The sequence below is a fragment of the Kitasatospora sp. MAP12-44 genome (assembly GCF_029892095.1).
Taxonomy (GTDB): domain Bacteria; phylum Actinomycetota; class Actinomycetes; order Streptomycetales; family Streptomycetaceae; genus Kitasatospora.
In genome coordinates this window covers 2,066,688-2,178,097 of the sequence record NZ_JARZAE010000004.1, presented here as the reverse complement: position 1 = coordinate 2,178,097, position 111,410 = coordinate 2,066,688, and the positions used below count along the sequence as shown (strand labels likewise).

Below are 111,410 nucleotides of genomic sequence, written 5' to 3'. Positions count from 1 at the left end.
CGGCTGGTCACCGGCAGCCTGGAGTACGGCCCGGCCGAGCTGGCCACCCCGCTGCTGGTGGTCCTCGGCCACCAGCGCTGCGGGGCGGTGACCGCCGCCGTCCGGGCCTTCGAGGCCGGTGAGCCGCTGCCGGGGCACCTCGCCGACGTGGCGCAGGACCTGCGCGCGCCGTACGAGGCGGTGGCGTCCGAGGTGGCGGCGTCCGAGGCCGCGCCGGGCGGGCTGGTGGAGGCCGTGGTCCGCGAGCAGACCCGGCAGGTGGTGGAGCAGCTGCGGGCCGACCGGCTGCTCGCGCCGCTGGTGGGGGAGGGGCGGCTGCTGGTGTGCGGGGCGTACTACTCGCTGGACACCGGGACGGTGGGTTTCGCCGGCTGAGGGATCGCCGGGCCCACCAGCCCCGCCGATTCCGCGGCACTGTTGCGGGTTCGGGCAAGCGGGTCCCACGATAGGGGGCAACGGCCAGCGCGCTGCGGGGGGACTGCGGGTGGCGGGCCGGCGGAGGGCGGGGGTCCGAATCTGATGGACAGTCAAGCACGCTTCCCTGAAGGTGCGTTCAGGATCGAGGGGGGACGCCGGCTGCATGCCGCGCTGGCGTCGGCTGAGCTCGGCCAGATCGCGCCGCTGCGCTGCCGGCTGCGGGCCGCGCTCGGCCGCTGGGGGGTCCCCGAACTGGCCGACACCGCTGAGCTGTTGCTCTCCGAGCTGGTCACCAACGCGCTGCTGCACACCTCTTACGGCGCGCGAATCGACGTGCTGTTGGACGTGCCGATCGACGGTGGGCGACGCCTGCGGGTGGAGATCGGCGACCACAGCGTGCAGCTGCCGCGACCGCGCGGGGCCGGCCAGGGCGCCGGGCCCGCCGAGGACGCGACCTCGGGTCGGGGGTTGCTGCTGGTCGAGGCGCTGGCCGATGCCTGGGGCGTCCAGCTGCGCGGTCACGGGAAGATCACCTGGTTCGAGCTCACCCTGCCGTAGCGGCGGCCAGAGCTCTCACCGCGGCCGCCGGGGACCGGGCGGCATTGCCGCTTTGCCGAACATTCGACAGGATAGTGAGAATGTGTGTCCGGACCTGGCGCCTCCCACCCGAGGATCGGTCCGAGGAAGCACACCCACCGACCGTTCGGGACCGGCAGGAGAGCCATGGCGACTGAGCCCGATCCCCAGGGGCCCACCACGGCCGCACCGCCCGCTCCGCCCGCGCAGGGCGCCCGCCGGCCAGGCCGGCGCGGCCCAGGCGTGCCGATGGGCCGGATCGGCGCCGCGGCGCCCGTCCCACCGGCCCAGGGCCTGCCCACCCGCAGCGGCGAGTCCACCCCCGACTGGCTCGAACCCGCGATGGCCGCCAACGGCATCGGCTCGTTCGACTGGGACATCCGCCGCGACCTGGTCGAGGGCGACCAGCGGGCCTGCACGATCCTGGGCCTGACCGGCGGCAGCGGCTTCGACCGCACCTCGGCCGGCTTCCTGGCGCTGCTGCACCCCGAGGACGCCCCGGTGGTGCGCCGCCGGATCGAACGCGCGGTGGCCGAGCTGGGCCAGTGCGGCGCCTACTACCGCACACTGCTGCCCGGCGGTGAGCTGCACGCGGTGCGGTTCCGCGGCCGGGTGCTGGCCGACGCCTTCGGGCGGCCGTCCCGGATGGTCGGCTTCGTCTGGGACGCCACCGCCGAACTGCACAAGCGCGCCGACGCGGGCCGGCAGGCCGCGCTGCGCGAGGAGCGCTCGCGCTTCATCAAGGAGGCCGCCCGGGCGCTCTCCGAGGCCGTCACCGTGCGTGACGTGGCCCGGGTCTTCACCGAGCTGCCGCTGCCCGGCCTGCCGCCGGACGGCCTGGTGCTGGCCTCGCTGGAGACCGGCCGGCTAAAGATCCTGGGCGCCAGCGGCTACCGCCAGGAGGACATGACCGGCTTCGACCGCTCCCCGATCAATCCGCACCACCCGGCCGCCGAGGCGATCCGCAACCGGGTCCCGGTCTTCCTGGCCAGCCGCGCCGAGTACCAGGAGCGCTACCCGCTGGCCTGGCCGCGGGCGGCCGAGACCGGCCGCGGCGCCTGGGTCTTCCTGCCGCTGGTCGCCAGCGGACGGGCCTCGGGCGTCTGCATGGTCAGCTTCGACGACTCGCGCTCGCTGGACGCCGACGAGCGCACGCTGCTCTCCACCCTGGGCGGCCTGGTCGCCCAGTCGCTGGCCAGGGCCCGACTGCACGACGCCGAGCACGAGCTGGCGGCCGGCCTGCAGCGGGTGATGCTGCCGCGCACCGTCCCGGCGGTGCCCGGGGTGAGCACCGCGGTGCGGTATCTGCCGGCCGGCTCGGGGCTGCAGATCGGCGGCGACTGGTACGACGTCGTCCCGCTGCCCGGCGGGCACGTCGGGCTGGTGATCGGCGACGTCCAGGGGCACGATGTGCACGCGGCCGGGATCATGGGCCAGCTGCGGATCGCGCTGCGCGCCTACGCGGCCGAGGGCCACCCGCCGGCCGCCGTGATGGCCCGGGCCTCGCGCTTCCTGGCCGACCTGGACACCGACCACTTCGCCACCTGCACCTACGCCGAGGTGAACGTCGACTACGGCGTGGTCTACGCGGTGCGGGCCGGTCACCTGGAGCCGGTGGTGCGCCGGGCCGACGGCAGCAGCACCGTGCAGACGGTGGTCGGCGGGCTACCGCTGGGCGTCTCGCCGGACCAGGAGTACCAGGTCACCCGGTTCAGCCTCGATCCCGGCGAGACCGTGGTGCTCTGCACGGACGGCCTGGTGGAGTCCCGCACGATGGACCTGGACACCGGCATGGCGCGGCTGTGCGACGCGGTCAGCGGGGAGCTCGCGCCGCGCCGCGCGGGCAGCCCCGACCCGTTGGAGGACCTGGCCGACACGATCGCCTCGCTGGCCGCCGACGCCTCGGAGCGCGAGGACGACATAGCGCTGCTGCTGCTGCGCTGGGACGGCCCGGAGGGCGGGTTGGCCGCCCAGCAGCTGCGCCGCCGGATCGGCCAGGCCGACCTGGCCCGGGTCTCCGAGCTGCGCGGCGAGCTGCGCGATGCGCTGCGCCGCTGGGGCGTGGCGGAGCTGATCGACACCGCCGAGCTGCTCGCCTCCGAGCTGGTCACCAATGCGATCCGGCACACCGACCGGGACGCGATGTTCACCGCGCGGCTCTACCGCGAGGACGGCCGCGAGCCCCGGCTGCGGATCGAGGTGGAGGACGAGTCGGACCTCTGGCCGCAGCGCCGCACCCCGGGCGAGCAGGCGTCCTCCGGCCGCGGGCTGATGCTGGTCGAGGCGCTGGCCGACGCCTGGGGCGTGGAGCCGCGCGGGTCCGGCAAGCGGATGTGGTTCGAGCTGACGGCCGAGGTCTGAGCGGAGTGCAGGGGTGGGCCGACCCCCCTGCACTGCGGCTCAGCTGAACTGGTTCTCCAGGTCCTTGAGCTTCTGCTCCAGGGAGTCAAGCCTGGGCAGCGTCATGGTCGTGTCGTCGGTGGTCAGGTCGATCGCCCGCGGCGCGGTCCGGGCGGGCAGCCCGGGCGGCGCCGCGGACTCGGCGAGCGGACCGGGGGGTATCGCGGGCTCCGCACTGCCCGGCTCCAGCTGACGGCCGGTTGCGGCGGCCGCCCGCGACCGGCCCCAACCGCCGTGCTGGCGGCTGATCGCCCGGATCTCGGCCCGCTCGCGCCGGCTGGCCAGCCGCTGGCGTTCGCGGGTGGCCACCGCCTCGCGCTTGGTGTCGCGCACCTCCTCGACCGCCTCGTCCAGGCTGCGGACGCCTTCGAGCAGCATCAGCGACCAGGCCGCGTACGTCTCGACCGGTGCGCGCAGCCAGCGGACGATCCGGATCTGCGGCAGCGGCCTGGCGACCAGGCCCTGTTCGCGCAGGGCCGCCCGGCGGGTCTGCTTGAGCGCCCGGTCGAACAGGACGGCGGCCGAGAGCGACATCCCCGCGAAGAACTGCGGGGAGCCGGCGTGCCCGAACCCCCTTGGTGCGTGGACCCAGTTGAACCACGCGGAGGCCCCGGCGAAGACCCAGACCAGCAGCCGTGAGCCGAGCGCGGCGTCACCGTGGCTGGCCTCCCGGACGGCCAGCACCGAGCAGAACATCGCCGCGCCGTCCAGCCCGAACGGGACCAGGTACTCCCAGCCGCCGGAGAGGCCGAGGTTCTGCACCCCGAAGCCGACCAGGCCGTGGAAGGAGAGCGCGGCGGCGACGGCGGCGCAGCAGAACAGCAGCAGGTAGGAGGCCGCGCCGTAGAGCGACTCGGTACGGCGCCGGCGCTCCTCGGTCCGCTCCCAGGAGTCCGCGCCGCGGGCGGTGGCCGCCCCCCGGGTGCGCAGGAAGGTCACCAGGACGGCGAGCAGGACGAGCGCGACAACGCCCGCGATGGCCCAGCCCAGCGGTATGTCCGACAGTCTCATGTCCCGAACCAGCCTCGCTCTCCGTAGTCGTGATGACGGTGGCCACCATGGGCGTCCATCATGGCTGACTCAGGACGGGCGTATGACTGCTTTGGCGTCAAATACCGCGAGTAGGTGGGTATCTGACGTCCTGTCACGCTGATGGTGTTATCGTCCTACCGCCCTGGGTTCGGAACCGACGGGACGCCGGGGCGGGCGCTCGGCGGAGCGCCGCGTGGCGCACCGGGCGGGCCGCCGGTCGGCGCCGCCTCGCCGAGCCGGCCGACCAGCCAGACCGGCACACCGCCCAGCGCCTGCACCAGCCGCCCCGCCTCGGCCCGCAGCCGCGCCGCCTCCTCGGGTTCGGAGACCTCGGCCAGCGCGGCCAGGGCCGGCGCCACCCCCACCGTGAACCCCAGCTCCTCCCGCAGCCGCAGCGAGTGGTCGAAGCCCTCCCTGGCCCGCACCCGGTCCCCGCCGGCCAGCGCCAGTGCGGCCAGGTGCCGCCAGGTGTAGGACGAGAGCAGGGTGTCGCCGCAGGCCAACGCGCCCTCGTGGGACCGGCGGTAGGCGATCCAGGCGGCCGTCTGGTCGCGCAGCAGGTTCTCCGCGACCAGCCCGCGGCGGAAGTCCAGCAGTGGTCGCCCGGCGGCCTGCGGTGGGAGCAGGGCGGAGGTCCGGCCGAGCGCGGCCTGCGCCTCGTCCAGCCGGTCGCGCGGGCCGAGCACACTGCCCAGATAGGCCAGGAAGCCCCGGGCGCAGGAGGCCCCCGCGCGCTGCTCGGTGCTGGTCACGCCGGCCTCGGCCAGTCGCAGCGCGGTCTCCGCGGCCTCCCAGTGGTCGGCGGTGAACAGGCATTGCTCGATGAGGAGTTCGGCCCGGCAGAGGGCGGCCCGAGGGTTGTGCTCGGCGGCGGGTAAGAGCAGTTCGGCGGCCTCCTGCCAGCAGGCGCGCGAGCGCAGCCGCCAGACCGTCCCGCTGGTGATCTCGTCGAAGTGGCCGACGGTGCCCGGATGCAACCCCCCACCGTGTGGCGGCACGCCCGGTGGGCCGCCGCGCCCGCGGTCGGCGCTCCCCCGCCGGCCCGGTTTCCCCCCGCTCAGCGGGGCCGTTCCGTGCTCCGACAACGCCACCTCCTTGTGTGCGATGCCCAGCGGCCATGGCTGCCGTGGCCGCAATTCAACACGGGGGCGAGCTTGTGCACCAGATCACGAGCGTGACGTATTTCTGCTCCGCGCAGGCCGGAGTGAGCTGAGGTGGAGGAGGGAGTGACGGGGGATTCAGCAGGTTCGGGAGGGGTTGGCGGGTCGGAGCGGTCGGGAGAGTCGGGAGGGTCAGGAGGTCCAGCCGGTTTCCAGCAGGGCCTCCGCGGCGCCGTTGGCCGGCTGGGGCAGACCGGACTGATCCAGCGTGAAGAGGGCCACCAGCAACTGCTCACCGCGGACGGTGGCCTGATGGGAGTAGCCCGCCATGGTGAACATCGCCGCGGCCATCTCCTCGGCGTGCAGCGTCTGCAGCCACAGGCACTCGACGACCCGGACGTCGGCCGGCTCGGACCAGGTGTCCACCTGGGCCACCAGCCGGTCGCCCAGCAGGGTCACCGCCTCGCGCTCCTCGGCCTCGGAGAGCTCCAACTCCTCGAAGCCCAGCCACTCCAGGTAGCGGGCCGTGGTGAGCACCGCGTCCTGCGAGGTGTGCAGCGGCTGCGGGCGGAACGGCGGGCGGTTCTGCCGGCGACCGCCCTGCGGGGTGGCACGGTCGGCCCCGGGGTGCGGCGGTCGGGCGGCGGGCGGCTCGGCCGCGTACAGCGGGGCGGGCGAGCCGACATGCGGGCGCGTGCCGTACGGGCGCGCCCCCTGCGGCCCGGAGGTGCCGGTGCGCGGCGCGCGATCCACGGGCAGCCGCACCGTCGCCCCGCAGTTGCAGGTGAACTCCGGCTGCGGCCACTGGTCGGACCGGCCGCAGTGCGGGCAGCGCATGCTCAGCCAGGAGTCCTCCCAGGAGCGGAACCGGACCTGGACGGGCACCCCGCCGCGCAGCAGCGGCACCTTCAGCGAGGCGCCGCAGGGGCAGGGGAGGGCCGGCGGCTCGTACAGGTGCTCGCGGCGGCAGGCGGGGCAGCGGATCGGGCGGTTGGCACCGACCGCCCCCGGCCCCTCCGTTCCGGGCTCGGATTCGTACGGCCCACGGCCGGTGAAGTCGTCGGGCAGCGGGTGTCCGGACAAGGCGCGCACCGTCCGTTCGGTGGAGAGCGGGTCGTCTCCCATGCTCCCCGATCGGGGCACCCGATGGCGGCGATTGCACGAATGATCAGGGGTTTCTCAGGGGCAGCGCCCTTTTGGGCAGACCTCTGGCGGATCGTCAACCCGCCGACCAGCGGTCGAGATCGGCCGGGGTGTCGAGATCGTCGGGCACCGCGACATCGGCGCACTCGACCAGCCGCAGCCGGTCCTGGTGGGCGGCCAGCAGAGCCCGCGCACCCGCGTCGCCGCGCGCGCCGGCGGCCGCCTCGGCGAAGTACTCGGCGCCGATCAGCACCGGGTGCCCGCGCTTGCCGTCGTACCCGGCGGCGGCCAGCGCGGCCCCCTCGCGATGGGCGGCCAGCAGGCGCGCGACGGCGGCCGGGGTGACGCCCGGGGTGTCCACCAGCGAGACCAGCACCGCCGAGCAGCCGGCCGGCAGCGCGGCCAGCCCGGCCCGCAGCGAACCGCCCATGCCCTCCGCCCAGTCGGGGTTGGCGACCGTGGTGCAGCCGGCCAACTCGGCGGTGGCCAGCACCTGTTCGCGGGCGGCGCCGAGCACCACGAGCAGCGGCCCGCAGCCGCCCTCGCGCAGCACGTCCACGGCGTGCTCGACCAGCGGACGGCCGCGGAACGGCAGCAGCGCCTTCGGCCGACCGCCCAGTCGGCGTCCACCGCCCGCCGCCAGCACGAGTCCGGCGACGGCAGCGGCAGCGGCAGCGGCAGCGGGAGCGGGTGAGGGCAGGGGCGAGGGCGAGGGCGAGGGCGAGGGGTCGGCCATGGCAGCATTCTGCCGCTCACAAGCCGCCGACCGGCTTGGATGAATCCACAACGGTGGTGCGCCGACCTTGGAAGGAGCCCGGGCCTTCCGCCGCTGGATCTTCCCGCCGGATCGGCTTCTACTGGCAGTTATGCACAGCGCACCTGCCCCGTTGGTCGACCGCTTCGGCCGGGTCCACACCGATCTGCGGATCTCCCTGACCGACCGCTGCAACCTGCGGTGCACCTACTGCATGCCCGCCGAGGGCCTGAACTGGCTCCCCAAGGCCGAGGTGCTCACCGACGACGAGATCGTCCGGCTGGCCGGGATCGCGGTGCGCGACCTCGGCATCGCCTCGGTCCGCCTGACCGGTGGCGAGCCGCTGCTGCGCCGCGGACTGCCGGAGCTGGTGGCCCGGCTCACCGCGCTCGGCGTGGAGCTCTCACTGACCACCAACGGCATCGGCCTGGCCCGCACCGCGGCTGCTCTCAAGGCGGCCGGGCTGCACCGGGTGAACGTCAGCCTCGACACGCTGCGCCCCGAGCGCTACCGCGAGATCACCCGTCGTGACCGGATCCGGGACGTCTTCGAGGGCCTGGCCGCCGCCCGGGCCGCCGGCCTGGCGCCGGTCAAGATCAACGCCGTCCCGGTGCGCGGGGTCAACGACGACGAGATCCTCGACCTGGTCGAGTTCGCGGCCGACCACGGCTACCGGATGCGCTTCATCGAGTCGATGCCACTGGACGCCCAAGGGGCCTGGGACCGCGGCAAGATGATCTCCGCGGATGAGCTGCTGGCGATCCTCGCCACCCGCTGGGAGCTCGTCCCGGTCGATCGCGCGCCCGCCGCCGAGGACGCCCAGCGCCCGGCCCGCCGGGGCACGCCGCCCGCCGAGGAGTGGCGGATCGCCGGCACCGACACCGTGGTCGGCGTGATCGCCTCGGTCACCCGTCCGTTCTGCGGCGGCTGCGACCGGGTCCGCCTCACCGCCGACGGCCAGCTGCGCAACTGCCTGTTCGCCACCGAGGAGTCGGACCTGCGCGCCCTGCTGCGCGGCGGCGCCGACGACCACGCCGTCGAACAGGCCTGGCGCAACACCATCGCCCGCAAGGGCCCGGGCCATGACATCAACTCGGCCGCCTTCAAGCAGCCCGACCGCCCGATGTCCGCCATCGGCGGCTGACACGGTAGTCAGGCGGTCTGCGGGACCACCAGCTGCTGGCCGAGCCAGGCCAGCGCCGGGGGGATCTCGCGGTTCCAGGTGTGGAAGTTGTGGCCGCCGCTGTCCAGGGTGATGGTGGCGAGCTTGGTGGGGGCCTTGAAGGCGGCCACCATGGCCTGGGTGGCCTTGTAGTTGTCCTCGTTGTAGCTGGTGGCGAGCAGCAGCGAGACCGCCGGGGCGGGCTCGTTGTGCAGGCGCCAGAGCAGGTCGTTCTGCTGCTTGAGCTCGGCGCTGCCGCCGTACAGGTCGCCGGTGGTCGGGTCGTTGGAGACCGCGTAGTCGGCGGAGAGCGCCACCGCCGCGCCGTAGGCGTCCGGCTTGCGCAGCGCGAACTTCAGCGCGCAGTAGCCGCCGGTGGAGTCGCCCATGACCGCGTGGGCCGAGGCCTGCGGCGCGATCCGGTAGCCGGCGGTCATCGCCTTCGGGAGGTCGTCGGTGAAGAAGGTCTCCACCTGCGGGCCGTGCGGGACGTCCATGCACTCGGTGTCCCGGCTGGCGCTGGCGTCCGGCGAGGGGCGCATCATCACCAGGATGGTCGGCTGCAGCTGCTTGGAGTCGATCGCGGCCAGCGTGCTGTTCGGCCACTTCATCAGGGTGATCAGCTTCTCGGCGGTGCCCGGGTAGCCGGAGAGCACCAGCGCCATCGGGAACTGGTGCTTGGCGTAGCTCGGCTGGAAGTACTGCGGGGGCAGGTAGACGAACGCCGAGTTGCTCAGACCGGAGTGCGCGCCGGTCACCGTGACCTGCTGGATCAGCCCCGAGCGGTCCTGGGCGGAGCCCTGCGAGGAGTAGACCTTCTGCTCGCCGGTGACGGAGATGGCGTTGCTCGGGGTGTGCTGCACCACGGTGCCCGGGCCGCCGGCCGTGCCGAGCAGGTCGGTCCAGGTGCTGTAGAAGCCGAAGTAGGAGTTGGCGATCAGCCCCATCGCGACGATCACCATCAGCTGGGTGGCGAAGAACGCGCCGATCCGGCCGAGCAGCGCCTTCCACGACCGCCTGCCAAGCCGGGGCCACAGCCACATGGTGGCCACGAAGGCGGCGACGGCCAGCAGGCTGGCCACGATCTGGATCGGAAGTCCGGTCAGCGCGAGCATTGGCCGATCCTAAGCGACGCGGGTACGTCCGTTCGGATCACCCCTGGGTTTGTGCGCGCCCGGGCTCAGCCGGTGGTGCGCGGCAGGCGGTGGCGCCAGTCGCGCTCGAAGACCACCGCGCCGCCCTCCCAGGCCACCAGTCGGCTGGTGGCGGTGAAGTGGGCCGCGTCGCAGCTCAGTTCGGCGCTGCTGCGGACGGTGATGTCCCAGCCCTGGTCGGGGCGCTGCAGGCGGACCGTACGGTCGGCGCGGGCGACGGCGGTGAGCGGGTCGTCCTGCTGGATCCGGTAGGTCTCCAGCGCCTGCCCGCTGCGGACCAGGCCGTCGGGGTGGGTCAGCGGTCCCTCGGGGTCCGGGTCGACCTCCAGGCGCCACTCGCCGGCCGCGACGTCGCGCACCACCAGGCGCTCGGGCCTGGCCGGATCCCGCTCGGCGGTGTGCCAGGCCGGGCCGGCGGCCTGCTCGGGCTCCTCGAAGGTGATCGCCGGGCGGCCGGAGGCGGCGGCGAGGTGGCGCACCGGCAGGGCCAGCGTGCTGTGCCCGGGGTCCACGGCGAACCCGGTGGCCTCGGGCGGCGGCCAGATCCACGGCCAGTAGCAGGACGAGAGCGCCAGGCGCAGCCGGTGCCCGGGCGCGAAGGCGTGCGCGGTCGCGGCCAGTTCGCACTCCACCGCCTCGACCCCGCCGGGCTCCCAGGGCGTCACCCGGTCCAGGCCGCGGCGGGCGCCGAGGTTGAGCACCCCGCGGGTGACCAGGGTGGACGAGCCGTCGGGCGCGACGTCGCAGAGCCGGGCGACCAGCCGGCCGTGCGGCGCGTCGCAGCGCAGGCGCAGCCGTACGGCGGCCCGGCCGAGCACCTCGATCCGCTCGGGCAGTGGGGCGGTGTCGAAGCAGACCGAGCGGCCGTCCTCCTCGCGCTGGTCGGGCGGCAGGTCGCCGGCGCCGCCGATCGGGCAGAGCCGGCCGGCGTCGATCCCGGTGTGCTGCGGGGAGCGGACCTCGACGTAGTGCTCGCCGGCGGGGGCGGCGGGCGTGGCGGGGGCGGCAGGGGCGGCGGCCGTGCGCAGGGCGTCGGCCAGGCCGTAGTGGATCTGCCGGACGTCGTCCGAGGGCCAGCGGTCCTCGCCGATCCACCGGCCGGGGCGGTTGGCGTAGGCGGTGGCGGGCGGCACCGAGCTGTTCATCCAGCAGCGCAGCGCGGGCTCGCGCAGGACGCCGGTGTCCACGTCCTTCAACCAGTGGTCCCACCAGCGCAGGCTCTCCTGCAGGAAGCCGATCGCCGGGCCCGGCGTCCGGTCGGCGTCCGGGTACTGCCGGGGCCAGGGCCCGAGCACGCCGCGGACCGGCGCCGCCAGGTGCTCGACCAGACGCAGCACGGTGTCGCGGGCGGGGTCGGTCCAGCCCGCGACGGCCAGGACGGCGGCGCGGATCGTGCCGTAGTCCTCGCGGAGGCTGCCGTGCTGCCAGGTGGCGTCCCGGGTGGGGTGGGCCAGCCAGTCGGCCAGCGGTGGCTCGACGGCGGCCAGGCGCTCCAGCCAGCCCGCGCGCCAGGCGTCGCCGACGTACTTCGGGTCCGGCGGGTGGGCGGCGGCGGCCAGCAGGGCGGCCGAGCGGGCGGCCAGCGCGGGCGCCAGCGGTGCGCCGCCGAGGTAGGGGCCGTCGGCCTCGTAGCGGTCGTCGCCGGCGCCGGCGGTGACCAGCGCCTTGAGCGGCTCGGGGGCCAGGGCGGCGATCCGCAGGGCCAGTGAGCCGCCGGGGCCGAGGCCGAACATGCCCACCCGGCCGGTGCACCAGGGTTGTGCGGCAAGCCAGTTGAGCACCGCGACGCCGTCGGCGAGCGCTCCGTCACCGGACATGGCCTCGTTGGGCAGGCCGGGGGAGTTGCCGTGGCCGCGGGCGTCGACCCGCACGCTCGCATAGCCGTGCCCGGCGTACCAGGGGTGGCGCTGGGCGTCGCGCGGCGCCGTCCGGTCGGTGAGGCGGTCGGGCAGGTACTCGAGCAGCGCGGGGACGGGCGCGTCGGTGACGGGGTGCCAGATCCGGGCTGCCAACTCGACACCGGAGGCGAGCGGGATCCGGACGTCCTCGCGGGTGGTGCGGTACGGGTACGAGGTCGGGTGCTGCACGCGGGGCCTCCGAGGGGCGGGGGATGCACTCCTGCGGTCCGGACAATAGTGGACATTTCGGAGCTGTGCTGATCCCACTATCTGCACATCATTTGCAGTTACTCAACCGAAGGGACAGGATGATCCGGTTCCGCACGCCCGCACGCCCCGAGAAGAGGTCGCCGCCGATGAGCAGCGCGCCGTCCACAGCCACCGCACCGACCCGGTGGACCGCCCGGCTCACCCGCGAGGAGTGGGTCCGGCTGGCCGGCATGGGCGCCTTCGTCCTGGCGCTGCACGTGGTCGGCTGGTTCACCCTGCTCGCGGTGATCGCACCCAAGCACTACGCGATGGGCGGTCAGGTCTTCGGCGCGGGCATGGGCCTGACCGCCTACACGCTCGGCATGCGGCACGCCTTCGACGCCGACCACATCGCCGCCATCGACAACACCACCCGCAAGCTGATGGGCCAGGGCAAGCGCCCGCTCTCGGTGGGCTTCTGGTTCTCGCTCGGCCACTCGTCCATCGTCTTCGGGCTCTGCGCGCTGCTGGCCTTCGGCATCCGCTCGCTGGCCGGCGCGGTCGAGTCGGACGACTCCTCGCTGCACCGCACCACCAGCCTGGTCGGCACCTCGGTCTCCGGTGTCTTCCTGCTGCTGATCGGCCTGGTCAACCTGGCCGCCTTCAACGGCATCCTGCGGGTCTTCCGCAAGATGCGGCTCGGCGACTTCGACGAGGCCGAGTTGGAGCGCCAGCTCGACAAGCGCGGCTTCCTCAACCGGATCCTGGGCCGGGTCACCCGGGCGGTCACCAAGTCCTGGCACATGTACCCGGTCGGCCTGCTCTTCGGCCTCGGCTTCGACACCGCGACCGAGGTCTCGCTGCTGGTACTGGCCGGCGGCGCCGCGGCCTTCTCGCTGCCCTGGTACGCGCTGCTGGTGCTGCCCGTGCTGTTCGCGGCCGGTATGAGCCTGCTGGACACCATCGACGGCTCGTTCATGAACTTCGCCTACGAGTGGGCCTTCTCCAAGCCGGTCCGCAAGATCTACTACAACCTCACGGTGACCGGCCTGTCGGTGCTGGTCGCGCTGGTGATCGGGCTGATCGAGCTGGTCGGGCTGCTGGGCGAGCAGTTCGACATCACCTCGGGCCCGATCGGCTGGATCGGCGCGCTGGACCTCAACCTGGTCGGCTACGCGATCGTCGGCCTCTTCGTGCTGACCTGGCTGGGCGCGCTGGCGTTCTGGAAGTTCGGCAAGGTCGAGCAGAAGTGGTCGGCGGGCCTGCTGCTGCGCGAGCACCGGCCGGAGCTCGTGGAGGCCGAGGCGGAGTAGGCGGCGTCGCACCGAGGGGGCGTGGCCGGTGGTCGGCCACGCCCCCTTCGCATGCTGCGCGCTCACCCTGGTGGTGCTCAGTTGGCGTTGCTCAGCTTGGTGTTGCTCAGTGCAGGGCGGCCAGGACGGCGTTCGCCATCGCCTGCTCGCCGGTGGCGTTCGGGTGGAACGGGACGGCCGGCGAGCCCGGCAGGGCGCCCTCGATCCAGCGGTCGTCCGAGCAGACGTCGTGGCCCTTGGTGGGGGTCGCGGTGTCCACGTAGGTGGCGCCGTTGGCCGCGGCGGTGCCGGCCAGCATGTCGTTCAGCTGGCCGAGGATCCCGTGCAGGTAGGCCACGTCGCCGACCGTGACGGGCTGGCGGCCCGCGCACTCGGAGGCGTCGTCCGGCAGCACGGACGGGTAACCGACCAGCAGCACCTTGGCGTTGGGCGCCTTGGCGTGGATCTGCTGGAGGGTGGAGGCCAGCGCGGGCGCCGCAGTGTTGATCCTGTCGACCAGGGTGTCCTCGCCGTACTGCCAGCTCCAGGAGAAGCTGCTCCAGGACCAGACCCAGTGCCCGTCGGCGTAGACGTCCTTGCAGGGGGTGCCGGCCGGGTTGACCACGGCGCCCGCGATGCAGGTGGCGATGACGTCGCCGATGCCCAGCGTCGAGGTGCCCAGGTCGTTGCCGCCGATGCCGAGGGTGACCAGCCGGGTGCCGCTGGAGAGCGCGTCGATCTGCGGGTCGTTGACCTTGAGCAGGACGTCGATCTGCGAGCTGGTGATGTCCTTGATCTTGGCGGCCGAGCAGGTGACGTCCGTGTACGAGCTGCTGTTCAGCGCGGCGGCCACCAGGTGGCCGTAGTTGTGGTCCGAACGAAGGCAGAGCCCGTCGGACTGGTCGGGAACGCCGGCGCCGGCGGCATAGGAATCGCCGAGTGCGACATATGCGCCGCTGGTGCTCGAATCGGTCGGGGCGGCCTGAGCGCCGGGGGCGGCCAGGGCGACCAACGAGGCGGTGAGGGCGAGGGTGCCCAAAAGGGCAGGGGCGGATTTCCGGGCGTGGCTGAGCACGGTTCCTCCTGGGGGAGAGAAACGACAGGTGGGGGTCATGCTGAGCCGCGGCTGCTACTGGCTAGTAAGTTACCGTCAGGTTTCGTAGTCGTCCACAGAATCGGCCTCCTGAATTTCCGTGGAATTTCCGCCGGGTGAGATCGCTATTTCGCTCCGAGGTGGAGCGAATTCAATTCCACTACGGACCGGAGCGGAATTCGGCAGCGCCGGGAAGGCACCTGGAAATGGCAACGCCGGCCCGACGCGTGTCCGCGTCGGGCCGGCGTTGCCGAGGGTGCTGCGGTCAGGACGGCGGGACCAGCGACCAGGTCTGGTTGGTGCCGCCGTCGGCGGGCCACTGGAGCACCGAGCCGCCCGGGTAGAGCGACCCGTTGTCGAGGTCGACCAGCTGGCCGTCGTAGACGCTCTTCAGCTGGACCAGGTTGGGTCCGGCATCGACCAGCGTCCAGCGGGAGTTGCTGTTGCCGTCGTCGTGGTACTGGATCAGCTGGGTGCCCTGGATGGTGCTCGGGCCGGGGATGTTCAGCAGCTTGCCGCTGTTGGCGTTGGCGATGGTGTAGGCGCCGCCGCTCTGCGCGGTGAAGGTCCAGAGCTGGTCGGACGCCTCGTTGTCGAACCATTCCACGATCGCCGCGTTGTCGCCGGTGGAGTCGAAGTTGACGTCCATCCGGCCGCCGCTGCGGCCGTTGACCAGCTTGTACTGCGCCCCCGGGACGGGCACCGGCACCAGCTTCCACTGCTGGCTCGCGGAGCTGCCCGGCGCGGACTGGACGACGGCCGTCCCGGCGGCGGTGGCGCCGCCGGCGAGGTCCATGCTCTGGCCGTCCGAGCGGCCGGCGACCGTGTAGCCACCGCCGGCGTTCGGGGTGAGCTTCCACTGCGAGTTGGGCGCGTTGTCGTCGTGGTACTGGATCAGCGGCAGGCCGCTGGTGGAACTGCCGCCGGGGATGTTGACCAGCAGGCCGCTGTTGACGTTCTCCAGCTTGTAGTAGCCGTCGCCGGTCGGGACGAGCTGCCACTGCTGGTCGGTGCCGCCGTCGGCCGGCTGCTGGACGATCGGGCTGTCGTCCGCGGTGGCCGCGCCGCTGACGTCCAGGTACTGGCCGCTGGCCGCGTTGACCACGTTGTAGCGCAGCAGCGTGGAGTGCGCGCCGGCGGTCGGGGTGACCTTGAGCAGCCGGCTGCCGTGCGCCGGGATGGTGGCGCTGAACGTGCCGTTGGCGGAGCCGAGTTCGGTGTGGCTCCAGAGATCGCGGACCGAGGCCGAGCCGCTGAATCCGACATCCGACCAGCGGGCGGTGACCGGCGCGGCGGAGCCGGTGAGGTTGAACAGCGCCACGGTGTAGCTGCCGTCCCCGTTGGGCGCCGACCAGACCTGCTGCTGGGTCAACCGGTCCACCGGGCGGGCCGGGTGGCCGGCCTGGTCGACGGCGAGCACCTCGTCGTTGGTGAGCAGGCCGAGGTCGCCGCTGTCCATGCTGGTGAGGTCGGTGCCGAGCAGCAGCGGCGCGCCCTCGATGGACCAGAGCGTCAGCTGGGACTGCCGCTCGTCCGGGGTGAGGCCGTCGTTGCCGCCGTTGCCGACCTCGACCGAGTCCAGGTCGTTCCAGCCGCCGGACCCGGCGTAGCCGGCCCAGTCGGGGGCGTCGCCGAAGCGGTAGGCGACATTGGTCCAGTCGGTCAACGGGTAGGAGGAGGCGCTGCAGTAGCACTCCACGTCGCCGTCGATCCGCCAGCCGTTGGCGCTCTGCTGCCAGGTCGGGGCGTTCTTGATGTCCAGCGAGTTGGACAGCTCCAGGTGGATCGGCCGGCCGGTCTGGTTGAGCGCCTGCGACCAGTGCTGGATGTCGGGGATGTCCCAGTCGCCGACCCCGTCGATCTTGAGGTAGTCCACCCCGTACGAAGCCAGCTGGTCGGCCCAGGAGTTGAGGTAGGCCTGGGCGGCCGCGGGGTTCTTGGCGTAGTCGATGTAGTACATCGAGCCGGTGCCGAAGTTGTAGTTGGTCTCGTAGCTCAGGGTGTTGGAGACGATGTCCCGGGCATGGAACGAGGTGCCCTGGATCGGGGTGTTCTGGTTGTAGGCGGCCACCGGGATGCCCGGCGTCAGGTACATCCCGTACTTCTCGCCCAGGTTGTGCACATAACTGCCCACCGCGCCCATGCCGTTGGGGAAGTGGCTCGGGTCGGTGGCCCAACGGCCGTACGCGTCAACGGTGGTGGCGGGGTTGAGGTACCAGAAGTCGTCGATGTTGACGTACTTGTACCCGTGCGCGACCAGGCCGGTGGTGGACATGGCCTTGGCCTGCGCCTCGATGTTGGCTTCTGTTGGATTCTTCCGGAGGAAGCTCCAGCTGCTCCATCCCATCGGCGGGGTGAGTGCCACGCCGTTGGCCTGGGCCTGGGCCTGCGCCGGCGCAGCCGCCAGCAGCGCCGCCGGCGCCGCCGCGGCAACCAGCGCGAGAGCGAGAGCCGGCCGGACGAACGTCCTGACCAGCGAGGGGAATGTGCGCACCTGTCCTCCGTGAGGATGGGGTCGAGGTGGAGCGCTCGGCGTCACGGGCACCCGGGTGGGGGAGGGATGGAATGATTCGACGAACCATCAGGTTGCGACAGAATCAAACGACGCAGCCAACATAACAGCGCAGGGCTCCACAGCTGTCAATGCTTTGCGCGCACGCCGAAGCCGCGCCGGGCGGCTGGCACCCGGCGCGGGAATCGGATGGCGGTAGGGCTACTCGGGAAAGAGCAGGCGGACCCTGGTCAAGTCGGGATCGCCCGGGCCGTAGGTCTGCGTGGCGGCGGCGATGTTCCCGTCGAACAACTGTCGGGCTTCCTGCGGTTGGCCGGCCGCCGCCAGCCGTTCCGCGAGCAGGATGCGGGCCTTCACCGACAGCGGGTGGTCGGTGCCCAGGAGACGCTCGCGCCCGGCCGCCGCCGTCCGCATCAGGGCGACCGCCTCCTGATGGCTGCCGCACCGCATCAGGGCCCAACTGAGCACCAGCTTGGCCGAGTAGACCAGCGGGTGCTCAGTTCCGTGGTGGCGGATCCGAGCTGCCAGCGCCCGTGCGGCCGCGGCGTGAGCGTCCTGCGGGGTGCCCGCGTGCAGCAGGCCGTACGCATAGTTGCTGTAGGCGATGGCGGTGACGCCGTGGTCTGGGCCGAGGAACTGCTCGCAGTCGGCGACGGTGGCTGGGCCGTTGGCCAGGAAGTCCGGGAACCGCCCTGCGTCGACCAGGAATTCGAGGACGAGTGCGCGGCTTCTGAGCGTCTCCAGGTGGTTGTCGCCCAGGGCGCCGCGCTGCCCGCTGATCGCCCGCTCCAGCAGGGCGAGACTCTCCTCGCGCTGCCCGAGCAGGTAGAGCGGAGTGCTCAGCACCGCCGCGCTCTGCAAGGTGTCCGGATGGTCGTGGCCGAGGAACTCCTCGCGCCGGCCCAGGACTTCGCGCAGCAGTTGCTCGGCCTCGCGCAGTCGTCCCAGGCGGCGCAGCGAATCGCCCTGCTGGTGCTGGGCGAGCAGGGTGTCGGGGTGATCGGCGCCGTGCGCCCGCAGGGCGGTCTGCGCCGTCAGTTCGGCCAGGGCCAGCGCGGCCTGGTAGTCGCCCACCTCGTGAATCTGCTGGGCGGTCGCCACCGCCAGCCGCAGGGTCGCGGACGGTGCGGTCGCCGCCGTCCGCTGCAGCAGCGCGGTGACGTGCGGGACGAGCAGGCGCAGGTTGGCCGAGCCCACGCCGCGGTGGCCGGCTTCGGGCAGCGCGGTGGCCAGCAAGGCTGTGGCCGCCCGGACGTAGGCATCCCGGTCGAGCGGCGGCATACCGGCGTGGACGCTGTCGAGCAGCACCGCGTGCACCTGCACGCAGCGGGTGTTCGCACCGTCCGGGCCGGTGGGGAACTCCTGCAGTGCCGTCAGGGAGTTGTCCAGCAGAGCCCGCAGGGCCGCCTCCAGTCGGCTGCTCGGCAGCGGAGGCGTCAGGGCGTCCAACTGCGCGCCGTCGGCTGCGCCGCGGGCCAGCACGGCCACGGGTAGCGGATCGGGGGCCCAGCAGGAGAGCAGTCGCAGCAGCGCGGTCGCCTCGGGAATCCCCTGGGCGCTCAGCGCGTCCAGGGTGAGCTGCCAGGTCCGGGAGACGAGTTGGCGCGACTCCCGTGCACCGGAACGGAGTTCGGCGCCCTGGTCGATCAGGCTGGTCGCGTCGTCGTCCTGCAGATGGTCGAAGTATTCGCCCATGGTCCATGACTCCAGGAGTTGGTTGGCGAGATAGGACCCGGCGAGGTCCAGGGCCAGTGGCAGGCAGCCGAGCCGGCGGGCCACTGCCCTGGCCTGCTCCAGGTCACCGGTGTCCGGCGCGAGGTCGCAGAGCACCTGGGCGGCGTCCTCCAGCGGCAGGAGGTCCAGCTGGTGCACGGCGGCTCCCCGCCAGACCGGGGTGGTGGCATGCCGGGAGGTGACCAGGACGGTTCCGCCGGCGCTGCTGCGCAACCAGCCGCCCTCCTCCAGGAACGCCGGCTCGTCGGCGTTGTCGATGACGAGCAGCCAGGGTTGGGCGGACCGGTCGAGGTAGTGCCAGACCAGATCGGCGGCGGCCCGGTGGCCGTGGTGGGCGGCGAGCAGTTCTCCGGGCGCGGCACCGCGGTCGGCGGCGACCGCGAGCATGGCCGCCCGCAGCGACATCCGGTCCGAGGCGGTGACCCAGAGCCCGATCCGGCCGCTGCGCTGGGCCTCCTGGAAGGCCCAGTGGGCCAGCGAGGTCTTTCCGCTGCCGCCCATGCCATGGACGACCTGGATGCTGCCGCCCTCCAGCAGCGCGGTGCCGAGCGTCTGGCGCAGCTTGCAGCGGTTGCGCAGGATCCTGGGCGGGCGGTCCGCGCGAGCCACCCGTACCGAGTCGGGCGACGGCCAGGGGACGGGTTCGGGGCCCGCGTAGTGGTGGTGGTGCTCGGTGATCAGCTGGTCGCGACTGGCCTGGTAGACGCGTCCATGTCCGAAAGCCCGGCCTTGGTTGACGGCGGTCGATTCGGTGGGCTGCGCCCGGTCGTCGGCGGTCACCTCTCGGTGATGTGCTGGTCGCGTCCGGCTTGGTAGACCCTGCCGTGGCCGTGGGCCTCGGCGCTTTGGCGGACGATGGGCCCAGCCGCGGCCTCGGCGGCCGGGGAGACCTCCGCGATCAGGCGGCGCAGCTGGTCCGCGGCGGTGGGGTCCGCGGCCAGTAGCCGGCGTAGTCGTCCCTGCCATTCGCTCTGGAGCTCCTGCTCGGCGAGGGGGTCCCCGCCGGCGCGGGCGCTGAGCAGCTCGTCCCGGGTGGCGTCCAGCTCGGCGGCGACCGCCTCGGCCCGATCCGGGTGCACCCGGCGCCAGAGGGCGAGCACGCCCTCGCGGGTGCGCTGATAGGCGTCGGTGGCCATCAGTGCGACCACGGTGCTGCCGGCTGAGCCCGCCAGTGCGGCCATGTCCGGATCCATCCGTTGATCCCTCCCGTGATGCTGTAGCAGCGGTTGGCATGGCCGAGTCCACCATAGGGTGACGCGACTTGAAGCCGTACCCGGTTTGGAGTAGCAAGATCCTGTGCCCGGCCTCCAGTTGAGCTACCCCGCAGCTCAGGAGATTGCACCTGGCATTTTCTCTCATCTGCTTCACCGACCGACGGATCGTCATCTTGCGCACAGCCTTGCCATCCACGCCGACCTTGGCTTCACTGCTTCCTAGGCACGCCAACGAATCAGCCATCGAACAACTGACCGTCGGGGGGAACGTGTGACTGGAACAGATTTTCGCGCCGCGCGCTGGAGGAAGAGCAGCGTGAGCGGTGACACCGGCTGCATCGAAGTGGCTCTCGGCGACCCGCTCGTGGGTGTCCGGGACACCAAGGACAACGGGACCGGACCGATCCTCGCCTTCGGGACATCCGCCTGGACGGCGTTCGTGAACGGCGTCCGCAGCGGTGATTTCACGCCAGATCGGGCAGCCGGCTGAGCGCGGACCAGGAGAACCAGGCAACGCAAGCGGTGGGTGGCCTTGCCGGCCGAAGAACCGGCAGGGTCACCCATCTGCTTGCCGCCACTGGCGTCTCCGTGACGGGTGACGGCGCGCTGCAGGCGGCTGCACCGCTGCTGGCCGCGTCCCTGACCCGCAATCCGCTGGCCGTCTCGACCGTCACCGCCGCCTTCTACCTGCCCTGGCTGCTGGCCGGTCTGCCGGCCGGAGCACTGGCCGACCGCTGGTCCCGCCGCCGGGTGATGGTGACCGCGGACCTGGTGCGGGCAGCCGTCCTGTCCGTGCTCGCGGCACTGGTGCTGCTGCACCGGGCGAACCTGGCGATGCTCGCCGGGTGCATCCTGCTGGTCGGCATCGCCCAGTGCTTCTTCGACGCCTCCTCGCAGGCCGTGATCCCGACCCTGGTAGGCCGTGACCGGGAGACCCTGGCGCGGACGAATGGCCGCTACTGGGCGATCGACACCGTGGGCCGCTCACTGGCCGGGCCGCCGATCGGCTCCTGGACGTTCACGCTCGGCAGGGCCGTGCCGTTCGTCGGTGACGCGGTCACCTTCCTGCTGTCCGCCGCCTTCATCAGCCGCCTGCCCAAGCTGCCCGCGGCCGGCCTGGCCCAGCCGCTCACCGCCGCCATCCGGGACGGCCTGGCGCATCTGCGGGCGACCGCGGAGCTGCGGGTACTGGCGGCCAGCACGGCCGCCTACAACTTCGCCTACAACCTGGTGATGGCCACGTTCGTGCTGTACGCGACCGAGACCCTGCGGATCGCGGACGCCGGGTACGGGCTACTGCTCGCGGTGGCCGCTTTCGGGGGGATCGCCACCGGCTGGCGCGCTGCTCCACTGACCCGCAGGCTGACCTACCGTCAGATCATGACCATCGCCTGCCTCCTGCAGGGCCTGGCCTGGGTCGGGATGGCGCTGGTGCGGGACGTCTACGCCAGTGGCTGCTTCCTCGCACTGGTGGGCGCGGCTTCCACGCTGACCAGCGTCGCGGCCAGCTCGGCCCGTCAATCGCTCACTCCGGACCACCTGCTGGGCCGGGTCGTGTCGGCCTTCCGCCTTTTCGGGATCGGCGCTGCCGGGCTGGGCGCGCTCACGGGTGGGCTGCTGGCAGGGCAGACCAGCCTGCGGATGCCCCTCTGGGCAGCCGCAGGACTGCTGGCCGTCGCCGCGGTCATGCTGCGGCCCTGGCGAGCGGTGGCCGCGGGCCCGGGTGGTGGGGTGGAGTAAGCGAGTGGGTTGTTACCGGTCGGTTGACTAGGGGGGTGCTTGGTCGGAGGATCGGGGGACTGTCAGGGCTGGCCGCAGGGGGTTCTCGTATGGCGCTGGATGCCGATGTCATCGTGATCGGGGCGGGGCTGGCGGGGCTGGCGGCTACGGCGGAGTTGGCGGAGGCCGGGCGGCGGGTGATTCTGCTGGACCAGGAGCCGGCCGCCTCGTTCGGTGGGCAGGCGCACTGGTCCTTCGGTGGGATCTTCCTGGTGGACTCGCCCGAGCAGCGCCGGATGCGGATCCACGACTCGCCCGAACTGGCCTGGCAGGACTGGATCGGCACGGCCGGCTTCGACCGGGACGAGGACCACTGGCCGCGGCAGTGGGCGCAGGCGTACGTCGACTTCGCGTCGGGGGAGAAGCGGGCCTGGCTGCGGGCGCACGGGGTGCGGTTCTTCCCGGTGGTGGGGTGGGCCGAGCGCGGCGGGCTGCTGGCCAGTGGGCCGGGCAACTCGGTGCCGCGCTTCCACATCACCTGGGGGACCGGTCCTGGCATCGTCGAGCCGTTCGCCCGCCGGGTGCGGGCGGCGGCGGCCAAGGGGTTGGTCGAGCTGCGCTTCCGGCACCGGGTGACCGCGCTGGCGGCGACCGCCGGGGTGACCGACACGGTGCGCGGCGAGGTGCTGGTGGCCAGCGACGTCGAGCGCGGGGTGGCCAGTTCGCGCGAGGTGGCGGGCGCGTTCGAGCTGCGCGCGCAGGCGGTGATCGTCACCTCCGGCGGCATCGGCGGCAACCACGAGCTGGTCCGCAAGGCCTGGCCGGCCCGGCTCGGCACGCCGCCCGCGCGGCTGCTCTCCGGCGTCCCGGCGCATGTGGACGGCCTGATGCTGGACATCGCCGGCGCGGCCGGCGGCAACCTGATCAACGGCGACCGGATGTGGCACTACACCGAGGGCATCGAGAACTGGAATCCGATCTGGCCCAAGCACGGCATCCGGATCCTGCCCGGCCCCTCCTCGCTCTGGCTGGACGCCCGCGGCCGGCGGCTGCCGGTGCCGCTCTTCCCCGGCTTCGACACGCTGGGCACCCTGGAGCACATCATGACGACGGGTCATGACCACACCTGGTTCGTGCTCACCCAGAAGATCATCGAGAAGGAGTTCGCGCTCTCCGGCTCCGAGCAGAACCCGGACCTGACCGGCAAGAGCATCCGCGAGGTGCTGGGCCGGGCGCTGCCGGGCGCCACCGGGCCGGTGGAGGCGTTCAAGAGGCACGGCGCCGACTTCGTGGTGGCGCGCGAACTCTCCGAGCTGGTGCGGGGGATGAACGCGAAGACGCCTGAGGCGCTGATCGACGAGGCCGAGCTGCGCCGCGAGATCGAGGCGCGCGACCGCGAGATGGCCAACCCGTTCAGCAAGGACCTCCAGGTGACGGCGATCCACGGTGCCCGGCGCTACCTCGGCGACAAGCTGATCCGTACCGCGGCGCCGCACCGGCTGCTGGACCCCAAGGCGGGTCCGCTGATCGCGGTGCGGCTGAACATCCTCACCCGCAAGTCGCTCGGCGGCCTGGAGACGGACCTCTCCTCGCGTGTGCTGCGCCCCGGCGGCGGGGTGCTGGAGGGGGTGTACGCGGCGGGCGAGGCGGCCGGCTTCGGCGGCGGCGGGATGCACGGCTACCGCTCGTTGGAGGGCACCTTCCTCGGTGGCTGCCTCTTCTCGGGACGCACCGCGGGCCGGGCGGCGGCCGAGGCCACCGCCTGACCTGCCGGTCGGTCTAAGTCAGCTGCCGCTGACCTGGTAGCGGCCGACCATGCCGCCCATCATGTGGTCGGTGACGTGGCAGTGGTAGATCCAGTCGCCCGGGTTGTTCTCGGTGTACTCCACCGTCAACGTGGTGGAGGGGCCGAGGATTTCGGAGTCGACAAAGCGGTCGCCGCGCAGCCAGCGGTGGCCGTGCAGGTGGAAGACGTGGAACTCCTTGCCCAGTGCGGCGATCCGCCAGCGGATCCGCTCGCCGTTGCGGGCGGTGAAGGTCGGCGTGTTGTCCAGGAAGGCGCCGCCGTTGAACATGTCGGTGTCCTGGGCGAGTGCGGGGACGTCGGCGGCGTAGGCGTCGTGGAAGAAGAGGATGAACTCCCGGTCCACCGGCGGGGTGTGGGCGTCGGTGACGGCGATGATGCCGAACAGGCCGAGCTCGGCGCCGATCTCCATCACCCCGCCGCCCGCGCCCATGGCCATCCCCGCGTGCGGGGCCGCGGCGGCTGTGGTCGAGGCGGGCGCGGGGCAGGTCTGCGGTATCGAGTGGTCGTGGTACGGCCAGGTGCCCACCGAACTCGGCAGCGCCGTCCAGGTGTAGGTGTAGGTGCCGCCGTACGGGATAGCGGTGCCCGCGTGGGCGGGGTCGTCGGCCAGCCAGCCGCCGTCGTTGTTCCCGTCGTAGCGGACGCCGTGCGGGTGCATGCTGTGCGGCCACTGGTAGTGCGCGTCGTTGTTGCGGAAGTGCACGATCAGGGTGTCGCCGACGTGCGCGCGCAGCACCGGGCCGGGGATGCCGCTGTTGGTGCCGATGCCGGTCGGGCTGGTGTCGGCGGGCAGCGGGGCGCCGAAGTTCGGCGTGTAGGCGCGGAAGCCGATCGCCCAGAAGGTGGTCTGCTCGGCCGTGTAGCGGGTGCCCATCATGCCGTCGTAGCCGTTCGGGACGGCGTTGTGCTCGAAGGACTCGGCCTGCACCCAGTACTCCCGCACCCGGCCGCCGGACGGCAGTGCGTCGGCGGCGAACGGGTCGGGCGCAGCCGCGCCGGTCGGCGGGTCGGCCTGGGCGACGGCCGAGGCGCCGAGGGCGGCCGAGCCGGCCAGGGCGGCGATGGCGCTGCCGGCCAGCAGGGTGCGCATGGCGCCGCGTCGGGTGTCCGTAACAGCGGTGGGCTCGGTGGGCTCGGTGGGCATGAGGTAGCACCTCTCGGGTCGGAGGGGGACCCGTCGAAGTCAACGGCAGGGCGTCTGCTGGTTCAAGAGGACGTCGATCATCCCCGCACCCCGGCCGGATCGGCCCTTTCGATGGCCGGCCTGTCCGACTGGGCGGCCGACCCCGTTGACCTGTGGGGGACAATCTGGTGATCATCCAAACCTTGGATCATGGAGACGAAGGACATACCGATGAGTCGTCGAACCCGCCGCGAGGCCTCCGCCGGGACGCCTGCCTCGCCCTGCACGGTGACCGTCTGCCGCGGCTGCTGCTGCGGCACGGAGGCCAAGCACCCGGGCGTCGACCACCTGGGCCAGTTCACCCGGCTCAAGGAGGGCGTCGGCGACGCGGGCCGGGTGCGGGCGGTGGGCTGCCTGGACGTCTGCGCGCACTCCAACGTCGTGGTGGTCAACCCGTCGAGCGAGGGCCGGCGGGCCGGCGGCCGTCCGGTGTGGCTGGGATGGGTCGTCCAGGACGACATGGTCGAGGAGATAGCCCAGTGGGTGCGGGACGGCGGTCCTGGCATCGCCGAGCCGCCCGGGACCCTCGACCTGCAGGAGTTCGCGGTCTCCCGGCGGGTCAGGGACAGCCTGGAGAAGTAGCGCGACCTGCCCTGACGGGGCCTCGGAAACCGGCCCTTCTACGCGCGTTCACCGGATCTGCGGGCGATGGCCACCCACCCCTGAGATAGTCCCCCGCATGGATATCCCACGTATGGGCGTGCCCGAGAAGCTCGCCGACCGCATGAGCATGGCCGAGCAGCACGAGTACCTGCGCAGCAAGCTCTCCCGGCGCAGGATCCTGCGCTCCAGCGCCGTCACCGTGAGCGCGCTGGCCGTCGGCGGCGCGCTCGGCACGGGCAGCGCGTACGCGGCGTCCAAGGGCGGCACCACGCTGCTGTCCGACGCGGCCACGGCCGTGGACGGTTCGCAGGTCGTCCCGGTCGGCCGCCACCTGCAGTTCGGGCCCGAGCCGGACACCCAGTTCCGGATCTCCTGGCAGGTCCCGGTCCCGGTCAAGAAGCCGTTCCTGCGCTTCGGCAGGACCCCGTGGGAGCTCAGCCACAAGGTCGAGGCGGAGCTGCGCTCGCTGCACACGCCGGCCCTGGTCCCGGGCCACGCCCCGGTCGACCAGTACTACCTGCACGTGGCGCTGGAGGACCTCACGCCCGACACCACGTACTACTACGGCGTCGGCCACCAGGGCTTCGACCCGGCCGGCCAGCAGGCGATCTCGGCGCTCGGCACCTTCCGCACCGCCGCCTCGCGCGACCACCGCTGGGGCAAGGTCTACGAGCCGTTCACCTTCACCGCCTTCGGCGACCAGGGCGTCAGTGCCCATGCGAACAACAACGACAACGTGATCCTGGCGCAGAAGCCGGCGTTCCACCTGCACGCCGGTGACATCGCCTACGGCGACCCGGACGGCCAGGGCCTGGACGCCGACAAGGCCGACTACAACGCCACCACCTGGGACGCCTTCCTGGTGCAGACCGAGCCGATCTCCTCGAAGATCCCGTGGATGGTCTCCTACGGCAACCACGACATGGAGGCCTGGTACTCGCACAACGGCTACGGCGGCGAGGACGCCCGCTGGTTCCTGCCGGACAACGGCCCGGACCCGCGCGTCGCCCCCGGCGTGTACTCCTTCCGCTACAGCAACGTCGGTGTCATCTCGCTGGACGCCAACGACGTCAGCTACGAGATCCCGGCCAACCTGGGCATCACCGCGGGCCGCCAGACCAAGTGGCTGGACCGCCAGCTCAAGGACTTCCGCAACGACGAGACGATCGACTTCATCGTCGTCTTCTTCCACCACTGCGCCTTCTCCACCACCACCGCGCACGCCTCCGAGGGCGGGGTCCGCGAGGCCTGGGTGCCGCTGTTCGAGAAGTACCGCGTCGACCTGGTGATCAACGGCCACAACCACGTCTACGAGCGCACCGACGCGATCCTCGGCAACAAGGTCTCCAAGGCGATCCCCAGCGGCGCCACCCTGGAGCCCGAGAAGGACGGCGTGGTCTACGTGACCGCGGGTGCCGCCGGCCGCAGCCTGTACTCCTTCGGCGCGCCGCAGACCTACGAGGGCCACGAGGACCGGGTCGACGAGGTCGCGTCCTTCTACAACGCCAAGGGGCAGACGAAGGTCACCGAGACCGTCGAGTGGTCCCGGGTCCGCTACCTCGGCTACTCCTTCATCAAGGTCGACGTGACCCCGGCCCACCTGGGCCAGAAGTCCTCGATGAAGGTCACCGCGCTGACCGAGACCGGCCAGCAGATCGACCACTACACCATCCTGCGCAAGGTCGGCGAGGGCTGGGACAGCAGCACGGACGACGACGGCCAGGGCGGCGGCTGGGGCTGGTAACAGCGCACCTGGCTTTACTGAACGGCCCCCCGGGAGAGAATCATCCCGAGGGGCCGTTCGGCTCCGCCGTTCTGCAAGGAAAGGTCAGGGCCGAATGTCACAGCAGGTCAAGGGCGTCATCGCCCGGGGCAAGGGCGAACCGGTGCAGGTGGAGACGATCGTCGTCCCCGATCCGGGACCGGGCGAGGCGGTGGTCAAGGTCCAGTCCTGCGGGGTCTGCCACACCGACCTGCACTACCGGGAGGGCGGGATCAACGACGAGTTCCCGTTCCTGCTCGGTCACGAGGCCGCCGGCGTGGTGGAGAGCGTCGGCGACGGCGTGACCGAGGTCGCGCCCGGCGACTTCGTGATCCTCAACTGGCGTGCGGTCTGCGGGCAGTGCCGCTCCTGTCGGCGTGGTCGGCCGCAGTACTGCTTCGCCACGCACAACGCCAAGCAGCCGATGACGCTGCTGGACGGCACCCCGCTCTCCCCGGCGCTGGGCATCGGCGCGTTCGCCGAGAAGACCCTGGTCGCGGCCGGCCAGTGCACCAAGGTGGACCCGGCCGCCTCGCCGGCCGCCGCGGGCCTGCTGGGCTGCGGCGTGATGGCGGGCCTGGGCGCCGCCGTCAACACCGGCAACGTGGGCCGCGGCGACAGCGTCGCGGTGATCGGCTGCGGCGGGGTCGGCAACGCCGCCGTGATGGGCGCGCGGCTGGCCGGCGCGGCGAAGATCATCGCGGTGGACATCGACGACCGCAAGCTCGCCACCGCGCTGCGACTGGGCGCCACCCACACCGTCAACTCCAAGGCCAAGGACGCCGTGGAGGAGATCCGCGCGCTGACCGGCGGCAACGGCGCCGATGTGGTGATCGACGCGGTCGGCCGTCCCGAGACGTACAAGCAGGCGTTCTACGCCCGCGACCTGGCCGGCACCGTGGTGCTGGTGGGCGTCCCGACACCCGAGATGACGCTGGAGCTCCCGCTGATCGACGTCTTTGGGCGCGGCGGGGCGCTGAAGTCCTCCTGGTACGGCGACTGCCTGCCCTCGCGGGACTTCCCGATGCTGATCGACCTCTATCTGCAGGGCCGGCTCGACCTGGACGCCTTCGTCAGCGAGACCATCGCGCTGGACCAGGTCGAGGCCGCGTTCGACCGGATGCACGGCGGCGACGTGCTGCGTTCCGTGGTGGTGTTCTGATGCATCAGATGCCTGTCGAACCCGAGATCGAGCACCTCGTCACCTCCGGCACCTTCGAACTCGACGGTGGCAGCTGGGAGGTGGAGAACAACGTGTGGATCATCGCCAACGACCGCGAGGCCGTGGTGATCGACCCCGCGCACGACGCCGAGGCGATCGCGGCCGCGGTCGGCGACCGCCGGGTGATGGCGATCGTCTGCACCCACGCCCACAACGACCACGTGAACGCCGCGCCCGCGCTGGCCGCGCTCACCGGCGCGCCGATCCTGCTGCACGCCGACGACCTGCCGCTGTGGAAGCAGGAGCACCCCGGCGACAGCCCCGACGACGAGCTGCGCGACGGCCAGCGGATCACCGTGGGCGGGATCTACCTGCATGTGCGGCACACCCCGGGGCACAGCCCCGGCGGCGTCAGCCTCTATGTGCCGGCGCTGGACGCGGTGTTCACCGGTGACACGCTCTTCCAGGGCGGGCCGGGCGCCACCGGGCGGTCGTTCTCCGACTTCCCGACCATCATCCGCTCGATCGAGGAGCGGCTGCTGGTGCTGCCGCCCGAGACGGTGGTGTACACCGGCCACGGCCCGACCACCACGATCGGCGACGAGGCCCCGCACCTCGCCGAGTGGATCGCCCGCGGCCACTGACCGACGCTGCGGCAGCCCCGGCGGGAACCACTCCGCCGGGGCTGCGCCGCGTCAGCGCGTTACAGGGCCGCGAGTTGGGCGGTGAGGGTGTCGCTGTGCTGGAAGGTCAGGCCGGCCAGTGCGACGTGCTTCCAGCGGATCGAGCCGTCGGCGTCCAGGATGAAGACCGAGCGGCGCAGGCCGAGGCCGGGCACGGCGATGCCGAAGGCCTTGGCGACCGTCTTGTCGGTGTCGGCGAGCAGCGGGAAGGCGAGCTTGTGCTTGCGGGCGAAGCGCTCGTGGCTGTCCACGTCCTGCGGGCTGATGCCCCAGACGGTGGCGCCCAGGTCCTTGAACCGGTCGAGGTCCGAGGTGTAGGAGCAGAGCTGCTTGGTGCAGACGGCGGTGTCGTCGCCCGGGTAGAAGACCAGGACCAGCGGGTGGCCCTTCGCTTCGGCGAGGCGGTAGTCGCGCCGTTCGGCGCCGGCCTCGCTGAGCAGCAGACCGGGGAGGGTGAAGTCGGGTGCGAGGGTGCCGACTTCGGGGGTCTTGGCCATGGGGGACCTCTTCGGTGGTCGGTGGCGCAGCAGATAGAACGTTCGTTCTTCCTGTGCGGTGATCGTAGTCCTGCGGTAGTGCGCGCGCCAATGCCGCAGGTGGGCCCGGCGCGGCGCGGCGCGCGTGCAGTACGGTCAAAGGCGTGAGTACGTACGCCCCCGCCACCGCGCCCTCCCCCTCTGCCGCCCGCGCCCGGATCCTGGACGCGGCCACCCGGCTGTTCTACGCCGAGGGCATCCACACGGTCGGCGTGGACCGGATCATCACCGAGGCGGGCGTCACGCGGGCGACCTTCTACCGGCACTTCCCGGGCAAGGAGGACCTGGTGCGCTGGTATGTCCAGGACTGGGACGGCCGGATCCGGGCCGAAGCAGCCGCCGCTCTCGGCGAGTTGACGGCGCGCCAGTTTCTGCCGCTGCTGGTCGCGCGGCTCGGGCAGGAGATGTGCGGCCCGGCGTTCCGTGGCTGCCCGTTCATCAACGCGGCGGCCGAGTACCCCGACCCGCTGCACCCCGTCGCGCGGGCGATCGCCGAGCACCGCGGCTGGTTCCGCGACCTGGTGGCGCGGCTGCTCGCGGAGGCCGGCCTGGCGGAGCCGGCCGCGCGGGCCGACGTCCTGGTCCTGCTGCGGGACGGCGCGATGGTCGGCGCCGCGCTGGGTGACGCGGCGGCGGTGTCGCGCGCGCTGGAGCTGGGCGTCCGGGAGCTGCTGGGCGAGCCGTAGAATCCCAGCTCATGACCGTCGCGCGCTCCATCCTGCTCTTCGTCCTCGCCGCCGTGCTGGAGATCGGCGGCGCCTGGATGGTCTGGCAGGGCGTCCGGGAGCACCGCGGAGCGGCCTGGATCGGTGCCGGGGTCGTGGCCCTCGGCGCCTACGGTTTCGTGGCGACCCTCCAACCGGACAGCCACTTCGGCCGCGTGCTGGCCGCGTACGGCGGGGTGTTCGTGGCCGGTTCGCTGCTCTGGGGCGTGCTGGTGGACGGCTTCCGCCCCACCCGCTACGACCTGGCCGGAGCGCTGGTCTGCCTGGTCGGCGTCGCGGTGATCATGTACGGGCCGCGGAACTAACGGCGTGAGAGCGCCGGGTGGCGGGGACCACCCGGCGCTCTCACGCTCTGGATCGGGTCAGCGGCGGGTGGCCGCCGCCAGTACGGCGGGGATCCGGGCGGCCGAGGTGCCGAGGCCGCTGGGGCCCGGGACGGGCAGGGCAGCGGCCACCGACGGACGGGTGCCCGCGCCGGGCAGGGCAGCCGGGGCTGTGGCAGCCGGGGTTGCGCCGGCCGCCGCCGGGAGGACACCGGTGGAGGCGGGCGCGGTGGGGAGCGTGCCGGGGGAGGAGGCGCCCGCGTCGGCGAGGCGGCGGCGGTGGGCGGCGGGCTGGTACTCCAACTCGGACTCCTGGTAGCGGCCGACGCCCTGGTGCCAGACCAGGATCCCGGTGATCCAGTGGCGCAAGTCCTCGACGTACTCTGCGAGTTCCTCTCGCTGGTTGGCGTCGAGGTCGAAGTCGTTAAAGAGCACCGGGAGTTCATGGGCGATCAGGTGCTCGATCTGCTGCATCCGTGAGGTCATCAGGTCGTTGACCACGGCCGTCGCGTGCGGCAGGTCGCAGTTGAGGAAGTTCTGCACGACCAGGATGGCGTTGTGGATCTCGCCCTCGAACTGGATCTCCTTCTGGTAGGAGAACATGTCGTTGATCAGGTAGCCGTAGTCGCTGACGGCGTTCTCCAGGGCCTTCATCGGGCCGGACTCGAAGACCTCGGCCGGCACGCCGCGGCCGTGCGAGAACCGCATGAGGTTCATCGTCAGGCCCGACCCGAAGGTGTGGCGGCGCATCTCGATGTAGTCGATCGGGTCGGGGATCCGATGCAGGGCGACGTTGTCGACCTCCCAGATCCAGCTCTCCAGCATGGCCACCACCGCGGCTCGGAAGCCCTGCCGGGCGGGCAGCGGCATCGGGGAGGCGGTGCGCGCCCAGAGGTCGGCCAACCCGCGCTGCAGGGCGGTGGTCGGGATGGGTGCGGCGTCGGGTGAGTCGAGCGGCATATAGCGGGCGAGCTGCTCGACGCAGGCCCGCGCGCCGACCGGGTCGGCCGGGTGGCAGAAGGCCAGCGGGAACCAGTCGTCCGCGTAGGTACCCCAGATCAGCCAGTCGGCGGAGAGGTCGAGCTCCTCCGGGGTGGCGTCGGGGCCCAGGCCGGCCGAGCAGAGCGCGAGGTCGTAGGACTTGACCTTGTGCTCGTTCCAGACACCGGAGTCGGGCACGCCGGGCACGGCGTCCAGGTAGCCCATCGTGCGGGCCCACTGACTGGAGTGCTCGCGGGCCGAGTCCAGATGCGGGCTGAGCCGGGGGGTGAAGGGCAGGTAGAAGTCCGGCAGCGGCAGCGGGCCGACCTGCTGGTACGGCACGTGGGTGAAGCTGCGCAGCAGGCCCGGTTGGTCGACCGTGCGGCGCAGGTCCGCCGCCGAGGTGCCGAGACCGATCGGCAGACCTACGAACCGGCTGTCCTCGGTGCCCAGCTTGGCGCGCGCGTTCATGTACCGGCTGGAGCGCATGTGCCACTCGTGGCCGCCGGACTGCCAGTCCTGAAGGCCCTTGACGTAGGCGAGCACCCGGGTGATCTCGTCCGGGCGCAGGGCGTGTTTGGCGAAGAGCGGCTGGAGCTCGGTGAGTGCGGTGTTCTCGAACTGGTGGAGCCGGGAGGTCAGCATGTCGTTGACCGCGTCGGCGGCTGCCTGGGTGTCGAGCTCCAGGAACTTCTCCAGCACCAGGACGCCGTTGGAGAGTTCACCCTCGTCCCTGGTCTCCCGCTCGTAGGAGAACAGGTCGTTGCGCAGGTGCACGGCGTCCGAGAAGGTCTCGCGCAGGACCCGCAGCGGACGGCTCTCCGCGACCGCGGCCGGCACCTCGGCGTTCGCGACGTACTCGATCAGGCCGGCCGACCAGGGGGCGCCGCCGACCTTGCGGCGCATCTCGATGTACTCCACCGGATTGGGGATCCGCTGGATGTTCATATTGGCGATTTCCCAGTCGGATTCGTTCAGCAGGTGCTCGGTGTTCTTGCGGAACCGGGCCCGCCAGTCGACCGACATGCTGGGGACGGTGCGTGCCCAGAGGTCGGCGAGGCCCGCCTCGACCGGGTTGGTGGGCTCGGGGAACCCGTCGGAGAGGTCCATCGGCATGAACGCGGGCAGCCGGTCCAGGTAGGCCTTGCCACCCGCCCGGTCCTGGGTGCGCTTGAAGGTCTCCAGGAAGTGGTCGTCGAAGAAGAAGACCCAGACGTACCAGTCGGTGACCAGGTCCAGCGCGTCGCTGTCGCAGTCGGGGTGGGCGTAGGAGCAGAGCAGCGCGTAGTCGTGGTCGTCGAGGTCCTGCTGCTCCCAGATGCCGGAGCCCTCCAGCATGCCCATCTCGCGGGCCCACTTCGAGGTGTGCTCGCGCGCGTGTTCCAGATGCGGGTTGAGCCGGGCCGGGTACGGAGTGTAGAAGTCTGGCAGTTCGAAAGGCTGAGTCACGTGTTCCCCCCACCGGGACGGGCCTGGGCAGGCCGCGCTCGGCCGCCGCTCGCCCCCAGTCTCGGGAGTCGATCGGCGGCCCGTAAGACGCGTACGGTAGCGCGGTGGGGCGTGTGCGCAGGGCTGCACGTGATCTTTGGGGTGAAGATCCGTCAGATCGCTTGCAGGGCTTTGTTATTGGCGATAGGTGGCCAGGAAGCGGCCGATCCGGCTGATGGCGGTCTCCAGGTCGTCGGCGCGCGGCAGCGTGACAAAGCGGAAGTGGTCGGGCCGGGGCCAGTTGAAGCCGGTGCCCTGGACGATGTGGATCTTCTCGCGGAGCAGCAGGTCCAGCACGAAGCGCTCGTCGTCCTTGATCTTGTGGACGGCCGGGTCCAGCTTGGCGAAGGCGTACAGCGCGCCCTTGGGCTTGACGCAGCTCACGCCGGGCAGCTCGTTGAGTGCCCGCCAGGTGACGTCGCGCTGCTCGGTGAGCCTGCCGGTGGGCAGCGTGAGGTCGTGGATGGACTGGTGGCCGCCGAGCGCGGCCTGCACGGCGTACTGGGCCGGGACGTTGGGGCACAGCCGCATGCCCGCCAGCATGGTGAGGCCCTCCAGGTAGTCCTTGGCGTGCTCCTTGGGGCCGGAGACCACCAGCCAGCCGCTGCGGAACCCGGCCACCCGGTAGGACTTGGAGAGGCCGTTGAAGGTGAGGGTCAGCACGTCGTCGGCGAGCGCGGCCAGGCAGTGGTGCTCGACGCCGTCGTAGAGGATCTTGTCGTAGATCTCGTCCGCCAGCACGATCAGGCCGTGCCGGCGGGCCAGGTCGAGGATGCCCTCAAGGAGCTCCTTGGGGTAGACCGCGCCGGTGGGGTTGTTGGGGTTGATGACGACGATGGCCTTGGTGCGGTGGTTGATCTTGGAGGCGATGTCGTCCAGGTCCGGGTACCAGTCGGCCTCCTCGTCGCACAGGTAGTGCACGGCCTTGCCGCCGGCCAGCCGGACCACGGCCGTCCAGAGTGGGAAGTCCGGGGCCGGGATGAGGACTTCGTCGCCGTCGTCGACCAGCGCGGTGATCGACATCTGGATCAGCTCGGAGGCGCCGTTGCCGAGGTAGACGTCGTTGACGGTGACCCCGGCGACGCCGCGCTGCTGGTAGTACTGCACGACCGCGCGGCGGGCGGGCAGGATGCCGCGCGCGTCGCTGTAGCCGTGCGCGGTGGGGAGGTTGCGGATGATGTCCTGAAGGATCTCCGGGGGCGCCTCGAAGCCGAAGGTGGCGGGGTTGCCGGTGTTCAGCCGCAGCACGCTGTGACCGGCCTCCTCCAGGGCGTTCGCCTGGTCGACCACCGGGCCGCGGATCTCGTAGCACACGCCCGAGAGTTTGCTGGACTGCCGATACTCCACTGGAGGCCTCCCGACCATCACCATGCTGGTTGCTTTGTTCTACCAAGTAACCACTTGGAAAGTCCAACCTTTTGGCTATGCTGATCCCCATGTCACGCCGAAGCTACGACCAGTACTGCGCCATCGCCCGCGCCCTGGACGCGGTCGGGGAGCGCTGGAGCCTCCTGATCGTCCGTGAACTCCTCGGCGGGCCCCGCCGGTACACGGATCTGCACGCCGACCTGCCCGGGGTCAGCACGGACATCCTGGCCACCCGGCTGAAGCAGCTGGAGAGCGAGGGCCTGGTGCTGCGCCGCAAGCTGGAGCGGCCGGCCAACGCCACGGTGTACGAGCTGACCGAGCGCGGCACGGCGCTGCGTCAGGTGGTCGCGGCGCTGGGGGAGTGGGGGCTGGAGGCGCTCGGCGAGCAGCGGCCCACCGACGCGGTGCGCGGGCACTGGGTCACGGCGCAGGGCATTTGAGCGCGGTGACCAGCCAGCCGTGCGCCGCGCCCATGGTCGGCTCGGGGGTCAGCTTCCCGGCGAGCTCCCAGTAGCGGAGCATCTCGGGGACGGGACCGCCGATCAGCTGGGCGCGCAGCGTGACCCGGAAGTCGGCGGAGTCGACGCTGCGTGCGGCTCGGGCATGCGCGGCGACGAAGCAGTCCAGCGCCTGGCCCGCTTGCGGAGCGCTGCGGCGGGCCAGCTCCGCGGCCGCCAACTCGTAGGCCTCGCCCAGGCCCTGGTAGAGCAGCGGCGCCGTCTCGCAGTCCATGGTGTCCTGGGCGCACACGGCGGCGGCGTACGCCCGGTCGGCCGTCAGCGCGTGCAACTGCGCGTAGGCCAGCGCCTGCTGGGCGGTGGGCGCGGCCGGGAGCTCGGGCAGTGCGGCCTCGATGATCGCCGAGCGCAGCCCGTCGGGCATCCGGATCGGCAGCAGCCGGCGCCAGAAGGTGGCGAAGGTGTCCCGCTCCGGCGCGTGCCGCATCGCCTCGCCGAGCAGCCGCAGCCCCTCCGGATCGCCGGCCGCCAGCCGCAGCGCCTCCAGCCCGGCCGAACGCCACCGCAGCTCCGTCAACTGCCGCTCGACGTCCGCCTGCTGGGAGGCGATGGCATCCTCCAGCGACAGCTCCCCGCGCACCACCGGGCCGGCCAGCGCGAGCGGCAGCCCCAGGCCCCGGAGCCGGCGCAGGGTCAGCAGTGCCTCCAACGCGCGTTCGTCGTACCGGCGGTGGCCACCGGTACTTCGTTCGGGGGACGGCAGCAGCCCGGCGTCGGAGTAGTAGCGGACCGTCTTGACGCTCACCGCGGCGGCCTCGGCGAGCGCGCCGATGGTGAAGCTCCCTGGGCTGACCGTCGTCATGGCGCCCATTCTACGAGCTAGCTTGTCGCCCATGGCTTTCGTTCTTGCCGTGCACCCCGAGCGGCTCGCCGCCGAGGGCAGGGCCCTGCAGGGCGTCGGACGGGCGGTCGCGGCCGAACTCGCGGCCGTGCACGGCCCGTCGGACGCGGCCGCCGCCGGCCTGTGCGGCTGGCGCAGCGCGGCGGCGCTGGACCGGCTGACCGGCGCGTGGTCACGGCGGCTGAGCGCGCTGGCCGTCGAACTGGACGACGCGGGCGGCCGGCTGGTCGCCACGGCGGGCAGCTACCGGGAGACCGACGGTGCGCTCGCCCGGAGCCTCGGCCGTGCTTGACGTCTGGCAACTACAGGATGCCCAGCCGGAGTTGCTCGCCGCTGCGGGGCAGGGCTATGAGGCGCTGGCCGAGGGCGCGGGCCGCGCTCTGGCCGGCGTCCACGCCGCCACGGGCAAGGCCGGCGGCTGCTGGACGGGCCCGGCGGCGCTCCAGGCGCAGCTGGCGCTGGCCGCGCACTGCGCCCAACTCGAAGCGGCGCACCTGGAGTCGGCGGCGCTGGGTGCGCTGCTGCGGGACGCCGCAAGCGAGTTCGGGGTCGCGCGGGAGCAACTGCTGCGCGCGCTGGCCGACGCCGAGCGCGCCGGGTGCGCGGTGGCCGCCGACGGCACGGTGAGCGCCCCGCCGCCGGGTGCCGCCGAGCGCCACGACGGGGACGCGATGGACGCCCGGGCACGCACCCGCCAGGCCATCGCCGAGCGCGTCGCCCAGGCCGTGCGCGCCGCGGACGACGCCGACCGGCGGATCGCCGAGCGCCTCGACCGGCTCGCGGCTGGTGACGCCGTCGACCCCGCGACGGCCCGCGAGGACGCGGCGGCCGTCCGGCAGCTGATCGGCGCCGCCCTGCCGCCCGCGAGCGCCCCGCCCGCCGAGGTCACCGCCTGGTGGCGCGCGCTGCCACCAGGCCGGCGGGAGCTGCTCGTCCAGCAGTGCCCCGAGCTGGTCGGCAACCGCGACGGCATCCCCGCCGAGGACCGCGACCGGGCCAATCGGATCGCCCTCCAGCGCTGCCTGGACGGGGACGCTGTCGGGTCGGTCGGCTTCCGGGCGATCCGCGCCCGGCTCGACCAGGACGCCGGCCGCCACCCGCCGACGCTGCTGCTCGGCCTGTCCGGCGAAGGCCTGGGCCAAGGCCAGTGCCGGGGCCGGGGCATCCTGTGCTTCGGCAACCCCGACACGGCGCGCAACATCAGCGCGTACGTCCCCGGCGTCGGTACCGAGCTGGAGGACATCGCCGGCCGGGACGGCGACCGGGCGCTCAACGTCTGGACCGCCGCGCACGCCGCCGACCCCGCCCGCGAGACCGCCTCGCTGGTCTGGCTCGGCTACGACCCGCCGCCCGACCCGTCCGGGCTCCTCGACGGCGACCTCGCCCCGGCGTCCGTCCTCAGTGCGGACCGGGCCCGCGACGGCGCCGCCTCCTACGACCGCTTCCTCGCCGGCCTGCGCGCCACCCACCAGGGCCCGCCCGCCCACCTCACCGCGCTGGGCCACAGCTACGGCTCCCTGACCGTCGGCCTGGCCGGCCAACGCCCCGGCGGCACCGGCGCCGACGACCTCGTCCTGATCGGCAGCCCCGGCACCGAAGCCGACCACGCCGCCCGACTCGGCCTCCCCGCCGACCACGTCTGGGTCGGCGCCGCCGCCCACGACCCGGTCACCCACCTCCCCAGCCTCGGCGACGCCCTGACGGGCAACGAACTCGCCTCCGACCGCCTCTGGTTCGGCCCCGACCCGGCCGCCGCGGCCTTCGGCGCCAACCGCTTCACCGTCGCGGACGGCCCCCTCGGCTTCGCCTCCCACTCCCACTACCTGGACCCGTCGGGCGGCGACTCCCTCCCCAACATCGGCCAGATCGTGGCCGGCCACCCGGAGAACGTCCACCGCCGGCCCGGCCGCTGAGGGGGGTGGGCGGGGCAGTGCGCGGGTGGTGGGCGTACGATCCCTGAGCCATGGATGAGACGACTGCGCCGGTGCGCTTCCTCAGTTATGTTGCCGTCGGGGACTCGTTCACCGAGGGTATGTGTGATGACGTGCTGCCTGACGGGCAGTACCGGGGGTGGGCGGACCGGGTGGCGGCCCGGCTGGCGGCCGAGGCTGGGGCGGACGGGTTCCGGTACGCGAATCTGGCCGTCCGGGGGAAGTTGATCGGGCAGATCTGCGCGGAGCAGGTGGCGGACGCCGCCGCGCTGGGGTGTGACCTGGTGACGCTGGCCGGCGGGTTGAACGACGTGCTGCGGCCGGGATGCGACATCGACGAGGTCGAGGCACGGCTCGGCGCGGCGGCCGAGCAACTGCTGGCGGCGGGCGGCACGGTGGTGCTGTTCACCAGCACCGACCCGACGCGCAGGATGGCGGGCAGCGCGCGGCTGATGCCCGCCATCCTGCGGATGAAGGCGTTCGTCGAGGAGTTGGGGACGCGGCCGCGGGTCGCGGTGGTGGACCTGTTCTCCGCGGCCTGCTTCGACGACCGGCGGCTGTGGGCCGAGGACCGGTTGCACCTCTCGCCGGAGGGGCACCGCCGGGTGGCCGAGGCGGTGCTGCAGGCGTTGGGGCGTCCGGCGGTGTTCGACTGGCGGGAGCCGCTGCCGCCGGCCGGGCCGGTGGGGCGCTGGACGCGGGTGCGGGGGGATCTGCGCTGGCTGCGGATCCACGTCGGGCCTTGGGTGGTGCGGCGGTTGACCGGCCGCTCGTCCGGGGACGGTCGGCCGCCCAAGCGCGCCGAGCTGCTGCCCTACCAGGGCTGAGCGGTCAGGACGCCCACGGCGGGGTCATCAGGGTGCCGTCGGCGAGGCGCGCCTGCAGGCCGGCGCTGGTGGTGACCCAGGCGCGGGCGGGGTGGGCGCCGGGGTTGCTGACGGCGAAGCCGACGCCGACCGGGACGAGGACGGCGTCGCCGGGGCGGGCGGGGGTGTCGGTGCCGTCGAGGGTGATCAGCAGCTCGCCCTCCAGGACGTAGAGGACCTCCTCGCGGGTGACGGTGTGCGGCACGCCGCGCGAGCCGGCCGGGACGTCGAGGTGCCAGGCGGCGAGTTCGGCGCTGCCGCTGCTGGGTGCGGCGAAGGAGGTGAAGCGGGCGCCGTGGACCTCGTGGACGGTCGCGTCGGCGGGGGTGATGACGGGCATGGGGACTCCTAGGTTATTCCTACGTTATAAGGACGAGTAGTCAAGCTGCTTGTCTATGTCCCTATGGTCAAGCTGCTTGTCTATATTGTCAAGCGACTGGCAGACTTCGGGTATGAGTGACGACCTCGCGCTGAGCCTTCCGCCGCTGGTCCTGGGCCTGGCGGCCGACCTGGTCCGGCGGATCGACGACGGCGTGCGCAGCCGTGGCTTCGCGGATATGCGGCCGGCGGGCGGCTACGCCCTCATCCGACTGGCCCCCGACGGCGCGACCGTCGGTGAGCTGGCCGAGCACCTCGACGTCACCAAGCAGGCGGCCAGCCAGCTGGTCGACGAGCTGGTGGGCAAGGGCTACGTCGAGCGCCACCCGCACCCGAGCGACGCCCGGGCCCGACTGGTCGTCATGACCGAGCGCGGCTGGGCCTGCACGCGCGCGGCGGACGAGGCGGCGGCGGAGGCGATCCGGCCGTGGGAGGCGGAACTCGGGCCGCAGCGGCTGCGCGAACTGCGCGACGCGCTGGCGCGCCTGGCGCCGTCCGGGCGGCTGCGGCCGCTGTGGTGAACGGAGCTACTCGCCCAGGGTGATCCGGATGCCGACCGTCCCCGCGTCCCCGCGGCGGAGCTTGCTGCCGAGCAGCGTCAGCCGTCCGAACAGCCCGTACTTGCGGGCCAGTAGCGTGCGGTAGCGCGCCGTACCCTCGGCGTCCAGCACCTCGGCGGTGGCCGGGACGGACTCGCCGGTCGGCTTGCCGCGCATGTCACAGGGCCCGACCGTGACGTCGGCCCGGCGGCGGATCCGCTTGACCTTCCAGGAGTCGGCGACCGTCCACACCCCCAGCGCCGCGCCGTCGCGCACCACCCACACCGGCGTGGCCACCGGGGAGCCGTCCTTGCGGAAGGAGGTGACCAGCAGGTACTTCTCGCGACCCAGCCGGTTCAGCAGCGCTTCGTCCATGGCCGGGACTCTAGCGGGCCCGGACCCCGCGCGCTCGTGCCCCGCCCCGCGGCGTCGACAGAACTGCCAGAATGCAGGACGTACGCGGAGAGCAACTCTGGAGAAGGTGACCGGCTTCGTGAGCACGCCAGCCGAACAGGCAGCACAAGCAGCACAGGCAGCCGAACGGGCAGTCGGGCAGAAGATCGCCGAGGAACTCGGCGTCCGGGAAGGTCAGGTGAAGGCAGCCGTCGAGCTGCTGGACGGCGGCTCCACCGTGCCGTTCATCGCGCGTTACCGCAAGGAGGCGACCGGCGAGCTCGACGACACGCAGCTGCGCACCCTGGAGGAACGGCTGCGCTACCTGCGCGAGTTGGAGGAGCGCCGGACCGCCGTCCTGGAGTCGATCGCCGGCCAGGGCAAGCTGGACGACGCCCTGCGCGCGCAGATCCTGGCCGCCGACTCCAAGGCCCGGCTGGAGGACATCTACCTCCCGTTCAAGCCCAAGCGGCGCACCAAGGCGCAGATCGCCCGCGAGGCCGGTCTGGAGCCGCTGGCCGAGCAGCTGCTGGCGGACCCCTCGCAGGACCCGGCGGCCCTGGCCGCCGGCTTCCTCAACGAGAGCGTGGCCGACGCCGCCGCCGCGCTGGAGGGCGCCCGGTCCATCCTGGTGGAACGGTTCGCCGAGGACGCCGACCTGATCGGCACGCTGCGCGAGCGGATGTGGACGCGCGGGCGGGTGGTGGCCACCGTACGGGCCGGCAAGGAGCAGGAAGGCGCCAAGTTCGCCGACTACTTCGACTTCGCCGAGCCGTTCACCAAGCTGCCCTCGCACCGCATCCTGGCGATGCTGCGCGGCGAGAAGGAGGAGGTCCTGGACCTCGACCTCTCGCCCTTCGACGGCGCGCAGGAGGCCGACCTGCCCGGCGAGAGCGACTACGAGCAGCGGATCGCCGCCCGCTTCGGCATCGCCGACCGCGGCCGCCCGGCGGACAAGTGGCTTGGCGACAGCGTGCGGTGGGCCTGGCGCACCCGGATCCTGGTGCGTCTGGGCATCGACCTGCGCACCCGGTTGCGCCAGGAGGCCGAGGACGAGGCGGTCAAGGTCTTCGCCGCCAATCTGCGCGACCTGCTGCTCGCCGCCCCGGCCGGCACCCGCGCCACGATGGGCCTGGATCCGGGGTTCCGCACCGGCGTCAAGGTCGCGATCGTCGACGACACCGGCAAGGTGGTCGCGCACGACACCATCTACCCGCACCAGCCCGCCAACAAGTGGGACGCCTCGCTCGCCACCCTGGCCGCGCTGGCCAAGGCGCACCGGGTGGACCTGATCGCGATCGGCAACGGCACCGCCTCGCGCGAGACCGACAAGCTGGCCGAGGAACTGATCAAGCGTCACCCGGAGTTGAAGCTCACCAAGGCGATCGTCTCGGAGGCGGGCGCCTCGGTCTACTCGGCCTCCGCGTTCGCCTCGCAGGAGCTGCCGGAGCTGAACGTCTCGATCCGCGGCGCGGTCTCGATCGCGCGGCGGCTGCAGGATCCGCTGGCCGAGCTGGTGAAGATCGACCCCAAGTCGATCGGCGTGGGCCAGTACCAGCACGACCTCAGCGAGTTGAAGCTCTCGCGCTCGCTGGACGCGGTGGTCGAGGACTGCGTCAACGCGGTGGGCGTGGACGTCAACACCGCCTCGGCGCCGCTGCTCACCCGGGTCTCGGGTGTCACGGCCACCCTCGCCGACAACATCGTCGCGCACCGGGACGCCAACGGCCCGTTCCGCACCCGCCGTTCGCTCAAGGACGTGGCGCGTCTGGGCCCCAAGGCGTTCGAGCAGTGCGCGGGCTTTCTGCGGATCCCCGGCGGCGACGACCCGTTGGACGCCTCCAGCGTGCACCCCGAGGCGTATCCGGTGGTGCGCCGGATCCTGGCCTCGACCGGCGGCTCGGTCAAGGAGTTGATCGGGAACGGCGCCGCGCTGCGGGCGCTGCGCCCGGCCGACTTCGCGGACGAGACCTTCGGCATCCCGACCGTCACCGACATCCTCGGCGAGCTGGACAAGCCCGGGCGCGACCCGCGTCCGGCGTTCAAGACCGCGACCTTCAAGGAGGGCGTCGACAAGATCGGCGACCTGGAGGCGGGCATGGTGCTGGAGGGCGTGGTGACCAACGTCGCCGCGTTCGGCGCCTTCGTCGACGTGGGGGTGCACCAGGACGGTCTGGTGCATGTGTCGGCGCTGTCCAAGAACTTCGTCAAGGACCCGCGCGAGGTGGTCAAGTCGGGTGACGTGGTGAAGGTGCGGGTCGTCTCGGTGGACGTGCAGCGCAAGCGGATCGGGCTGACGCTGCGGCTGGACGACGAGCCCGCCCGTCCGGAGCGCACCGAGCGTACCGATCGCGCCGAGCGGTCGGAGCGGTCGGACCGCGGCTCGCGTCCGCCGCGGCAGGACCGGCGCGGTGGTGGCGGTGGCGGTGCTGCCCCGGCGCCGGTCGGCAACAGCGCGATGGCGGATGCGCTGCGCAAGGCCGGACTGACGAGGTAGCAGGAGCAACTGCTCTGATGTGACGTGGCGTGGAAGGTCGGCTGGTCCGACTTTCCACGCCACACGCATAGCCGGGGCCGCGGGGCCTCTACTGCGAGGCGGCCCGCTGCTCGGCGGAGAAGGTCACCAGCTCGGCCCACCACGGCTCGCGGCCGCGCGTCAGCAGCTCGCACGCCTCGGCGAGCGGCATCGCGCGGACCTCCACCACCTCCTCGCCGTCCTCCGGGTTGGTCGGCTCGGAGTCCACCACGACCTCCGCCCAGCCCCAGAGCCAGGCCTTCTCCGGGTGCGGCTGCCACGGCCGGTAGGGCGTCGGACGGTCCGTCACGCACCGGTGCGCACCGACCCAGCCGGGCTCCCCGAGCAGCCGGGCGCCGGCCTCCTCGCGCAGCTCGCGGGCCAGGCAGGAGGCGATGCTCTCGGCCGGCTCGCGGGTGCCGCCCGGCAGGAACCAGTGGTCGCGGGAGTCGCGGCAGAGCACCACCAGGCCGTCAGCGAACCCGACCAGATGGATGTTGGTGATCAGCTCGTCCGGCGGCAGTTCGGTCGCGAACTGGGCGTCCATGGCACCCCATTCCCATCGCTGCGGCGCGAAGAGGTGGGGGAAGCGGTCACGGGCGTGGTTCGTCCGCTCGGTGATGTCTGTCATCGCTTGATCCTAGTCTCCGATGGCGTGCCCTCTAGACGTCTACCCCCAATGGGGTTACCTTGGGGTTACATCCCAATCGGAGAGGGAGGCGCACATGCCGAAGATCAATGTCTATCTGCCTGACGACTTGGCAGAAGCCGTCAAGGAGACCGGGGTTCCGGTTTCCGTCGTCTGCCAGCGAGCCCTGGAGCAGGCCGTCCGCCGGGTGGCGGCGATGCGCCAGGCGCTGCTGGCCGATGCGGGGAACGGGCTGGGCGCAGCCGCCCTGGAGCGCTTCACCGACCGCGCGCGCAGCGTCCTCAAGCGGGCCGCCGAGCGTGCGGCCGCCGAGCGCGCGAATGCCGAAGGCGCGGGCACGGGTCCGATCGCGACCGAGCACCTGCTCGACGGCATCCTCGCCGAAGAGGGGAACCTCGCGCTCCTGGTGCTGCGCGCCATGGAGATCGACCCCGCGCAGCTGGCGCGCGAGCTGCGGGCGCTGCCCGCGCGGGCGCCGGGGGCGGTCGCCGGTGCGGGGCGGTTCAGCGCTCCCGCCGCTGCCGCGCTGGAGCTCGCGGTCACCGAGGCCGTGTCGCTGGGTCACAACTACGTGGGCTGCGAGCACCTGCTGCTGGGCCTGGCGGCCGAGCCGGACGGTGCGGCGGGCGAGCTGCTGCGCGGCCTCGGCTGCGAGGTCCGCGCCGTGCGCCGCGCCGTCACCGCCGCGCTGGCCGGCTTCGCGCTGCACGCGACGCACACCACGCAGCCCCCGCAGGCCGCCGCAGCGCCTGCCGCCGGGCCCGTTGCCGGGCCTGCCGCGCTGGCCGAGGCGGTCCAGCGCGCGGTGCAGCCGCTGCTGGAGCGGATCGAGCGGCTGGAGGCGCGGCTCGACTGAGCTGACGGCCCTGAGTCGACGGCCCTGAGTCGACGGCGCTGAGCCAACGGCGCACGGCCCGGCGCCGGGCCGTGCGCCCCCCTCCCATTCCGGGGGCCGATGCGGCAGGCTGGGCGGGTACATTACCCGCGAGTAGGGAGTCCGTCATGCCGCACACCCACGAGGTCACCAACCAGGTCCCGCTGCCCTACGGCCACAACACCGCCGAGGACCCCACGCTGCTCGCGGCCGTCCGCCGCGCGGGCGCCGACTGGGTCGAGCCCGAGCTGCGCGGGCTCGGGGCGCTGGCCGGCAGCGAACAGGCCGCCGAGTGGGGCCGGTTGGCCAACGAGAACGAGCCGGTGCTGCACACCCACGACCGCTACGGCCACCGGATCGACGAGGTCGAGTTCCACCCGGCCTGGCACGAGTTGATGAACGTCGCGGTCAGCCACGGCATGCACGCCGCACCCTGGCAGGACGCCCGCCCCGGCGCGCACACCGCCCGCGCGGCCAAGTTCTACCTCTGGGGCCAGGTCGAGGCCGGCCACAGCTGTCCGATCTCGATGACCTACGCCTCCGTCCCCGCGCTCCGCGCCACGCCCGAACTCGCCCAGTGGCTGGAGCCGTTGCTCGCCTCGACGCAGTACGACTTCGGGCTGCGCGAGCCGCACGGCAAGCGCGGGCTGATCGCCGGCATGTCGATGACCGAGAAGCAGGGCGGCTCGGACGTCCGCGCCAATACCACCGTCGCCCTCCCGGCCGGCGACGGCACCTACCACCTGACCGGCCACAAGTGGTTCACCTCCGCCCCGATGTCGGATGTCTTCCTGACCCTCGCCCAGGCGCCCGGCGGGCTGAGCTGCTTCCTGCTGCCCCGGGTGCTGCCGGACGGCACCCGCAACGCGCTGCGCATCCAGCGGCTCAAGGACAAGCTCGGCAACCGCTCCAACGCCTCCGCCGAGCTGGAGTACGAGGAGGCGCGCGGCTGGCTGGTCGGGGAGGAGGGGCGCGGGGTGGCGACCATCATCGAGATGGTCAACATGACCCGGTTGGACTGCACCCTGGGGGCCGCCTCGGGGATGCGGCTCGGTGCCCTGCGGGCCGTCCAGCACGCCACCCACCGGCGGGCGTTCGGGGCCGCGCTGATCGACCAGCCGCTGATGCGCAATGTGCTGGCGGACCTGGTGGTGGAGTCCGAGGCGGCGACCACGGTGGCGCTGCGGCTGGCCGAGGCGACCGACCGGGCGATGGCGGGGGACGAGAGCGAGGCGCTCTTCAAGCGGCTCGGGCTGGCCGTCTCCAAGTACTGGGTCTGCAAGCGCGGCCCGGCGCACGCCGCCGAGGCGCTGGAGTGCCTGGGCGGCAACGGCTACGTCGAGGAGTCGGGGATGCCGCGGCTCTACCGGGAGGCTCCGCTGGTCTCGATCTGGGAGGGCTCGGGCAACGTCGCCGCGCTGGACGCGCTGCGCGCGATGGCCCGCAGCCCGCAGTCGTTGGACGCCTACTTCGCCGAGGTCGACGCAGTGGCCGGCGCGGATCGCCGACTGGATGCTGCGGTGGGTGAACTCCGCAAGCAGCTGGGCGACTTGACAGACGTCGAGTACCGCACCCGGCGCCTGGTGGAGTCGATGGCGCTGGCCCTGCAGGGCGCCCTGCTGGTGCGGCACGGCGACCCGGCGGTGGCCGAGGCCTTCTGCGCCTCCCGGCTGGCGGGCGACCACGGAGCCGCCTTCGGCACCCTGCCGCCCGGCGTCGACACCGAGGCGATCCTCGCCCGCGCCCGGATGGTGCCCGCCTGACGGCTGCCCTGATTGTCAGTGGGGGTCGGGAGAATATTCGACATGACCCCAAACGCCACCCTTCCGCTGTCCCCTGCTGCCTACGCCCAGGCGGTGGCCGACGCCGCCGCTGCGGCGCAGGCGTACTACACCGACGGTGCGACCGCGTTGGACGACGACGAGTACGACGCACTCGTCCGGGCCATCGCCGGGTTCGAGGAGGCTCATCCGCAGGCCGTGCTGCCGCACTCGCCGACCGGCAAGGTGGCCGGCGGCACGCTCGTCGGCGACGTTCCGCACAGCGCGCCGATGCTCAGCCTGGACAACGTCTTCTCCGGTGCGGAGCTGGAGAGTTGGGCGGCTGGGGTGGAGCGCAGGATCGGCCGCCCGGTGGCGGGCGGCTGGTCCGTGGAGCCCAAGCTGGACGGCCTGGCGGTGGCCGCCCGCTACCGCGGCGGGCGGTTGGTCCAGCTGATCACCCGGGGCGACGGCCTGGCCGGTGAGGACATCACGCACGCCGCGACCAGCGTGCTGGGCCTGCCGGCCGAGCTCGGCGAGCCGCTCGACGTCGAACTGCGCGGCGAAGTCCTGCTGACCGACGAGCAGTTCGAGCGCGCCAACGCCCTGCGCACCGAGCACGGCGCCGCGCCGTTCGCCAACCCGCGCAACGGGGCGGCCGGCACCCTGCGCGCCAAGGACCGCGCCTACCGGGTGGAGCTCAGTTTCTTCGGCTACGGCGCCCAGGCAACGACCGACCCGGCAACGACCGACCCGGGATTGACCGGTGAGCATCACCAAGTGATCGCCAGGATAGCCGAGTTGGGAGTCCAGGCGGCGCCGGTGACGCACTGCGCCACAGTGGCCGAGGTGCAGCGGCGGATCGCCGAGATCGCCGCCGCCCGGCCCGAACTCCCGTACGGCATCGACGGGATCGTCATCAAGGCGGACGCTGCCGCGGACCAGCAGGCGGCCGGCGAGGGCTCGCGTGCCCCGCGCTGGGCGATCGCCTACAAGCTGCCCGCCGCGCACCGGATCACCCGCCTGCTCGCGGTGGAGTGGAACGTCGGGCGCACCGGCGTCATCGCGCCGCGCGCCGTGCTGGAACCCGTCCTGGTGGACGGCGCGATGGTCGGCTACGCGACGCTGCACAACCCGGCCGATATCCAGCGGCGCGGCCTGATGCTGGGCGACCAGGTCTCGCTGTACCGCGCGGGGGACGTCATCCCGCGGGTCGAGGCGCCGCTGGTGCAGCTGCGCACGGGGGCGGAGCTGCCGATCGTGTTCCCGAGCGTCTGCCCGTGCTGCGGGGACGCCATCGACACCACGCAGCAGCGCTGGCGGTGCGTGCGCGGGCGCGGCTGCCAGGCGGTGGCCTCGGTGCGCTACGCGGTCGGGCGCGACCAGTTGGACATCGCGGGGCTGGGCGGCACCCGGGCCGTCCAGCTGGTCGAGGCCGGTCTGGTGGCCGACTTCGCCGACCTGTTCACCCTCACCCGGGAGCAGCTGCTGAGCCTGGACCGGATGGGTGAGGTCAGCGCGGACAACCTGCTGGTGGCCATCGAACGGGCCAGGCGCCAGCCGCTCAGCAAGGTGTTCTGCGCGTTGGGCGTGCGCGGTACGGGTCGCTCGATGTCGCGGCGGATCGCCCGGCACTTCGCCACCATGGCGGCCGTCCGGGCGGCGGACGCCGAGCAGTTGGCGCAGGTGGCCGGGATCGGCGCCGAGAAGGCCGCGCTGGTGGTCGCGGAGCTGGCCGAACTCGCTCCCGTTCTCGACAAGTTGGCGGCAGCCGGGGTGAACGACCGGGAGCCGGGCGCCGAACCGCCGGCAGTCGGGGCCGGGCAGCCGGCGGCGGATGGGCCGCTGGCCGGTCGGGCCGTGGTGGTCACCGGGACGATGACCGGTCCGCTGGCCGGGCTGTCGCGTACGGCGGTCAACGAGCTGGTCGAGCGGGCCGGCGGCACCGCGTCCTCGACGATCTCCGCCCGGACCGCGCTGCTGGTGGCGGGGGAGAAGGCCGGCTCGAAGCGGGCCAAGGCGGAGCAGCTCGGCGTCCCGGTGCTCGGCTGCGAGGAGTTCGCCGAACTGCTCGGCGGCGAACTCCTCGCGGAGCTGCTCGGCTGAGCGTCACACCGCGTCGGCGGGCGCGTCCTTGATCCAGATCAGCTTGCGGCCGGTCTCGGCCGGTGCGCTGATCTCGGCGTCCTGGATGCGGTCGAGCCGGTAGCCGAGTTTGCGCGGGACAGCCGCGCTGGCGGGGTTCGCCTCGTCGCAGTGGATCTCCACCCGGTGGATGCCGGGCAGCTCCAGCGCGGCGGCGGTGAGCGCCGCCGACGCGTTGGTGGCGATGCCGCGGCCGGTGAACGCCGCGTCCACCCAGTAGCCGATCTCCAGCGCGGCCGGGCCGATCCGGCCGTGCAGGCCGAAAGCGCCGACCACGCTGCCGGGGGCGTCGTCCAGCCCGGCGACGTACATGAAGTCGGTGCCGTCCTCCCAGATCTTCCAGCCGAGCTCGGTCATCTCCCGGGTGCGTTCCAGGGACGGCGCCGACAGGGCCCACGGCATGAACGGCCGCAGGTGGTCCAGGTTGCGGACCACCGCGGCGTTGAACGGGACGACGTCGGCGACGGTGCGCCGGCGCAGGGAGACGCCGCCCGGCAGGGCGAGCAGTTCCGGGGGGCGGACGAAGGCCGGCAGGGGTGGCGCCGAGGCTTCTGAAGTGCGGTTCATGACAAGCATGATGACACTGCGGGAACGCCGCTGACCAGGAGATTTCGCTGCCCTTACAGGCGGATGATGACGTCGTCCAGCGGCTTGCGCCGCAGGTCGGGCACCCGGGCGTCCTCGGCCGGATAGCCCACCGGGATGACGTAGGAGGCGCGTTCCTCGGCCGGGCGTTCGCAGACCTCGTTGAGGAAGCGCATCGGGCTAGGGGTGTGGGTGAGGGTGGCCAGGCCCGCCTGGTGCAGGCTCGCCAGCAGCAGCCCGACCGCGATGCCCACCGACTCCTTGGTGTAGTAAGGGCGCGGCGAGTGCGGGCCCTTGTGCACCTCGAAGACCACGATCACCGCGGGCGCGTCCTCCAGGAAGGGCTTGCGCCAGTCGGTGCCGATCGGGGCCAGCGCCGCCAGCCATTCCTCGGAGGCCCGGTGCGCGTAGAACTCGCGCTCCTCCGCCTCGGCGGCCTCGCGCAGCAGGCGCTTGCGCTCCGGATCGGTGATCACCACGAAGCGCCAGGGCTGGACGTGCGCGCCGCTGGGCGCGGTGGCGGCCGTCCGGATCGCCCAGTCGATCACCTCGTCGGGGATCGGGCGGGTCGAGTAGTCGCGGACAGTCCGGCGCTGCGCCATGACCTCGTGGAAGGACCTGCTGCGGGCCGCGGCCTCGTGGGCGGGCACGGTCATCGGGCGGAGCGGGACGGTGGGGTGGTCCGTCGCGGCCGCTGTGCTGTCAACCATGGTCGACAGCACAGCACATGACCGCGCCGCAGGGAAGAGGGTGGTACAGACCTCTGTCCGGTCAGAGCTCGCTGACCGTACCGTCGGCGACCGCGATCCGGCGGTTCACGGTGACCGCCTCCAGCATCCGCCGGTCGTGGGTGACCAGCAGCAGCGTCCCGGTGTAGCCGGACAGCGCCGACTCCAACTGCTCGATGGCGGGCAGGTCCAGGTGGTTGGTCGGCTCGTCCAGGACCAGCAGGTTCACCCCGCGGGCCTGCAGCAGCGCGAGCGCCGCCCGGGTCCGCTCGCCGGGCGAGAGGGTGGCGGCCGGACGCAGCACATGCGCCGCCTTGAGGCCGAACTTGGCCAGCAGGGTGCGCAGATCGGCCGCCGCCAGCTCGGGCACGGCCGCGCCGAAAGCCTCCATCAGCGGTTCGTCGCCGAGGAAGAGCCCGCGCGCCTGGTCCACCTCGCCGACCACCACACCGGAGCCCAGGAAGGCCTCGCCGGAGTCGAGTTCGAGCCGGCCGAGCAGCGCGGCCAGCAGGGTGGACTTGCCCGCGCCGTTGGCGCCGGTGATGGCCACCCGGTCCGCCCAGTCGATCTGGAGGTTCACCGGGCCGAAGCCGAACTCGCCCAGGCGCACGGCGGCTTGGCGCAGCGTGGCGACCACTGCGCCGGAGCGCGGGGCGGCGGCGATCTCCATCCGCAGCTCCCACTCCTTGCGCGGCTCCTCGACCACGTCCAGGCGCTCGATCATGCGCTGGGTCTGCTTGGCCTTGGCGGCCTGCTTCTCCGAGGAGGAGGTGGCGGCGGCCTTGCGGGCCTTGTTGCTGTCCGGGCTCTTCTTGAGCGCGTTGCGCACGCCCTTGTCCGCCCAGCCCTTCTGCATCCGGGACCGGGCCTCCAGGCCCGCCTTGGTGTCGGCGTACTCCTCGTACTCCTCGCGGGCGTGGTTGCGGGCCCGCTCGCGCTCGGCGAGGTAGGAGTCGTAGCCGCCGCCGTAGAGGTTGACCTGCTGCTGGGCGAGGTCCAGCTCCAGCACCCGGGTCACCGTGCGGGCCAGGAACTCGCGGTCGTGGCTGATCACCACGGTGGCGGCGCGCAGCCCGGTGACGAAGGACTCCAGGCGGGCCAGGCCGTCCAGGTCCAGGTCGTTGGTGGGCTCGTCGAGCAGGAAGATGTCGTAGCGCGAGAGCAGCAGCGAGGCCAGGCCCGCGCGGGCGGCCTGGCCGCCGGAGAGCGCGGTCATCGGGAGGTCCAGGCCGACCTTGAGGCCGAGCGAGTCCGCGACCTCCTCGGCGCGCTCCTCCAGGTCGGCGCCGCCCAGGTCGAGCCAGCGGTCCAGGCTGTCGGCGTACGCGTCGTCGGAGCCGGGGCGGCCCTCCACCAGGCCCTCGGTCGCCTCGTCCAGGGCCGCCTGCGCGGCGGCCACACCGGTGCGCCGGGCCAGGAACTCACGGACGGACTCGCCCGGCCGGCGGTCCGGCTCCTGCGGCAGGTGGCCGACCGTGGCGGAGGGCGGGCTGAGCGAGATCGAGCCGCCCTCGGGCTGGTCGAGGCCGGCCAGCAGGCGCAGCAGCGTCGACTTGCCGGCGCCGTTGACGCCGACCAGGCCGGTCACCTCGCCCGGCGCGACGACCAGGTCGAGGCCGGCGAAGAGGGTGCGGTCGCCGTGGCCGGCGCTCAGATCCTTGGTTACGAGAGTGGCACTCATGATGGCTCGATCCTAAATGCTTTGCGGTGGGCCCGGCCGCCGTCCTAGCGTGGAGCCTGCTGGATCGAGGCACACCTGACAGGAGAAGGCCGTTGCTCTACTGAGGTCACGAGACACCGCTTGCCCGCGCTGATTCCCCCGCGCGGTGTTTTCGAGCGTGCTGTACGACCTCGGTGTGACGCGTGCTCTCCGCCCGCCCTCCCGTCGTGCCCGCATGGACTCCAGCGGTGATCTCCCGTGTTGCTACCCACCCCCTTTTCGGCAACCCGCAGGAGGCCTCCATGACATCGCCCACCACCTCCATCCTCTGCACCGACCTGAGCTTCGAGTGGCCCGACGGCAAGTCCGTCCTGGAGCGCTTCCACCTCGCGGTGGGACCGGGCCGCACCGGCCTGATCGGCCTCAACGGCGCCGGCAAGTCGACCCTGCTGCGGCTGCTCGCGGGCGAGCTGACCCCCGGCTCCGGCAGCGTCAGGGTGGCCGGCGAGATCGGCTACCTGCCGCAGGGCCTCACCCTCGACACCGAACTGCGCGTGGACGAGGCGCTTGGGATCCGGGCCCGCCGCCAGGCGCTGCACGCGATCGAGTCCGGCGACGTGGCCGAGGCGCACTTCACCGCGCTCGGCGACGACTGGGACGTCGAGGAGCGCGCCCGGGCGACCCTGGACCGGCTCGGCCTCGGCGCGCTGGACCTCGACCGGACGACCGGCGAACTCTCCGGCGGCGAGGCCGTGCTGCTGCGGCTGGCGGCGCTGCTGCTGGAGCGCCCGGACGTGCTGCTGCTGGACGAGCCGACCAACAACCTGGACCGCTGGGCCCGGGCCCGCCTCTACGAGGCCGTGCAGAGCTGGACGGGCGTGCTGGTCGTGGTCAGCCACGACCGCGAACTCCTCGCCCACGTCGACCAGATCGCCGATCTGCGCGACGGCGGCGTGCGCTGGTACGGCGGCAACTACGCCGCGTACGAGCGCACGCTGGCGGCCGAGCAGGAGACGGCGGAGCGGGCCGTCCGCTCCGCGCGGGCCGATGTCGACCGCCAGAAGCGGGACCTGATCGACGCCCGGCACAAGCTCGAACGCAGCGCCGTCTACGGCAGGAAGCGGTCCGAGCAGCGCAACGACCCGAAGATCATCTCGGGTGCGCTCCAGCGCAAGGCCGAGGTCACCGCCGGGCGGGTGCGCGGTCTGCACAGCGACCGCCTGGAGGACGCCCGCGAGCGGCTGAACACCGCCGAGGAGGCGGTGCGCGACGACGCGGAGATCCGCATCGACCTTCCGCGCACCGAGGTGCCGGCCGGGCGCACCGTGCTGATGCTGGACAACGTCCGCCCGGTGTACGGCGCGAGCGTCAAGCTGGAGCTGCGCGGCCCCGAGCGGATCGCGCTGATCGGGCGCAACGGGTCCGGCAAGTCCACTCTGCTGCGCGCCATCGCGGGTGAACTCCCCCCGCTGGCAGGCGAGATCAGCACCCCGGTGGCGCTGCGCCACCTGCCGCAGCGGCTCGACCTGCTGGACGACACGCTGAGTGTGGTGCAGAACGTCAAGCAGTTCGCGCCCGCGCAGGGCGACAACCTGGTCAGGGCGCGGCTGGCCCGCTTCCTGTTCCGGGGCGGCCGGGCCGATCAGCTCGCGGGCACGCTCTCGGGCGGCGAGCGGTTCCGGGCCACCCTGGCGGCCCTGCTGCTGGCCGACCCGCCGCCGCAGCTGCTGCTGCTCGACGAGCCGACCAACAACCTGGACCTCGCCAGCACCCGCCAGCTCACCCAGGCGCTGGCCTCCTACCGGGGCGCCCTGGTCGTGGCCAGCCACGACCTGCCGTTCCTGCGGGGCATCGGGGTCACCCGGTGGCTGCAGTTGGACGAGCGGGGGCTGCGCCCGGTGGACCCGAGCTGAGCGGGCGGCAGTGCGGGTAGAGCCTGCCTCGAAGTCTTCCCGCACTGCCTCCCGGCCGTGGTACCTGTCCGGTACCCTGGCCGGTATGCCAGCTCTCAACATCGAGTACACGGAGACCGAACTGGCCGCGATCCGTGAGGCCGCGGCGGCGGACGGCAAGAGCGTCAAGGCCTATGTGCACGACCTCAGCGTGCGCGAGCAGCAGCGCCGGACGTTCGTCAACCACGCGGTGGCGTTCTGGAACGCGCACCTGGAGGAGTTCGACGCCGCCTTCCCGGAGGACACGCCTGCCGCGAAGCGCAGTGTGGCCTGATGATCCTGCACGTCGACATCCGCTGGCTCCTCGACGTCCAGGAGCAGGCCTCACCGGAGGACCTCAGCGTCCGCGACTACTCGGCGCTGCAGGCCGCCGTCGCCCGGCACCGGGTGAACACCGCGCAGCTGGGCCACGACGCCGATCCGGCGTGGTGCGCGGCCGCGCTGATGCACACCATCGTGCTGCTGCGGCCGCTGCCGGTCCGCAACAACCTCTATGCCTGCATGGCGACGGCGGCGTACATGCACGCCGCCAAGGAGGGCATCGACCCGCCGTACGGCGCGCTGGTCGAGCTGGCCCGCGACGTGGCCGACACCAAGGCGGACGTCTTCGCGGCGGCCGACCGGATCCGCTCCTGGCGGATCTAGGCCGCGCCGGGGCTACTGGCTACGCCTCCACCGCCTCCACCGCGACCGGGCGCAGCCGGGTGCGGACGGCGGTGCCCAGGCGGTCCAGGCCGACCACGACCGCCGCGAGCACGATGAACTCGACGGTCAGCTGCACGATCTGCAGGCCCACCCAGCCGTAGCCGTGCTGGCTCGGGTCGAGGAAGAAGTACGGGTACTTGTTCGGGAAGTCGGGGAAGAGCGCGGCGCGCAGTTCGGTCAGGCCCGCGTAGGCCAGCGGGAAGGAGAGCCACAGCGGCAGGTCCTTCCAGCGCGAGGCGTTGCGCGGCCGCGAGCAGAGCCAGTCCAGGATGACCATGACCGGCGAGACGTAGTGCAGGAAGAAGGACGACCAGTTCTGCAGCCGGTCCGGGCCGGACACCAGGCCGGGCAGCGGGTTGGCGCCGTGGTTGAGCAGGATGTGCGCGACCAGGCCGGTGATCAGGATGTACAGCGTGGCCGCCCCGCGCAGCCGGGGCGCGGGGGCGTCCACCGTGCCGCGCTTGACCATCCAGTAGACCGCGGCGGCGAAGTAGCCGACCACGACGACGTTGCTCTCGACGGTGAAGTACACCAGCGAGCCGGTGCCCGTGATCAGCCCGAGCCCGGCGAAGACGACGATGGCCAGCCGCCACCAGAGGGCGGGACGTGTCCAGACTGCCATGTGCTCACCAGTTCGTCGTACGGGCCGATCGACGTACTGTACCCGCGGGTAGCCCGAGGTGGGAGTGTCAGCCCGGCAGGACGAAGCCGGCCTCGAAAGCCCTGATCACCGCCTGTGTGCGGTCACGTGCGCCGAGTTTGGCCAGCACGCTGCCGACATGCGACTTCACGGTCTCCACGCCGAGTACCAGCTCGGCGGCGATCTCGGCATTGTTGAGCCCGCCGGCCATCAGCCGCAGCACCTGCCGCTCGCGCTCGGTGAGCCGCTCGATCGACGGGTCGCCGGCACCGGGCGCTACCGCAGCTGCCGCAGCCCGCCCGGCGGCCAGCTCGCGGATCGCGGCGGGGTAGAGCAGTGAGTCGCCGCGCGCCACCAGCCGCACCGCCTGCACCATCTCCTCGGCGCGGGCGCGCTTGAGCAGGAAGCCGGCCGCTCCGGCGCGCAGCGCGTCGTAGATGTAGTCGTCGTTCTCGAAGGTGGTCAGCACCAGCACCCGCGGCGGGGCGGTCAGCTCGCCCAGCAGCAGTGCGGTGGCCGCGATGCCGTCCAGTTCGGGCATCCGGACGTCCATCAGGACGACGTCCGGGTGCTGCGCGCGGACCAGCGGGAGGACCTCGGCGCCGTTGGCGGCCTCGCCGACCACGGTGAGGTCGGGCTCGGCGTCGATCACCACCCGCAGTCCCAGGCGCACCAGGCGCTCGTCGTCGGCGATCAGCACCCGTACGGCGGGCTCGGCCGCGCTCATGCCGCTTATGCCGCTCATGCCGCGCCCGCCACCGGCAGCCAGACGGCCAGCCGCCAGCCGAGCCCGTCCGCCGTCCGCCCGCTCTCGCAGCCGCCGTGCAGGGCCGCGGCCCGCTCGGCCACCCCGCGCAGGCCGCGGCCGCCGCCGGTTCGCACCGGCCGAGCGCTGCCGATGGGATTGGTCAACTCCACGTCCAACCGCCCTTCCTGTAGTTCGAGTCGGAGCCTGGCCGGCACCGGGCCGGCATGGCGCAGCACATTGGTCAGGCCCTCCTGGACGATCCGGTAGGCCTCCCGGGAGACCGGTTCGGGCAGCCGGGCCAGGTCCGGGCCGAGCGCGGTCTCCACCGGCAGTCCGGCCAGCGCGAGTTGGCGCAGCAGTGAGTCGAGTGCGGCCAGGGTCGGCCCACCGCTGGCCGTCGGGGCCTCGGCGTCCTCACGCAACACCCCCAGCACGGTGTCCAGTTCGGCGACGGCCTCGCGGGCGACCTGCTCGATGGCACCGAGCGCCTCGGCCGCGAACTCCGGGTCGGTCCGCAGCACCCGGGCGGCGGCCGCGGCCTGGATCGACACCGCGCTCAGCGCATGACCCACCGAGTCATGCAACTCCCGGGCCAGCCGGTTGCGTTGGGCCAGCACCAGGGCCCGCTGCTCGGCGACGGCCAGCCGCTCGGTCGGGGTCGGGCCGAGCAGGGCCGGCGCGCAGCGGGCCAGCAGCGCACCGGCGCCCGCGCTGACGGCCAGCAGCAGCACCAGCAGGGCCGCGCCCAGGGCGGCGCCCGCCGGCCGGTCGCCGCCGTACCAGTGGCGCACCCCGCCGAGTCCGGCGCCGGCGAAGGCCGCGGCCGGGCGCATCCAGAGCACCGCCACCGCGGCCGGTATCGACAGCGACATCCCGCTGACCACCCCGCCGAGCAGCAGGTGCAGCGCGAACCAGGTCGCGGTGCGCCGCCGGGCGGTCCAGTCGACACTCGGACCGGCGGCCAACTCGCCCGCCAGCTCCGGGAAGAGGGCCCGCACCGGGGTGCCGATCAGCACCCGGGTGGCCGGGAGCAGGGCGGTCGCCCAGGCGAGCGGCAGGGCGGTCGCCAGGGCGCCGAACTGGACGCCGAGCACCTGCTGCCCACTGCGGATGCCGCCGACCAGCGTGCTCAGCAGCAGCATCGACAGCAGCCAGTACGGCATCAGCAGCGCGCCGCCCATGACCAGGTGCACCCACCTGGTCCGGGCCCGCCGCCCGAGCAGTGTCCCCGCCGCCCCCGTCACCGCCCCCGTCACGCCACCCCTGTCATGCCGCCGACTGTACGCAGCCTTCCTGTGCGGCCGGGTGGGCGGCCCTTGTTACCGGCGAGTCACCGTCATACCATCGCGAGTGTTACAGCTCCACTGTCACGCTCTCGAGGAGACGACTCAGGTGGTACCGCCGACCGGCCCGCTGGCCGGAGTGAGAGTGCTGGAGCTGGCCGGGATCGGGCCGGGGCCGTTCGCGGCCATGCTGCTCGGCGACCTCGGCGCGGACGTGGTCCGGGTCGACCGGCCCGGCCCCTCCCCGCTGGCCGGAGATCCGGCGCTGGACCTCACCAACCGCAACAAGCGCTCCGTCCTGGTCGACCTCAAGGCGCCGGACGGCCCCGATCTGGTGCTCGCGCTGGCCGAGCGCGCCGACCTGCTGATCGAGGGCTACCGGCCGGGCGTCGCCGAGCGGCTCGGCATCGGCCCGCAGGCCTGTCTGGCCCGCAACCCCGCGCTGGTCTACGGCCGGATGACCGGCTGGGGCCAGCACGGCCCGCTGGCCGCCACCGCCGGCCACGACATCGGCTACACCGCGCTGAGCGGGTTGCTCGGCATGGTCGGCCCGGCCGACGGGCCGCCGGCGATACCCGTCAATCTGCTGGGCGACTACGCGGGCGGCTCGCTCTACCTGGCGGTCGGCCTGCTCGCCGCGCTCCAGCACGCCCGCACCACCGGCGTCGGCCAGGTGGTGGACGCCGCCATCGTGGACGGCGCCGCCCACCTCGGCACGCTGTTCTGGGGCCTGCTGGCGCAGGGCAGCTGGCAGGACCGCCGGGCTGTCAACCTGCTGGACGGCGGCGCGCCCTGCTACGCCGTCTACCAGGCCTCCGACGGCGGCTACCTGGCGGTCGGCGCGCTGGAGCCGCAGTTCTACGCCGAGTTCGCCCGGCTGCTCGAACTCGGTGACGACGCGCCCGGCCAGTACGAGAGCGCCCGCTGGCCGGAGTTGCGGGCCAGGATCGCCACCCGCTTCGCCACCCGGACCACGGCCGAGTGGACCGCGCTCTTCGAGCACACCGACGCCTGCGTGACGCCGATACTGACGCTGCGTCAATCCGCTGCCCACCCCCACCTGGTGGCCCGCGGCACCTACACCGAGGTGGGCGGCGTCACCCAGCCCGGACCCGCCCCGCGCTTCTCGGCCACCCCCGGCGCGCTGCGCCGCCCACCCGCGCGCCCCGGCGCCGACACTGCCGAGGTGGCCCGCGACTGGGGCCTTCCCGCGCTCGATCTACCCCCGACTCCCCCCTCCTCTGCGCCCAACTCCCCTGAGAGGCAGTCATCGTGACCACCGAAGCGTACGTCTACGAGGCGATCCGCACCCCGCGCGGCCGCGGCAAGGCAGGGTCCCTGCACGGCACCAAGCCGGTCGACCTGGTGGTCGGCCTGATCCACGAACTGCGCACCCGGCTCCCCGAGTTGGATCCGTCCGCGATCGACGACATCGTGCTCGGCGTGGTCAGCCCGCTCGGCGACCAGGGCTCCGACATCGCGCGGATCGCCGCGATCGCCGCCGGGTTGCCCGACACGGCGGCCGGCGTCCAGCTGAACCGCTTCTGCGCCTCGGGCCTGGAGTCCGTCAACCTGGCTGCTGCCAAGGTCCGTTCGGGCTGGGAGGAGCTGGTGCTGGCCGGCGGCGTGGAGTCGATGTCCCGGGTGCCGATGGGCTCGGACGGCGGCGCCTGGGCGATGGACCCGATGACCAACTACGAGGCCGGCTTCGTCCCGCAGGGCATCGGCGCCGACCTGATCGCCACCATCGAGGGCCTGACCCGCGCCGACGTGGACGCCTTCGCCGCCGAGTCCCAGGCCCGCGCCGCCAAGGCGCAGGCAGACGGCCTCTTCGACCGCTCGGTCGTCCCGGTCCGCGACCGCAACGGCCTGGTGGTGCTGGAGCGCGACGAGTACCTGCGCCCCAGCACCACGGTGGAGACCCTGGGCGGCCTGAAGCCGGCCTTCGCCACCATCGGCGAGGCGGGCGGCTTCGACGCCGTCGCGCTGCAGAAGTACCACTGGGTGGAGAGCATCGAGCACGTCCACACGGCCGGCAACTCCTCCGGCATCGTGGACGGCGCCTCACTGGTGGCGATCGGCTCGCGCGAGATCGGCGAGCGCTACGGGCTGCGCCCGCGGGCCCGGATCGTCTCGGCGGCGGTCTCCGGCTCCGAGCCCACCATCATGCTGACCGGCCCGGCCCCCGCGGCCCGCAAGGCGCTGGCGAAGGCGGGCCTGACCGCCGCCGACATCGATCTGGTGGAGATCAACGAGGCCTTCGCCTCGGTCGTGCTGCGTTTCATGCGCGAACTGGGCTTCCGGCACGACCAGGTGAACGTCAACGGCGGCGCGATCGCGCTCGGCCACCCGCTGGGCGCCACCGGCGCGATGATCCTGGGCACCCTGATCGACGAGCTGGAGCGGCGCGAGCTGCGCTACGGACTGGTCACCCTGTGCGTGGGCGGCGGCATGGGCGTCGCCACCGTCGTCGAGCGCCTCGCCTGATCCTCCCCCTCACCCTTTCGGATTTCTGGAGAATCTCCTGATGACTGACACCACCATCCGCTGGGAGCAGGGCGAGGACGGCATCGTCACGCTGGTCCTGGACGACCCCACGCAGTCCGTCAACACCATGAACGCGGCCTTCACCGAGGCGTTCGACGCCGTGGTGGCCCGGCTCGCGCAGACCGAGGGCCTGCGCGGTGTGGTCATCACCTCGGCCAAGAAGACCTTCTTCGCCGGCGGCGACCTGCACCTGCTCTCCTCGGCCGGCCCCGAGCAGGCCGAGCAGATCTTCGAGACCTCGCTGCGGATCAAGCGCGCGCTGCGCACGCTGGAGACGCTCGGCCGCCCGGTGGTCGCCGCGATCAACGGCAGCGCGCTCGGCGGCGGCCTGGAGCTCGCGCTCGCCTGCCACCACCGGATCGCGCTGACCGTGCCCAGCAGCCGGATCGGGCTGCCCGAGGTGACCCTCGGCCTGCTGCCCGGCGGCGGCGGTGTGGTGCGCACGGTGCGGATGCTCGGCCTGACCGACGCCCTGCTCAAGGTGCTGCTGACCGGTCGCCAGTACCGTCCCGCGGCCGCGCTGGAGATCGGTCTGGTGCACGAACTCGCCGACACCCCGGAGGAGTTGCTGGCCAAGGCGAAGGCCTGGATCGAGGCCAACGAGAGCCCCGTCCAGCCCTGGGACGTCAAGGGCTACAAGATCCCCGGCGGCACCCCGGCGACCCCGGCGCTGGCCGCCAACCTGCCGGCCTTCCCCGCCAACCTGCGCAAGCAGCTGGCCGGCGCGCCCTACCCGGCGCCGCGCAACGTCCTGGCGGCGGCCGTCGAGAGCAGCCAGGTCGACGTCGACACCGCGATGGTGATCGAGGCCCGCTACTTCACCGAGCTGGTCTGCGGGCAGACCGCCAAGAACATGATCCAGGGCCTCTTCTTCGACACCCAGGCCGTCAACTCCGGTGCCGGGCGCCCGGCGGGCGTGCCCAAGCGCGCGGTGCGCCGGGTCGCGGTGCTCGGCGCGGGCATGATGGGCGCGGGGATCGCGTACGCGTGCGCCAAGGCGGGCATCGAGGTGCTCCTCAAGGACGTCAGCCTGGACGCCGCCGAGCGCGGAAAGGCCTACTCCGCGGGCCTGTTGGACAAGGCGGTGGCGCGCGGGCGGAGCACCGCCGAGCAGCGCGCCGAGCTGCTGGCGCGGATCACCCCGACCGCCGACCCGGCCGCGCTGGCCGGCTGCGACGCGGTGATCGAGGCGGTCTTCGAGAACGCCGCCCTCAAGCACAAGGTCTTCCAGGAGGTCGAGGGGGTGCTGGCGCCCGACGCGCTGCTCTGCTCCAACACCTCGACGCTGCCGATCGGCCTGCTGGCGGAGGGAGTTGAGCGCGACGCCGACTTCATCGGCCTGCACTTCTTCTCGCCGGTCGACAAGATGCCGCTGGTGGAGATCATCAAGGGCGCGCGGACCGGGGACGAGGCGGTGGCGCGCGCCTTCGACCTGGTGCGGCAGATCGGCAAGACGCCGATCGTGGTCAACGACTCGCGTGGCTTCTTCACCTCGCGGGTGATCGGCCAGTTCATCAACGAGGGCGTGGCGATGGTCGGCGAGGGCGTCGAACCGGCCACCATCGAGCAGGCGGCGGCCCAGGCCGGCTACCCGGCCAAGGTGCTCTCGCTGCTCGACGAGCTGACCCTGACGCTGCCGCGCAAGATCCGCGCGGAGGCCCGGGCCGCCGCCGAGGAGGCCGGCCACACCTGGGCCGAGCACCCGGCGGACGTGGTGATGGACCGGATGGTCGAGGAGTTCGGCCGCCCGGGCCGCAGCGGCGGCGCGGGCTTCTACGACTACGACGCGGACGGCCGGCGCGCCCGCCTCTGGCCCGGCCTGCGCGAGCACTTCGCGCGCCTCGGGGTCGACATCCCGTTCGAGGACCTCAAGGAGCGGATGCTCTTCGCGGAGGCGCTGGACTCCGTCCGCTGCCTGGAGGAGGGCGTGCTGACCTCGGTGGCCGACGCCAACGTCGGCTCGCTGCTGGGCATCGGCTTCCCCGCCTGGACGGGCGGCGTGCTCCAGTACATCAACGGCTACCCGGGCGGCGCAGCCGGATTCCTGGCCCGCGCCAAGCAGTTGGCCGCCACCTACGGCGACCGCTTCACCCCGCCGGCGCTACTGGAGCGGGTGGCGACGGAGGGCGGCACGTTCAAGGACTGACGCAGTCGCTGGTGCTGCGGCTGCCCCGCCATCCTCGGCAGGGCAGCCGTTCTGGCCTTTCACCCCGGGAACACAGTGTGAACTGTATGGAGCTGCTGGATCCTGCCGCACTCCGGCCTCGTTACGCGCCCCCAATGAACAGCACAGAGGTCCCACTAAATATAACCCCGACAGATCCCTTGGCGCACTATGTATCCGCTAGCTTTATGGGTCACCCACGAAGGGCGGCCCGTCGACCCTGTCGGTAGCTACGCACGGGAAAGGCCATATAAGACCACGGGAATTCCTTGACATATTCGGCAGATGCCTCGAAATGAGGCCGCGCCAGAGAGTGCTGGCCGGTGATCGTATACCAGAACGCCGCGAAGTTATGTAGGGATTGTTGACTCTCGACGTTCCCGTGGTCCAGCCAGTTCGAAATAGTCCTCTCGGCCTGCTTTCGAACAGTCGACCTATTGACGAACGCCTGCTTTTCTGTGCTCGGCAGGTTGAACCAGCGTTCAATGTAGACCTGTACAAGATTCATGCGAACGGGCGAACCGATCGGTACCGATCGATATTGATTCTCGACAAATCTTTGCAGAACCCCGACGGGGGTCCCCCACTTAGGCGACAGAGACAGCACAAGCTGCTCGTTTCCGCGGAGGTGGGTATCGCAGCGAGCTACTACCTCGGCGAATCTCTCCACTGTTTGATCCACACCCACCTGCTGGCCACGGGCCATGTGGACCAGCAAGACCCATGGAGTGGGGTCTTCCGGCGCAAGGTGCGCCGCTCGGCGACACATGGCCTCCGCATCCCCCAGGATCTCCCAGAATGAGCGAAAAGATCCACTCTTCGTGTGAGCGGCCCGCTGATATCCGCGGACCTTCCAGGCTCGTAGGACCTCGTGCGTGCCCCGTAGCATCCACGCGTAGGCATCGTCGCCCGATGATGTGAGCCAGCCGTCGATCCATTCGGGCAGCTCTGCCCCGTGCCGCCTGACCAGTTCCTCGGCTGCAACATACGCGATATCGGCCCGCACATTGGGATCAAGCTCGCCAGCCAATGCCGAAGAGACATGAAAAAGGTCTTTCCGTCGCGCGGCATCGCGGGCAGATATCAACTCCGGCCGCCCATAGGTGGAGTCCATGCGTGCACCGCCCAGGCGGTCCGCCAATATTCTGATCATCTGGGTATAGTAGCCGCTGCATCTAACCGGAAAGGCCCGATGCTGCCGGACGTTTGGGATAAAGTGTACGTATTCCACACGGCGGCGCCGAAAATATGCGCGCCTAGGCGAAGACGATGCTGATCCATGGGCTTGGCCGCTACCCACGGCCACCGCCTGCACGCATTGTTCGAACTCGCCTTGCGCACCGGGCTCCGTAAGGGCGAGATCCTCGGCCTGCGCTGGGAAGACCTCGACCTGGCCGGCGGCACCGCCAGCATCCGCCGCACCCTCCAGCGCACCAACTCCGGTGGTCTGACGGCCCTCCCGACGAAGACCCAGAGCTCCGAGCGGCGGATCGCCTTGCCCACGCCGTGCGTGCGCTCACTCGAGCAGCACCGCGACCGGCAGCGCCGGGACCGCGAAGCGGCGGGCGTGGCCTGGAAGGACAGCGGCTACGTCTTCACCCGGCCCAACGGCTTCCCGATCGAGGGAGCCACCCTCACCCGGCACTTCAACGCCCTGCTTCGCTGGGCCAGGATCCGCTGCATCCGCTTCCATGACTTCCGGCACTCGGCGGCGACCCTCCTGCTGGAACAGGGCGTCGAACTCGTCGTCATCAAGGAACTCCTCGGCCACGCCCACTTCGGCGTCACCGCGACGGTGTATGCCCACGTCCGGCTCCGCCTCCAACGCGACGCTATAGATCTCCTCGGCCACACCCTCCGCGATCCCGCCGAGACCACCGGCCTGCCCGATGACGGCGACGACCCGCCACTTTGCGCAGCACCCGTCCGCTGACGTTGCCGTCAACTACTGCCGTCAAGACGTACGAGGGGCCTCACCAGGAACGAATCTGGTGAGGCCCCTCGCCATTTCTAGCTGCACCCAAATTGAGTGCTCACAGCCCGAATATCTACTTGACAACCTCGAAGCCCTGACACATCAATCAGGCGCGACGCTACCGGCCCACAGGGGGCGTTGGAGGAGAATCTTGTCCACGAAGCATATCGATGGCCAAAGCACCGCCAGGCACAACGGTTCCATAGTTGGTATCCACGAGCACTTCGAACCCTCCAGTCAGAGATTCGACAATCCCAAGGACGATAGCTGGATCTCGATAGTCAAGACTGAACGCCGCCACCGGAGACACCGGATAAAGCGTGGTCGGCCACTCATCGAACAGCCCTTCAGCCTCTGGATCAGAGACGGAAACCAGATAGCCTCGCGAGCCGCTGATAGATACCGAAACTAGGTTTTCTTCGCTGGCCACCGCCCCCAGATGCGCAAGTAGCTCCGCAATCCGGCCTAGAGTCACAGTTGAATCCTGAAACACAAGGACCACTGTCTCCATTACTGTCTCCCTACCCAAGCAGCCACATCATCCATCGTCCGAAATACTGGCACCCCGAGCTCCTCGATCCTTGCGGCAGGCCCAGGTCGAAGCTTTGGACCATAGACCGCTAGCGGCTTACCGCCCGTATTGGGGAGAAGTCGATCCTGCACCTGCCCGACCTTGCCGCCACCCTTACCACAGGTGACCTCGCAGATGAAATTGTCGCCGAAGACGTCGTGATCAGTCGCAACCTTGCCATCTGGACCATAAATGAGCTTCCCCTGCCCAATGGTTTTTCCGGGGAATGCCTTCTGCAGGAAGGACTGCATTTCCTTCTCAGCAGTAGCCGGATCGCAGTTGTGCACCAGCACCGGCGTGATCCCCGCCAGCACATAGTACGTGTGCTACGCGACCCCTCCCCACCTGCTTTCTCGCAGGTCAACGGTGGTTTGACGGTCCGTCGGTGTCCGTGGATGTGCGCCGAAGTCCGTGGTTGTTGCCGTCGCTACTGCCGTCAGAGGTGTAGACCAGTCGTGCTGTCGTCGGTCGCGCGCGTGATCCTACTGCCACGCTCCGGGCTCGGCGCGGACGATGGTGTGGGTGGTCTGCCGATAGGACTGGTGGCCGGTCTGCGCGCAGTGTCCGGCGATCCAGCGCGTCAGGTCATCGGGGGTGTGCATCTCGCCGGCCGCGGCCGCGCAGTCCTGTTCTTCGCCGGTGACGCAGAGCGCCTCGAAGGTCGGCAGCGCCGAGGGGTCCGGGTCGGTGGTCACGTTGTACTCGCGGAACCGGTAGCGGGTGGTCGTCCCCATCAGTGTGGTCCTTTGCCTCTGTCGCGTCATCGGGTCTCGAAGGTCTACCGCCGTGGTGGTGTCGCGGACTTGGCCGTCAGTTGTGCTCGTCAGGTCGGGCATCTTCGGTCGCCTCCTGTGGGGCGGGGATGCGCTGCCCGCGCGAGTCCGCGATTCTGAGAACGTCCGACAGGGCCTCGGTCAGCCGGCAGGCCAGCCAGCGGTATTCGACGGCCGGCCGTACGGGCGTACCAGGTTCCAGGACGCCTCGGGCGTACTCCAACAGTTCCTCACCCATGCCGATCTGCACCGTTTCGATGTCGTCGGCGAGGGTCGAGAGGTACCCCCTACCGTCGGTGCTCAGGTAGCAGGGGTTCCCGTCCGGGGTGGTCCAAGGAAGCAACCGAGGCCCCTCCCCTGCAGACTCCGCACTCCCGCGAGACAGGCGTTCCGCTTGGCTGCTGTTCTGGTTCATCGTGCCCGCCCGTGATCGGCTTCGCTGTGGCTGTTGATCAGGGTCCCCTTTGGCGCGAACCTTGCGGAGTAGCCAGCGTGTCTGCCTCTGTGTCTGCCAAGCTGGCCAGGTGCGGGAGACGGTCGGGGAACTGGTCAGGCGGCTGCGCCGGGCGCGCGGTTGGAGTCAGCGGCGGCTCGCCGAGGCGCTGGCCGATGCTGCTCCCGGGCGGATCCCTCCGACGCGAAACGACGTGTCCCGCTGGGAGATCGGCACTCGGTCCCCCTGGGAGTGGCTGCCCTTCCTGGCGCTGGTGCTGGAGGTTCCCCGCGAGCTGCTGGAAGCGGCGAAGGCAGTCCAGCCCCCCGAGTCCGCGCCGCGCATGTTGACCGTGGCCGACTTCCTGCCCGAGGGCGATCCGCTGTCCCCGTTGAGCGCCCGTACGGGCCGTCGGATCGGGGCTGGGCAGGTGACCGACCTGGCTCAGCGGGTCCACGGCCTGCGGCTGGCCGACGACGTGGTGTACGGGAAGGACTTGATCGCCCCGGCCCTGCGGGAACTGCGGGCGGCGGTCACGCTCTACCGCGAGGGCACCCACACCGAGCAGGTGGGCCGTGAACTGCTACGGGCGATTGGCGAGTTGGCGCAGATCGCCGGTTGGGTCGCATCCGATGCGGGCGAGCATGCCGAGGCGGAGCGGATCTACCGGCTCGGGATCAGTGCCGCCCGTGCCGCCGGGGACGGCGTGCTGTCGGGGAACGTGGCGGGCTCGCTGGCCTACCAGTGGAGCAACACCGGACGGGCAACCGACGCGGTAGACCTGGCTGCCGCCGCAGTGGCAGAGGCCGGTCCCGATGCTCCGGCGAAAGCCCGCGCGCTGTACTTGGACCGGGTGGCCTGGGCGCACACCCGCGCCGGCCAGGACCGCCCTGCGATGAATGCCCTCGGGGAAGCCAGCGAGGCCCTGGCCCAGGACTCGGCCGGCACCGAGTCACCGTCGTACCTGTACTGGATGGACGCCGGGGAACTCCAGGTCATGGAGGCCCGCGTCTACACCGAGCTGCACCGGCCACTTCGCGCCGTACCGCTGCTGACGGACGTCCTGGGCCGTTACGACGCCAGTCACGCGAGGGAGTTGGCGCTGTACCTGTCCTGGCTGGCCGTGGCCTACGCCGACGCGAACGAGCCCGAGGCCGCAGCCGGGACTGCTGGCCGGATGCTCTCCCTGGGGCAGAGCGGCAGCGAGCGCACCACCGAGCGCGCACGGATCGTGATGGACAGGCTGCGAGCGTTCCGCAGCGTTCCCGAAGTCGCCGAGCTGCTGGCGTCCTGATCGTCCCGATCGCGCGGGGGCCGAGTTCGGACTGCTGCTTGCGGGCGTCTCGGCACTCGGCGGGCTGTGCACGCTCTGGTCGCTCGGCACAGGAGCGGTCGGCAGGTCGGCGGGGAGCCTGCGCTGCGGAATCGAGGCGGCGTCGGACATCGCCCACGGCGGGTCCGGCGGCGGAAGAGGGAGGGTCGGACCCCTGGCCGACCCTGTGCCCGCGATCCGACCGTAGGACGGTCGCAGGCGACAACTTGCTCCGCAAGGCGCAAGGAGTCCTTACCCCACAACTTGCTCCGACCCTGGGCGGTGCTCGGGTAAGCAGCGCTTACCCGACAACTTGCTCCCATCGGGCACCAGTCGAGCCCCACTCATGACCTGGCAGACCGCTGATCGCCGACACCCGCGAAGACCCCGGGGCCGGTCTGACCCTGGGTCGGTCGGCGACGTCGAGCCACCTCCAACGGGCGGGGCCCGCCTTGAACCTCGTAGAGAAAATCTGGACGCACCCCCGGCCCCTGGCCGTCCTACGGCCGACGGGTCAGCAACCTAGCTCGGTGCCGCCCGCTTCCAGGGCTTCGACGCGGGCGCGCAGGGCGGTGAGCTGTTCGAGCGTCTCGGCCAGTGCCAGCTCCAGTGCCTCGACGCGCGCCGCCGTCCCGCCGACGGGCGTGTCCCCCGCTTCCCCGTCACCTGAGTCACCGTCGGCGTCGGGGTGGGCGACGAAGGCTCCCTTGCCGGGGCGGGAGATCGCGTAGCCGTCCTGCTTCAGCAGGGCCATGGCCTTCTGCACGGACAGGCTGGAGGCCCCGTACTCCGCCATCAACACGGCCTGCGTCGGCAGCGCGTCCCCGGGCTTCAGCAACCCGGAGCGGATCCGTTCCCGCAGGGCCTCGGCGATGACCTCGAACGTCAGCAGCACCGTGCCGCCCGCCGGTCTACGCCCCCGCCGCCCCACCGTCACCGCAGGTCACCCCGCCTTCTCTGCGCCATTACCACCGAAATCCGGCCCGTCCAAAACGGAAGACCCAGGGCACAGTACCCGCACCCCACCAGGCCGCCGAAACAGATGAGGAGGGATGTACTTGAATGCGCCATTGAAGCGATGCTACCTTCACGCACCGCTGGTGAACACCACCGCTGACCAGGACAGACGTCCCCGGCCCACCATCCGCGCCCGCCGTCACGCGCACCGTGCCCACGTGCGCCGATCACCCGGATCGCCCCTCAATCGCCTCTCCTCTTCTCCCGACTCCTGCCGGAGGTCTGTCCCCATGCCCGCGCAGCTCCAACTCCCCACCCCCGCAACCACCTCCACTCCCGCCAGCACGGCGTTCGCCGCACCGGCGCGCACCACCAGCCCCGACACGTCCGCGAACAGGAACTCGGCCCTGGAACGCCGGGCGCGGCTGACCGCCAGGCTGGCCAAACTCGCCGCCGCCGGACACCTCGCGCCCCTGGCCCGCCAGATCGGCTCACTGGGCGGCTGCGCCCGCCCGATCCGCATGACCGGACACCGCACCCGCCTGGACACCGCCACCGGCCAGATCCTCGACCACCTCGAAAGCCGCCACCTGCCCGCCGGCGAACTCCTGGTGTGGTGCGGCAACCGCCGCACCACCCGCTGCCCGGCCTGCTCCACCCTCTACCGCTACGACACCTACCAGCTCATCGCCGCCGGACTGCGCGGCGGCAAGACCGTCCCGGTCAGCGTCGCCACCCACCCCCGGGTCTTCGCCACCCTCACCGCCCCCGGCTTCGGCCCCGTCCACAACCAGCCCGCTGCCGCCCCCTGCACCTGCGGCACCCGGCACGCCGACGGCGACCGACTCCTCGGCACGCCGCTCAACCCGGAGCGGTATGACTACACCGGCGCGGTGCTGTGGAACGCCCACGCGCCTGCTCTGTGGGCCCGCTTCAACAGCCACCTGCGCCGCGAGATCGCCAACGCCGCAGGACTGCCCCAGCGCACCCTGCGCCACCACGCCACGCTCTCCTACGCCAAGGTCGCCGAATACCAAAAGCGCGGCCAGATCCACTTCCACACCGTCATCCGTATCGACGGACCCACCGGCCCCAACAGCACCCCACCCACCTGGGCCACCACCCAGCTCCTCGACCACGCCATCCGCGCCGCCGCCAAGCGCACCCGCGTCCAGCACCAGCGCACCTCCGAGGTCGGGGAGGCCGACGGGTCACAGTCGCCGGAGTCGACCGTGTTCCGGTTCGGGCGACAGATCGACGTCCGCGCGGTCCGCAGCATCGACTTCACCGGCGACGGCCCAGTCACCGACCGGCACGTCGCCGCCTACATCGCCAAGTACGCCACCAAGGGCGCCGAGACCACCACCGGCACCCTCGACCGCCGACTGCGCTTCCTGGCCGAACTCGCCCAGCATGACCTTACCGACCACGCCCGCCGCATGATCCACACCGCCTGGCACCTCGGCGTCAAGCCTCAGCACACCCACCTCCGCCTGCGCCAGTGGGCCCACATGCTCGGCTTCCGAGGCCACTTCTCCACCCGCACCCGCCGCTACTCCACCACCCTCACCCGCCTCCGAGCCGAACGCACCACTTGGCGAACCCGCCAAGACGACGCCACCGCTGCCTCGACGCCGACCGACCCGGCCTTGCTCGGCCGACACGCAGGCCAGGGACCGGCCGGTGAGGGCCAGTCGGTCATTGACCGGCACAGTGACTGCGATGACCGCAGTGCCCTGATCGCCGGTCACACCGACCCCGGCCCCGGTCACCACGCCGGTCACCACGAGAAGCGCGAGCGATCCGGCGGCGCGGACACGACTCTGGTGATCTCGCACTGGCAGTACGCGGGAACCGGCCTCCTGCCCGAACTCGCCCACCTCGCTGACCTCCTGGCCACCACACCGCGCTCCCGGACCGAGCAACCGAGCCGCCCCCGGCATGCGCGGTGCTCCGGTGACCTGGCCGGTCACACCACCGACCCGCTGACCACCGCCGTCCAGACGGGGGCCATCGCGTGACCGCCGACGCCGAACTCCTCACCGTCCCCGAGGTCATGGCCCACCTCAAGATCAGCCGCTCCACCGTCTACGACCTCATCCGCACCCGGCGACTGGCCTCGATCACCATCGGCCGCGCCCGCCGCATCCCCGCCCATGCCCTGACCGCCCTCGTCCACCACCAACTCAAAGAGGCAGCCTGATGACCACCCCCGACACCAACCCCGCCCCCGCCGGTTCGCGCAGGGTCCGCGCCAACGGCGACGGCACCGTCTACCAGCGCAAGGACGGCCGCTGGGAAGCTGCCGGATACGTCCTCGCCGCAGGCGACACCCGCAAGCGCATCCGTGTCTACGGCACCTCGAGGAAGGACGCGCTGGCCCAGCTGACCGAGAAGATCGCCGCCAGCAACCGCGGCATAGCCGCCCCCACCGCCCAGGGCAGCGTCGCAGCCTTCCTCACCTACTGGCTGAAGACCGTCGCCGTTCACCGACTCCGCGAGAACACCCACACCCGTTACACCGCCTGCGTGCGCCTGTACGTCATCCCCGGCCTCGGCAAGAAGAAGCTCGCCAAACTCACCGCCAAGGACGTCCGCACCTGGCTCGACCAACTCCGCACCACCTGCCAGTGCTGCGAACGCGGCCTCGACACCGCCCGCGACCAGCCGCAGTGCTGCGCCATCGGAACGTGCTGTTCCAAGCGCCTCTCACCGCTGACCCTGGCCTACGTTCACTCCGTCCTCAAGTCCGCCCTGGAACACGCCGTCCGCGAGGAGGAGATCCCGCGCAACGTCGCCCGCAACGTCCGCATGGGCACACCCCGCCCCCGCCGCTTCGAACCCCTCACCACCGAGGAGGCGCGCGCGTTCCTCGCCGCCACCCACGGCCACCGGCTGCACGCGCTGTTCGAACTCGCCCTGCGCACCGGGCTCCGCAAGGGCGAACTCCTCGGCCTGCGCTGGGAAGACCTCGACCTGGCCGGCGGAACCGCCAGCATCCGCCGCACCCTCCAGCGCACCAACTCCAGCGGCCTGACCGCCCTGCCAACCAAGACCCAGAGTTCCGAGCGGCGCATCGCCGTGCCCACGCCGTGCCTGCGCTCCCTCGAACAGCACCGCGACCAGCAGCGCCAGGAACGCGAAACGGCGGGCGCGGGCTGGAAGGACAGCGGCTACGTCTTCGCCCGGCCCGACGGCTCCCCGATCGAAGGGGCCACCCTCACCCGGCACTTCACCGCCCTGCTCCGCCGGGCCAGGCTTCGCCGTATCCGCTTCCATGATCTTCGGCACTCGGCGGCGACCCTTCTCCTGGAGCAGGGCGTCGAACTTGTCGTCATCAAGGAGCTGTTGGGCCATGCCCACATCGGGGTGACCGCGACGGTGTACGCCCACGTCCGACTCCGCCTCCAGCGCCAAGCCATCGACACCCTCAGCAACGTACTCCGCCACCCCGCAGACGCCACCGCCGAGCCCGACGGCGGTGACGATCCACCGCTTTGTGCGGGACTCGTCCGCTGACGTTGCCGTCAACCGTTGCCGTCAAGGCACCCAGAAGCCCTCGCCAGAACGAATCTGGCGAGGGCTTCTGACTATCTGGAAAACGGTCGAACCCTATTCGAGTCTTCCTTTAGATCTCCAATGCTGACCGTAGGTCAAGCCAGCTCCCAACCTCCCTGGAAAGCTGATCATCAGCAATTCGATCAGCAATCCACACAAGAGACGACAGAACCCGCTCGACTTCCTGCAGTAGGAGCACCTCTTCGCGGGGCCGATAGAGGCCCTTGGAGATGTCCTCACCAGGCGAGTAGAACCGGTCCTCGCCTTGCTGGAGATTATGACGGCGGCGAGACGCAACCACAAGCACCTCCTCTCGCGAAAAAGGAAGACGCTGTAGTGCCAGCCGCGCCGCGCCATCCGGCGTCACAACCTCCGGCAAGCGAGTAATAGGGGTTCGGAATCGCAACGCGAGCGCTGCCAGCCTCACCGTCCAGTAGGCGGAATAGCACGGACTCATTCCCCCTTCATCGAGGGCGAGATCCAACAGAGAGACCGCGAACTCAAGGCCCTCTCGGCGCTGATCGTCCGACAGGTCTCGTACAGGGCTTACACCCGTCTCGGCGGACTCCACCATGGCTAGCCACCATTGAGGCGACGCACCTTCCGGGAACCGTCCATGCACCCACGAACGTCGCTCATCGTGAGGAAGCTGCCAGAGCTCGCGGTAGTCCTGCTCAGTTCGAGTCACGGGGCCCTCCCGCCGTAGTCCTTGATGGCTGACAAGGGCACTCGAATCCCTGCCTGCTCGAATGCACTGACGCCCTGCTGCAGAAATTTTGCCGCACATTCAGGGCATGGAGTGTAGTGGCCAGTCATGTTGTCAATGGATGAAACCACGCCGCGACTTGTGATCGTGACCTGGCCTGCACCGATGACAGAATTTCCGCCAGTCATTACCGTGTGATGAAGGCCAGGCGCGTCCGGAATGACGTGCAAGGCACCATCTTCTCCAACCGCCCACAGGAAGCGGCCACCACCGCTGGTGGCCTGGGCAAACTCCGGAGTGCCCGCCGTCATGGGAGTTACTCCCGCAAAGTCGGCCTCCATCATCTCAAGTGCCAGATCGCCGGGCTTGTTATTCGCGACTGGCCCGCAGCTGTTATGCACGAGCACTGGCGTGGTCCCGGCGAGTACATAGTACGTGTGGAGCTGGGCGACGGTGAGGTTGTAGGCGGTCCTGGGTTCGGTGTGGTAGTTGCGGATTGCCTGGACTGTGACGGTTGTTCCGTTGGCAGTGTGGAGCTGGTCTCCGGGGTGGACGTCGGAGGCGTTGGTCCAGCGTCCGGTTGTTACGTCCCAGAGCGGGTGGTGCTGGGTGGAGGTGAGTACGGTCGGCTTACCGTCAGGGGCCGTGAGCAGGGTGAGGTCGGTGAATTCCTGGTCATCGGGTGTCGTGATGGTGTGCGTCACAGGCTCGGCGGCTGAGGAACCGGTCTGCGGGTCGCTGGCGGCGACCTTGTCGCCTTCGGTGACTTTGTTGATCGGTTTGGTCGTGCCGTCAGCGAGCAGGACAGGGGTTCCGGCCGGGAAGCTGTTGCTGCAGGAAGCCAACGAGTCCGCAACCTTGCCCAGGATGGGTTTGAGGGCGACCCCGGCCCCTGCGGCCACGACGGCGCCGTACGCGCCGTTGACGGCCCCGGCAAGATTGCTCTCCTGTGGCCCCTTGGAGTCTGCCAGGTTGTGGGCTGCGCTGCCGGCCAGGCCTGCCAGGGCGCCACACCCGGCTATGCCTGCGACCGCGGTGGCGCCGAATGACTCCACGGAGCCCAGCCCGGCAGTACTCATGCAGCTGCTGTAGACCGCGACGAAGTTGAGGGTTTCGGCGATGTCGGCCTTGTGGTCCCAGGCCCAGCTGACCGGGTTGCCCAAGAAGGTGGACTTCTTCTTGGGCTTGCTGTTGCCACCGCTGCCCGAGCCGTTGCCGGTCGTGGTGTTGGCGGGCTTGCCGAACCCACTGGTGTCGGGGATCGGAGTATGCGTGTCAGGGGTGGGGTCCGTCAGGCAAGCGGTGCAGGCGGGTTCGTTGTCAACGTTGTCGCCGTAGTAGTCGAGCTGCCGCATGCGGCCGGTGGGGTCGGAGCTGCTGACGGGGTCGTTGCCGCTGTAGGCGTAGCCGTTCCACTGCTGGGGGTCTGAAGTGTCCAGCAGGGGGTCGGGGTTGAGGAAGCGGCCGTGGACGGGGTCGTATTCGCGGGCGCCGAGGTTGGTGAGGCCGGTGACAGGATCTTGGGTTCCGCCGACGAAGCCCTTGTCGCCGGACCAGGTGTTGGGGGCGGGTTGGGTGCCGCGGGGGTTGCCGAAGGGGTCGGTGGGCCGGCGGGTGACAGTTTGGGTGGTGCCGGTGGTGATCTGGACGCCGTTGGTGCCGTGCGGGTCGGCTGCCTGATAGACGAGGCTGCCGCCGCCGGTGGCCGCGGTGACGCGGGTGATGGTGACGCCGCCGGGGGAGCTGTAGTAGCGGACGTCGCTCATGGAGCCGCTGGCGGTGTCGAGGGTGAGCTCGTCGGCGCCGAGGTTGAGGGTGGTTTTCCCTGGGTCGCGGCGGATGAGCTGGTTGCCGTCGGCGTCGTAGAGGTAGCTCGTGGAGCCGGCCTGGCCGGTGGTGCTGACGGAGGCGAGCTGGTCCTCACCGTTCCAGGTCAGGGAGGTGGTGCCGGAGGTGCTGGTGACGGCGGTGGTGTTGCCGAGCTGGTCGTACTGGTAGGACGAGGCGGTGGTGCCGGCCGGGCCGGTGGTCGTGGTGGAGAGCAACGCGTGCGGGCCGCCGGTTCCGCCGCCGGTGTTGGGTGCGGCAGTCGCGGTGTTGGGGGTGGTGGCGAAGGCCTGAGTGGTGGTGGTGTCGTTGGCGGTGTTGCCCGTGATGTCGTGCTGGGTGAGGCTCGTGCGGTTGCCCGAGGCGTCGTAGCCGTAGCTCTGCCAGTACGGGGCAGGGCCGCCGACAGAGGTTGCTCCTGCGGTCTTGGCCGGCCCGGTGGCGTTGGTGCAGGAGCCGATTCCGGGGACGGAGGCCGGTGTACCAGTGCCTTGGCCGGCTCCCGAGGTGTCGGTCCAGGCGCCGGCGGGCTTGGTGGTGATGGTGCCGGTGTCGGTCCAGGCGTTGGTGAGTCGGCCGAGGTAGTCGTAGGTGTAGCACTGGGTATCGGTGGCCGACGAGTCCTGCCGGTCGCTGGCGGAGGTGATCTGGCCTGCGGGGTTGTAGGTGTAGCCGGTCTGGTCGACGGAGACGGTGCCGCTCTGGCGGTCGATCCAGGAGTTGACGACGCGTCCGGTTGCGTCGTCGTACTGCTGGGTGGAGACGACCTGGGCCCCGGGGCCACCGAGGGTCGTGCGGATCGGGTTGCCGTAGGCGTCGTAGAGGACGCGGGTGACCAGGTAGTCGTTGCCGGCAGAGAAGATCATGGAGCCGGTGGTCGTGTAGTGGTACCCAACGGTTTCGGCGGGCAGGCCGCCGAGCGCGGGCAGGGTGGTCTTGGCGAGGGTGCCCAGGACCGGGTTGTAGGTGTTGGTGGTCGTGTAGGTGCCGGTGAGGGCGCCTTCACTGGCCGGGATGGTGACGCTGGTGCCCAGCGGGCGGTAGGCGGTGTCGTAGCCGGTGGTTGCCTCGGTGTAGGCCTGGCCGCTCGCTCCGCCCACATAGCGGGTGGAGGAGGTCAGTTGGCCGTCGGCCAGGGTGTCGTAGGTCCAGCCGGCCAGCTGGTTGGCCGGTGCGACGCTGCCGTTGTACATGGCGGTTTTGCGGCCGAGCAGGTCGTAGCTGTAGGCGAGGGTGTTGCCCTTGGCGTCGGTTGTGTGGTCGACCTGGGAGTCGGCGTTGTAGAACGTCTGGCTGGTGCCGGTGTCCGGGTCAGTGGCCGAGGTCTGCCGTCCGCGCTGGTCGTAGCTGTAGGACCAGGTGTTGCCGGAGGTGTCGGTGCGGGTGGCGGGCTGCCCGGCAGGTGTGTAGGTGTAGTTGGTGACGTCGGCGTCAGTTGAGTGGCCGGTCGCCGTCGGGGTGCGGTACTGCCACAGGGCAGTGGTCTGGCCGCGGGCATCGGTGACGGTGCTGGTGGGAGTCGCGCCCTGAGGCGGGGTGACATCGGTGCGGTCCGCGCCGGGGTAGGCGGTGGTGGTACTCCACTGCGGCTGGGCGAAGGACATGAAGGCGCTGCTGGTGACCCGGCCCATGCCGTCGTAGCTGATCCAGGTCTGCGAGGGGATCTGCGAGTCCTGCGCGCTGAAGATGGTTCCGTTGGGCAGGGTGGTGGGGTCGTAGTAGGGCGCCGAGGTTTTGATCGCCCAACCGTGCGAGTCGTAGGCGGTGTCGGAGATCAGGCGGCCGGCGCCTCCGGTGGGAAGCGTCGTCTGGGTCTGCTTCAGGCGTCCGAGGCCGTCGTAGAGCTCGGTCTTCCAGGAGAAGTCGGTACTGCCGGGCAAGGTTTCGCGCAGGGTGCGGGTGGTGACGACCGAGGGTGCGGTGGTGCCGTTGATCGCGTATGTGTAGGCGATGCTGGCGCTGAGGTTGGTGGCGCGGTCCGGCGTCCAGACGGCTGCCAGGCGGCCGAGGCCGTCGTACTGCTCGGTGGTCACCCGGCCGTTGGGGTCGGTGGCCGTCAGTGGCAGGGAGCGCCCGGGGTCCTGGGTGACGGTGCTGATCCAGCCAAGCGGTCCGGTCGTCTTGACGGAGGTGGGGATGGCCCCGGTCGCCGGGGTGTAGGCGGTGCTGGTCGTAGCGACCGGCGTGGTCGCGCCGGTCAGTTGTGCGCCCGACGCGGCATAGGTGGAGCCATCGGTCGTGCCGGTGCTCTGGGCCCGGCCGTACACGTCGAAGGTGGTGCTGCCGGTGTTGGCGTAGACGGGGTTGCCACTGGTGTCGTAGTGGTCCAGGACCTGGGCGCTGGTTGCCTCGCCCAGGGCGCCTGCCTGGCCGAACTGCTGCCCGTCGTAAAGGGTTCGGGTGTCCGAGACCGTGTTGGCCGCTGTCGCTGTGGTCCCGCAGGGGCCGGTCACGGCCTTCTTCTCGCTCAAGACCGTGGTGAGCAGCATCGGGTTGCTGCTGGTGGCGTAGCTGCTGGTGGTACAGATCTCGGGGGTGGCGGCCGTTCCGTCGCCCAGGTCGTCGGTCTGTACCGGCCGGCCGCCGTGGGCCGGGTCACTGGTGTAGCTGGTTGTGGTGGTGCGCCATGTGCCGTCGGCGAGCAGTGACTTGCTGATAGTCGTGGCCTGCGAGGCCGGGTAGCGGGCGACGAGGGGTGGCATGCCACCGGATTGCGCGTGGGTGGCAGTGGTCTGCTGACCGTTGCTGGTGGTGCCGGTCATGGACTGCAGCTGGCCACCGGCCTGGCTGTAGTTCTGGGTGGCCAGCTGGGAACCGGCAAGCCAGTCGCTGTCGGTGACGACGGGACCGAGCGGGCTGGTGACGCTCACACTGCGCTGGGACCCGTCGGCCTTGTAGTCGCCGTCCATGCCGCGCAGGTAGGTGATGGTCTGCTGGGTCTTGGGAGCTTCGCCCGGGTAGGCACTACCGGTCGTGGTGGTGACGGAGGAGTAGCCCCGGAAGTTGTCCCAGGTGCGGGTGGCAGAGTCGGTGAACTCGGCGTCGTTGCGGTGCCAGGCTGCATCACCGTTGTACGTGTAGTTGGTCGACTTGATGAGCGAGCCGGTGACCGCGTCCTGCTCGGTCACCGCGGTGACCAGGTACTTGTTGAACCAGTCGTTGACCGGCGTCGTCGAACTTGATCCAGGGAGGTACCACTTCACGGGCATGCACGCCCTGGTGTTGCCGTCCTCGGAGGACGGCATGATGCCATTCACCCGCGAGCAGGCCGGTGAGGAGTAGATGACGTTGATCTGGCCACCGGTCTCGGTGGTGATCTGCTGGATCCGGGGACGGTTGAACTGCGGCGCTGCGGGCACCAGGCCGTCGACCCGGTTCGCGAGTTCGACGGGTGTGAAGGTCACCGCGGGCAGCGAGACAGCGGTACCGCCGGTGGCACCGGTGCGGACGACAGAGTCCAGCCACAGCGACGCCTTCGTCCCGTCGCCCGGGTCGCGCAGCGACTGCGACAGGGCCCACGAGTCCACGGGGGGACTGCTGTAGGAGGAACCCACCAGGACCTGGGTGGAGATCGAGGTCAGACGCTTGGTGGTGAAGAAGGACGGGCTGTAGTTGGTGCAGGTGGTGGTGCCGTCGCAGACCTGGTCGAGTGGGACGTCCGGCCAGTAGTTCGCATTAGCCGTGGTGCGCTGGGCGTCGGTGCAGGTGATGCTTCCGGAGGGCAGGCACCGCTCGGCTGTGCCGAAATTCACCAGGTCGGCGGCCTGGAGCGAGCCGTGCGCCGCGACCTGTTCCGGCAGGCGCTGGCCGTAGGCGATCTGCTTGAGGTAGCCGCCGCGCACATAGGAGGTCATCGTGCCGCTGCCGCTGTTCTGTCCACCGCCGCGGTTGTACTGGTTGCTCTCGGTCCCGTAGGCGTAGCTGATCAGGTCCTGGTGCACGTCGACGACGTAGTCGAGGTTCCAGCGCCAGCCCATGGTGCACCAGGAAGCCTGGCCAGTGGCGGCGCTGTTGCACGGGTCGCCGCTGTTGGGGGAGTAGACCGGCTCGCTCCAGGCGGAGTTGGAGGCCGGGTCGGTGCCGTCCCCACCGGGCAGGTGGTTCTGCCCGAAGTAGTACTGGGTGCCGTCTCCCGTGGTCACCCGCCAGTACTCACCGGTCGGCAGTCCGTTGGGAGCCCCGGTCAGCTGCTCGACCTTCGAGCCGTCGTCACCCTGCAGGTGCCACACGCCGGTCGCGTCGTCGTGCACCAGCGTGCCGGAGTGCCCCTGGAGGCTGATGGTGGCGTTCTGGCCGCCCCAGCACATGTCGCCGCTGCTGGTGATGCCGTCCTTCGAGCAGCTCTTGTAGGACCGCTCGATGAAGCCCGGCTGGTAGTCCCAGCCGTCACCGATCCACGAGGACTGGGAGTTCTGCGCCGAGTTCCTGCCGTCCACGGATGACGAGTCGTAGGAGAGGTCGATGGACGGTGCCAGGCCGCCAAGCGGCGGCGGGACCTGGATCGGATAGGAGTAGGTGAAGTTGCCCGCGTTGGAGCCCGAGCTCCAGTCACTGGATGGACTCAGCGAAGTGGCACCGTAGTTGCCACCGGATCCCGAGGATGACGGGACGGCGGCCAGCACCATCGACGCCGACATGCTGGACGCCTGTACCAGCGATGCCTTCACGGTGCTGCTCGCACCACTACGTGAAACGGCGGTGGATCCGGCCGCTGGGAGTGCGACATCGGCGGTGAGGGTGCCAGAGGCCGGGTCCACGGTAGAGGCGACCGGGGTCTGCTTGCGGCAGTCGGCGGCATCAGGTGTGGTCAGTGCGCAGGCCGGCAGGGCTACCAACCGGGCTCGGTCGTCCCAGTTCTGTCCGGCCAGGGCCTTGAGGTCAAGCGCGACCTTGACGCTGCCACTCGTCGCGGCGGGGTCGGTGAGCGTCACCAGCGGTGTCGGAACGCCGGCGGCCTTTCCCTTGGCGGCGTCGGAGACGTCGACTCGCAGGCTGCGGGTGGGGTCTGACGGGCTGGATGCCGCCAGAGCGACCGGCAGGTTCCCGGCACGGACCGGTTGATCGCCGCCCGCGGCCGGGGAGGCCCCGCCGGTGGCCGCACGTGCCGCCTGGGCTTCGGCGGAGCCGGACCCCACGACGATGGTCGCGGTGCCCGCCTGGAGGTTCGAGGCCTGCGGAACCCAGGGCTTCGGGACCGGGTAGGCCGGCGGCTTGATGGGCGCGAGCTTGAGGTTCTTGCCCTTGACGGCCTTGGTCTGTGCGCCGAGCGGCGTGTTGGGCGGATCCCAGACCTTGTCAGTGGACTTGGCACCGAGAGCGGCGGCGGACGGTGCGGTCAGCGTCGCCATCATGACGACGAACACCGCCACCATGCTTGCCCCGCGATGGCGGCTCCCCAGTAGTCGTCCGCTCAACGTTCGGTCACGTCGTTCCCCCACAGCCACTCCCCAGTAGCGCCGAATATCACTGACCGTAACGAGTACGACCGATGAAGTGATAGCCCATGACCTTAGGCGAACAAAGATCCGAACCACCACCGCAAATCCACCGACCCTCTCGGGGGACACCGCAACGTATTCGGGCGTCCTGACCTCCGACGTCGACCTCCAGGTGACGGCACTGGCCGAGGGGGGCTGGCGCGACGTCATCATCGTCAAAACCGCGGCAGCAGCGGCCAATCCGGCCCTGAAGACGCTGCACTTCCCGATCTCCACCACCGGCCTGACCGCCGCCTCGGACAGCGCCGGGAACGTCACCTTCAAGGACGCCTCCGGCGCGGTGCGCCTGCACGCGCCGACCCCGTTGCAGTGGGACTCCACCCTCCCGGCCCCCGCCGCAGCGGGCGTCGCCAACCCGAGTGGCGCGCGCTCGCTGTTCACCGCCAGGGCCGCCAAGGCCGATGCCTCCGCCAGCGCGGTCGACACCGGCGCGTCCACCGCCGACGCACCCGGTGACAACGCGAACGTGGCCACCATCGCCGCCGTCGCGACGTCGAGCAGCATCGACCTGACGCCCGATCAGAACACCCTGGGCAAGGGCACTGGACCCTGGTACCTGGACCCCACCATCAGCGCCGACAGTGCCTCCCAGGCCTCCGTCCAGGTCCAGGAGAACTACCCCGACACCAAGAACTACAACGCGCTCAGCACCCTGGGAACGGGCTACTGCGGCTACAGCGACTGCACCGGCTACGGCCGCTACCGCGCCTACTACCAGATCGGCATCAACCCCGCGATCTACACCACGCCCGGCGGCGCTCCCAAGCCGCCGACCATCTACAGCGCCACCCTCGCCACCCAGGTCACCGACGCCTCAAGCCCCACCACCCCGACCCCGATGGGCCTGTACTGGACCGGTCCGATCGACGGCAACACCACCTGGAACAACCAACCCTGCAGCGCCGGCAGCACCATGGGCGGCTGCAACAAGATCGGCGACAACCCGATCACCGGAACCGGCCCGCTCAACTACGACGTCACCAGCCAGATGCAGCAAGCCGCCCAAGGCCACTGGGCGAACTGGACCATCGGCCTGGCCCCGGACGACGAGAACAACAAGCTCTACCGCCACCACTTCGCCAACAACCCGGACATCACCACCAACTACGACATCACCCCCAGCATCTGGGCTCCGCGCACCACCCCGACACCTGGGAACGCCAGCAGCAGCACCAGCAACGCCTGCCCCACCAACGGCACGACCGACGGCACCAACGTGGCCTGGGTCGGCAGCAACCAGAACATCACGCTGACCGTCAACAACTGGTCGCCCGCAGGGATGAACCTGCACACCATCTTCCGCATGTGGGACGACAAGGGATGGAGCTGGAGCGGTGACAGCGGCTGGGCCGGCAGCTACAACAACAACGGCGTCAGCGTCAACGTCGGCTCCCTGACCGACGGCCGCACCTACGACTGGCGTGCTGACGCCTACGACGCTGACCCCCCGAGCGGCGGCCTGGGATCCACCGACTCGACCGACTGCTACTTCCACGTCGACAAGACCCCGCCCGTCGTCGCGATCAGCTCGACCCAGTTCCCGCCCTCCGGGACGCCGAACCCCAACCCCACCGTCTTCGCGGGCCAGAGCGGCACCTTCACCCTCACCGGCAACGACCCCGCCCCCGCCGGCGGTGCCGCTTCCGGCGTTGCCTGCTACCGCGTGAGCAACGACCCCACCCCCGTCACCGGTTGGAAGTGCTCGGACGGCGCCGCCGCCGGCATCGTCCCTGCTGCCAGACCCACCTTCACCTACACACCCGGCAACTGGGGCACCAACCTGCTCTACGCCCAGGCCCAGGACAACGCCGGCAACTACAGCCAGCCCGCCGCGTACTCCTTCTACGCGCCCTGGAACCCCAAGTCCTCCGCCGTCTTCGGCGACGTGACCGGCGACGGCAAGCCCGACATCGTCCTCCCAGACGCAGCCGGCAACCTCAAACTCATCGGTACCACCACCGACCCCATCAACGCCCTCAGCGCGCGTGCCACCCTCTCGCCCAACGGTAAGAGCTGGAGCGGTGTCCAGATCAGTCACCGCGGCTCCCTCACACCGGGTATTTCCGTGGATGACCTGATCGCCCACCTGCCGGGTGGCCCTGACGTCTACCAGTTCCTTAACACCGGCAACGGCAACTTCACCGCTCCTACCGTGGTCGGACCGCCACCCAACAGCTGCCAAGACGCCACCGGCGCACTGCTGTCGGGAGGGTGCCCATCCGCACTCGCCGATTGGTCGGCGGCGACGCAGGTCATCGCCATTGGCACCCCCGAAGGTGAGAACAACACCCCCACCTCCATCACCCGCACCTCGCTCGTAGCCGTCATCAACAAACAGCTCTGGCTGTTCCACTCCGCCCCGAAGACCGACCTGTCCGACTACTTCGATGGCACCGCGCGCCAGCTCTCCAGCGCCGACTGGAGCAACTACGACCTGATCAACCCCGGCCCCGCCAACGGCGGCAACCAGCCCACCCTGTGGGCCCGCAACCGCACCGACGGCACCATTCACGCCTACCGGATCACGGGCGGAGCCACCCCCAACTACAGCGACCTCGCTGACCCCGCCGCCAACGGCGTCACCATCCCGGGCATCAACCTCTCCGCCGCCGCCTACCCCACCGTCGGCTCCTCCGGCGACCTCAACGGCGACGGCATCCCCGACCTCTGGGCCACCAGCCCCACCAACCAGCTCACCATCTGGACAGGCACCGCTGACGCCACCGGCAAGGTGACCGGTTTCAACAACCCGACCAACCCCACCAACCTCGTCAAGTTGCCTACCCCCGTGGGCCGATGGGCGCTCACCGGCGCGGACGCAACCGGTACCAAGACCGCCGACAGTCTCGGCCAGGACAGCACCAGCACCCTTGGCACTCACCCGGGCGCGCTGACCAACGTCACCTTCGCCGCGGACAATCCCACCGGTGCCGCTCCCACCACGGTCGCCTCCTTCACCGGCAACGGTGAGATTGATGCCACCAACAGCACCCTGGACACCAGCAGTTCCTTCAGCATCGACGTGTGGGTCAAACCCAGCGCACTGGGCGGAGTCGTCGCCAGCTCCGATGGCACCAACGCCAGCGGGTTCATCCTCTGGCCCGAGGCCAGCGACAGCACCTGGCGCTTCGCCCTCAGCACGGCGGACGACAACACCTGGCCCTACGACCAGACCACCGACGCCATGAACAGCAACGCCCACGTCCAACTCAACACATGGACGCACCTCACCGCCAGCTTCAACGCCGACAGCCACCAGACCAGCCTCTACGTCAACGGCGTCCTCGCCGCCAGCGGCCACCACACCACCAACTCCGGCATCAAGGGCCCCATCGTCATGGGCCGCTACAAGTACCAGGGCAAGCCCACCCCCGGCCCCAACTACAGCGGCAGCATGAGCAACCTTGCCGTCTACCCGACCGCCACCAACCCGAGCACCCCCGCTGCCAACCGCATCCTCTCGGCGCAGCTCGGCAACAAGTGCATCGACAACAACAGCGCAGTCTCCAACCCCGGCAACGTCGTCCAGCTCTGGGACTGCGTGGCGGGAGCGCCCTCGGAGCAGTGGACCGTCAACCCGAACGGCACGGTCAACACCGTCGGCGGCTGCCTCGACAACACCAACAACGTCCTGACGGACGGCAACCTCGTCCAATGGAACACCTGCACCGGGGGCGCCAGCGAGCAGTGGATTCCGCGCGCAGACGGGAGCCTTTACAACCCCGCCTCCGGCCGATGCCTCGACGACCCGTTCGGCAACATCGCCAACGGGACCCGGCTCCAGATCTTCGACTGCAACGGCGGCCTGAACCAGCGCTGGATCATCGCGCCGGCCAACTGACCTGACTGACTGCTGAGCCAGCAGGGGACCCGCCTCCACCCAGGCAGCTGGATGGAGGCGGGTCCCCTGTGTTTACGCCGCTCGTGAGCAGTGCGCTCATACTCATTGCTACCGTATTCTTATCGGTTGATGTTTGCGCACGGCTGAGACGGCTGAGAGTCACCAGCCATCAGCCGCGAGTACGGGGGAGAACATGGGAAGCGCAAGTGTGGGTGGGGGAGGCGGCAGCCCGTTGGGCTCGACCTCGCTCTTCCAGGTGAATCCGGCTGACCTGGACGCGGCCGCGAAGGTCGCCCACGACACCGGTGCGGCCATGCCCAACGAGTTGAAGACCATTCAGCAGCCGTCCGACAACGCCGTCGCCGGCCTGCTCGGCTGGCAGACCGCCGGGTCGCTGAGCGCCTGCACCACGGCCTGGGAGGCCTGCCTGAACGCGCTGGCCTCGGAAGTCGACGGAGTGGGCGACAAGCTGGCCAAGACGGCGGCCAACTACCGCAACGGCGACGGCAACACCGCGGACACCCTGGCGGTCCCGGGTTCCGGCCGATTCCCCCTGCTGGTCAACTGATGGTCAGTCTCGCTGAACTGCGCGAAGCCGACTTCGGCCCGCTGGACACCGCCGCCGCCGCGTTCGATACTCTCGCCGGCGACTTCCAGGGCCACGTCGCCAAGATGAACTCCCAGGTGGTCGGGCACATCTTCGACAGCGGGTGGATCGGTACGGCCGCCGGGGCCGCCAACTCCTCGCTGCAGACGACCAGTAACCGCCTCGACGCCGCGCACACCGAGATGACGGCGATGGGCGCCCTGCTGCGGGAGGCGGCCGAGAGCTTCCGACTCGCCCAGTCCAAGGTCCAGGAGGCGCTGCAGGACGCGCAGACCGGTGGCTTCACCGTGGCGGCCGACGGCACGGTCTCCTGGCCCCCGCCGGCGCCGGCCGAACGCCACGATCCGGGCTACGACACCCCCCAGCAGGGCCAGGCCATCGCCACCCGCCTCAGCGACGCGGTCACCGAGGCGACCACCGCCGACGCGAAGATCGCCAAGCTGCTCGACGACCTGGCCCAGCGGGCCCGCACCGGCTCCGGCCTCGACACCACGCAGGCGCAGAAGGACCTGGGCACCGTCACCCAGGCCGGGACCGACCTGCTGGCAGCCGGCTTCCCGCCCGGCAACGCGCCGGCGACCCAGGTCCTCTCCTGGTGGAAGGGCCTGACCCCCGACGAGCAGCAGCGCCTGATCCAGAGCCACCCGGACCTGATCGGCAACCGCGACGGCATACCGTCGGTCGCCCGGGACCAGGCCAACCGGATCAACCTGACCAACCTGATCAACCAGTACGAGCACAAGCCGAACCCGTCGGACGACGACAAGACCAAGCTCAAGGGCTTCCTCGCGATCCAGGGCAAGCTGGGCCAGAGCGCCGGCAAGCAGCCGCCCGCCTTCCTGCTCGGCCTCAGCGATCAGGGCCAGGGCCGCGGCATCCTCTCCTACGGCAACCCGGACACCGCGGTGAACGTCTGCGCCTACGTCCCCGGGCTCGGCACCACGCTCTCCGACGTCGGCGGCGGGGACGCCGACCGTGCGCGCAACGTCTGGACTGCCGCGCAGCAGGCCGACCCCAACTCCTCGGTCGCCTCGATGGTCTGGCTCGGCTACGACCCGCCGCCGGGACTGCAGGAGTTGGGGAACGGGGACGTCCGGCCGCTCGCCGTGATGAGCACCGACCGGGCCGAGAAAGGCGCGGCCTCCTACGACCAGTTCCTCGGCGGCCTGCGCGCCACCCATGACGGCGCCCCCGCGCACCTCACCGCGCTCGGCCACAGCTACGGCTCCACCACGGTGGGCCTGGCGGCGCAGCTGCCGGGCGGCACCGGCGCCGACGACGTCATCCTGGTGGGCAGCCCGGGCACCGGGGCGGACAACGCCTCCCAGCTCAACATCGACCCCCACCACGTCTGGGTCGGTGACGCGGAGAACGACCCGGTGAGCCATCTCCCGTCGAAGGGCGAGGTCGCCGCCGCCGCAGTCGGCGGACCTGTCGGCGACTGGATCTACAATCAGGCGGACCCGAACCAGTTGTACTTCGGCACCGACCCGGCCAGCTCGCAGTTCGGCGCGAACCGGTTCGACGTCGCGGACGGGCAGTCGCTGTCCTTCTCCTCGCACTCCAACTACATGACCAACCCGACGGACCCGAGCCAGGCCGCGACCAGCGCTTCGATCAACAACATCGGCCAGATCGTCGCCGGCAAGTACGGCAACGTCACCAGGGAGGCGCAGCGATGACCCCCGAGCAGGCCGTCCAGAAGCTCAACGCGCTGCTTGACGACTCGATGTCCGCCGTCAAGCCGCCGCTTCGGTACTGGGACGCCTGGCCGACCTCGACCGAGCAGGACGGCTACGCTGTCGCGACGCGTTACCGCTACGTCATGACCAGGGTCTCCAGGGCCAAGTTCGGTGCCCTGCTGGGTCTGCTGGAGCGCAGCTGGCTGGCGAAGGGCTACCGCATCACCTCGGTCAACCCGCACCAGCCCGCGATGTTCGCCGTGACCCCCGACGGTTCGGCCGTCGGCATCGCCATCGGCGCGGCGGACAACATCACCGCCTCGGCGTCGGTCAGCCCCATCCCGGTGATTCGCGACCGCGATCCGTTCGGCACGCCGATCCCCGACCCGACCACGGCCAACGGCAACCTCGACATCATTCCGAGGTACGACGACCCGTTCTGGTCCAAGTGACCGGCCCGCGATGACTCCCACTCCACGCCCACGACCGACACCATGCGACGAGGCAGGCACCGTGATGAGCAGTCCGAAGCGGAACACACGGCGCCTGGCTCTGGGGGTCGTCGCCCTGGCGTTCGCCCTGACGTCTTGCTCCTATGTCGCTGGTAAACCGTCACCCGGCAAGCCACTCATCCCGCCGGCGCAGGCGGGTCAGCGGATCGACTCCCTGCTCGACGAGACGACCGCCGCCATCCAGCCACCGCTGAAGTACTGGGACGAATCCCCTCAAGTCGACGCGGCGCCGTCGTCGGGGCTCAGCGACCACACCCAGAACTGGGGATCGGTCACCCGAAGCCGGCATGTCATGACCAAGGTCGCCGAGGCCAAGTACGCCACCCTGCTGGACATGCTCAAGCGCAGCTGGGAGGCAAAGGGCTACAAGGTCACCTCGACCGGCCCGCCGCAGCTTGCCGAGAACGCCAGTGCCCCGGACGGCTCGGGGGTCGGGATCAGCTTCGGCGGCTCGGGCAGCATCGACATTTCGGCGAGCGTCACACCCGTTCCGGCGGACCAAGATCCCAACGCCTTCGGCACCGCCTCACCCGAGCCGACCATGTCCAACGGCAACCCGGACGTCATCCCGAAGTACGACGACCCGTTCTGGTCCACCGGCTGACGCACCGACTGCTGCGGCTGCCCCGTCCATCCACGATGTGTCGTTCTTCTCATGCGTCGTCAGGACGTCGAAGGGTCAGTGGTCCCACCCATGCACCAACAACTCGACTCAGCCGTTGGGCCGGTCCCGTCCGACTCCGAACTGGTCCGGCGAATCCGCGCGGGCGCCGCTGAGGCGGCCGAGGACGCCCTCCGGGAGTTCCACCAGCGGCACTACGCCGCCGTGCTGGCCTACGCCCGCACCTGCTGCGGTTCCGCGCAGGCCGCAGCGGAGCTGACGACGGAAGCCATCGACGACGTGCTGCGCGCCGAACCCTCGGGTGCGGCTGCCGATGCGGATGCCGACGGGGTCTGGCGGGGCCGTCTGCTGGAGGCCGTCCGCCGTACCGCCACCGCTTGGCACCGGACGTCCCGCAGCACCGAGTTGCGCGAAGACTTCCCGTCCTGGCTGGCCGGCCCGCACCCCGGGGACGCGGAGCCCGAGCATTCCCTCGGCGTTGTGGGGCTGGGGCCGTCCGCCGGAGCGTCCGCCGAGCCGGGCGCGGCGCGGGCCTCCCGGCTGTCGCCGTCCCGGATCGTCCTGCTGGCCGTGGCGGTGACCGTGCTGGCCGGGGTCGCCCTGTCCGTCGTGCCCCTGCACGGCTCGCCGCACCACGACGTCGTCTCCGACATCTCGCCCACCGGCCCCGGCCTTGTCCCGCTCCCCGTGGCGCCCACCGCCGATCAGTCGCCGGCGCCCTCTCCTACCGGTTCGGCGTCGGGTACACCCACCGCCGGCCCCGCCACGCCGTCGGCACCACTGGCCGCCACCACGGTTGCCGCTACCGCCGCTACCGCAACGTCGATACAGCCGACTTCCGCGTCCTCGCCCTCACCGTCGCTGTCGTCCTCGCCCTCGTCCTCGCCCTCCGCGACTGCGACCACCCACACCACCGCACTGAGCACCCGGACCTGGACGTCCAGTCAGAACGGCTGGGGCCCGGTGCAGGTGAACCGCAGCACCGACGGGCACGCCCTCACCATCCACGGCACCGTCTACGACCAAGGGCTCGGCGCCCACGCCCCCAGCGAGGTCGACTACAACCTCGGCGGTACCTGCACCACCCTCAGCGTGGACGTGGGCATCGACGACGAGGTGGGCGCGAACGGCTCGGTCGTCTTCCAGATCTACCGGGACGGCACGGAGGTCGCCGACAGCGGGCTGATGCTCGTCGGCCAACCAGCGAAGCACCTCACCGCGGACCTCACCGGCGCTGCGCAGCTGCGCCTCGTGGTCACCGACGGCGGCAACGGCAACAACTCCGACCACTCCGACTGGGGCGGACCGCTCATCACCTGCAACTGACCGGCGGGGCAACCGTGATCGCCTGCTGGACGGTCAGATCGGCCCAGCACAAGGCTGGTTAAGATCCACGAATGAGCGCTGACTTTCCCCTACACCGAACGACGAATCCGCTGCCCGAGGCCGAGCGAGCGGAGATTCTCGCCGCGCCCGGGTTCGGCCGCCACTTCACCGACCACATGGCCTCGGCGAAGTGGACGCGAGACGCCGGCTGGCAGGACCGCAAGGTCGGGCCGCTGGAACCGTTCTCGCTGCACCCCAGTGCCGCGGTGCTGCACTACGCGCAGGAGATCTTCGAGGGGTTGAAGGCGTATCGCCACGCCGACGGCAGCGTCTGGTTGTTCCGTCCGGAGGCCAACGCCCGGCGCTTCGCCCGCTCGGCGCGGCGGCTGGCGTTGCCGGAGTTGCCCGAGGAGGAATTCCTCGCCAGCGTACGGGAGTTGGTCCGGGCCGATGAGCCGTGGGTTCCGGTGCCGACGGGGGAGGAGAGCCTGTACCTGCGGCCGTTCATGTTCGGCTCCGAGGCGTTCCTCGGTGTGCGGCCCGCCGCGCAGGTGGTCTACTCGGTGATCGCCAGCCCCGCGGGCCCGTACTTTCCGTCCGGCGTCACCGGGGTCACGCTCTGGGTGAGCAGCCGGTTCACGCGTGCCGCCGAGGGCGGTACCGGCGCGGCCAAGTGCGGCGGGAACTACGCCGCGGGCCTGGCCGCGCAGATCGAGGCCCAGGAGCACGGCTGCGACCAGGTGATGTACCTGGACAGCGCGGGCCGGGGCGACCTGGAGGAGTCCGGCACGATGAACCTGTGCCTGGTCACCTCGGACGGCCGGCTCGTGACGCCCGCGCTCGGCACCATCCTGGAGGGCGTCACCCGCGACACCATCCTCGCTCTGGCCGCCGACCACGGTCTGACCCCGGTGGAGCGGTCCGTCAATCTCGATGAACTGCGTTCCGGTGCGGCCGACGGGAGCATCACCGAGGTGTTCGCCGCGGGCACGGCCGCGGTGGTCACGCCCATCGTCGGATTCAAGGGCGACGGCTACGAGTTCGCCGTCGGCACGGGGATGCCAGGCAAGCAGACGCTGGCGCTGCGCGAGCACGTTCTGGACATCCAGTACGGCCGCCGCGAGGACACGCACGGCTGGATGCGACGGGTGATCTGAACGGGTGATCTGAACCGAGGGTCCGGGGCTCTTTGGGACAGGAATGGGACACCGTCACAGCCCTGTCCCGGAGGGGTGCTGCAGGCTGTACGAGCATGATCGTCTGTGTGATTCTTCTGGTGACGGCGGCGGGCAGCCGCGAACTACCTTGCTTACTTGGGAGATAATCCAGATGCGTGTTCAGCGTGCCATGGCGGCAAGCGTGTTGGCGGTCGTGGCGGGTATGGCGCTGACCGCCTGCCAGGGGAGCGTGAGCGGCAGCGTGACCACCACGGGCGGCGGTCAGTCGAACGCCGCGCAGGCCGGCGCCGGGACCGGCGGCAGCGGTTCTTCGGGCAACGGCTCGTCGGGCAACGGTTCTTCGGGTACGGGTAGTTCGTCCGGCGGGTCCAAGACGGCCGGCAAGGGGCCGTCCGGTTCCGCTGCCGGCAGCCAGTGCACGACCGCCAACCTGGGCATCACCACGGCGGTGGGCAAGGGCACGCCGCCGGAGGCCGACATGGCCTCGGTCAGCGTCTCGTTCACCAACAAGGGAAGCGCCAGTTGCACCCTGGACGGCTTCCCCGGAGTGGACCTGACCACCGGTGCGGGCCCCACCTCGGTGCCGCGCGGCCGGCACCAGGGGAGCGCCGTCACTCTCGCGGCAGGGGCGAGCACCCAGTCCGTCATCTGGTTCCGCACCAACCCCCCTGGCCACACCAGCATCAAGGTCACCGGCATGACGATCACCCCGCCCGGAGAGACCCACTCGGTCAAGCTGGACTGGCCGGGCGCCCCTTTCGCCAACGCCGCGGACGACGGCGGCACGGACACCCTGTACCTGGAGCCGGTCGGCTACCACGGCTGACGAACCTGACCTGCCCCACGGCTGCCCGGTCCCCTCCGACCGGGCAGCCGTTGCGGTTTCACCCGTGCCCGTGTAGGCGGATTCCGGCGACGACGGATTTCCCGCGCGTCGGGCGGGCCACCACGCCCCAGGCGTCGCTGAGCGCCTCCACCAGCAGCAACCCCCGCCCGCCGCAAGCGTCGGGGGCAGCTGTGCGGAGGACGGGACGGCCAGAGCCGGGGTCGGAGACGGCGAGCCAGTGGTGGTTGTCGGCGGTCCAGAAGACGAGCTCGATCATCTCGTCACCGTCGTCGGCCTGGGCGCCGTACCGGATCGCATTGGTGACGAGCTCGGAGGTCAGGAGCCGGAGCTCGTACGAGAGTTGGGCCCTGCAGGGTCGCGGCAACGCGTCCGCCACCGCCCGCCGGGCGCGGGGGACGGACGCGAGCTCGGCCGGGAACCGCCAGTAGGCGGGGACGGTAGGGACGGCGTTGGGGAGAGCGGCGAGCGGGATTCCAGGCATGGCTGACTCCTCGCGGGTTTTGACGGGTAGTTGACCGCACGCGAGTGCGGTGACGGCGCCGCCGGTGACCTGCCTCCCTGGGCGCGGGCACACCCGTCCCAGGGAAGGCGGGCATGCTCGCGCGGTGCACTTCCGGACGTTGCCGTGTGTAGCTCCTGCGCTACTCAAGGTAGGGCATTGGGGGCACATGTGCTACCTGGTCTTGACAGGAGATGGACCAAAGATCCTCGGACGAGGCACACTTGGCTCCATGCAGGGAGAGGGAGCAGATGCCGCCGAGGAGTAACCCAACAGCCCGTCAGCAACGCCTCGGGGCTGAGCTTCGCAAGCTCCGCGAAGCTTCTGGCCTGTCCACTGAGCAAGCAGCGGCAGTGCTGGCGACGAACCGGACAGTGATCACGAGTACCGAGGCGGGGCGTCACGGGATCAGCCCCGAGCGCGTGCGTCGGTTGGCCTGTAACTACGACTGCGCAGACTCGGCGTTGATCGAGGCACTTGTGCGTATGGCCTCGGATCACACCAAGGGGTGGTGGGAGGAGTTTCGCGGGATCCTGCCGCCGACCTTCCTGGATATCTCCGAGTTGGAATGGTTCTCCCAGGGGCTCCGTATGAGCACCATGACCCACGTCCCGGGCTTGTTCCAGACCGAGGCGTTCGCAAGGGCATTGTTCGATGCGGCCATCCCGCCCCTGCCGGCTGAGGAGTTCGAGGCGCGGGTTGCCCATCGGGTCCAGCGGCGCCAGGTGCTCGACCGGCCCGATGCGCCGCCGTATGTCGCCATAATCCACGAAGCAGTGCTCCGCATGGAGGTCGGCGGCCGCCAGGCCTTGCGCGAGCAGCTGTACTACATCCTGGAGATGACGGAGCGGGAGAATGTCACGGTCCAGGCTGTCCCATTCTCGGCTGGCGCATTTCCCGGCTCGGGACAGTCAATGCTGTACTCCAAGGGAGACGTGCCGAGTCTCGATGTCGTGCAACTCGACCGAACGACTATTGCCGAGTTTCTGCACCTGGAAGGTCAACTGCGAAAATTTTCGCTCCATCTGGATCAGATGCAGCGTGTCGCACTGTCGATAGAGCAGACTCGCGACTTGATCCGTTCCATCGCACAACAGCTATAGGAGAAGTTCCATGTCGGAAATTACGTGGGAAGACCCATTCTGCCAGGACTCCGGGAACTGCTTCCGCCTCGGCACTGACGCGGACGGTAACGGCTACATCGCAGTCAACGGCCAGGAACACCAGCCGCTCACCGACTCGGTGGAGGCGCTGCGGACGCTGATCCTGGACATCAAGGCGGGGAAAGCCGACCATCTCCTGTAGTTGGCAGTGGCCGGGGCGGTGGGTCGCTGCCGTCCCGGCCCCACGGTCAGGAGGACCGATGCCTCAGATCACGTGGGAAGATCCCTTTTGCGGAGAAGGCAACGCCTGCTTCCGTCTCGGCACCGACACCGAAGGCAACGGCTACATCGCGGTCAACGGTCAGGAACACCAAGCCCTTACCGACTCCCGTGCCGCACTCCGTGCCCTCATCCTCGGCATCAAGGCCGGTGAGGCCGATCATCTGCTCCAGGGGTAGGGCCGTCTCGCCGTCCCCGGCTGCTCGGCAGTCGGCGTCAGCCGCGGTGGAATCCGTCGTTGCAGCGTTCCACATGGTCGAGGGTGACGCACAGGGTGGCTGCAGTGGGGCCGCCGAACACGTCGAGTTCAAGGGAGTCGGTGGGCGCGCCGGAGGCGGCCGTCAGCCACAGCGTCTCGTACGGCCATTCACCGTCCCGGCCCAACTTCCACTCGCCTGTGGTGTTGGTGAACTGTGGCGTCCAGGGACCGTTCGGGCCCAGGTACGGGAGGTTGGAGCTGCGGAACTCACCATCGGCGTGCAGTTCGATCTGTCCGCCGTCGGTGCCGGTCCAGGTGCCGACGACTGCGGAGTCGGCGGAGTTGGCGTGTGCGGGTAGCCACGGTTGTTCGGCCTCATAGCCGGTGACGACCCACCACGCTCCGGCGAGCAGGACGCCGACGCCGGCCAGCGCGACGCCGCCGCGTACCCGCCACGCCCGCGACCGCGCGTGGATGGCGAAGGCGCAGGCCGCGATCATGATCTGCGCCGGCCACAGGAATGCCAGCAACAGGCCCAAGTCACACCAGATCACCCACTGCACCGAGCGGCGCCGACCGTCCGGTCGCCGTTGGTAGGCCTGGCTGACGCCGAGGATGGCGATGCCGACCACCCACGCGATGGAGATCTCCACGTAGTGGTCGAGACCGGCGGTGTCCGACTGATCGGGTCCCGACCAGTTGAACAGCTCGAACAGGCCCGTCGCCACCAGCGCGACGGCACACCCGAGCAGGCCGAACGCGGCCAGCGCCGCCCGAAGGTACCGCAGGCTGTCCGGCACCTCGAGCGCTCTCTGCCCGTCGGCGTCCCCCGGCTCGGCTGATAGGCCATCAGCATCGGACTGCGCCGATACTCCACTCAAGCTGCCCAACCCCTTGATCAATTTCTCCCCACGCGAACCTAGCCCGCTGCCGTACCCTCCCGGCAGTGGCGGGCCGGCATTGCGACAGAACCACGACAGAGTGCGTGCGGGCAGTCAGTGGGCCTTTCTCATGTCACGGTGGACTTGTCCGTGACAGGGTTCGCGGATTCGATCCGCTTGGCCCTGCTGCGGACGTATGGGTTGCTGTCCCAGGTCGCGGACCCGTCGAAGATGTCCACCCCCGTGGTGCTGCCAGCGGTGGTCGTCAGGACGTCGAGGATGAAGAGCAGCCGCTCCAAGCTGGGCTTCCGTCGTGTCTCGGGCGGTCCCAGGACCTGCCATGCCCAGCCCACCGCGATGGCGGCTACTCGCTGATCGTCGTACGCGCGACTGTGCCTGGCTTCACTGATGACCCGAAGCCGCTCCTTCCTTGGCAGTTCCCCCCACCAAACCCTGGCCGAACCACCGACTGGAATCCGCTCACGCAGCAGCACAGACACCCCTCCCCGCAGCTGTTGGCCACCATCCACGGGCTCGACTCCCGATCAGTCGAGACTACGACCACTGGCTACCGACTTCATCTGCGAGATCGCCCGCGACCTGTGAGGCGAGCCCGGCTACTGCTCGGCGATCAAGCCGGGCAGTTTGCGCATGTCGTCGAAGACGATGGTGTCGGGTCCTTCGAGCTGCTCGGCCTGGGTGAGCCCGCCCGCGTAGCCGAAGGCTCGCATTCCTGCGGCGCGGGCCGCCTGGACGCCCGGCCGGCTGTCTTCGACGACCACGCACGCGGCCGGGTCGACGCCCAACTGCCGTGCGGCGTGCAGGAACAGGTCAGGGGCAGGCTTGCCGTGGGAGACCTCGCTGGCGCTGTAGATGCGACCTGCGAAGCGTTCGTACAGGCCGGTACGACCGAGGGTGTGGCGCATCTTCTCGTGGGAGCCGCTGGAGGCGACGCAGGTCGGCAGGTCGATCGAGTCCAGGGCCTCGGGCAGCCCCTCGATGGGGGACAACCCGGCGTCCACCGCCTCCCGGTGGAGGTGTTCGAAGCGTTCCCACCAGGTGGCGGCCGTCTCCTCACCGAGGCGCGCGGCGACCTGCTCGCGGATGGAGACACTGGAGCGTCCGATGAACCGGTCGATGACCTCGTCCTCGGTCAGCGGCCAACCGAGTTCCGCCCCCAGCGCGACCTGGACGCGCGCGGCGATGCGCTCGCTGTCGACCAGCACCCCGTCACAGTCGAATATCACCAGTTCAATCGGCTTGATCATCCCCGCAGCATACGGCCGCCGGGTGACACCGCAGCGGTGATCCGGCGCGATGCGGGCCGCCCGCCCGCCCGCACTCGCCTCGCTCAGCGCGCCATGGAGAACGCCAGCTCCTGGGCCCGCTCACGCAGTTGCTCTGCCCGTGCGCCATCGCCCTCGTCGGCGAGCGCCGTTGGGCGTGCGCATACCTGCACGTCGCGAAGCCCGTCGCCCGGGGTGACACCTTCTATGCGAGGCTGAGGGCCATGGATCTCACGCGGCAGTTCGCGATGCCCAAGGGAGTGGTCGGCCGCCTGGTCGGCGGGCTGATGGCGGTGATCAACAAGTCCCAGGTGGAGACCGTTGTCGCCGAAGTGGCTGCGGTGCGGGGTGAACGGGTGCTGGAGATCGGATTCGGTCCAGGCGTCGGGCTGGTGGCCCTGGCGCGGACAGCACCGGAGGTACGGGTCGCGGGCATCGACCCCTCGTCCGCCATGGTGGCGGCGGCGCGGCGGCGGGTCCGGCGGTTCGGCGGGCGGGTGGAGCTCCGGGAGGGCACAGCTGCCGCACTTCCGTGGGACGACGCAGCTTTTGACGCTGTGTTCGCGACCAACAGTGCGCAGCTCTGGCAGCCCAGGGTCGGTTCGCTGGCTGAGGTGCTGAGGGTCCTGCGACCGGGGGGCCGACTGGTGCTCGGCGTACTCGAACGGGCGGTGCTGCCCGACGGCGGGAGCGCCGGGCCGCAGTTCGACGCGGACCTGCTGCCGGACGTGGAGGATTCGCCGCCATCCGGGCCGAGTGGCGGCCCTCCACCATGGGCGGCCGGGAGCTCCTCGTACACGCCGTCCGCCCCACCGCTTGACCATTCACCGCGTGTTGTCGGGTGTCCAGCGGAGGGTCATATCGGGGAGGTTCTCCATGTTGCGGTCGCCGTCGTTGGTGTCGAGGACCGTGAAGCCGTGGTGCTCGTAGAACGCGCGGGCCTCGGTGTTCTGCTGGAAGACGTGCAGGGACACCCCGCCCGGGCTGTGCTGCTTGACCTCCTCCAGAAGCAGCGTGCCGACGCCCTGGCGGCGAGTGTCAGGGCGCAGGTAGAGGTAGCCGAGCAGGTCGCCCTCGACGGCGGCGTAGCCGAGGATCTCCGCGTCGCGCACCGCGACCCAGGTGCGGGACTCCTTGAGCAGGACGTCCTCGACCCACCGGGTCACCTGGTCGTGGGTGCGCTTCTGCGGGGGCAGGTACGGCATGGTCGCCGCACGGGAGGTCATGTGGATGGTGGCGATCGCCGCCGCGTCCGTGGTGCCCGCGAGCCGCACGCTCGTCTTGCTGTCTTCAGTCACAGCAGGAATCTACAAGGCCAGCGGCCGGCGGAGAGAGCTCAGGCCTGGTCGACCTCGGCCCGCAGGGAGTTGTAGTCGGCGAATGCCGACTCGACGTCCGCGCGGGTCAGGCCGTAGCGCGCCAGGTCGTAGCGGTGGGGGCGGGTGCCCTTGGGGCGGGCGGTGACGTCGGGGAGCCGGGCGGCGTCGGCGGCGGTCCATCGGGCGCCGATGGACTCGTAGAGCTTCGGGGCACCCGCGGCCGGGTCGGTGCCGAGCCAGGAGTACGGGACGTCCACCAGCGCCTCCCGGGGGACCGCGGCCCGACTCGCGAGACCCCGTGCCATCGAGCGGCTCAGCAGTTCGAGCCAGGTGGCGCCGATGCCGTGCAGGTCGAGGGGGCGGACGGTGATGGCCATGCCGTGCTCGACCAGGCTGCAGAACGACGGCACGACGGCGACCGGGTCGCGGTGGGTCCACACGATCGTGGCGTCGGGGAAGACGGTGCGCAGCGCGTCGAGGTTCTCCAGGTGCATGGGGGACTTCAGCACCCAGCGGCGTCGGGGACGGCCGTACTGGAGCACCTGGAAGACCTGCTTGAGGTGGCGGTAGTCGGGGACGAAGTCCCGTTCGTAGTGCCAGGCCTGGTACTCGGGCATGCGGGCCTGGGAGAGCGGCATGACGGTGTGCGGAAGCGCGAAGGTGCACTCGTCGGGGCCCTCGGCGTGCAGGGGGTGGATGTCGCGGAAGCGCGGGGCGAACAGGTCGATTCCGCCGACCATCCGGCGCGCGGCGGTCACCGCCTGCTGCCGCTGCCGGGGTGGCGCGTCCAGGTCGGGTGTGAGCAACTCCCAGAGCAGCGGGCAGCGGTGCTCGTCCGAGAGGGACAGCACGCTGTGGGTGAGTGTGGTGGCCGTGCGTGGCAGGCCCACCACGAACACCGGCTTCTCGACGGGCTCCCGCTCGATCTCGGGGTGTTCGGCGATCAACTGCCGGATCCGGGTCCGGTTGGTGAGATGCCTGCGGACGTGCGCCTGCGCGGACACCCAGCCGACCGGGGTGAGGTTCTCGTCGCCCGCCCAGTGGCGCAGTAGCGACCGGAAGTCGTCGACGAACTGCTGGTCCCCCTCCGCCTGCCCGGTCGTGGCGACGAGCCGGTCGAAGGTCCGGTCGGGGAGGCGCCGGGAGCCGAAGCCCGGCCGGAGCAGCAGATTGGCCAGGGTGAGGGCGAGCGGGGCGGACGACACGGGGTCGGGTTCCTTCCGGAGGCGCGGTGTCCAGGAGTTGGCGCAGGCTACCCGCCGTGGCTACCCACCGTGCCGACCCGGCAACCTTCCCCTCCGCCATCAAGCGCTGCCGACTACCCGCTGCCCTCCGCCAGTTGTTCGGCCAGCGAGCGGTGGAACGCGGTGACCAGGGCCTGGGTCAGCAACGGCTCTATCTGGCCGGTGAGTTCGCGCATGCGGTCGACTTCGGCGGCGGCCGGCGCGCTCTCCCGGAAGGGCTTCCAGACGGTCTCGCGGAACAGCCGGTTCAGCTCCTGCGCGGCGGCTCGGCTGTGCAGGCGGACCACGGCGCGGGCGGTGACGATGGTCTCCAGCGGGATCGGCAGGTCCAACACCCGTGCGCCCAGCGGGAGGAGGCCGGGGTCGACGGTGAACAGGCCCTCGTCGTCGGTCCGTTGGAGGGCGCCCATGGCCACCAGCTGGTCCAGGTCGGCGCGCGAGAGCTCGCGTCCGGTGCGGCGGGAGAGCTGCTCGACGCTCGCCTGCTCGGCGGTCTCCGGGGCCCAGACCGCGATCAGCGCGCGGTGGATGGCGAGGTCCAAGGCGCTGAGGTCGTCCGGGAGTTGGTCGAGGTAGCGCTCGATCGCGGCCAGCGTGAGGCCGAGCCGCTGCAGCTCCTCGATGAGCTCCAGCCGGTCCAGGTGCTCGGCGCCGTAGAGGCCGACCCGGCGCGGGCCGAGCTCGGGGGGTGGGAGCAGGCCGCGGCCGCTGTAGAAGCGCAGGGTCCGCACGGTCACCCCGGCCCGGGCGGCGAGTTCGTCCACCGTCAGGCGCAGGGGCGCGGCCGGCCGGTTCGCGGACATGGGGCGCCTCCTGGTGGGACAGTCCTGCTGTGACAGTAGCAGTGTGACTGTCCCACCAGGAGGCACTAGCCCTAAATGTGGCAACGGCCGGGACGCGAGGGCCGGATCAGCTGACCAGCAGGTCGGCGTGGTGCCGGCGGGCCACCTCGGGATGGGCGCGCAGGTATCCCTTCAGCTCGTTGCGCCCGAACTCGGCGAAGAGCGGGTTGGCCGGATCCTCGGTGGCGCCCGGCGCGTGGTGCGCGTGCGGGAAGTCCAGCGGCTCGATGTGCGCGTCCAGCCGCGGGTTGTAGAAGAACGGCACGGAGTAGCGCTCGCGGCCCCCGGGCGGGCTGACCACCCGGTGGTTGGTGGCCTTGAGGAAGCCGTCGGTGGCGACTTCGAGCAGCTCGCCGAGGTTGACCACGAACGCGCCGGGCATCGACGGCACGTCCAGGAAGCTGCCGTCCGCGCGCTCCACCTGCAGGCCGGGGACGCTGTCGGTGAGCAGCAGGGTCAGGAACCCGTAGTCCTTGTGCGCTCCCACGCCCTGGCCGTTGCCGTTCGGGGCGCTGCCGGGGTAGCGGACCAGCTTGAGGCGCAGATGCGGGTGGCCAGCGAAGGCGTAGTCGTAGAAGTCCGGACGGGCGCCGATGGCGGTCAGCAGCTCGTGCAGCAGCAGCTCGGCGACCGAGCTGAGCCGCTCGATCCAGTGCAGGGCGGCGGCACGCAGCTCGGGGTGACCGGCCGGCCACTGGTTGGGGCCCTCCAGCCACCAGTAGTCGGGCTCACCGGGGGCGGGGCGGTGCGCGGGCAGTTCGGCGCCTATGTCGATCTGGTCGCGCCAGTCGCTGCGGCCGCCGGTGCGCTCGTCACCGATCCTGGTGTAACCCCGGAAATGCGGTGAGTTGAGGTTGCTGATCGCCATCCGGTCGGCCTCGGGGAGGGCGAAGAAGGCGTGCATCGCGCTGGTCAGGTCCGTGGTCTCGGCGGCGGTGATGCCGTGACCGGTGAGGTGGAAGAAGCCGACCCCGGTGGCCGCCTTGAGCAGGTCCGCGTGCAGCGCCGCACGCTGCTCGGGGGTGCCGGAGGCGGCGGAGAGGTCGATCACCGGAAGCTCGTTGGCCGGTGCGGAGGTGTGCTGCGTGGACGTGTGCTGCGTGGAGGTGTGCTGCTGCGACATGAGGGTGACATCCGCTGGGTGAGGCCCGGTCGGTCCCGGCGGTGGCCGGGAGCACCGGAAGCGCGGCGGAGTTGGGCCGTGCTTCCGGGGCCGGGGTCCTGAAAGGGGAGGGTGAGGGGTCAGCGGGAGCGTCGACAGGACATGCTCGTGACGCGGAGCAGGTCCACGTGGCGACGGCTGACTAGGAGAAGCACGTCAACCAGCGTAGACGAGGGCCGGAGGCGGGCGGCACTTGGCATGCATGCTCCAGGATTATGCGGGCCGGTCCGGTAGGGCGTCGATAGACAGATCGGACATTCTCGCCCACGGCTCAGCACTCAGGGGTTCAGCGGCTCTGCTCCTGGAGGTTCAGCAGCTCTCTGCTCCGCGCTAGGGGTTCAGCAGCGGTTCAGGAGCTCTGCTCCGCCACCGAGCTGCGCACCTCGTCCATGTCCAGCGCCTTCGCCTGCTGGATCAGCTTCTCCAACGCCGGCGCCGGCAGCGCGCCGGGCTGCGAGAAGAGCACCACGCCCTCGCGCACGATCATCAGCGTGGGGATCGAGGTGATCTCGAAGGTGGCGGCCAGCTCCTGCTGCGCCTCCGTGTCCACCTTGCCGAAGACCAGATCGGGGTGGTTCTCGGCAGCCTTGTCGTAGACCGGGGCGAAGTTGCGGCAGGGACCGCACCAGGACGCCCAGAAGTCGATCAGGACGAAGGAGTCCTTGGACACGACGTCGTTGAAGTTGTCCTTGGTGAGCTCGACTGTAGTCATGCAGGCGTGAACAGCCCGAGGCCCGCCCGCTATTCCGCAGCGTCCCGAGAGGTGTCCCCGGCGTCCCGGGAGGTGTCCCGATAGGTCTCGAGCAGCCGCAGCCAGATCTCGCCGACCGTCGGGTAGGACGGCACCGCGTGCCAGAGCCGGGCCAGCGGCACCTGGCCGACCACCGCGACCGTCGCGGCGTGCAGCAGCTCGCCCGCGCCGGGCCCGACGAAGGTGGCGCCCACCACGCAGCCGCGCTCCTCGTCCACCACCATGCGGGCCTGGCCGCGGTAGTTGTCGGCCTGCAGCGACGCCCCGGCCACCCGGCCGAGGTCGTAGTCGACCACCCGGATCCGCAGCCCGGCCCGTTCGGCGGCGGCCGCCGTCAGCCCGACCGAGGCGGCCTCCGGCTCGGTGAAGACCACCTGCGGCACGGCGGCCGCGTCGGCGGTGGCCACGTGCGCGCCCCAGGCGGCGGTGTCCAGCGGACGGCGGTGCGCCAGCTCGCCGATCGCCGCTCCCGCGATCCGGCCCTGGTACTTGCCCTGGTGGGTGAGGAGCGCGCGGTGGTTGACGTCCCCGGCCGCGAACAGCCAGTCGCCCTCGACCCCGCGCACCGCGCAGCTGTCGTCCACCTCCAGCCAGGCGCCGGGGGTCAGGCCCACCGTCTCCAGGCCCAGGTCATCGGTGCGCGGCGCGCGTCCGGTGGCGTAGAGCAGCTCCTCGGCCTCCAGGCCGTCACCGGCGTCGAGGCGGACGGTCAGTACGCCGTCCTCGCGCTCCACCGAGGTCACCGAGACGCCCGTGCGGATGATCACACCAGCCTCGGTCAGGCCGGCGGCGACCAGCTCCCCGGCGAACGGCTCCATCCGCGGCAGCAGCCCCCCGCCGCGCACCAGCAGCGTCACCCGCGAGCCGAGCGCCTGCCAGGCCGCGGCCATCTCCACCCCGACCACCCCGCCGCCGACGATCACCAGGCGACGCGGCACCACGGGGGAGCTGGTGGCCTCCCGGCTGGTCCACGGCGCGGCCTCGGCCAGCCCCGGGACGTCCGTGGGCAGCAGCGCGCGGCTGCCGGTACAGACGACGACGGCGTGCCGGGCGGTGAGCACCCGCGTGCCGCCCTCCGGCGTGCGGACCACCACCCGACGCGGGCCGTCCAGCCGCCCCTGGCCGCGGACCAGCACCGCGCCGATCCCCTCCAGCCAGGAGACCTGCCCGTCGTCTTTCCAGTTCGAGGCGAAGGAGTCCCGGCGGGCCAGCACGGCCGCGGCGTCCAGCGTCCCGGTCACCGCCTCGCGCGAGCCCGCGACGGCCTGCGCGGCCGCCAGGGCCGCAGCCGGACGCAGCAGCGCCTTGCTCGGCATGCAGGCCCAGTACGAGCACTCGCCGCCGACCAGCTCGCTCTCCACCACGGCGGTGCTCAGCCCGGCGGCCCGGGTGCGGTCGGCGACGTTCTCGCCGGTCGGGCCGCCGCCCAGGACCACGACGTCGTACGGCTCGGGCTGCGGCTCGGACTTCTGCTCGGGCTTGTGCTCAGGCTTGGGCTCGGTGCTCACGCGGGGCACTCCTCGGGGAAGTCGACAGCACTGTCGAGCCCATCCTGGGCCACCCCGGCCCGGCGCGCAGGCCGATCAGCCCGTACATCAGCCCGAAGATGAAGGTGTCATGAGCTCGCTCACGGACCCTCGTGTTAGCCCGGATGCGCATGGCATACTCCGAAACGTGACAGGCAGCAGCGTGACCCGGGCTCTGCGCGCGACGGTGTTCGCGACGCTGGCCGTTCCGCTGTCCGCACTGGGCCATGTGCTGGTCACCGGCCGTGCGCTGCCGGTGAACCTGCTGGTCGCCGCCGGCGGGGTGGTCTTCCTGCTGGCCGTGCTGCTCTCCGGCACCGAGCGCGGGTTCCTGCAGATCGCGGCGCTCTTCCTGCCCGTCGAGCTGCTGCTCAACACCACCTTCAACCTCGGCCAGGACGCCTGCCCCCGCCCGACCCGCACCCACGGCCTGGACCTGATGGTCTGCGGCGGCGGCTCGGTCGGCGCCGGCGACGGCACCGGGCTCACCCTGGCACCCGCCCTGGTGGAGCTGGCGCTGCTGGCCGTGCACGTGGCCGCCACGCTGCTCGCCGCGCTCTGGCTGCGCCTGGCGGAGGCCGCGCTGTCGCGGCTGCCGCAGCTGCTGCGCACGCTGGCGCGGCTGAGCCCGGGCCGGCTGCTGGCGCTGCTGCTGCTCGCCCCGGTGCCCGCCCGTCCCTCGCCCGGCGTGCCACTGCCCGAGCCCCGGCCCGAGCACGCGCCTGCCGAGGACCTGCCGCTCGGCCCGTCCCGCCGCCGGGGTCCGCCGGCCGCCTACGCGCTCGCCTGCTGAGCCCTCCCCGCGATCGGGGACGGCCCGCAGCATGCGCCGCCGGCCCCCACTCATCCTTCGCGGACAGGACCGACGCTTTCCCATGGCCAACAACGCCAAGAGCAACAACCCCAGCAAGAACAACCCGAAGCCGGGCAACCCCTCCGAGCAGCAGAACGACCGCCGTCAGCGCGCCTACGAGGCCCGGATGCGCGAGCAGCGCTCCGAGGCGATACGGCGCCGGATCGTCCTCGGCGTCTCGGCCACCCTGGTGGTCGCGATCGCGGGCGGCGCGGTGTGGGCGGTCAACGACGCGAAGAGCAAGAAGTCGGGCAGCAGCGCCTCGGCCGCCGCGAACGCCCAGGTGGTGACCCCGGCGAACACCACCGGCGACGGCACGGTGATCACCTACGGCAAGGCCGACGCGGCGCACACCCTCACGGTGTACGAGGACTTCCGCTGCCCGATCTGCCAGAAGTTCGAGACCACCGACGGCCAGGCCGTCCAGCAGCTCGCGGACAACGGCACGTACAAGATCGACTACCACGTCGCCGCCTTCCTGGACGACAACCTGGGCGGCACCGGCTCGATCAACGCCCTGGCCGCGGCCGGTGCGGCGCTGAACCAGAGCGTGGACGACTTCAAGAAGTTCCACGACGTCCTCTACGCCAACCAGCCCGACGAGCAGACCGACGGCTTCGGCAACGTCAACACCCTGATCAGCCTGGCCGCCAAGGTGCCGGGTCTGAACATGGACGCCTTCACCGCCGCCGTCAAGGCGAACACGTATATGCCGTGGGCCCAGAAGGTCGCCGCGCAGTTCAACACCAGCGGCGTCACCGGCACCCCGACCCTCAAGCTCGACGGCAAGGCGCTGAACGTCTTCGGCAACAGCGGCCCGATCACCCCGGACCAGTACACGGCCATGATCAAGCAGCAGATAGGCGGCTGACGATGAGATCCGAGACCGAGGCCGGCACCGAGGCCGTCGTGCCCGCCCGTACGGCTGCTGCCGCGCCCGCGGCGCCGTCGCGCGGCTACGCGTGGGTGCTGTGCGTGGCCGGGGCCGTGGGCCTGGCCGCCGCGTTCGTGCTGACCACTGACAAGATCAAACTGCTGCAGAACCCGAACTACGTTCCGAGCTGCAACATCAATCCGATCATCAGCTGCGGTTCGGTGATGCGCACCGCGCAGGCCTCGGTCTTCGGATTCCCCAACTCGCTGCTGGGCCTGATCGGCTTCGCGGTGGTGGTGGCGACCGGCGTCGGCGTGCTGGGCGGCGCCCGGTACCGGCGCTGGTACTGGCTCGGGCTGCAGGCCGGCACGGTCTTCGGCATCGTGCTGATCCACTGGCTGATCGGGCAGACGCTCTACTCGATCGGCGCGGTCTGCCCGTACTGCATGGTGGTCTGGGCCGCGACGATCACGCTCTTCTGGTACACCACCCTGCACAACCTGCGCACCGGGGTGATCCCGGTCGGCCGGCGCCTGCAGCCGGTGGTCCGCGAACTCAACCGCTACCACTGGGTGGTGCCGGTGCTCTGGTACGCGGGGATCCTGCTGCTGGTGCTCAACCGCTTCTGGTCGTACTGGAGCACGTTGATCTAGGTAGCTAGCTACCAGCCGGCTTTGCCGCGCGGGCCGACCGGTGTCGTGATGCCGGTCGGCCCGCGGCGCTGCGGGGATTAAATCTCTGCGATCAAGGCAGCGCGGGCCCTATGGTCGTGAACCTCCCGATGGGGAGAGGAGGTTCACCAGACAATGGGACTGTTCAAGGACGCGCCGCCCAGCGCGCATCCCGAGTACACGCAACTGCGCTTCATGGCGGCGGGAACACCGTCATGGTGGAAGCAGAACCGGCACAAGGTCCTCGCGATCGCAGGTCTCCTCAGCGGATTCTGGCTCGCCGGACACCTGCACGACACCACCCCCAGGACCTGCACCCCGGCCAGCCCGTCCGTCACCGTGTCCCACTGACCGAACGACCCTGCCCCGGCCCCGCCACCTCACGGGCCCGGGGCACGACCAGTGCGCCGGTGGGGTTGCGTCCGATGAGGGCGTTCACGGCTGAACCTACGGACGCTGCGGGTTGTACTCGTAGCCGATGGTGAACCTGGTGGGGATGCACCACTCTCCGTACTCGATGATCCCGTCCTCATCCGACCAGCGGTGCACACCGGCCAGGATCGGGGAGCCCACCGCGATCCCGAGCGCGGATGCCTCCCGGGCGTTCGCCGCCCGCCCGTGCATGTCATCCCTGGCATGCGTGATGGTGCGCCCGCTGACTACCAGTACTTTGCCGAGGATTCCCGCGTTCTTCCCGGCGGCCTTGCTCAGCAGGTCCGGCACCATGGCAGCAAACTCTGCCGGATAGTAGACCCCTTGGTACATGGTGCGTTGGCGGCCCTTGCCCGTGACGAACTCCCGCCTCACCAGCTGGTCGCCCGGGTCAAGGTTGAAGAGATCTTGCACGTAAAGCGGAGGTACCCCCAGCTCAGCCACGGTGACCGTGCAGGTCTCCCCGCCCATCAGGCTGGATTGGATGCGCTGGACCTGGAGCAGCCGGTCACGTCCCGAGCCGGTCACTGCGGCCTCATCAGCAACGAAGGTGCCGCGAGGCGACGTTCGTACATAGCCTTCGACCTGAAGGGCCTGAAGGGCGCGGCCCACGGTGGCGCTGGCCACGTTCCAACGCTGGCACATTTCCCGCTGCGTCGGGAGCCGCGTCCCGGCCTCCAGCTCGCCGGCAAGTATCGCCTGACGGTAGTGGTCGGCGATCCGGGAAAAGGTTGAGCCTGTACCTGCCATGGGGGCCCCTTGTGATGTGACGGGCAGTCAGTGACCTAGGACACCGACAAGCGTACTCCCGCGTTGTAGCGCACCGGTAGCTTTGCGCTACATCGCCTCCCTGGTGCTCTAGGAGACTTGGCGCACTTTCCTGCTTCCCTGATGCCGGGTGAGTACGGCAGTGGTGCGCGAGCAGATGGGGCCCAACGGGGAGGTCCGAGATGGGATGGAGGTTCGCATGTCACGACTGAGCGAGATCACAGCGGCGAGACGGAAGCAGGCGGCGTTCGCAGTAGGAAAGTTGGGCTCGGCACTCGCGCGGGCCGGCGTGGCGCTGCCGTCCGTGGGTGTCGACTGGCAGTCGGTGTTGACCGGCGAAGTCCTGGTCGATCTCGGTCGGGCCCGGTCGGATGTGGTCGTAATGATTGCCGAACTGATCCTTGAGGGACTGGATGCCCGTGACAAGCAGCAGAGTTGAGTCGCAGCAGGATCGGATGGTGGATGACCTCCGCGAGGCTGCGCAGCAAGCCGTTGACGCCCTGGTGGGCGCGCTCAGGCTCAACAACCTCCCGGCTCTTCCGAGTTTGGAGGGTGGGCGGATCACGCTCACCCCGCACGGCGTCCACATCGAGATCGGCGGGTGCAACGTGCGCACGGTCCAGGCGATCGCCGATTGCCTCATGGATCATGCGCGTTGTTCGAACCGTGTTGTCCCCGGAACGGTCGTGTCCTCTGGGGTGGCCGAACTGTCCACTGTGCGAATGGAATTGAGCCAATGAACCACCCCTCGTCCGACGACATCCCGCCGGCCGGCTCCTACGTTGTCGACCGCAAGTCGCTGCGCATCCTGGTCGTCATGGACCACCGCCACGGCGAGCTCTACCTCCGCCCACCCGGCGGCGGCGTCGAGATCACCCGTAAGCCGGAACAAGTCCGCCCCGCCGACCGCAGCGAAACCCTGCGCGGCCGTGTAGCCAAGGCCAACCTCGACGCCGAACACGGCTGCGCCGGATGACCGGGGATGCACGACGAACTCCAACTGGCGCTGATCAAGCGGTATCTGGCGGGCGAGATGGCCCGCGTGAGGCGCTCATTCGCCGCGCAGCTGCTCGATGACCGGGGCGAAGGCGTGCATGGCGGGTTCCAGGACGGTGATGTACGTGAAGCCGTACCGCTCCCGTTGAGCGCGCAGCTGGTCGGCCATCTGCCGGACGGTGCCGATGAGGATGGTCGGCAGGTCGAGGGCCTCGTCCTCGGTGAGGTTCGGGATATTGGGGAGGGATGGCCGCAGGGCGGCGCGGCGGTCGTTGGTGACCGCGACCAGGTAGATCAGGACGTTCAGCTCGGCCGGCTCGGCGCGGTCGGCGGCGAAGCGCTGGTACGCGGCGACGCGTTCCTCCAGCTGCGCGGCTGTGAGCGTGATCGGTTTGCCGTCCGGGTCCGCGCGGCCCCCGCTGAACGCGGCGATCTCGGCGTGCCGGGCGGTCAGTTTCAGGATGCGGTCTCCGTTGCCGCCGATCAGGAGCGGCGGGCGAGGCCGCTGCAGCGGCTGCGGCGCGAAGTCGTCCGAGCCGTACAGACGGTCCAACTCCTCGATCGTGCGCTGAAGATGGGTCACGCGCTCGCCGGGTGTGCCGAAGGGCAGGCCGGCCGCATCGTGCTCCGCCTTTACGTAGCCGGCGCCGAGCCCCAACTCAAGGCGGCCGCCGGTGAGCTGGTCCGTGGTGGCGACCTCGCGGGCGAGCAGCGTCGGATTCCAGAAGCCGGCGTCGAGCACGAACGTGCCGAGCCGGGGTCGCTCGGTGGCCTCGGCCGCGGCGACCAGGGCGGGGAACGGCGCGGGCATGCCCAGGTGGTCGGGGACCGTGATCACGTCGTAGCCGAGCGCCTCCGCTGTGCGGCACTTCTCGCGCCACGGGCCGCTCGCCGCCGGGGTGAGCAGGGTGACGCCGAAACGGAACGGGCGGGCCATCCCCCTATCTTCGCAGGGAATCCCGGCCTTCAGGCCGGGCGGGAATGGGATCTTTGGCCCGGAGCCGCGAAGCGGCGAAGTTCGCTGCGAAGACTGGTGCGCAGCGTCAGGCCGGCTGCTTCTGGTTCTCGATGTACTCCTTCACGATGCTTAGCGGTGCGCCGCCGCAGGACCCCGCGAAGTACGAGGGTGCCCAGAACACCGAGCCCGTCCCGATGCGGTTGATCCGTCCGGTGTACTCGGCCCGCAGGTAGCGGGAGCTGACGCCCTTGAGGCTGTTGACCAGCTTGGACAGGGCGACCTTCGGCGGGTAGTGCACCAGCAGGTGGACGTGATCGCCCTCGCCGTTGAATTCCCGCAGCTCCGCACCGAAGCTCTCGCATACGTCCCGCATGATCGCCTCGCAGCGCGTCAGCATCTCGTCGTTGAAGACCTCACGCCGGTACTTGGTGACGAACACCAAGTGTGCGTGCAGGTGATAGACGACATGGTTTCCCCGGCGGATATCAGGATCTGGTTCCCAGCGTGGTGACATCCGCCAAGTTTGACAGGTGTTAAGGTGACCTGCGACCAGAAAGGGGGGTGGACCCGTTGGACACGCAGATCCGTGCGTACAAGTTCCTCATGCGACCCACCGCCCGTCAGGTCCAGGCCCTCGCCGCGATGCTGGTCGACCACTGCTCGCTCTACAACGGGGCCTTGGAGGAACGGCGCGACGCCTACCGTCACGCCTCGAAAACGACGGTCAAGTACGGCCAGCAGTCGGCGCAGCTCAAAGACATTCGGGCGTTCGACCCGCAGCGCCAGGGCCGGTGGTCGTTCTCCAGCCAGCAGGCGACGCTTCGGCGTCTGGACAAGGCGTTCGCCGCGTTCTTCCGTCGGGTCAAGTCCGGCGAGAAACCCGGATACCCGCGCTTCCGGGGCGTGAACTGGTTCGACACGGTGGACTTCCCCAGGGACGGGGACGGCTGCCGGTGGGACTCGATGCCCGGTCACCCTCCCAGGGTCCGGTTCCAAGGTGTCGGGCACGTCAAGGTCAACCAGCACCGTCAGGTGGTCGGCAGGGTCAAGACCGTCTCGGTGAAGCGCGAGGGCAAGCGCTGGTGCGTGGTGCTGACCGCCGAGCAGTCCAAGCCCGAACCGTTGGAACCCACCGGTTCGGTGGTCGGGATCGACCTGGGCATCGCCAATTTCCTCGCCGACTCCAACGGTGGCTTCGTTTCCAACCCGCGCTTCGGCCGGGAGAACGCCGAGGCCCTCGCGCAGGCTCAGCGGCACCTGGCCACCTTCCCCCGTGCTTGCCGGGACAAGCGCTCCAAGAAGCACCGCCGGGCCGTCGAGAAGGTCGCCGACCTGCACGGCAAGGTCCGCCGCCAACGGCTCGACCACGCGCACAAGACCGCCCTCACCCTGGTGCGCCGGCACGATCTGATCGCGCACGAGAAGCTGAGCATCAGCAACATGGTGCGGACGCCGAAGCCGAAGCCGGACCCCGCGCGGCCGGGCGGCTTCCTGCCCAATGGTGCCGCCTCGAAGGCCGGGCTGAACAAGTCGATCACAGATGCGGGTTGGGGGGTGTTCCTCGCGATCCTCACCAGCAAGGCTGCAAGCGCCGGCCGGACGATTATCGCGGTGGACCCCCGCAACACCTCCCGGACGTGCCCACAACCCGCGTGTGGCCACGTCTCCGGGGAGAACCGAACCACTCAGGCAAAGTTCCACTGCGTACGGTGTGGCCACACGGACCACGCGGACACGGTGGGTGCCATCAACGTTCTACGGGCCGGGCTGGTCCACTGCGACGCCAACCCGGCGTAACAGGAAGCCCCGTCCCCTTAGGGCGGGGAGGAGTCACGAACGCTCCTTGCACGTGAACAAGTTGGCGACGCCCGCTAGTTCATCACGATGTGCGCGATCGCCGCCAGTGGCCCATTCATGCGGGACGACGCAGCGCGCCCATCAGCCGGTGTGCGGACACTCGTGGCCGGGCGTCAACCAGCGGGGCTCGGACCGAGCCGTCGCCCTCGCAAGAGAAGAAGGACCTCGCACGGGTCGCGCAACGGCTTGGCTGGACTCCCAGGAGGTCACCTGGAAGTCGTCCACCCCGACTTCCGGTGAAGACCGCTGACGGGCGTCGCCAGCGTAGGGGCAGCGGGGATGAAGCCGACGGTGGGAATTGGATGGTACGTGCCTGGGCGGCGGCGTAGCGTCGCGGCCATGAACCCAGAGACCCCAGCAGCCGCACTGCTGATCCGTGCGGAGAGCCCCGACGACCAGGGTGAGGTCCGCAGGGTCCATGCCCTGGCCTTCGGGGGCGGTGAGCGGGTGCCGAGGTTGGTGGAGGCGCTGCGGGCGGCCGAGGCGGCGCTGCCTCCGTTGTCGTTTGTCGCCGTCCTCGACGGGCGGGTGGTCGGGCACGTGATGCTGAGTGCGTGCCGGTTGGATGCGCTGCCCCGGCTGGTGGACGTCTACTCGTTGTCGCCGCTGGGTGTGCTGCCGGAGCATCAGGGCATCGGTATCGGGAGCAGGTTGATCGAGCATGCGGTCGCCGCAGCCGATCGGCAGGGCGTCCCGCTGGTCTTTCTGGAGGGCTCGCCGCGCTACTACCGCAAGCGCGGCTTCCTCCCGGCGGAGGAGTCGGGTTTCCGGCCCCCGACGCTGCGGTACCCGCCGGGTGCGTTCCAGGTGGTCAGGCTGTCGGCTTACGAGGACTGGATGACCGGCACCTTCGTGTACTCGGAGACGTTCTGGGCGCTGGATTGCGTCTGCCTGCGCGGTGCGCGGCTGACTGCGGCAAAAGCGTCGGGGGCGACCGAGTGACGAGGGCGCGGAGTCAGGGCTTCGGGAGCGGGAAGGCGGTGCGCATCATCGCGTCGAAGGCGACATCGGGGAGCAGGCGGCGGGCGGTCATCACGGCGCGTGAGAAGCCGCCGATGGCGTAGCGGGCGCGCGGGTTGCGGGTGGTGGCGGCGCGGACGATGACGCGGGTGGCGGTCTCGGCCGTCACCGCGCCGTTGCGACGGGTGAAGGTCTTCTGGCCGTACATGGCCGCCAGTTCGGCGCGGAAGCTCCCGTACGGGTCGTCGGCCGCCGGCTCGGCGCCCATGGTGTCCACCGCTGTGCCGCCGAACTCCGTGATGGTGGGCCCGGGTTGGACCACCACGATCTTGACGCCGAAGGGCGCGACCTCCAACCGCAGCGAGTCGCTGATCGCCTCCACCGCGTGCTTGCTGGCGTGGTAGAAGGCGCCGCCGGGCGGCGAGAACTTGCCGGCCATCGAGGAGATGTTGACGATCCGGCCGCTGCGCGCGGCCCGCATGCCGGGCAGCACCAGCTGGGTCATCCGGACCAGGCCGAAGACGTTGGTGTCGAACTGCGCGCGGATCTCGGCCGGTTCGGCCAGCTCCACGGGCTGGTGCAGTCCGTACGCCGCGTTGTTGATCAGCAGGCCGACCGATCCGTGCTGCTGCTCGACGTGCCGCACGGCGGCGGCCATCGACTCCTCGTCCGTGACGTCCAGGGCGAGGGTGTGCAGGCCCTGGGCGGCCAGGTCGGCGATCGCCTCGGGTCGGCGCGCGGTGGCGTACACCGTGTGGCCCTGGCGGTGCAGGGCGAGCGCGGTCTGCCGGCCGAGGCCGGAGGAGCAGCCGGTGATCAGGGCGGGGCGGCTCTTCGGGTCGGCGTTCGTTGCGCTCAAGGCGCGTCCTTTCCATGCAGGAGGGACCAGACGGCGGCCTCGGCCTGGGCGAGGTCCGCGGCCGGCAGGTCGGTGATGGTGGCGGGTTTGATGGATTTGAGCAGGCCGGCGAAGGCACCGAAGGCCATCGCCACCAGGAGGTCCGGCTCGCCGGGGCGGATCGCGCCGGCACGCTGGCCGCGCTGGATGAAGTCCGCGGCGAAGAGGTCGATCTCGGCGGCGAGTCGGCGGCTCTCGGCGTCGAGGAAGGTGTCGTGCTGCTGGTGCTCCAGGAACGCGAACGCGTCCGGGCGCCGGCCGGCGAAGTCGGTGAACGCCAACCAGATCTGCCCGTACTCCTCGCGGGTCGAGGCGCGGGTCGAGGCAGCGAACTGCGCCGTCCGCTCGGTGAGGCAGCGGACCAGGTCGCTCTTGGCGTCCCGGAAGGCGGCGTTGCCGAGCGCCTCCTTGCTGGGGAAGTAGCGGTAGATGCTGCCCACGCCCACCCCCGCGCGCGCCGCCACGGCGGGCATCTGGGTGCCCTCGTAGGTGCGTTCGGCGAACAGCGAGAGCGCGGCATCGAGGAGGAGCTGGGCGGTGTCCTGGTGTCGACTCACGGAATGAATATTCATTCCGCTCACCCTCGCCTGTCAAGCGCCGAACGGAAGTCGTGCGGTGGTTGAACGGTGGGGTGGGTGGGTGCGTACTCCCCGGTGGAGTGGCGTTGTGCCGCCTCGGTTGGATCACCGGACTGCTGGGGACTTTGCCATGCTGATGTTCAGAAGAGCCATGACCAGGCGGGCCGGACTGCTGACGGCCTCCGCCGCCGCCGTGCTCGCTCTCGCCACGGCCTGCGGGTCCAGCGGGATGTCCAGCGGGACGTCCTCCTCGGGGGCGAGCGGTACGCCCGCGCCGCCCTCGTCCTCCGCCAGTACGCCGCAGCCGTCCGCGCCGGGCAGTGGCATGGTCGACCTCAAGGTGACCATGAACGCCACGCTGGGCCAGATCGTCACCGACGGCAGCGGCCACACGCTCTACCGCTTCGACCAGGACACCGCGAACCCGTCGATGTCCAACTGCACCGGCTCCTGCGCGACGCTGTGGCCGGCCGCCACGGCTCCCAGTGGCGCGGTCACGGCGACCGGGATCAGCGCGAACCTGATCGGCACGGTGACCCGCGCCGACGGCACCAAGCAGCTCACCCTGAACGGTTGGCCGCTCTACCGCTACAGCCACGACACCGCCCCCGGCGACACCAACGGCCAGGGCGTGGGCGGGATCTGGTTCGCTGCCACGCCGACCGGCGGCAAGGCGATGGCGCAGAGCACCCCGAGCGCCCCGAGTATGCCGAGCGCCCCGAGTACGCACAGCACTCCGCCGAGTAGCGGCTACGGGTACTGACGCCGGAGGCAGGAGTGCATCAGGATGGCCTTGTGACCGATGACTCCCGGGCCGGCCGCCCAGCCGACGCGGACGAGGAGCTGATGCGGGCGCTCTACCACGAGCACGCCGGGCCGCTCCTCGGGTTCGTGCTGCACCTGGTGGGCGGCGACCGCCAGCGCGCGGAGGACGTGGTGCAGGAGACCCTGGTCCGGGCCTGGCGGCACGCCGACCGGCTCGAGGTGGAGGCAGGCTCGGTGCGGCCCTGGCTGGTCACGGTGGCCCGCCGGATCGTCATCGACAACCACCGGCGCGGCGCGGCCCGCCCGCAGGAGACCGACGCGGCGCCGCTGGAACTGCTCCCGGCCGCGGACGACCTGGACCGGGCGCTGCGGATGATGATGATCACCGACGCGCTGGGCGCGCTCAGCCAGGCGCACCGGGAGGTCATCGTGGAGACGTATCTGAAGGGCCGGACGGTCGGGGAGGTGGCCGCCGAGCTGGGCATCCCGGCCGGTACGGTGAAGTCACGGATCTTCTACGCGCTGCGCTCGCTGAAGCTCGCGCTTGAGGAACGAGGAGTGACGTCGTGACTGGGCCCCGGGGCCAACTGCCCCCGCAGGATCCGCACCTGGACGTGGGTGCCTACCTGCTCGGCGTACTCGACGAGGAGGACAGGGCGGCCTTCGAGGCCCATCTGGCGCACTGCCCGCAGTGCGCCGCCGAGTTGGCCGAGCTCGGCGAACTGAAGCCACTGCTGGCCGAGTTGGCGGGCAGCGGTACGGCGGACCCGCTGCCAGCGCCCGGCCCGCGGCTGCTGGAGGGCCTGCTCGGCGAGGTGCGCGCGGTACGCCGCCGGCGCCGCAGTCGGCGGCTGGCGCTGGTGGCCGCCGCGGCGGTGCTGGTGGTCGGGGGCCCGGGGGTCACTGCGGCGGTGCTGGACGCGGGCTCGCACCCCGCCGTACAGGCGGGCATGCTGCACAGCGCCACCGCCACCACGGCCGCCGGCGCTGTCAGCGCGACCGTCGGAGTGACCGACAAGGCCTGGGGCAGCGCCGTCACCCTCAGGCTGGACG

The 111,410-nt window shown here is 71.0% G+C and carries 104 protein-coding genes and 1 pseudogene (2 of these 105 cut by a window edge); 57 read left to right on the top strand and 48 right to left on the bottom strand.

The window, feature by feature from the left end:
• The 3 genes from P3T34_RS10270 to P3T34_RS10260 all read left to right on the top strand — a co-directional run.
• Positions 1-375: the 3' portion of a carbonic anhydrase gene (locus tag P3T34_RS10270; protein ID WP_280665710.1), read on the top strand. The gene continues 351 nt to the left of window position 1, outside the view; 375 of the gene's 726 nt are visible here — the last part of the coding sequence; its start codon lies beyond the left edge, outside the window; it ends in the stop codon at positions 373-375.
• A gap of 144 nt (positions 376-519) precedes the next feature.
• On the top strand, positions 520-975 hold the full coding sequence (locus P3T34_RS10265) for an ATP-binding protein (protein ID WP_280665709.1): 456 nt from the start codon (positions 520-522) through the stop codon (positions 973-975).
• A 165-nt stretch (positions 976-1,140) separates the two neighbouring features.
• Complete coding sequence (locus P3T34_RS10260; protein ID WP_280665708.1) at positions 1,141-3,354, top strand: SpoIIE family protein phosphatase; 2,214 nt, start codon at positions 1,141-1,143, stop codon at positions 3,352-3,354.
• Between the two features lie 39 nt (positions 3,355-3,393).
• Here the strand turns inward: P3T34_RS10260 and P3T34_RS10255 are convergent, their stop codons facing one another.
• The 4 genes from P3T34_RS10255 to P3T34_RS10240 form a co-directional block, all read right to left on the bottom strand.
• Positions 3,394-4,404, bottom strand: coding sequence for a DUF2637 domain-containing protein (locus P3T34_RS10255; protein WP_280665707.1), 1,011 nt, complete (start codon positions 4,402-4,404; stop codon positions 3,394-3,396).
• 155 nt (positions 4,405-4,559) lie between these two features.
• Positions 4,560-5,402: a hypothetical protein gene (locus P3T34_RS10250; protein ID WP_280665706.1), complete on the bottom strand. Its 843-nt coding sequence runs from the start codon at positions 5,400-5,402 to the stop codon at positions 4,560-4,562.
• A 315-nt stretch (positions 5,403-5,717) separates the two neighbouring features.
• Positions 5,718-6,650 (bottom strand): hypothetical protein, encoded by a 933-nt coding sequence (locus tag P3T34_RS10245; protein ID WP_280665705.1) that lies wholly within the window; start codon positions 6,648-6,650, stop codon positions 5,718-5,720.
• Between the two features lie 94 nt (positions 6,651-6,744).
• Positions 6,745-7,404: a nucleotidyltransferase family protein gene (locus P3T34_RS10240; protein WP_280665704.1), complete on the bottom strand. Its 660-nt coding sequence runs from the start codon at positions 7,402-7,404 to the stop codon at positions 6,745-6,747.
• 130 nt (positions 7,405-7,534) lie between these two features.
• On the opposite strand from P3T34_RS10240, the gene moaA reads away from it, so the two are divergent.
• Positions 7,535-8,566 carry a GTP 3',8-cyclase MoaA gene (gene moaA / locus P3T34_RS10235; protein WP_280665703.1) on the top strand — a complete coding sequence of 344 codons (1,032 nt, stop codon included), beginning with the start codon at positions 7,535-7,537 and terminating at the stop codon, positions 8,564-8,566.
• A gap of 8 nt (positions 8,567-8,574) precedes the next feature.
• Here moaA and P3T34_RS10230 read toward each other — a convergent pair whose 3' ends face one another.
• Together P3T34_RS10230 and P3T34_RS10225 are read right to left on the bottom strand one after the other, a co-directional pair.
• Positions 8,575-9,699, bottom strand: coding sequence for an alpha/beta hydrolase-fold protein (locus P3T34_RS10230; RefSeq protein WP_280665702.1), 1,125 nt, complete (start codon positions 9,697-9,699; stop codon positions 8,575-8,577).
• A gap of 65 nt (positions 9,700-9,764) precedes the next feature.
• The gene (locus P3T34_RS10225; RefSeq protein ID WP_280665701.1) at positions 9,765-11,825 is read right to left on the bottom strand and encodes a CocE/NonD family hydrolase; all 2,061 of its coding nucleotides are present in this window, start codon (positions 11,823-11,825) and stop codon (positions 9,765-9,767) included.
• A 167-nt stretch (positions 11,826-11,992) separates the two neighbouring features.
• On the opposite strand from P3T34_RS10225, the gene P3T34_RS10220 reads away from it, so the two are divergent.
• Entirely contained in the window at positions 11,993-13,138 is a 1,146-nt protein-coding gene (locus tag P3T34_RS10220) for a HoxN/HupN/NixA family nickel/cobalt transporter (protein ID WP_280665700.1), read from the top strand.
• A gap of 106 nt (positions 13,139-13,244) precedes the next feature.
• Here the strand turns inward: P3T34_RS10220 and P3T34_RS10215 are convergent, their stop codons facing one another.
• From P3T34_RS10215 to P3T34_RS10200, 4 genes are all read right to left on the bottom strand, one after another.
• On the bottom strand, positions 13,245-14,192 hold the full coding sequence (locus tag P3T34_RS10215; protein WP_280665699.1) for an SGNH/GDSL hydrolase family protein: 948 nt from the start codon (positions 14,190-14,192) through the stop codon (positions 13,245-13,247).
• 283 nt (positions 14,193-14,475) lie between these two features.
• A complete protein-coding gene (locus P3T34_RS10210; protein WP_280665698.1) occupies positions 14,476-16,704 on the bottom strand; it encodes an alpha-galactosidase in 2,229 nt (742 codons plus the stop codon).
• 219 nt (positions 16,705-16,923) lie between these two features.
• Positions 16,924-19,236 carry a tetratricopeptide repeat protein gene (locus P3T34_RS10205; protein WP_280665697.1) on the bottom strand — a complete coding sequence of 771 codons (2,313 nt, stop codon included), beginning with the start codon at positions 19,234-19,236 and terminating at the stop codon, positions 16,924-16,926.
• Positions 19,233-19,649: a hypothetical protein gene (locus P3T34_RS10200; protein ID WP_280665696.1), complete on the bottom strand. Its 417-nt coding sequence runs from the start codon at positions 19,647-19,649 to the stop codon at positions 19,233-19,235. Before P3T34_RS10200 ends, P3T34_RS10205 begins: the two co-directional genes overlap by 4 nt.
• 292 nt (positions 19,650-19,941) lie before the next feature.
• On the opposite strand from P3T34_RS10200, the gene P3T34_RS10195 reads away from it, so the two are divergent.
• The 3 genes from P3T34_RS10195 to P3T34_RS10185 all read left to right on the top strand — a co-directional run bounded on the left by P3T34_RS10195 (position 19,942) and on the right by P3T34_RS10185 (position 23,155).
• On the top strand, positions 19,942-20,160 hold the full coding sequence (locus P3T34_RS10195; protein WP_280665695.1) for a DUF397 domain-containing protein: 219 nt from the start codon (positions 19,942-19,944) through the stop codon (positions 20,158-20,160).
• Positions 20,161-20,192: 32 nt separating this feature from the next.
• Positions 20,193-21,410 (top strand): MFS transporter, encoded by a 1,218-nt coding sequence (locus P3T34_RS10190; protein WP_280665694.1) that lies wholly within the window; start codon positions 20,193-20,195, stop codon positions 21,408-21,410.
• An 89-nt stretch (positions 21,411-21,499) separates the two neighbouring features.
• On the top strand, positions 21,500-23,155 hold the full coding sequence (locus P3T34_RS10185) for an FAD-binding dehydrogenase (RefSeq protein ID WP_280665693.1): 1,656 nt from the start codon (positions 21,500-21,502) through the stop codon (positions 23,153-23,155).
• 18 nt (positions 23,156-23,173) lie between these two features.
• Here P3T34_RS10185 and P3T34_RS10180 read toward each other — a convergent pair whose 3' ends face one another.
• A complete protein-coding gene (locus P3T34_RS10180; RefSeq protein WP_280665692.1) occupies positions 23,174-24,340 on the bottom strand; it encodes a multicopper oxidase domain-containing protein in 1,167 nt (388 codons plus the stop codon).
• Positions 24,341-24,550: 210 nt separating this feature from the next.
• Here P3T34_RS10180 and P3T34_RS10175 point away from each other — a divergent pair, with 210 nt between their 5' ends.
• The 4 genes from P3T34_RS10175 to P3T34_RS10160 all read left to right on the top strand — a co-directional run bounded on the left by P3T34_RS10175 (position 24,551) and on the right by P3T34_RS10160 (position 28,550).
• A complete protein-coding gene (locus P3T34_RS10175) occupies positions 24,551-24,961 on the top strand; it encodes a (2Fe-2S) ferredoxin domain-containing protein (RefSeq protein ID WP_280665691.1) in 411 nt (136 codons plus the stop codon).
• A gap of 97 nt (positions 24,962-25,058) precedes the next feature.
• Positions 25,059-26,726 (top strand): metallophosphoesterase family protein, encoded by a 1,668-nt coding sequence (locus P3T34_RS10170; protein ID WP_280665690.1) that lies wholly within the window; start codon positions 25,059-25,061, stop codon positions 26,724-26,726.
• Positions 26,727-26,820: 94 nt separating this feature from the next.
• On the top strand, positions 26,821-27,906 hold the full coding sequence (locus P3T34_RS10165; RefSeq protein WP_280665689.1) for an S-(hydroxymethyl)mycothiol dehydrogenase: 1,086 nt from the start codon (positions 26,821-26,823) through the stop codon (positions 27,904-27,906).
• 8 nt (positions 27,907-27,914) lie between these two features.
• Positions 27,915-28,550 carry an MBL fold metallo-hydrolase gene (locus tag P3T34_RS10160; RefSeq protein ID WP_280665688.1) on the top strand — a complete coding sequence of 212 codons (636 nt, stop codon included), beginning with the start codon at positions 27,915-27,917 and terminating at the stop codon, positions 28,548-28,550.
• A 59-nt stretch (positions 28,551-28,609) separates the two neighbouring features.
• Here P3T34_RS10160 and P3T34_RS10155 read toward each other — a convergent pair whose 3' ends face one another.
• A complete protein-coding gene (locus tag P3T34_RS10155; RefSeq protein WP_280665687.1) occupies positions 28,610-29,086 on the bottom strand; it encodes a peroxiredoxin in 477 nt (158 codons plus the stop codon).
• A 143-nt stretch (positions 29,087-29,229) separates the two neighbouring features.
• On the opposite strand from P3T34_RS10155, the gene P3T34_RS10150 reads away from it, so the two are divergent.
• Together P3T34_RS10150 and P3T34_RS10145 are read left to right on the top strand one after the other, a co-directional pair.
• Entirely contained in the window at positions 29,230-29,811 is a 582-nt protein-coding gene (locus tag P3T34_RS10150) for a helix-turn-helix domain-containing protein (RefSeq protein WP_280665686.1), read from the top strand.
• Positions 29,812-29,822: 11 nt separating this feature from the next.
• Entirely contained in the window at positions 29,823-30,155 is a 333-nt protein-coding gene (locus P3T34_RS10145) for a YnfA family protein (protein ID WP_280665685.1), read from the top strand.
• Positions 30,156-30,212: 57 nt separating this feature from the next.
• Here P3T34_RS10145 and P3T34_RS10140 read toward each other — a convergent pair whose 3' ends face one another.
• Together P3T34_RS10140 and P3T34_RS10135 are read right to left on the bottom strand one after the other, a co-directional pair.
• Positions 30,213-32,603, bottom strand: a complete 2,391-nt coding sequence (locus tag P3T34_RS10140) for a terpene synthase family protein (protein ID WP_280665684.1) — start codon at positions 32,601-32,603, stop codon at positions 30,213-30,215.
• 174 nt (positions 32,604-32,777) lie between these two features.
• On the bottom strand, positions 32,778-33,989 hold the full coding sequence (locus P3T34_RS10135; protein WP_280665683.1) for a pyridoxal phosphate-dependent aminotransferase: 1,212 nt from the start codon (positions 33,987-33,989) through the stop codon (positions 32,778-32,780).
• An 89-nt stretch (positions 33,990-34,078) separates the two neighbouring features.
• Between P3T34_RS10135 and P3T34_RS10130 the strand changes: the two genes are divergently transcribed.
• Positions 34,079-34,450: a helix-turn-helix domain-containing protein gene (locus tag P3T34_RS10130; RefSeq protein ID WP_280665682.1), complete on the top strand. Its 372-nt coding sequence runs from the start codon at positions 34,079-34,081 to the stop codon at positions 34,448-34,450.
• On the opposite strand, the gene P3T34_RS10125 is transcribed toward P3T34_RS10130, so the two are convergent.
• Positions 34,431-35,330: a MerR family DNA-binding transcriptional regulator gene (locus P3T34_RS10125; RefSeq protein WP_280665681.1), complete on the bottom strand. Its 900-nt coding sequence runs from the start codon at positions 35,328-35,330 to the stop codon at positions 34,431-34,433. The genes P3T34_RS10130 and P3T34_RS10125 overlap by 20 nt on opposite strands.
• Positions 35,331-35,361: 31 nt before the next feature.
• Here P3T34_RS10125 and P3T34_RS10120 point away from each other — a divergent pair, with 31 nt between their 5' ends.
• From P3T34_RS10120 to P3T34_RS10110, 3 genes are read left to right on the top strand one after another with little or no spacing between them, the layout of a single operon-like run.
• Positions 35,362-35,661, top strand: coding sequence for a hypothetical protein (locus tag P3T34_RS10120; protein WP_280665680.1), 300 nt, complete (start codon positions 35,362-35,364; stop codon positions 35,659-35,661).
• Positions 35,630-37,282: an alpha/beta hydrolase gene (locus P3T34_RS10115; protein WP_280665679.1), complete on the top strand. Its 1,653-nt coding sequence runs from the start codon at positions 35,630-35,632 to the stop codon at positions 37,280-37,282. The genes P3T34_RS10120 and P3T34_RS10115 overlap by 32 nt, the downstream gene beginning before the upstream one ends.
• A 50-nt stretch (positions 37,283-37,332) precedes the next feature.
• Positions 37,333-38,127: an SGNH/GDSL hydrolase family protein gene (locus P3T34_RS10110; RefSeq protein WP_280665678.1), complete on the top strand. Its 795-nt coding sequence runs from the start codon at positions 37,333-37,335 to the stop codon at positions 38,125-38,127.
• Positions 38,128-38,131: 4 nt separating this feature from the next.
• On the opposite strand, the gene P3T34_RS10105 is transcribed toward P3T34_RS10110, so the two are convergent.
• Positions 38,132-38,506: a cupin domain-containing protein gene (locus tag P3T34_RS10105; RefSeq protein ID WP_280665677.1), complete on the bottom strand. Its 375-nt coding sequence runs from the start codon at positions 38,504-38,506 to the stop codon at positions 38,132-38,134.
• Positions 38,507-38,618: 112 nt separating this feature from the next.
• On the opposite strand from P3T34_RS10105, the gene P3T34_RS10100 reads away from it, so the two are divergent.
• Complete coding sequence (locus P3T34_RS10100) at positions 38,619-39,065, top strand: MarR family winged helix-turn-helix transcriptional regulator (RefSeq protein ID WP_280665676.1); 447 nt, start codon at positions 38,619-38,621, stop codon at positions 39,063-39,065.
• A 6-nt stretch (positions 39,066-39,071) separates the two neighbouring features.
• Here the strand turns inward: P3T34_RS10100 and P3T34_RS10095 are convergent, their stop codons facing one another.
• Positions 39,072-39,458, bottom strand: a complete 387-nt coding sequence (locus P3T34_RS10095) for a PPOX class F420-dependent oxidoreductase (RefSeq protein WP_280665675.1) — start codon at positions 39,456-39,458, stop codon at positions 39,072-39,074.
• A gap of 184 nt (positions 39,459-39,642) precedes the next feature.
• Between P3T34_RS10095 and P3T34_RS10090 the strand changes: the two genes are divergently transcribed.
• Positions 39,643-41,973 (top strand): Tex family protein, encoded by a 2,331-nt coding sequence (locus P3T34_RS10090; RefSeq protein WP_280671938.1) that lies wholly within the window; start codon positions 39,643-39,645, stop codon positions 41,971-41,973.
• A gap of 88 nt (positions 41,974-42,061) precedes the next feature.
• On the opposite strand, the gene P3T34_RS10085 is transcribed toward P3T34_RS10090, so the two are convergent.
• Complete coding sequence (locus P3T34_RS10085) at positions 42,062-42,622, bottom strand: NUDIX domain-containing protein (protein WP_280665674.1); 561 nt, start codon at positions 42,620-42,622, stop codon at positions 42,062-42,064.
• Positions 42,623-42,716: 94 nt separating this feature from the next.
• On the opposite strand from P3T34_RS10085, the gene P3T34_RS10080 reads away from it, so the two are divergent.
• From P3T34_RS10080 to ligA, 3 genes are all read left to right on the top strand, one after another.
• Complete coding sequence (locus tag P3T34_RS10080) at positions 42,717-43,496, top strand: Clp protease N-terminal domain-containing protein (RefSeq protein ID WP_280665673.1); 780 nt, start codon at positions 42,717-42,719, stop codon at positions 43,494-43,496.
• Between the two features lie 146 nt (positions 43,497-43,642).
• A complete protein-coding gene (locus tag P3T34_RS10075; protein ID WP_280665672.1) occupies positions 43,643-45,277 on the top strand; it encodes an acyl-CoA dehydrogenase family protein in 1,635 nt (544 codons plus the stop codon).
• 42 nt (positions 45,278-45,319) lie between these two features.
• Positions 45,320-47,380: an NAD-dependent DNA ligase LigA gene (ligA, locus tag P3T34_RS10070; RefSeq protein WP_280665671.1), complete on the top strand. Its 2,061-nt coding sequence runs from the start codon at positions 45,320-45,322 to the stop codon at positions 47,378-47,380.
• Positions 47,381-47,383: 3 nt separating this feature from the next.
• Here ligA and P3T34_RS10065 read toward each other — a convergent pair whose 3' ends face one another.
• The 3 genes from P3T34_RS10065 to P3T34_RS10055 form a co-directional block, all read right to left on the bottom strand.
• The gene (locus P3T34_RS10065) at positions 47,384-47,986 is read right to left on the bottom strand and encodes a GNAT family N-acetyltransferase (RefSeq protein ID WP_280665670.1); all 603 of its coding nucleotides are present in this window, start codon (positions 47,984-47,986) and stop codon (positions 47,384-47,386) included.
• Between the two features lie 53 nt (positions 47,987-48,039).
• Positions 48,040-48,714 (bottom strand): nitroreductase family protein, encoded by a 675-nt coding sequence (locus P3T34_RS10060; RefSeq protein ID WP_280665669.1) that lies wholly within the window; start codon positions 48,712-48,714, stop codon positions 48,040-48,042.
• 61 nt (positions 48,715-48,775) lie between these two features.
• Positions 48,776-50,413, bottom strand: coding sequence for an ABC-F family ATP-binding cassette domain-containing protein (locus P3T34_RS10055; RefSeq protein WP_280665668.1), 1,638 nt, complete (start codon positions 50,411-50,413; stop codon positions 48,776-48,778).
• 281 nt (positions 50,414-50,694) lie between these two features.
• Here P3T34_RS10055 and P3T34_RS10050 point away from each other — a divergent pair, with 281 nt between their 5' ends.
• From P3T34_RS10050 to P3T34_RS10040, 3 genes are all read left to right on the top strand, one after another.
• Positions 50,695-52,305, top strand: coding sequence for an ABC-F family ATP-binding cassette domain-containing protein (locus P3T34_RS10050; protein ID WP_280665667.1), 1,611 nt, complete (start codon positions 50,695-50,697; stop codon positions 52,303-52,305).
• An 85-nt stretch (positions 52,306-52,390) separates the two neighbouring features.
• On the top strand, positions 52,391-52,618 hold the full coding sequence (locus P3T34_RS10045; protein ID WP_280665666.1) for a hypothetical protein: 228 nt from the start codon (positions 52,391-52,393) through the stop codon (positions 52,616-52,618).
• Positions 52,618-52,989 carry a hypothetical protein gene (locus tag P3T34_RS10040; protein WP_035805209.1) on the top strand — a complete coding sequence of 124 codons (372 nt, stop codon included), beginning with the start codon at positions 52,618-52,620 and terminating at the stop codon, positions 52,987-52,989. Before P3T34_RS10045 ends, P3T34_RS10040 begins: the two co-directional genes overlap by 1 nt.
• A 19-nt stretch (positions 52,990-53,008) precedes the next feature.
• On the opposite strand, the gene P3T34_RS10035 is transcribed toward P3T34_RS10040, so the two are convergent.
• The 3 genes from P3T34_RS10035 to P3T34_RS10025 all read right to left on the bottom strand — a co-directional run bounded on the left by P3T34_RS10035 (position 53,009) and on the right by P3T34_RS10025 (position 55,693).
• Positions 53,009-53,671 (bottom strand): Pr6Pr family membrane protein, encoded by a 663-nt coding sequence (locus P3T34_RS10035; RefSeq protein WP_280665665.1) that lies wholly within the window; start codon positions 53,669-53,671, stop codon positions 53,009-53,011.
• A 67-nt stretch (positions 53,672-53,738) separates the two neighbouring features.
• The gene (locus P3T34_RS10030) at positions 53,739-54,434 is read right to left on the bottom strand and encodes a response regulator transcription factor (protein ID WP_280665664.1); all 696 of its coding nucleotides are present in this window, start codon (positions 54,432-54,434) and stop codon (positions 53,739-53,741) included.
• Positions 54,431-55,693: a histidine kinase gene (locus P3T34_RS10025; RefSeq protein WP_280665663.1), complete on the bottom strand. Its 1,263-nt coding sequence runs from the start codon at positions 55,691-55,693 to the stop codon at positions 54,431-54,433. The genes P3T34_RS10030 and P3T34_RS10025 overlap by 4 nt, the downstream gene beginning before the upstream one ends.
• 157 nt (positions 55,694-55,850) lie before the next feature.
• Between P3T34_RS10025 and P3T34_RS10020 the strand changes: the two genes are divergently transcribed.
• The 3 genes from P3T34_RS10020 to P3T34_RS10010 are packed head-to-tail and all read left to right on the top strand — an operon-like array spanning position 55,851 to position 60,413.
• A complete protein-coding gene (locus P3T34_RS10020) occupies positions 55,851-56,996 on the top strand; it encodes a CaiB/BaiF CoA-transferase family protein (RefSeq protein ID WP_280671936.1) in 1,146 nt (381 codons plus the stop codon).
• Complete coding sequence (locus P3T34_RS10015; protein ID WP_280665662.1) at positions 56,993-58,207, top strand: acetyl-CoA C-acetyltransferase; 1,215 nt, start codon at positions 56,993-56,995, stop codon at positions 58,205-58,207. Before P3T34_RS10020 ends, P3T34_RS10015 begins: the two co-directional genes overlap by 4 nt.
• Before the next feature lie 40 nt (positions 58,208-58,247).
• On the top strand, positions 58,248-60,413 hold the full coding sequence (locus P3T34_RS10010) for a 3-hydroxyacyl-CoA dehydrogenase NAD-binding domain-containing protein (protein WP_280665661.1): 2,166 nt from the start codon (positions 58,248-58,250) through the stop codon (positions 60,411-60,413).
• Between the two features lie 211 nt (positions 60,414-60,624).
• Here P3T34_RS10010 and P3T34_RS10005 read toward each other — a convergent pair whose 3' ends face one another.
• Positions 60,625-61,584 (bottom strand): hypothetical protein, encoded by a 960-nt coding sequence (locus tag P3T34_RS10005; protein WP_280665660.1) that lies wholly within the window; start codon positions 61,582-61,584, stop codon positions 60,625-60,627.
• A 76-nt stretch (positions 61,585-61,660) separates the two neighbouring features.
• Here P3T34_RS10005 and P3T34_RS10000 point away from each other — a divergent pair.
• A pseudogene (locus P3T34_RS10000) lies at positions 61,661-62,364 on the top strand (site-specific integrase); the annotation flags it as partial.
• A 160-nt stretch (positions 62,365-62,524) separates the two neighbouring features.
• Here P3T34_RS10000 and P3T34_RS09995 read toward each other — a convergent pair.
• From P3T34_RS09995 to P3T34_RS09980, 4 genes are all read right to left on the bottom strand, one after another.
• Positions 62,525-62,917, bottom strand: coding sequence for a hypothetical protein (locus tag P3T34_RS09995; protein WP_280665659.1), 393 nt, complete (start codon positions 62,915-62,917; stop codon positions 62,525-62,527).
• Positions 62,917-63,270 carry a hypothetical protein gene (locus P3T34_RS09990; RefSeq protein ID WP_280665658.1) on the bottom strand — a complete coding sequence of 118 codons (354 nt, stop codon included), beginning with the start codon at positions 63,268-63,270 and terminating at the stop codon, positions 62,917-62,919. The genes P3T34_RS09995 and P3T34_RS09990 overlap by 1 nt, the downstream gene beginning before the upstream one ends.
• A gap of 189 nt (positions 63,271-63,459) precedes the next feature.
• The gene (locus P3T34_RS09985) at positions 63,460-63,711 is read right to left on the bottom strand and encodes a hypothetical protein (protein ID WP_280665657.1); all 252 of its coding nucleotides are present in this window, start codon (positions 63,709-63,711) and stop codon (positions 63,460-63,462) included.
• 76 nt (positions 63,712-63,787) lie between these two features.
• Positions 63,788-64,165 (bottom strand): hypothetical protein, encoded by a 378-nt coding sequence (locus P3T34_RS09980; RefSeq protein ID WP_280665656.1) that lies wholly within the window; start codon positions 64,163-64,165, stop codon positions 63,788-63,790.
• A gap of 109 nt (positions 64,166-64,274) precedes the next feature.
• Here P3T34_RS09980 and P3T34_RS09975 point away from each other — a divergent pair, with 109 nt between their 5' ends.
• Entirely contained in the window at positions 64,275-65,477 is a 1,203-nt protein-coding gene (locus P3T34_RS09975; RefSeq protein WP_280665655.1) for a helix-turn-helix transcriptional regulator, read from the top strand.
• A 532-nt stretch (positions 65,478-66,009) separates the two neighbouring features.
• Here P3T34_RS09975 and P3T34_RS09970 read toward each other — a convergent pair.
• A complete protein-coding gene (locus P3T34_RS09970; protein ID WP_280665654.1) occupies positions 66,010-66,390 on the bottom strand; it encodes a winged helix-turn-helix domain-containing protein in 381 nt (126 codons plus the stop codon).
• A 352-nt stretch (positions 66,391-66,742) separates the two neighbouring features.
• Here P3T34_RS09970 and P3T34_RS09965 point away from each other — a divergent pair, with 352 nt between their 5' ends.
• Genes P3T34_RS09965 through P3T34_RS09955 form a run of 3 tightly spaced genes read left to right on the top strand, consistent with a single transcriptional unit; the run spans position 66,743 to position 69,971 of the window.
• Entirely contained in the window at positions 66,743-68,473 is a 1,731-nt protein-coding gene (locus P3T34_RS09965; protein WP_348534647.1) for a replication initiator, read from the top strand.
• The gene (locus tag P3T34_RS09960) at positions 68,470-68,655 is read left to right on the top strand and encodes a helix-turn-helix domain-containing protein (protein WP_280665653.1); all 186 of its coding nucleotides are present in this window, start codon (positions 68,470-68,472) and stop codon (positions 68,653-68,655) included. The genes P3T34_RS09965 and P3T34_RS09960 overlap by 4 nt, the downstream gene beginning before the upstream one ends.
• Complete coding sequence (locus P3T34_RS09955; protein WP_280665652.1) at positions 68,655-69,971, top strand: site-specific integrase; 1,317 nt, start codon at positions 68,655-68,657, stop codon at positions 69,969-69,971. The genes P3T34_RS09960 and P3T34_RS09955 overlap by 1 nt, the downstream gene beginning before the upstream one ends.
• 109 nt (positions 69,972-70,080) lie before the next feature.
• Here P3T34_RS09955 and P3T34_RS09950 read toward each other — a convergent pair whose 3' ends face one another.
• Together P3T34_RS09950 and P3T34_RS09945 are read right to left on the bottom strand one after the other, a co-directional pair.
• A complete protein-coding gene (locus P3T34_RS09950) occupies positions 70,081-70,584 on the bottom strand; it encodes a hypothetical protein (RefSeq protein ID WP_280665651.1) in 504 nt (167 codons plus the stop codon).
• 110 nt (positions 70,585-70,694) lie between these two features.
• Entirely contained in the window at positions 70,695-77,906 is a 7,212-nt protein-coding gene (locus P3T34_RS09945; RefSeq protein ID WP_280665650.1) for a polymorphic toxin-type HINT domain-containing protein, read from the bottom strand.
• Positions 77,907-78,153: 247 nt separating this feature from the next.
• Between P3T34_RS09945 and P3T34_RS09940 the strand changes: the two genes are divergently transcribed.
• The 8 genes from P3T34_RS09940 to P3T34_RS09905 all read left to right on the top strand — a co-directional run bounded on the left by P3T34_RS09940 (position 78,154) and on the right by P3T34_RS09905 (position 88,635).
• Positions 78,154-81,882 carry a LamG-like jellyroll fold domain-containing protein gene (locus tag P3T34_RS09940; RefSeq protein WP_280665649.1) on the top strand — a complete coding sequence of 1,243 codons (3,729 nt, stop codon included), beginning with the start codon at positions 78,154-78,156 and terminating at the stop codon, positions 81,880-81,882.
• 193 nt (positions 81,883-82,075) lie between these two features.
• The gene (locus P3T34_RS09935; protein ID WP_280665648.1) at positions 82,076-82,450 is read left to right on the top strand and encodes a type VII secretion target; all 375 of its coding nucleotides are present in this window, start codon (positions 82,076-82,078) and stop codon (positions 82,448-82,450) included.
• Complete coding sequence (locus P3T34_RS09930) at positions 82,450-84,171, top strand: alpha/beta hydrolase (protein ID WP_280665647.1); 1,722 nt, start codon at positions 82,450-82,452, stop codon at positions 84,169-84,171. Before P3T34_RS09935 ends, P3T34_RS09930 begins: the two co-directional genes overlap by 1 nt.
• A complete protein-coding gene (locus P3T34_RS09925; RefSeq protein ID WP_280665646.1) occupies positions 84,168-84,623 on the top strand; it encodes a hypothetical protein in 456 nt (151 codons plus the stop codon). Before P3T34_RS09930 ends, P3T34_RS09925 begins: the two co-directional genes overlap by 4 nt.
• A gap of 64 nt (positions 84,624-84,687) precedes the next feature.
• Positions 84,688-85,287: a hypothetical protein gene (locus P3T34_RS09920; RefSeq protein ID WP_280665645.1), complete on the top strand. Its 600-nt coding sequence runs from the start codon at positions 84,688-84,690 to the stop codon at positions 85,285-85,287.
• A gap of 90 nt (positions 85,288-85,377) precedes the next feature.
• On the top strand, positions 85,378-86,631 hold the full coding sequence (locus P3T34_RS09915; RefSeq protein ID WP_280665644.1) for an NPCBM/NEW2 domain-containing protein: 1,254 nt from the start codon (positions 85,378-85,380) through the stop codon (positions 86,629-86,631).
• A gap of 71 nt (positions 86,632-86,702) precedes the next feature.
• The gene (locus P3T34_RS09910; protein ID WP_280665643.1) at positions 86,703-87,788 is read left to right on the top strand and encodes a branched-chain amino acid aminotransferase; all 1,086 of its coding nucleotides are present in this window, start codon (positions 86,703-86,705) and stop codon (positions 87,786-87,788) included.
• A gap of 172 nt (positions 87,789-87,960) precedes the next feature.
• The gene (locus tag P3T34_RS09905; RefSeq protein ID WP_280665642.1) at positions 87,961-88,635 is read left to right on the top strand and encodes a DUF4232 domain-containing protein; all 675 of its coding nucleotides are present in this window, start codon (positions 87,961-87,963) and stop codon (positions 88,633-88,635) included.
• Between the two features lie 58 nt (positions 88,636-88,693).
• Here P3T34_RS09905 and P3T34_RS09900 read toward each other — a convergent pair whose 3' ends face one another.
• Positions 88,694-89,137: an ATP-binding protein gene (locus tag P3T34_RS09900; protein WP_280665641.1), complete on the bottom strand. Its 444-nt coding sequence runs from the start codon at positions 89,135-89,137 to the stop codon at positions 88,694-88,696.
• A 269-nt stretch (positions 89,138-89,406) separates the two neighbouring features.
• Here P3T34_RS09900 and P3T34_RS09895 point away from each other — a divergent pair, with 269 nt between their 5' ends.
• Genes P3T34_RS09895 through P3T34_RS09885 form a run of 3 tightly spaced genes read left to right on the top strand, consistent with a single transcriptional unit; the run spans position 89,407 to position 90,716 of the window.
• Positions 89,407-90,258 carry a helix-turn-helix transcriptional regulator gene (locus P3T34_RS09895; RefSeq protein ID WP_280665640.1) on the top strand — a complete coding sequence of 284 codons (852 nt, stop codon included), beginning with the start codon at positions 89,407-89,409 and terminating at the stop codon, positions 90,256-90,258.
• A gap of 10 nt (positions 90,259-90,268) precedes the next feature.
• Positions 90,269-90,460 carry a hypothetical protein gene (locus P3T34_RS09890; RefSeq protein ID WP_280665639.1) on the top strand — a complete coding sequence of 64 codons (192 nt, stop codon included), beginning with the start codon at positions 90,269-90,271 and terminating at the stop codon, positions 90,458-90,460.
• A 58-nt stretch (positions 90,461-90,518) separates the two neighbouring features.
• Positions 90,519-90,716, top strand: a complete 198-nt coding sequence (locus tag P3T34_RS09885; protein ID WP_280665638.1) for a hypothetical protein — start codon at positions 90,519-90,521, stop codon at positions 90,714-90,716.
• A 37-nt stretch (positions 90,717-90,753) separates the two neighbouring features.
• On the opposite strand, the gene P3T34_RS09880 is transcribed toward P3T34_RS09885, so the two are convergent.
• From P3T34_RS09880 to P3T34_RS09840, 9 genes are all read right to left on the bottom strand, one after another.
• The gene (locus P3T34_RS09880; protein ID WP_280665637.1) at positions 90,754-91,536 is read right to left on the bottom strand and encodes a hypothetical protein; all 783 of its coding nucleotides are present in this window, start codon (positions 91,534-91,536) and stop codon (positions 90,754-90,756) included.
• 209 nt (positions 91,537-91,745) lie between these two features.
• On the bottom strand, positions 91,746-92,111 hold the full coding sequence (locus P3T34_RS09875) for a hypothetical protein (protein ID WP_280665636.1): 366 nt from the start codon (positions 92,109-92,111) through the stop codon (positions 91,746-91,748).
• Positions 92,112-92,234: 123 nt separating this feature from the next.
• Positions 92,235-92,885, bottom strand: a complete 651-nt coding sequence (locus tag P3T34_RS09870) for an HAD family hydrolase (protein ID WP_280665635.1) — start codon at positions 92,883-92,885, stop codon at positions 92,235-92,237.
• Between the two features lie 842 nt (positions 92,886-93,727).
• Complete coding sequence (locus P3T34_RS09865; RefSeq protein WP_280665634.1) at positions 93,728-94,201, bottom strand: GNAT family N-acetyltransferase; 474 nt, start codon at positions 94,199-94,201, stop codon at positions 93,728-93,730.
• Between the two features lie 38 nt (positions 94,202-94,239).
• Complete coding sequence (locus P3T34_RS09860; protein ID WP_280665633.1) at positions 94,240-95,427, bottom strand: sulfotransferase; 1,188 nt, start codon at positions 95,425-95,427, stop codon at positions 94,240-94,242.
• A gap of 113 nt (positions 95,428-95,540) precedes the next feature.
• Positions 95,541-96,269 carry a MerR family transcriptional regulator gene (locus P3T34_RS09855; RefSeq protein ID WP_280665632.1) on the bottom strand — a complete coding sequence of 243 codons (729 nt, stop codon included), beginning with the start codon at positions 96,267-96,269 and terminating at the stop codon, positions 95,541-95,543.
• A 106-nt stretch (positions 96,270-96,375) separates the two neighbouring features.
• Positions 96,376-97,431, bottom strand: coding sequence for a 2-oxoglutarate and iron-dependent oxygenase domain-containing protein (locus P3T34_RS09850; protein WP_280665631.1), 1,056 nt, complete (start codon positions 97,429-97,431; stop codon positions 96,376-96,378).
• A gap of 388 nt (positions 97,432-97,819) precedes the next feature.
• Positions 97,820-98,182 carry a thioredoxin gene (gene trxA, locus P3T34_RS09845; RefSeq protein WP_280665630.1) on the bottom strand — a complete coding sequence of 121 codons (363 nt, stop codon included), beginning with the start codon at positions 98,180-98,182 and terminating at the stop codon, positions 97,820-97,822.
• Between the two features lie 29 nt (positions 98,183-98,211).
• Positions 98,212-99,657 carry an NAD(P)/FAD-dependent oxidoreductase gene (locus tag P3T34_RS09840; protein WP_280671932.1) on the bottom strand — a complete coding sequence of 482 codons (1,446 nt, stop codon included), beginning with the start codon at positions 99,655-99,657 and terminating at the stop codon, positions 98,212-98,214.
• A 238-nt stretch (positions 99,658-99,895) separates the two neighbouring features.
• On the opposite strand from P3T34_RS09840, the gene P3T34_RS09835 reads away from it, so the two are divergent.
• The 4 genes from P3T34_RS09835 (at position 99,896) to P3T34_RS09820 (ending at position 102,496) form a co-directional block, all read left to right on the top strand.
• Positions 99,896-100,540: a hypothetical protein gene (locus P3T34_RS09835; RefSeq protein WP_280665629.1), complete on the top strand. Its 645-nt coding sequence runs from the start codon at positions 99,896-99,898 to the stop codon at positions 100,538-100,540.
• An 82-nt stretch (positions 100,541-100,622) separates the two neighbouring features.
• Positions 100,623-101,471 (top strand): thioredoxin domain-containing protein, encoded by an 849-nt coding sequence (locus P3T34_RS09830; RefSeq protein ID WP_280665628.1) that lies wholly within the window; start codon positions 100,623-100,625, stop codon positions 101,469-101,471.
• A gap of 2 nt (positions 101,472-101,473) precedes the next feature.
• Positions 101,474-102,127: a vitamin K epoxide reductase family protein gene (locus P3T34_RS09825; protein ID WP_280665627.1), complete on the top strand. Its 654-nt coding sequence runs from the start codon at positions 101,474-101,476 to the stop codon at positions 102,125-102,127.
• A gap of 153 nt (positions 102,128-102,280) precedes the next feature.
• A complete protein-coding gene (locus P3T34_RS09820) occupies positions 102,281-102,496 on the top strand; it encodes a hypothetical protein (RefSeq protein WP_280665626.1) in 216 nt (71 codons plus the stop codon).
• Positions 102,497-102,592: 96 nt separating this feature from the next.
• Here P3T34_RS09820 and P3T34_RS09815 read toward each other — a convergent pair whose 3' ends face one another.
• Positions 102,593-103,327 (bottom strand): GntR family transcriptional regulator, encoded by a 735-nt coding sequence (locus P3T34_RS09815; protein ID WP_280665625.1) that lies wholly within the window; start codon positions 103,325-103,327, stop codon positions 102,593-102,595.
• A 217-nt stretch (positions 103,328-103,544) separates the two neighbouring features.
• Between P3T34_RS09815 and P3T34_RS09810 the strand changes: the two genes are divergently transcribed.
• Genes P3T34_RS09810 through P3T34_RS09800 form a run of 3 tightly spaced genes read left to right on the top strand, consistent with a single transcriptional unit; the run spans position 103,545 to position 104,321 of the window.
• Positions 103,545-103,784, top strand: a complete 240-nt coding sequence (locus P3T34_RS09810) for a hypothetical protein (RefSeq protein ID WP_280665624.1) — start codon at positions 103,545-103,547, stop codon at positions 103,782-103,784.
• Positions 103,785-103,800: 16 nt separating this feature from the next.
• A complete protein-coding gene (locus P3T34_RS09805) occupies positions 103,801-104,085 on the top strand; it encodes a hypothetical protein (protein WP_280665623.1) in 285 nt (94 codons plus the stop codon).
• Entirely contained in the window at positions 104,082-104,321 is a 240-nt protein-coding gene (locus tag P3T34_RS09800; protein WP_280665622.1) for a hypothetical protein, read from the top strand. Before P3T34_RS09805 ends, P3T34_RS09800 begins: the two co-directional genes overlap by 4 nt.
• Before the next feature lie 75 nt (positions 104,322-104,396).
• On the opposite strand, the gene P3T34_RS09795 is transcribed toward P3T34_RS09800, so the two are convergent.
• Both P3T34_RS09795 and tnpA read right to left on the bottom strand, forming a co-directional pair.
• A complete protein-coding gene (locus P3T34_RS09795) occupies positions 104,397-105,278 on the bottom strand; it encodes a TIGR03621 family F420-dependent LLM class oxidoreductase (protein ID WP_280665621.1) in 882 nt (293 codons plus the stop codon).
• A 106-nt stretch (positions 105,279-105,384) separates the two neighbouring features.
• Positions 105,385-105,813 (bottom strand): IS200/IS605 family transposase, encoded by a 429-nt coding sequence (tnpA, locus tag P3T34_RS09790; RefSeq protein ID WP_280665620.1) that lies wholly within the window; start codon positions 105,811-105,813, stop codon positions 105,385-105,387.
• A gap of 89 nt (positions 105,814-105,902) precedes the next feature.
• Here tnpA and P3T34_RS09785 point away from each other — a divergent pair, with 89 nt between their 5' ends.
• Entirely contained in the window at positions 105,903-107,096 is a 1,194-nt protein-coding gene (locus P3T34_RS09785; RefSeq protein WP_280665619.1) for a transposase, read from the top strand.
• A 399-nt stretch (positions 107,097-107,495) separates the two neighbouring features.
• Entirely contained in the window at positions 107,496-108,098 is a 603-nt protein-coding gene (locus P3T34_RS09780; protein WP_280665618.1) for an N-acetyltransferase, read from the top strand.
• Between the two features lie 13 nt (positions 108,099-108,111).
• Here the strand turns inward: P3T34_RS09780 and P3T34_RS09775 are convergent, their stop codons facing one another.
• From P3T34_RS09775 to P3T34_RS09765, 3 genes are all read right to left on the bottom strand, one after another.
• A complete protein-coding gene (locus P3T34_RS09775; protein ID WP_280665617.1) occupies positions 108,112-108,975 on the bottom strand; it encodes an SDR family NAD(P)-dependent oxidoreductase in 864 nt (287 codons plus the stop codon).
• Entirely contained in the window at positions 108,972-109,571 is a 600-nt protein-coding gene (locus P3T34_RS09770) for a TetR/AcrR family transcriptional regulator (RefSeq protein ID WP_280665616.1), read from the bottom strand. The genes P3T34_RS09775 and P3T34_RS09770 overlap by 4 nt, the downstream gene beginning before the upstream one ends.
• A gap of 126 nt (positions 109,572-109,697) precedes the next feature.
• On the bottom strand, positions 109,698-109,940 hold the full coding sequence (locus P3T34_RS09765) for a hypothetical protein (protein WP_280665615.1): 243 nt from the start codon (positions 109,938-109,940) through the stop codon (positions 109,698-109,700).
• Here P3T34_RS09765 and P3T34_RS09760 point away from each other — a divergent pair.
• The 3 genes in view from P3T34_RS09760 to P3T34_RS09750 are tightly spaced (at most 32 nt apart) and all read left to right on the top strand, a layout consistent with a single transcriptional unit that may run on beyond the window.
• The gene (locus tag P3T34_RS09760; RefSeq protein ID WP_280665614.1) at positions 109,939-110,355 is read left to right on the top strand and encodes a hypothetical protein; all 417 of its coding nucleotides are present in this window, start codon (positions 109,939-109,941) and stop codon (positions 110,353-110,355) included. The two genes, P3T34_RS09765 and P3T34_RS09760, sit on opposite strands and share 2 nt — an antisense overlap.
• A 32-nt stretch (positions 110,356-110,387) precedes the next feature.
• On the top strand, positions 110,388-110,927 hold the full coding sequence (locus P3T34_RS09755) for a sigma-70 family RNA polymerase sigma factor (RefSeq protein WP_280665613.1): 540 nt from the start codon (positions 110,388-110,390) through the stop codon (positions 110,925-110,927).
• Positions 110,924-111,410: the 5' portion of a zf-HC2 domain-containing protein gene (locus tag P3T34_RS09750; protein ID WP_280665612.1), read on the top strand. The gene runs 221 nt beyond the window's last position; 487 of the gene's 708 nt are visible here — the first part of the coding sequence; it begins with the start codon at positions 110,924-110,926; its stop codon lies off the right edge, out of view. Before P3T34_RS09755 ends, P3T34_RS09750 begins: the two co-directional genes overlap by 4 nt.

What these genes read in the sequence shown, in the direction of transcription:
- P3T34_RS10265 (WP_280665709.1), top strand. Translation starts at nt 520, where the DNA reads ATGGACAGTCAAGCACGCTTCCCTGAAGGTGCGTTCAGGATCGAGGGG.
- P3T34_RS10260 (WP_280665708.1), top strand. Translation starts at nt 1,141, where the DNA reads ATGGCGACTGAGCCCGATCCCCAGGGGCCCACCACGGCCGCACCGCCC.
- P3T34_RS10255 (WP_280665707.1), bottom strand. Translation starts at nt 4,404, where the DNA reads ATGAGACTGTCGGACATACCGCTGGGCTGGGCCATCGCGGGCGTTGTC.
- P3T34_RS10245 (WP_280665705.1), bottom strand. Translation starts at nt 6,650, where the DNA reads ATGGGAGACGACCCGCTCTCCACCGAACGGACGGTGCGCGCCTTGTCC.
- P3T34_RS10240 (WP_280665704.1), bottom strand. Translation starts at nt 7,404, where the DNA reads ATGGCCGACCCCTCGCCCTCGCCCTCGCCCTCGCCCCTGCCCTCACCC.
- moaA (WP_280665703.1), top strand. Translation starts at nt 7,535, where the DNA reads ATGCACAGCGCACCTGCCCCGTTGGTCGACCGCTTCGGCCGGGTCCAC.
- P3T34_RS10230 (WP_280665702.1), bottom strand. Translation starts at nt 9,699, where the DNA reads ATGCTCGCGCTGACCGGACTTCCGATCCAGATCGTGGCCAGCCTGCTG.
- P3T34_RS10220 (WP_280665700.1), top strand. Translation starts at nt 11,993, where the DNA reads ATGAGCAGCGCGCCGTCCACAGCCACCGCACCGACCCGGTGGACCGCC.
- P3T34_RS10200 (WP_280665696.1), bottom strand. Translation starts at nt 19,649, where the DNA reads ATGGATCCGGACATGGCCGCACTGGCGGGCTCAGCCGGCAGCACCGTG.
- P3T34_RS10185 (WP_280665693.1), top strand. Translation starts at nt 21,500, where the DNA reads ATGGCGCTGGATGCCGATGTCATCGTGATCGGGGCGGGGCTGGCGGGG.
- P3T34_RS10180 (WP_280665692.1), bottom strand. Translation starts at nt 24,340, where the DNA reads ATGCCCACCGAGCCCACCGAGCCCACCGCTGTTACGGACACCCGACGC.
- P3T34_RS10175 (WP_280665691.1), top strand. Translation starts at nt 24,551, where the DNA reads ATGAGTCGTCGAACCCGCCGCGAGGCCTCCGCCGGGACGCCTGCCTCG.
- P3T34_RS10170 (WP_280665690.1), top strand. Translation starts at nt 25,059, where the DNA reads ATGGATATCCCACGTATGGGCGTGCCCGAGAAGCTCGCCGACCGCATG.
- P3T34_RS10165 (WP_280665689.1), top strand. Translation starts at nt 26,821, where the DNA reads ATGTCACAGCAGGTCAAGGGCGTCATCGCCCGGGGCAAGGGCGAACCG.
- P3T34_RS10160 (WP_280665688.1), top strand. Translation starts at nt 27,915, where the DNA reads ATGCCTGTCGAACCCGAGATCGAGCACCTCGTCACCTCCGGCACCTTC.
- P3T34_RS10155 (WP_280665687.1), bottom strand. Translation starts at nt 29,086, where the DNA reads ATGGCCAAGACCCCCGAAGTCGGCACCCTCGCACCCGACTTCACCCTC.
- P3T34_RS10145 (WP_280665685.1), top strand. Translation starts at nt 29,823, where the DNA reads ATGACCGTCGCGCGCTCCATCCTGCTCTTCGTCCTCGCCGCCGTGCTG.
- P3T34_RS10130 (WP_280665682.1), top strand. Translation starts at nt 34,079, where the DNA reads ATGTCACGCCGAAGCTACGACCAGTACTGCGCCATCGCCCGCGCCCTG.
- P3T34_RS10125 (WP_280665681.1), bottom strand. Translation starts at nt 35,330, where the DNA reads ATGACGACGGTCAGCCCAGGGAGCTTCACCATCGGCGCGCTCGCCGAG.
- P3T34_RS10120 (WP_280665680.1), top strand. Translation starts at nt 35,362, where the DNA reads ATGGCTTTCGTTCTTGCCGTGCACCCCGAGCGGCTCGCCGCCGAGGGC.
- P3T34_RS10110 (WP_280665678.1), top strand. Translation starts at nt 37,333, where the DNA reads ATGGATGAGACGACTGCGCCGGTGCGCTTCCTCAGTTATGTTGCCGTC.
- P3T34_RS10105 (WP_280665677.1), bottom strand. Translation starts at nt 38,506, where the DNA reads ATGCCCGTCATCACCCCCGCCGACGCGACCGTCCACGAGGTCCACGGC.
- P3T34_RS10100 (WP_280665676.1), top strand. Translation starts at nt 38,619, where the DNA reads ATGAGTGACGACCTCGCGCTGAGCCTTCCGCCGCTGGTCCTGGGCCTG.
- P3T34_RS10095 (WP_280665675.1), bottom strand. Translation starts at nt 39,458, where the DNA reads ATGGACGAAGCGCTGCTGAACCGGCTGGGTCGCGAGAAGTACCTGCTG.
- P3T34_RS10085 (WP_280665674.1), bottom strand. Translation starts at nt 42,622, where the DNA reads ATGACAGACATCACCGAGCGGACGAACCACGCCCGTGACCGCTTCCCC.
- P3T34_RS10080 (WP_280665673.1), top strand. Translation starts at nt 42,717, where the DNA reads ATGCCGAAGATCAATGTCTATCTGCCTGACGACTTGGCAGAAGCCGTC.
- P3T34_RS10075 (WP_280665672.1), top strand. Translation starts at nt 43,643, where the DNA reads ATGCCGCACACCCACGAGGTCACCAACCAGGTCCCGCTGCCCTACGGC.
- ligA (WP_280665671.1), top strand. Translation starts at nt 45,320, where the DNA reads ATGACCCCAAACGCCACCCTTCCGCTGTCCCCTGCTGCCTACGCCCAG.
- P3T34_RS10065 (WP_280665670.1), bottom strand. Translation starts at nt 47,986, where the DNA reads ATGAACCGCACTTCAGAAGCCTCGGCGCCACCCCTGCCGGCCTTCGTC.
- P3T34_RS10060 (WP_280665669.1), bottom strand. Translation starts at nt 48,714, where the DNA reads ATGGTTGACAGCACAGCGGCCGCGACGGACCACCCCACCGTCCCGCTC.
- P3T34_RS10055 (WP_280665668.1), bottom strand. Translation starts at nt 50,413, where the DNA reads ATGAGTGCCACTCTCGTAACCAAGGATCTGAGCGCCGGCCACGGCGAC.
- P3T34_RS10050 (WP_280665667.1), top strand. Translation starts at nt 50,695, where the DNA reads ATGACATCGCCCACCACCTCCATCCTCTGCACCGACCTGAGCTTCGAG.
- P3T34_RS10045 (WP_280665666.1), top strand. Translation starts at nt 52,391, where the DNA reads ATGCCAGCTCTCAACATCGAGTACACGGAGACCGAACTGGCCGCGATC.
- P3T34_RS10040 (WP_035805209.1), top strand. Translation starts at nt 52,618, where the DNA reads ATGATCCTGCACGTCGACATCCGCTGGCTCCTCGACGTCCAGGAGCAG.
- P3T34_RS10035 (WP_280665665.1), bottom strand. Translation starts at nt 53,671, where the DNA reads ATGGCAGTCTGGACACGTCCCGCCCTCTGGTGGCGGCTGGCCATCGTC.
- P3T34_RS10030 (WP_280665664.1), bottom strand. Translation starts at nt 54,434, where the DNA reads ATGAGCGGCATAAGCGGCATGAGCGCGGCCGAGCCCGCCGTACGGGTG.
- P3T34_RS10010 (WP_280665661.1), top strand. Translation starts at nt 58,248, where the DNA reads ATGACTGACACCACCATCCGCTGGGAGCAGGGCGAGGACGGCATCGTC.
- P3T34_RS10005 (WP_280665660.1), bottom strand. Translation starts at nt 61,584, where the DNA reads ATGATCAGAATATTGGCGGACCGCCTGGGCGGTGCACGCATGGACTCC.
- P3T34_RS09995 (WP_280665659.1), bottom strand. Translation starts at nt 62,917, where the DNA reads ATGGAGACAGTGGTCCTTGTGTTTCAGGATTCAACTGTGACTCTAGGC.
- P3T34_RS09985 (WP_280665657.1), bottom strand. Translation starts at nt 63,711, where the DNA reads ATGGGGACGACCACCCGCTACCGGTTCCGCGAGTACAACGTGACCACC.
- P3T34_RS09980 (WP_280665656.1), bottom strand. Translation starts at nt 64,165, where the DNA reads ATGAACCAGAACAGCAGCCAAGCGGAACGCCTGTCTCGCGGGAGTGCG.
- P3T34_RS09965 (WP_348534647.1), top strand. Translation starts at nt 66,743, where the DNA reads ATGCCCGCGCAGCTCCAACTCCCCACCCCCGCAACCACCTCCACTCCC.
- P3T34_RS09955 (WP_280665652.1), top strand. Translation starts at nt 68,655, where the DNA reads ATGACCACCCCCGACACCAACCCCGCCCCCGCCGGTTCGCGCAGGGTC.
- P3T34_RS09950 (WP_280665651.1), bottom strand. Translation starts at nt 70,584, where the DNA reads ATGGTGGAGTCCGCCGAGACGGGTGTAAGCCCTGTACGAGACCTGTCG.
- P3T34_RS09935 (WP_280665648.1), top strand. Translation starts at nt 82,076, where the DNA reads ATGGGAAGCGCAAGTGTGGGTGGGGGAGGCGGCAGCCCGTTGGGCTCG.
- P3T34_RS09930 (WP_280665647.1), top strand. Translation starts at nt 82,450, where the DNA reads ATGGTCAGTCTCGCTGAACTGCGCGAAGCCGACTTCGGCCCGCTGGAC.
- P3T34_RS09925 (WP_280665646.1), top strand. Translation starts at nt 84,168, where the DNA reads ATGACCCCCGAGCAGGCCGTCCAGAAGCTCAACGCGCTGCTTGACGAC.
- P3T34_RS09920 (WP_280665645.1), top strand. Translation starts at nt 84,688, where the DNA reads ATGAGCAGTCCGAAGCGGAACACACGGCGCCTGGCTCTGGGGGTCGTC.
- P3T34_RS09915 (WP_280665644.1), top strand. Translation starts at nt 85,378, where the DNA reads ATGCACCAACAACTCGACTCAGCCGTTGGGCCGGTCCCGTCCGACTCC.
- P3T34_RS09910 (WP_280665643.1), top strand. Translation starts at nt 86,703, where the DNA reads ATGAGCGCTGACTTTCCCCTACACCGAACGACGAATCCGCTGCCCGAG.
- P3T34_RS09905 (WP_280665642.1), top strand. Translation starts at nt 87,961, where the DNA reads ATGCGTGTTCAGCGTGCCATGGCGGCAAGCGTGTTGGCGGTCGTGGCG.
- P3T34_RS09900 (WP_280665641.1), bottom strand. Translation starts at nt 89,137, where the DNA reads ATGCCTGGAATCCCGCTCGCCGCTCTCCCCAACGCCGTCCCTACCGTC.
- P3T34_RS09895 (WP_280665640.1), top strand. Translation starts at nt 89,407, where the DNA reads ATGCCGCCGAGGAGTAACCCAACAGCCCGTCAGCAACGCCTCGGGGCT.
- P3T34_RS09890 (WP_280665639.1), top strand. Translation starts at nt 90,269, where the DNA reads ATGTCGGAAATTACGTGGGAAGACCCATTCTGCCAGGACTCCGGGAAC.
- P3T34_RS09885 (WP_280665638.1), top strand. Translation starts at nt 90,519, where the DNA reads ATGCCTCAGATCACGTGGGAAGATCCCTTTTGCGGAGAAGGCAACGCC.
- P3T34_RS09870 (WP_280665635.1), bottom strand. Translation starts at nt 92,885, where the DNA reads ATGATCAAGCCGATTGAACTGGTGATATTCGACTGTGACGGGGTGCTG.
- P3T34_RS09855 (WP_280665632.1), bottom strand. Translation starts at nt 96,269, where the DNA reads ATGTCCGCGAACCGGCCGGCCGCGCCCCTGCGCCTGACGGTGGACGAA.
- P3T34_RS09850 (WP_280665631.1), bottom strand. Translation starts at nt 97,431, where the DNA reads ATGTCGCAGCAGCACACCTCCACGCAGCACACGTCCACGCAGCACACC.
- trxA (WP_280665630.1), bottom strand. Translation starts at nt 98,182, where the DNA reads ATGACTACAGTCGAGCTCACCAAGGACAACTTCAACGACGTCGTGTCC.
- P3T34_RS09830 (WP_280665628.1), top strand. Translation starts at nt 100,623, where the DNA reads ATGGCCAACAACGCCAAGAGCAACAACCCCAGCAAGAACAACCCGAAG.
- P3T34_RS09825 (WP_280665627.1), top strand. Translation starts at nt 101,474, where the DNA reads ATGAGATCCGAGACCGAGGCCGGCACCGAGGCCGTCGTGCCCGCCCGT.
- P3T34_RS09820 (WP_280665626.1), top strand. Translation starts at nt 102,281, where the DNA reads ATGGGACTGTTCAAGGACGCGCCGCCCAGCGCGCATCCCGAGTACACG.
- P3T34_RS09815 (WP_280665625.1), bottom strand. Translation starts at nt 103,327, where the DNA reads ATGGCAGGTACAGGCTCAACCTTTTCCCGGATCGCCGACCACTACCGT.
- P3T34_RS09810 (WP_280665624.1), top strand. Translation starts at nt 103,545, where the DNA reads ATGTCACGACTGAGCGAGATCACAGCGGCGAGACGGAAGCAGGCGGCG.
- P3T34_RS09805 (WP_280665623.1), top strand. Translation starts at nt 103,801, where the DNA reads ATGGTGGATGACCTCCGCGAGGCTGCGCAGCAAGCCGTTGACGCCCTG.
- P3T34_RS09800 (WP_280665622.1), top strand. Translation starts at nt 104,082, where the DNA reads ATGAACCACCCCTCGTCCGACGACATCCCGCCGGCCGGCTCCTACGTT.
- P3T34_RS09795 (WP_280665621.1), bottom strand. Translation starts at nt 105,278, where the DNA reads ATGGCCCGCCCGTTCCGTTTCGGCGTCACCCTGCTCACCCCGGCGGCG.
- tnpA (WP_280665620.1), bottom strand. Translation starts at nt 105,813, where the DNA reads ATGTCACCACGCTGGGAACCAGATCCTGATATCCGCCGGGGAAACCAT.
- P3T34_RS09785 (WP_280665619.1), top strand. Translation starts at nt 105,903, where the DNA reads ATGCGACCCACCGCCCGTCAGGTCCAGGCCCTCGCCGCGATGCTGGTC.
- P3T34_RS09780 (WP_280665618.1), top strand. Translation starts at nt 107,496, where the DNA reads ATGAACCCAGAGACCCCAGCAGCCGCACTGCTGATCCGTGCGGAGAGC.
- P3T34_RS09760 (WP_280665614.1), top strand. Translation starts at nt 109,939, where the DNA reads ATGAACGCCACGCTGGGCCAGATCGTCACCGACGGCAGCGGCCACACG.
- P3T34_RS09765 (WP_280665615.1), bottom strand. Translation starts at nt 109,940, where the DNA reads ATGGTCACCTTGAGGTCGACCATGCCACTGCCCGGCGCGGACGGCTGC.